General features: G+C 70.3%; 66 protein-coding genes and 1 pseudogene (2 of these 67 only partly in view). 29 read left to right on the plus strand and 38 right to left on the minus strand.

Annotated elements, in window-relative coordinates:
* From IPG72_10880 to IPG72_10905, 6 genes are all read left to right on the plus strand, one after another.
* Positions 1-1,968, plus strand: partial view of a S8 family serine peptidase gene (locus IPG72_10880; protein MBK6769487.1) — the 3' end only. Its footprint begins 3,042 nt before the window's first position; only the last 1,968 of its 5,010 coding nucleotides appear in the window; its start codon lies beyond the left edge, outside the window; the stop codon is at positions 1,966-1,968.
* 1,115 nt (positions 1,969-3,083) lie between these two features.
* Entirely contained in the window at positions 3,084-4,565 is a 1,482-nt protein-coding gene (locus IPG72_10885) for an IS66 family transposase (protein ID MBK6769488.1), read from the plus strand.
* Entirely contained in the window at positions 4,562-5,332 is a 771-nt protein-coding gene (locus IPG72_10890; GenBank protein ID MBK6769489.1) for a transposase, read from the plus strand. The genes IPG72_10885 and IPG72_10890 overlap by 4 nt, the downstream gene beginning before the upstream one ends.
* Before the next feature lie 1,507 nt (positions 5,333-6,839).
* Positions 6,840-7,673 (plus strand): hypothetical protein, encoded by an 834-nt coding sequence (locus tag IPG72_10895; GenBank protein MBK6769490.1) that lies wholly within the window; start codon positions 6,840-6,842, stop codon positions 7,671-7,673.
* 1,447 nt (positions 7,674-9,120) lie between these two features.
* The gene (locus tag IPG72_10900) at positions 9,121-11,223 is read left to right on the plus strand and encodes a hypothetical protein (protein MBK6769491.1); all 2,103 of its coding nucleotides are present in this window, start codon (positions 9,121-9,123) and stop codon (positions 11,221-11,223) included.
* Positions 11,224-11,234: 11 nt separating this feature from the next.
* Positions 11,235-13,379 (plus strand): hypothetical protein, encoded by a 2,145-nt coding sequence (locus IPG72_10905; GenBank protein ID MBK6769492.1) that lies wholly within the window; start codon positions 11,235-11,237, stop codon positions 13,377-13,379.
* A 412-nt stretch (positions 13,380-13,791) separates the two neighbouring features.
* Here the strand turns inward: IPG72_10905 and IPG72_10910 are convergent, their stop codons facing one another.
* The 4 genes from IPG72_10910 to IPG72_10925 form a co-directional block, all read right to left on the minus strand.
* The gene (locus tag IPG72_10910; GenBank protein ID MBK6769493.1) at positions 13,792-14,430 is read right to left on the minus strand and encodes a transposase; all 639 of its coding nucleotides are present in this window, start codon (positions 14,428-14,430) and stop codon (positions 13,792-13,794) included.
* A complete protein-coding gene (locus tag IPG72_10915) occupies positions 14,431-15,408 on the minus strand; it encodes an ISL3 family transposase (GenBank protein ID MBK6769494.1) in 978 nt (325 codons plus the stop codon). It lies immediately after the preceding gene.
* Between the two features lie 1,495 nt (positions 15,409-16,903).
* Complete coding sequence (locus IPG72_10920; GenBank protein ID MBK6769495.1) at positions 16,904-18,058, minus strand: hypothetical protein; 1,155 nt, start codon at positions 18,056-18,058, stop codon at positions 16,904-16,906.
* A 115-nt stretch (positions 18,059-18,173) separates the two neighbouring features.
* Positions 18,174-19,778 (minus strand): hypothetical protein, encoded by a 1,605-nt coding sequence (locus IPG72_10925; protein ID MBK6769496.1) that lies wholly within the window; start codon positions 19,776-19,778, stop codon positions 18,174-18,176.
* A 310-nt stretch (positions 19,779-20,088) separates the two neighbouring features.
* Here IPG72_10925 and IPG72_10930 point away from each other — a divergent pair, with 310 nt between their 5' ends.
* The 3 genes from IPG72_10930 to IPG72_10940 all read left to right on the plus strand — a co-directional run bounded on the left by IPG72_10930 (position 20,089) and on the right by IPG72_10940 (position 25,104).
* On the plus strand, positions 20,089-20,880 hold the full coding sequence (locus IPG72_10930; protein MBK6769497.1) for a hypothetical protein: 792 nt from the start codon (positions 20,089-20,091) through the stop codon (positions 20,878-20,880).
* A gap of 79 nt (positions 20,881-20,959) precedes the next feature.
* On the plus strand, positions 20,960-22,633 hold the full coding sequence (locus IPG72_10935; GenBank protein ID MBK6769498.1) for a hypothetical protein: 1,674 nt from the start codon (positions 20,960-20,962) through the stop codon (positions 22,631-22,633).
* A gap of 116 nt (positions 22,634-22,749) precedes the next feature.
* Positions 22,750-25,104, plus strand: a complete 2,355-nt coding sequence (locus IPG72_10940; protein MBK6769499.1) for a glycosyltransferase family 39 protein — start codon at positions 22,750-22,752, stop codon at positions 25,102-25,104.
* A gap of 53 nt (positions 25,105-25,157) precedes the next feature.
* Here the strand turns inward: IPG72_10940 and IPG72_10945 are convergent, their stop codons facing one another.
* Positions 25,158-26,168: a hypothetical protein gene (locus IPG72_10945; protein ID MBK6769500.1), complete on the minus strand. Its 1,011-nt coding sequence runs from the start codon at positions 26,166-26,168 to the stop codon at positions 25,158-25,160.
* A gap of 151 nt (positions 26,169-26,319) precedes the next feature.
* Between IPG72_10945 and IPG72_10950 the strand changes: the two genes are divergently transcribed.
* Complete coding sequence (locus tag IPG72_10950) at positions 26,320-29,043, plus strand: hypothetical protein (GenBank protein ID MBK6769501.1); 2,724 nt, start codon at positions 26,320-26,322, stop codon at positions 29,041-29,043.
* A gap of 103 nt (positions 29,044-29,146) precedes the next feature.
* On the opposite strand, the gene IPG72_10955 is transcribed toward IPG72_10950, so the two are convergent.
* From IPG72_10955 to IPG72_10975, 5 genes are all read right to left on the minus strand, one after another.
* Complete coding sequence (locus tag IPG72_10955) at positions 29,147-30,040, minus strand: alpha/beta fold hydrolase (protein MBK6769502.1); 894 nt, start codon at positions 30,038-30,040, stop codon at positions 29,147-29,149.
* Between the two features lie 11 nt (positions 30,041-30,051).
* On the minus strand, positions 30,052-31,431 hold the full coding sequence (locus IPG72_10960; protein MBK6769503.1) for a tryptophan 7-halogenase: 1,380 nt from the start codon (positions 31,429-31,431) through the stop codon (positions 30,052-30,054).
* Positions 31,432-31,577: 146 nt separating this feature from the next.
* The gene (locus IPG72_10965; GenBank protein ID MBK6769504.1) at positions 31,578-34,199 is read right to left on the minus strand and encodes an AAA family ATPase; all 2,622 of its coding nucleotides are present in this window, start codon (positions 34,197-34,199) and stop codon (positions 31,578-31,580) included.
* A 157-nt stretch (positions 34,200-34,356) separates the two neighbouring features.
* Entirely contained in the window at positions 34,357-40,161 is a 5,805-nt protein-coding gene (locus tag IPG72_10970) for an Ig-like domain-containing protein (protein MBK6769505.1), read from the minus strand.
* Positions 40,162-40,205: 44 nt separating this feature from the next.
* Positions 40,206-42,938, minus strand: a complete 2,733-nt coding sequence (locus IPG72_10975; protein MBK6769506.1) for a transglycosylase domain-containing protein — start codon at positions 42,936-42,938, stop codon at positions 40,206-40,208.
* A gap of 554 nt (positions 42,939-43,492) precedes the next feature.
* On the opposite strand from IPG72_10975, the gene IPG72_10980 reads away from it, so the two are divergent.
* The 4 genes from IPG72_10980 (at position 43,493) to IPG72_10995 (ending at position 45,929) form a co-directional block, all read left to right on the plus strand.
* On the plus strand, positions 43,493-43,783 hold the full coding sequence (locus IPG72_10980) for a nucleotidyltransferase family protein (protein ID MBK6769507.1): 291 nt from the start codon (positions 43,493-43,495) through the stop codon (positions 43,781-43,783).
* 29 nt (positions 43,784-43,812) lie between these two features.
* Positions 43,813-44,151, plus strand: coding sequence for a DUF86 domain-containing protein (locus IPG72_10985; protein ID MBK6769508.1), 339 nt, complete (start codon positions 43,813-43,815; stop codon positions 44,149-44,151).
* A gap of 205 nt (positions 44,152-44,356) precedes the next feature.
* Positions 44,357-45,085 (plus strand): hypothetical protein, encoded by a 729-nt coding sequence (locus IPG72_10990; protein ID MBK6769509.1) that lies wholly within the window; start codon positions 44,357-44,359, stop codon positions 45,083-45,085.
* Positions 45,086-45,302: 217 nt separating this feature from the next.
* The gene (locus tag IPG72_10995) at positions 45,303-45,929 is read left to right on the plus strand and encodes a Uma2 family endonuclease (GenBank protein ID MBK6769510.1); all 627 of its coding nucleotides are present in this window, start codon (positions 45,303-45,305) and stop codon (positions 45,927-45,929) included.
* Between the two features lie 662 nt (positions 45,930-46,591).
* Here the strand turns inward: IPG72_10995 and IPG72_11000 are convergent.
* Positions 46,592-47,824, minus strand: a pseudogene (locus tag IPG72_11000) (DEAD/DEAH box helicase).
* Positions 47,825-48,107: 283 nt separating this feature from the next.
* Between IPG72_11000 and IPG72_11005 the strand changes: the two are divergent.
* The 3 genes from IPG72_11005 (at position 48,108) to IPG72_11015 (ending at position 54,791) form a co-directional block, all read left to right on the plus strand.
* Positions 48,108-51,761 (plus strand): S8 family serine peptidase, encoded by a 3,654-nt coding sequence (locus tag IPG72_11005; protein ID MBK6769511.1) that lies wholly within the window; start codon positions 48,108-48,110, stop codon positions 51,759-51,761.
* A gap of 270 nt (positions 51,762-52,031) precedes the next feature.
* Positions 52,032-53,174, plus strand: coding sequence for a saccharopine dehydrogenase NADP-binding domain-containing protein (locus tag IPG72_11010; protein ID MBK6769512.1), 1,143 nt, complete (start codon positions 52,032-52,034; stop codon positions 53,172-53,174).
* 246 nt (positions 53,175-53,420) lie between these two features.
* Positions 53,421-54,791, plus strand: a complete 1,371-nt coding sequence (locus tag IPG72_11015; GenBank protein ID MBK6769513.1) for a peptidase S10 — start codon at positions 53,421-53,423, stop codon at positions 54,789-54,791.
* 63 nt (positions 54,792-54,854) lie between these two features.
* Here IPG72_11015 and IPG72_11020 read toward each other — a convergent pair whose 3' ends face one another.
* From IPG72_11020 to IPG72_11030, 3 genes are all read right to left on the minus strand, one after another.
* A complete protein-coding gene (locus IPG72_11020; GenBank protein ID MBK6769514.1) occupies positions 54,855-55,571 on the minus strand; it encodes a hypothetical protein in 717 nt (238 codons plus the stop codon).
* 146 nt (positions 55,572-55,717) lie between these two features.
* Entirely contained in the window at positions 55,718-59,437 is a 3,720-nt protein-coding gene (locus tag IPG72_11025; GenBank protein MBK6769515.1) for a VWA domain-containing protein, read from the minus strand.
* Positions 59,434-63,327 (minus strand): VWA domain-containing protein, encoded by a 3,894-nt coding sequence (locus IPG72_11030; protein ID MBK6769516.1) that lies wholly within the window; start codon positions 63,325-63,327, stop codon positions 59,434-59,436. The genes IPG72_11025 and IPG72_11030 overlap by 4 nt, the downstream gene beginning before the upstream one ends.
* A gap of 263 nt (positions 63,328-63,590) precedes the next feature.
* Here IPG72_11030 and IPG72_11035 point away from each other — a divergent pair, with 263 nt between their 5' ends.
* Complete coding sequence (locus IPG72_11035; protein MBK6769517.1) at positions 63,591-65,180, plus strand: hypothetical protein; 1,590 nt, start codon at positions 63,591-63,593, stop codon at positions 65,178-65,180.
* 55 nt (positions 65,181-65,235) lie between these two features.
* Here the strand turns inward: IPG72_11035 and IPG72_11040 are convergent, their stop codons facing one another.
* Positions 65,236-66,408 (minus strand): S1 RNA-binding domain-containing protein, encoded by a 1,173-nt coding sequence (locus IPG72_11040; protein MBK6769518.1) that lies wholly within the window; start codon positions 66,406-66,408, stop codon positions 65,236-65,238.
* A 390-nt stretch (positions 66,409-66,798) separates the two neighbouring features.
* Between IPG72_11040 and IPG72_11045 the strand changes: the two genes are divergently transcribed.
* The 4 genes from IPG72_11045 (at position 66,799) to IPG72_11060 (ending at position 70,876) form a co-directional block, all read left to right on the plus strand.
* Positions 66,799-69,081 (plus strand): UvrD-helicase domain-containing protein, encoded by a 2,283-nt coding sequence (locus IPG72_11045; GenBank protein ID MBK6769519.1) that lies wholly within the window; start codon positions 66,799-66,801, stop codon positions 69,079-69,081.
* Positions 69,078-69,860: a hypothetical protein gene (locus IPG72_11050; protein ID MBK6769520.1), complete on the plus strand. Its 783-nt coding sequence runs from the start codon at positions 69,078-69,080 to the stop codon at positions 69,858-69,860. Before IPG72_11045 ends, IPG72_11050 begins: the two co-directional genes overlap by 4 nt.
* A 40-nt stretch (positions 69,861-69,900) precedes the next feature.
* Complete coding sequence (locus IPG72_11055) at positions 69,901-70,212, plus strand: hypothetical protein (protein ID MBK6769521.1); 312 nt, start codon at positions 69,901-69,903, stop codon at positions 70,210-70,212.
* Between the two features lie 82 nt (positions 70,213-70,294).
* Positions 70,295-70,876 (plus strand): DUF4126 domain-containing protein, encoded by a 582-nt coding sequence (locus IPG72_11060; GenBank protein MBK6769522.1) that lies wholly within the window; start codon positions 70,295-70,297, stop codon positions 70,874-70,876.
* A 22-nt stretch (positions 70,877-70,898) separates the two neighbouring features.
* Here the strand turns inward: IPG72_11060 and IPG72_11065 are convergent, their stop codons facing one another.
* Complete coding sequence (locus IPG72_11065; protein ID MBK6769523.1) at positions 70,899-73,496, minus strand: hypothetical protein; 2,598 nt, start codon at positions 73,494-73,496, stop codon at positions 70,899-70,901.
* A 311-nt stretch (positions 73,497-73,807) separates the two neighbouring features.
* On the opposite strand from IPG72_11065, the gene IPG72_11070 reads away from it, so the two are divergent.
* Both IPG72_11070 and IPG72_11075 read left to right on the plus strand, forming a co-directional pair.
* Positions 73,808-76,861 carry a UPF0182 family protein gene (locus tag IPG72_11070; protein MBK6769524.1) on the plus strand — a complete coding sequence of 1,018 codons (3,054 nt, stop codon included), beginning with the start codon at positions 73,808-73,810 and terminating at the stop codon, positions 76,859-76,861.
* Positions 76,858-77,217 carry a DUF2007 domain-containing protein gene (locus tag IPG72_11075; GenBank protein ID MBK6769525.1) on the plus strand — a complete coding sequence of 120 codons (360 nt, stop codon included), beginning with the start codon at positions 76,858-76,860 and terminating at the stop codon, positions 77,215-77,217. The genes IPG72_11070 and IPG72_11075 overlap by 4 nt, the downstream gene beginning before the upstream one ends.
* Positions 77,218-77,380: 163 nt before the next feature.
* Here the strand turns inward: IPG72_11075 and IPG72_11080 are convergent, their stop codons facing one another.
* From IPG72_11080 to IPG72_11095, 4 genes are all read right to left on the minus strand, one after another.
* Entirely contained in the window at positions 77,381-78,037 is a 657-nt protein-coding gene (locus IPG72_11080; GenBank protein MBK6769526.1) for a Maf family protein, read from the minus strand.
* Between the two features lie 7 nt (positions 78,038-78,044).
* Positions 78,045-81,587: a VWA domain-containing protein gene (locus IPG72_11085; protein MBK6769527.1), complete on the minus strand. Its 3,543-nt coding sequence runs from the start codon at positions 81,585-81,587 to the stop codon at positions 78,045-78,047.
* A gap of 128 nt (positions 81,588-81,715) precedes the next feature.
* Positions 81,716-82,711 carry a PD40 domain-containing protein gene (locus tag IPG72_11090; protein MBK6769528.1) on the minus strand — a complete coding sequence of 332 codons (996 nt, stop codon included), beginning with the start codon at positions 82,709-82,711 and terminating at the stop codon, positions 81,716-81,718.
* A gap of 225 nt (positions 82,712-82,936) precedes the next feature.
* Positions 82,937-83,644: a M23 family metallopeptidase gene (locus tag IPG72_11095; GenBank protein ID MBK6769529.1), complete on the minus strand. Its 708-nt coding sequence runs from the start codon at positions 83,642-83,644 to the stop codon at positions 82,937-82,939.
* Positions 83,645-84,255: 611 nt separating this feature from the next.
* On the opposite strand from IPG72_11095, the gene IPG72_11100 reads away from it, so the two are divergent.
* From IPG72_11100 to IPG72_11110, 3 genes are all read left to right on the plus strand, one after another.
* Positions 84,256-85,008 carry a response regulator transcription factor gene (locus IPG72_11100; protein ID MBK6769530.1) on the plus strand — a complete coding sequence of 251 codons (753 nt, stop codon included), beginning with the start codon at positions 84,256-84,258 and terminating at the stop codon, positions 85,006-85,008.
* 87 nt (positions 85,009-85,095) lie between these two features.
* The gene (locus IPG72_11105; GenBank protein MBK6769531.1) at positions 85,096-86,049 is read left to right on the plus strand and encodes a ribonuclease Z; all 954 of its coding nucleotides are present in this window, start codon (positions 85,096-85,098) and stop codon (positions 86,047-86,049) included.
* Positions 86,050-86,146: 97 nt separating this feature from the next.
* On the plus strand, positions 86,147-87,124 hold the full coding sequence (locus IPG72_11110) for a DUF4360 domain-containing protein (GenBank protein ID MBK6769532.1): 978 nt from the start codon (positions 86,147-86,149) through the stop codon (positions 87,122-87,124).
* Positions 87,125-87,376: 252 nt separating this feature from the next.
* On the opposite strand, the gene IPG72_11115 is transcribed toward IPG72_11110, so the two are convergent.
* From IPG72_11115 to IPG72_11165, 11 genes are all read right to left on the minus strand, one after another.
* Entirely contained in the window at positions 87,377-88,486 is a 1,110-nt protein-coding gene (locus tag IPG72_11115; GenBank protein MBK6769533.1) for a hypothetical protein, read from the minus strand.
* Positions 88,487-88,648: 162 nt separating this feature from the next.
* The gene (locus tag IPG72_11120; protein ID MBK6769534.1) at positions 88,649-88,867 is read right to left on the minus strand and encodes a type II toxin-antitoxin system HicB family antitoxin; all 219 of its coding nucleotides are present in this window, start codon (positions 88,865-88,867) and stop codon (positions 88,649-88,651) included.
* Positions 88,857-89,120 (minus strand): type II toxin-antitoxin system HicA family toxin, encoded by a 264-nt coding sequence (locus IPG72_11125; GenBank protein ID MBK6769535.1) that lies wholly within the window; start codon positions 89,118-89,120, stop codon positions 88,857-88,859. Before IPG72_11125 ends, IPG72_11120 begins: the two co-directional genes overlap by 11 nt.
* Positions 89,121-89,241: 121 nt before the next feature.
* Entirely contained in the window at positions 89,242-89,688 is a 447-nt protein-coding gene (locus IPG72_11130; protein MBK6769536.1) for a hypothetical protein, read from the minus strand.
* 157 nt (positions 89,689-89,845) lie between these two features.
* Complete coding sequence (locus IPG72_11135) at positions 89,846-91,096, minus strand: hypothetical protein (protein MBK6769537.1); 1,251 nt, start codon at positions 91,094-91,096, stop codon at positions 89,846-89,848.
* 12 nt (positions 91,097-91,108) lie between these two features.
* Positions 91,109-91,804, minus strand: coding sequence for a DUF3160 domain-containing protein (locus tag IPG72_11140; GenBank protein MBK6769538.1), 696 nt, complete (start codon positions 91,802-91,804; stop codon positions 91,109-91,111).
* A 329-nt stretch (positions 91,805-92,133) separates the two neighbouring features.
* The gene (locus tag IPG72_11145; GenBank protein ID MBK6769539.1) at positions 92,134-93,387 is read right to left on the minus strand and encodes a CapA family protein; all 1,254 of its coding nucleotides are present in this window, start codon (positions 93,385-93,387) and stop codon (positions 92,134-92,136) included.
* Between the two features lie 61 nt (positions 93,388-93,448).
* A complete protein-coding gene (locus IPG72_11150) occupies positions 93,449-93,775 on the minus strand; it encodes a GYD domain-containing protein (protein MBK6769540.1) in 327 nt (108 codons plus the stop codon).
* Between the two features lie 172 nt (positions 93,776-93,947).
* Positions 93,948-97,106: a hypothetical protein gene (locus IPG72_11155; GenBank protein ID MBK6769541.1), complete on the minus strand. Its 3,159-nt coding sequence runs from the start codon at positions 97,104-97,106 to the stop codon at positions 93,948-93,950.
* A gap of 287 nt (positions 97,107-97,393) precedes the next feature.
* On the minus strand, positions 97,394-100,336 hold the full coding sequence (gene priA / locus IPG72_11160; GenBank protein ID MBK6769542.1) for a primosomal protein N': 2,943 nt from the start codon (positions 100,334-100,336) through the stop codon (positions 97,394-97,396).
* Positions 100,336-101,001, minus strand: coding sequence for a guanylate kinase (locus tag IPG72_11165; protein ID MBK6769543.1), 666 nt, complete (start codon positions 100,999-101,001; stop codon positions 100,336-100,338). Before IPG72_11165 ends, priA begins: the two co-directional genes overlap by 1 nt.
* A 385-nt stretch (positions 101,002-101,386) precedes the next feature.
* Here IPG72_11165 and IPG72_11170 point away from each other — a divergent pair, with 385 nt between their 5' ends.
* Positions 101,387-102,712 (plus strand): M23 family metallopeptidase, encoded by a 1,326-nt coding sequence (locus tag IPG72_11170; protein ID MBK6769544.1) that lies wholly within the window; start codon positions 101,387-101,389, stop codon positions 102,710-102,712.
* A gap of 59 nt (positions 102,713-102,771) precedes the next feature.
* Entirely contained in the window at positions 102,772-103,500 is a 729-nt protein-coding gene (locus IPG72_11175) for a hypothetical protein (GenBank protein ID MBK6769545.1), read from the plus strand.
* 136 nt (positions 103,501-103,636) lie between these two features.
* Here IPG72_11175 and IPG72_11180 read toward each other — a convergent pair whose 3' ends face one another.
* The 7 genes from IPG72_11180 to IPG72_11210 all read right to left on the minus strand — a co-directional run.
* Positions 103,637-104,305 carry a dTMP kinase gene (locus IPG72_11180; GenBank protein ID MBK6769546.1) on the minus strand — a complete coding sequence of 223 codons (669 nt, stop codon included), beginning with the start codon at positions 104,303-104,305 and terminating at the stop codon, positions 103,637-103,639.
* Positions 104,302-105,948, minus strand: coding sequence for an AAA family ATPase (locus IPG72_11185; protein MBK6769547.1), 1,647 nt, complete (start codon positions 105,946-105,948; stop codon positions 104,302-104,304). Before IPG72_11185 ends, IPG72_11180 begins: the two co-directional genes overlap by 4 nt.
* Positions 105,945-107,033, minus strand: a complete 1,089-nt coding sequence (locus IPG72_11190) for a hypothetical protein (GenBank protein MBK6769548.1) — start codon at positions 107,031-107,033, stop codon at positions 105,945-105,947. The genes IPG72_11185 and IPG72_11190 overlap by 4 nt, the downstream gene beginning before the upstream one ends.
* A 78-nt stretch (positions 107,034-107,111) precedes the next feature.
* On the minus strand, positions 107,112-107,504 hold the full coding sequence (locus tag IPG72_11195; GenBank protein ID MBK6769549.1) for a DUF1232 domain-containing protein: 393 nt from the start codon (positions 107,502-107,504) through the stop codon (positions 107,112-107,114).
* On the minus strand, positions 107,501-109,348 hold the full coding sequence (locus tag IPG72_11200; protein ID MBK6769550.1) for a hypothetical protein: 1,848 nt from the start codon (positions 109,346-109,348) through the stop codon (positions 107,501-107,503). The genes IPG72_11195 and IPG72_11200 overlap by 4 nt, the downstream gene beginning before the upstream one ends.
* Before the next feature lie 29 nt (positions 109,349-109,377).
* On the minus strand, positions 109,378-112,653 hold the full coding sequence (locus IPG72_11205; protein MBK6769551.1) for a VWA domain-containing protein: 3,276 nt from the start codon (positions 112,651-112,653) through the stop codon (positions 109,378-109,380).
* A gap of 112 nt (positions 112,654-112,765) precedes the next feature.
* Positions 112,766-115,343, minus strand: the 3' portion of a protein-coding gene (locus IPG72_11210) for a VWA domain-containing protein (GenBank protein MBK6769552.1). Its footprint extends 680 nt past the window's final position; only the last 2,578 of its 3,258 coding nucleotides appear in the window; the start codon falls outside the window, past its right edge — the gene reads right to left on this strand; its stop codon occupies positions 112,766-112,768.

Consider the following 115,343-nt stretch of genomic DNA (forward strand, 5'->3'; position numbering starts at 1 on the left):
GACAAGATCACGAACGCGACGAAGTTCGGGGCGATCGGGGTGGTGATGTTCACGGACGTGCGCGGGGTGGTGGCGATGGGTGCGAATCCGAATCCGCCGCAGCCGTTCGGGATTCCGGGGGTGATGATCCCGCGGCTGGACGGGCTCGAGATTCGGAGCCATCTGCTGAACGGCGAGCCGGTGACGGTGGAGTTCGGGCCGTCGGCGTCGCCGCCGGTGGGGTTGGACGGGGTGGCGGCGATCGACTACCGGGTGAGCGAGCTGGAGGCGTGGGAGTTCCAGCGGTTCTCGCACGGGACGCAGAACGGCAATACGTTCGAGATCTCGGTCCACCACCCGCGTGAGCGCTGGGCGGATGGGATCTGGCTGGGCGTGAACCATCTCCAGCGCTCGCCGGCGATGACGGTGACGGAGCTGTCCTACCGGATCGACGCCTACAAGTACCAGCCGTGGTCCGCGCTGACGCTGAACGACAACACGTTGACGGTGCCGGCGGGCGGCGAGGTGACGTTCACGGCGTCCCTGGCGGTCCCGGCGGATGCGGCGTCCGGTGTGTGGCAGGGGGCGATCTTTGCAGACTACGCGCGCCGCGCGGGCGATGTGCCGATCCCTGCCGCCGGCGGCTACGAGACGCCGCAGCTGCGGTTGACGATCCCGGTGGTGGCGAATATCGCCCATACCTACAACTGGGAGGGCGCGATCAGCCTCGGCGGCCCCAAGGGCATGGATATGGACGCTTCCTACAACAACGGTGCGGTCCGCGGCCAGCAGAACTGGAACTGGCGGCCGGAGTCCGGCGACTGGCGCTTCTTCTTCGTCGACGCCCTCAAGGCCGTCCCCGGCACCTACTGGATCTTCCGCACCCAGTGGGACGAGGCGAACGACAACCAGACGGACGTGGACACGCGCATCTGGGGCCCCGCCGACAACCGCTACAGCAACCCCCTCCACCCGGCGAACACGACGCCGGGAGCGGGGGGGGTGGTGGAGGATCGGTCGGATGGGGGGTGGTATGGGCCGCATGGGATGGAGATGAAGGGGGGGAGTACGAATCGAGTTGGCGTAGGCGGCCAACCTCCCGCCTTCTGGCCATTCGATACCAACACGTCTGCAAACGAAGAGTGGTTTGCCATGCCATCCTCGGGCGGGCTACACGAAGTGATGTTGGACAATGTCGCTTTCGGCGGCCATAAACTGGAAGTCCCCATCGAGACTACTGCAAGCGCCCTGCAAGTCTCGAGCGGTAATGTGGCGATGTGGGGCAGCCTCTGCCGCGACATCACGATCACCTCACAGATGGACCTTCCAGGCTTCGTGATCCAGGGCTTCAGTGGGCAGCCGCCGACGGTCACCACCGGATCTGCTCGACAGGACGATCCGCAAGCACGAGGGACCGCTCATCTGAAAGAAGACGTGACCCTGGACAAGGTTGCCGCCGGATTCACGGCGATCCTGGACGCTCCTGATCCTGCGGTCGCCCCGCAGCTCGACCTCGACCTGCTGGTCCTCTACGACAAGAATGCCGATCTACTGTTTGACCCCGCCACCGAAGTCGTAGGTCAAAGCCTGAGCGACGGCGCGGATGAGGCGGTCAGGCTGCAGGGCACGCAGAAGCCCGGGGACTATCAGGTCTGGGTGCACGGGTTTACGGTGCCAACTCCGGTTTCGTACACACTGTCGATTCAGATCTTTGACGGCGATGCGTTCAAGATAACTTCGGAAAAGCTGACAGCATCCATGTTGCCAGCAGGCAAACCGCACTTGGTTGAGATATGTCCAGACGTCGATAGGTTGGAAGTGCAGCCGGACCCAGTTGGCGGTACGTTGGTGTTCGGTCCTGGGCTTATGCCGGGACTATTCCAAGTTCCGATGGCCTGGTACAGCAAAGCGCCACATAGTGTCGTGTTGCCGCTAGGTCTCAAGTCGCTCGACCTGGCAATCATACTTGAGGGCGGACAAACGCCATAGTTGAACTAGTCCGTGGAGGGTGCCGTACAATCTGACCTCCTCTATGCACTGGAGACGCGACCACCACTCAGGTCTCGTGTCATTAGGGTGCGACTATCGATCACCCAATGACTGGACGAGCCCCAACGCAGTGATCGCTTTGGAACTTCACCCGATGCCATCGTTTGCGATGCCATTCTGCCAATGCTGGCACGTCTCTAGCGTGTGTTCACGGGCCGAAGCGTCAGCGGCTAACGGGCGTGGTTGCGTACACGAGGGTAGAGGAGCACCTTCTGCTACATGAGAGGGAACATGGTGGTGGTGGCCCAGACTAGAGTGTGGGCGCTCGAAGCAGAGGGAGCACGCATGCGCGGTGAGGTTGGGCAACTCCGTGCCGAGAATGGCGAGTTGCGCGCGACGAACGCGGTGCTGGAGACGCGAGGCATGGGGACCGTAACGTTCGGCGCGAACCTCCAGGCGCAGTTGAACGAGCTGGCGGCGCACTTGGGAGCGAACTGGCAGAACTCGTCGAAGCCTCCGTCGAGCGACCGGACTGGAGATCGACCACGTTGGCGCGGGAAGGCGAAGGAGCAGTCACTGGGTGGCCAGAAGGGTCCCAAGGCCACCCAGCGGAGCCCGGTACCGGCGGACCAAGTGACGGCCAGCGAGACGTTGGAGCCGCCGAACTGCTGGGCCTGCGGAGCCAAGCTCGACGGGGACAACCCGAAGCCGGTCATTATTCATCAGGACATCGACATCCCGCGTCACGCACTCTCGGTAGCGCAGTACAAACTGCATCGACTGCAGTGCAGTTGCCCCGTGACAACGTGCGCAGCATTGCCGACTGGCGTCAGTCCGAGTCAACTTGGCCATAGACTTCTCGCGCTGGTGGCGACCGGCGCGGGGACGTTCCGGCTGAGCAAGCGCACGGTAGTAGCGCACTTGGAGCTGATCTACGGCCTGAACATCGACGTCGGCACGGTCTGCGGAATCGTGCATCAAGAGTCTCAGCGGAGCTCGCCGTGCCGGTGGGGGACGTCAAGACGTATGCGTTCACGGGCCGGGGCGTCAGCAGCTGACGGACGAGGTTGCGTAGGCGGCGGCAGAGGAGTACCTTCGGCCGCATGAGCGGGAACATGGTGGTCGTGCCCCGGTCTGAGCTGCGGGCACTCGAAGCAGAGGGAGCCCAGCTGCGCCGTGAGCTGGAGCAACTCCGTGCCGAGAACGGCGAGTTGCGAGCGGCGAACGCAGCGCTGGAGATCCGAGTCACGGGCTTGGTGACGCTCGGCGCGAACCTGCAGGCGCAGTTGAACGAGCTGGCGGCACGGTTGGGGACGAACTCGCGGAACTCGTCGAAGCCGCCGTCGAGCGACCGGACTGGCGTTCCGCCGCGAGGGCGCGGCAAGACGAAGGACCGGGCTCGGGGTGGCCAGACGGGTCACACGGCCAAGCAGCGGAGCTTGGTGCCGGCGGACCAAGTGACATCGAGCGAGACGTTGAAGCCGCCGAACTGCCGGGCATGCGGAGCGAAGCTCGACGGGGACGACCCGGAGCCGCTCATCCATCAGGTGATCGACATCCCGCGTCAGACACTGACGGTGGCGCAGTACAAACTGCATCGGCTGCGGTGCAGCTGCGGGGTGACGACGTGCGCGACGTTGCCGACGGGCGTCAGCCCGAGTCACTTCGGCCCTCGCCTTCATGCACTGGTGGCGACTGGCGTCGGGCAGTTCCGGCTGAGCAAGCGCACGGTGGTCGCGCTCTTGGAGCTGATCTACGGCCTGAAGTTGGGCGTCGGCACGGTCTGTCGAATCGAACATCGGGTCTCGGCGGCGCTCGCCGTGCCGGTGGCGGAAGTCAAGACATTCCTCCGGCGCGCGCGTTGGGCGCACGCCGATGAGACGGTCTGGCGATTGATGCGCAACCGGGCCTGGCTTTGGATGGCGGCGACGGCTGAGGTGGCGGCCTTCTGGATCCGCCGTCGCCGCGGGAGCGAGGTGTCCAAGGAGATGCTCGGTGAGGCGTTCGATGGCGTCCTGTGCACGGATCGCTACAGCGCCTACAACTGGGTCGCTCGGCGCGCGTTGTGCTGGGCGCACTTGGTGCGCGACTTCACCGCGATGATCGAGCGGCACGGTGGACCGTGGCATGGCCATATGCTTCGGCATCTCGCCGGTCGGATCTTGCGCGACTGGGCCTCCTGGCATACCGGCGAGATCGATCGGGCTACCCTGCTCGAACACGTCGCACCCCTGCGCGCTCGCTTCGAGGAGGTTCTGGGTTGGGCGGCCGCGAACGCGCCCGGGCCGCAGGCCCAAGGCATCGCCCGCGATCTCGCTGGCCGGACGGACGAGCTGTGGCGCTTCCTCGATGACGAAAGCGTGGCGCCGACCAACAACTTGGCCGAGCGACTGCTGCGCTACGCCGTCATCCTGCGCAAGCTGACCTACGGCAGCGACTCCCTGGCCGGAAGCCTCTACATGGAACGGCTGCTCACCACCGCCGCCACCCTCGGGCCGCAGAAGCGCAACCTGTTCGACTATCTCACCGATGCGATGACGGCGCATTTCGCTGCTCAGCCGGTGCCCTCTCTGCTACCCGTCAGATCCGACCCGTGAACGGATACGTCAAGACGGTCCTCCGACGCGCGACTACGGCCCATCCCGATGAACCCGTCTGGGGAAGGATGTGCAACCGGGCCGGGCTCTGGGTCGCGGCGAGGGCTGAGGTGGTGGCACTTCGGATATGCCGTAGCCGCGGGAGCGAAGTGGTCAAGGAGATGCTCGGCGAGGCGTTTGACGTCGTTCCGTGCACGGATCGGTACATCGCCCACAACGGCGTCGCTTGGAGCGCGCCGTGCTGGGCGAGTCGGGCGGACGCCGCCGCGATGAACGAGCATCGCGGCGCTCCCTGGCATGGCCGCACGCTTCGGCATCGCGCTGATGGAATCTTGCGCGACTGGGCATCGTGGCATACCGGCGACGCCAATCGGGCCACGTTGCTCGCACGGGTCGCACCCCAACGCTCTCACTTCGAGAAGGCCCCGGGTTGGGCAGCCGAGCACGCACGTGGCCTGTGGGCCCAAGGCATCACCCGCGATCTCGTTGGCCAGTCTGAGAAGTTATGGCGAGTCCCCGCAGACGAAAGCGTCGCCCCGACCAACAACCTGACCGAGCCCTTGCTGTACTACGCCGTCAGCCTGCGCAAGCTGACCCGTCGCAGCGCCTCCTTGGCCAGAAGGTTCTTCATGGAACGGCAGCTCACCACTGCCAGAAGCCGCGGGCTGCAGAAGCGCAACCGGTTCGGCTATGTCACGGACTCGATGACGGCACACCTCGCCGCTCGGCCGGTTACGTCTCGGCCATCCGTCCTATCCGACCCGTGAACGGATATCTCCATGCAGCGAGTTCTTGACGACCGTCAAACCGGGTCACGTCCATTGGCTCGCACCCTGTCGCGGGACGATTATGAAACGCTGCTGCGGTAACCTAACACAGCGATTTGGCCGGCGTAACGGGCTTGCCGCCAAACCCGCGGCCAAGCACTGCTTCAAAAGCGGATCATGTGGTGAAGCCCGCGCCTGCATCCGCGCTCACCCGTCGCTCAAGGAGTCCATCGTGCCGAGTCCCATGTGCATACGAACAGTACCTGTCCGCATGATTCCAATCACATTCGCCTACTTTGTCGGCGTATCACTCATTTGGCTCTCAAGTCACACCGTGGCTGCTGCCACCTCCACTGCCGCCTTGCACCCGTCTAAAGGATCACATGCTGTAATGGGCACGTGTCCGCCAGTCTGGCAAGGCACAGCAACATTCGACTGTCCGAGTGATATCGACGGCAAGAAGTCGCCGATATCATTCGCGGTACCCTTGCCACCAAAGACGGAGCATCACAATTTGCTGAAAGCATGCAATGGTAATGTTCGCATAGATGTTGCCTTTCAACGCCGAGATTGCGAGTTGGAGTCGTCGATACTGAAAGAAGCCATCCATGTAGTTCTTTGGCCAGTTGGAACCGGTGAGTCGGATACTCTCGCGCCACTTGAGCCCGACACCTGCTCCTCAGAACTTCCCGAATTGCTGGCGGGAACCGTTGTTCGGGATTCTGATCCAAGTGTTCCGCTGGTTGCAGCAGGCATTGCCACAACTCGCATCAGCTGTTGTCAGTCATGCAGCCCATGACAACATTACATCTTGGCACGCAGGCGGATTGACAGCTTCACACCAGCCCGCGTGCGAGTTCGGCAGACGGGAGAGGGCCATCGCGACGCGGCTGACTTGAAGTGACACAGAATCCGAAGAGGGACACCATTGGAGGCGACCTAGTCCGATCCAGGGGAACCGTCCAAGTGCCGTGCCTGCTTACAGGCTTGAATTCGGTGGTTGCCTGAGGCACAAGAACAGTTAACGGCGCTGGAGGCGGCGGCAACGCTGGATGCGCCAGTGGGCGCGGCGATAGAGGTTGGGCAAGTAGAGGTGCGGCGCCATGTTGTGACCATACTGGCGGGACATGCGGCGGCGCCGACGACGTGGCGGCGGCGCGAAACGTGCAAGGCGAGCCTGCGGACCAAGGGACGACGATTGAGGCGGATGAATACGGGGATTGGAGTAGTTACGTGGCTGCGATCTGTGGGTCGATACCGGCGGGGACGCCCGGTTGCCGAGATGGCACCGCTAGATCAAGCACTTGACGTAGCCAAGTCGCAACGGCCCAGCAGTGAGCCGAGCATCTTGGCGTGTCCACGCGCGGTGTTCGTTCCGTCGGCAACGGCGTCACTGGTGCCCAAACGCGTTCGGCATGTCCGCCTCCCACCCAGTGGTGCGATCTGGGCATCGGTGCAAACCACTGGGCGGAGAGCAAGAGACAAGCAGGTCGACGAGATCGCCGCCATGAAGACCGGAGATATGGCAAGTCAGGAGATCATCGATGCCAAGCTCGACGAACTGGCGCTCGTCGTCGGCGCGGACGGAGTCATGCTCTCGTTCCGATCCAATGGCGGCAGCCCAAAGGGCGGAATCACCTGGCGCAAAGCCAAGATCGGCATCCTGGCCCGCATGGGCCCGCGCCTGGACCGGCACGGTCGCCAGGTGACGCACATCGCCGCCCGCTGGCTGGTGGCCACTCTTGGTTCGACGGACGATCTCGTGGTCCGGCTCCGCGTCGAAGGACTGCGCCAGCCTGTGGGGCGAGCAATGCACTTTGCCTGGGTCAACGGCCGCGCCCGCGTGATGTGGCGCGCATCCGCCGAACTGTTCACCGACGAAGTCATCAGACTCATTGACTTCTACCACGCGGCTGCCCACCTCTGGAAATCGGCCGAGGCTTTGATCGCCTACCGCGACAGTGCTCTGATCCGCATCGCCACCGCCCGGCACTCCAGCGACCACGGCGGCGCGGGCGACATCATCGCAGACCTTGCCCGCGCCGTGGCCCAGACCGTCTGCGGTCCCAAGCGATCTGCTGTGCTCTCCCAAGTCCACCACTACTTCGATCGTCACAGCGAGCACCTGCGCTTCCCAGACGACAGTGGGGCCGGCCTTCGCCGCAGCAGCGGCCTCGTCGCGAGCACCTGCAAACGTGTCTTCCAAAAGCGTTTCAAGGGCGTCGGCATGCGCTGGAGCGAGGACGGCTCTAACCTCCCGTTCCTACTGCTACCGGCCTGGGTCAACGACCGCTTCGACTCCCTCGTTCAACTTCGCTCGGCTCCCTCTCCCAACTCATGAATGCACCACCAGCCCTCCGATTCAGCCCGGGAGCGATCGACATTACCGGGATTGAGTCGGACTGTACAATCGCCATTCCGTTACCTGAATACCGTACAGAGTACTGGCTTTACACATGAGTATGCGTGAACACGAATGCGCACTGCATTCGAGACTTAGAATTAACCTGATGGGAGAGCTGACGATATGCTTGGACGGCGTTTTCGTCCGATCACCAAGGAGACTCCGAACTCAGCAGCTGTTCGCACTGTTACTGCTTAGTCAAGTCGCGATCCCTCGAACTGCTGCCGCGGCTCAGCTGTGGCCTGACCTATCCGCAGCAACGGCGATCGGGACATTCCGACGGCACCTGAGCGATCTACACTCATATCTCACCACTGCCCTACACAACAGTGTGTTCATTTCACGTACTCAACAAGGATTGCAGCTTGTGATAGCTTGCGACAATTGTATCGACACTACAGCAATACTGACGCTGTCGGACAGAGTGCAGTCACAATATGCAACCTTTCAAGAAGTAAGTACTGGAGAGTTGAACCGAGTCCTCGCCATGGCGAGTCGGCCGCTTCTCGAAACATGGAGCGATGTGTGGCTTCAATCACCCCGACTTCGCTTGGAGATGGCTCGACAGACCCTATCTGGCGCCCTGTCATTGGCCGCTTCTCGAGAGTGCGATCACTATGGAATCAGCCCGATTCCTGCAACTCCGTCAGGGTGTGATCTCCACCGCAATATCGCTGAGACAGACTCACGATCCAATCTCGAGAGTCGACAGCACACCAGTTCCTCCTACCTATGGCACGTGACGCCAATTGTGTTCCCAGTGAATCCACATTCAAACGTCTCGAGCGCGTCATCATTGCCATGCCTTGACACGATTGGCGCGCATGCGGTTTCTCAGACCCGCGATCCATCGATGGCTCTAGCTACATCATCTCTCAGCGTAAAGAAGACTAGTTGTACGCACGCAGCAATACCACTACATCTTGACTCATATGTCAATCGCGCTCGCGAGCTCGAGATGTTGCACAAACACTTGCGAGACTCACCTCTGGTCGTCGTGTCTGGGGAAATGGGCATCGGGAAGTCCCGATTCGCAGCAGAGTGTGTTCGGATTATTGCCAATCAGTCAGATGAGTCGACATTCTGGTTGACTGCCGATTGCTGCACACTCACCGGACGACCTGATGGTTCGTCACTTGCCGCCCTGAGAACATTTCTCCAAAATTATACTAGTTCATATGAGACATCATGCAGGCAGTATGGATGTGGCTTTCCGATCATAGTCTTCGATGGCTTCGACGCTGTCTTGTCTGAGCTTCGCGATGCCATACTAGAAGCAACGCGTGCATGCCCACAGGTCCGCATTATCGCCACGCTTCGATCTGGTCTCAGTCTATCTGATGTTCCGCATCTTACGTTGACACCACTGTCCACAACGTCGACAATGGATTGCTCCGCCAATAGCGGTGGCAGCTCTCAACTTCACGATGCCAGCTCTGATGTCGAGTCTCTGTTTCTTGCTCGCGTCTTTGAACTCGGCAAGCAACGCGTGACGCTTGATGAGCGTCGAATGCTGACGACAACGATTTACCCAATGTCAGAAGGCAATCCGCTTGTTATAGAAGCGCTCGCCGCACGAACTTCCATCATGTCGATCCGCGAGTTGATGGACATAGTGCGCCTCGCCTTACCGTCACATCACACCAATTCCTACTCAACTATTCGTGCATGGAATTGGCACAATAGTATCGAGCGCGAGTGGAGCCAGCTCGCAAGCGAGAGTCGCTCATGCATGGAACGACTTTGGATCTTCAGGCACCAATTTGGAAATGAGCACATCTTGAGCGTCTGGCATTGGAAAGATGACGACTTCAGATCATCCGCACCGATACATAGCGTTATGGAACCGCTGATTGAATACGGATGGATGATAAGCGAGACATGTAATGTGACGGGAGTGCAGTTCCGAATACCGATTCTCATTCGCGAGTTCGCGCAGTTTAGATCGCGCTCAATTGAATGTAATCCTCCGCTGCGTCAGTCACATGCGCGATTCGTCCTGACTCGCATCGTCATGCTTGTCAATCAGAAGCCGGAACTGGATGAAGGTGTTCTTGAGTCGATCTTCGACGCCGAGTGCGACGATCTCGCCGCTGCGATCACAGCATTCAACATCCTCACGAGTGATGACCTGCGAATAGCAGTGCTTGCCGCGGTAGAGTCATGGCGATTCTGGATTAATCGCGGCATGCTTATCCATGAAATCGAATGGGTCGAATACTTGGTAAGCAAGGCCAGCGATTTGGGTGATGAGGAGTTGTATGCTCTCGCAAGCGATGTCGCCGCAATGATGCGCTACGCTCAAGGAGATGTTGAGTCGGCCGCCAGACACGGAAGGAATGCAGTACTCGCGGACCTTAGCGATATCTCCTCGCGGCAGCATGTAGTCGCACGCATTCATCTTGCCGGAATTCTGGCGATGTCAGGAGATCTGGCACCTGCACGCGAGTTGGCTCGGGAAGCAGTCTGCAAACTGTCACCACAGGACGAAATCGTGCATATGATCGACATTCTTGGACTTGCTGCGGACATCTTCTTGCGTGCAGGAGATCTCAGGAGTGCCGACGAGATCCTAGGGCATGCTCATGGACTTGCCGGAAGAGTCGTCGGAATGCCTCGGGGCGCTGGCCGCGTACGTCTACGCCTTGGGACCATTGCAATTGAGCGAGGCGAGTATCAACTTGCTTGCGAGTTATTGCAGGGAGCAGATCGTCAGGTGGTTCCATTAGCACATAAGCGCGAACATGGACGCATAAAGGCCGAATTAGCTCTCGCAATGCGATGGATGGGCAACACTGACGAGGCGGCCCGTATCTTGTCTGATGTAATTCGACGATCCACAGAGACAGGGGACAGACTCCTTCATCTAATCTGCCTATGCAATCTTGCAGATATCTGGTGCGATTCCATGATGTGGGAGAGCGCGAGCCTGACTCTCCAACGAGCCCGCTGCATATCCGGCGACGTGTTTACTCCCGACTTAGAACTAGATTTGTGCAACCTCGACCTCATTGTCGCAATTGAGACCGGAGATCTACCACGGCAATCCGAACTGACAGTCCGTGTTCTGTCGTCGGTGGAACATGTGGGCGATATCGTTTCTGCTGCCTGGGCATATCGCACCATTTCCGGGGCATACGCATTGGCAGGCGACTTATCGCGGGCTCGGCACTATGCTACGGAATCCGTGCTTCGCCTGTACCCTTACGGGAATCTTGGAAGCTTGGTTCGCTCCTTGGAGGCCACGGCCCATGCGGTGGCAACATCAATTCCGAGCGTAGCCGGGAGTATTCTAGGCGCATGCGCGTATGAACGTGGACGCATGGGGGCTCCCCGCACCCCGCGAGAGACGAGAGACTTCGATAGCTCCATGGCCGCGATGCGTCAGGTCATGGCTCACGACGAGGCGGAGGCAAGCTTGCATTCCGGTTCAAGCCTCGGAATCGGTGGCGTCTCCGAGTTGGTGTTGTCGTTGCGCGCGTCATAGAAGGTGGTCCCGTGTCAATGATTCCGAACTCGAGAAGTGAAGGTAACGCGCACATCGATCCTCTTAACGGCAATTGCCTCTCAATCAGCCTCTTCCGCAATCTGCAACTTCGTTGGCACGAACAGCCATTACCGCTCCCAACTCGACGTCATCCTCATCGACTGCTTGCCCTATTACTGCTCGACTGCAATGGCATTCCTCGTGAGCGTGACGAGATCGCGTGGAAACTATGGCCCGGCGATGAATTGTCAGTGACACGGCCGCGACTGCGCCTTAGTCTTCACGGCCTTTCAGAGTGCCTTCCCTCCTTTGGCGACGAGGACCCTTGGATAGTCCGCGATGGAACGCGAATTGGATGGCGATCTGATGCTCCATGCAACGTTGATGCCTGGGGTCTCGATCGTGCCGAACAGGAGCTCCGGCGTCAGGTCGAGGCCACTCCTGCAGCACACCGTCGGCGCATCGCCCAATTACAGGCGGCGCTCACACTGTACTCAGGCCCACTCCTGCCGGAACTGGACGACGCGTGGCTGGGCGACCATCGAGCTCATTACGAGACAATATATCGCCGTATCGGAATCGCGCTGTTTGACCACTTGGTCGCCATTGGTGACCGAAATGAAGCACTCGTCACCGCGCGGCTACTAGTCTTGCATGACCCCAGTGACGAATCCACCCACCTGCGTCTAATTCACCTATATATCGACAATGGAGACCGCGATTCTGCGCAAAGGCAATTCGACATTTGCGCACGAGAACTCCAATTGATCGGTTCGTCGCCATCGCACGAGACCGAGTCACTCATGTCAGATGTGCGTTTGGGGAGGCGGATTGAGTCGCCTGTGCGCAATGGGCTCGTACTTGCGCCTCCTCCATGCACATTACCGCCAGATGACGACGGCGAGTTTGTCGACGCGCAGCAACGAGTTAGTGATCTTGTCAGCACGCTCTATCGCAGTCGACTTGTTGGCGTGATTGGACCTTGCGGTTCAGGCAAGAGTCGCGTGACTCGCGAAGCTGCTCGCATGCAACTCCCTCTGTGGAACGCCAACCGTATATCGCTGTTCTGGCACGATCATGATCGTCACGAGTTGACACAAGATCTCGTTGCAGTCAATCCGCCAAGCAGTGTCGTTGTCGACAATCTCAAGGAGAGTCTCGCACTCACTTTTGGCCTTCCCATCACGGCTTCGCCGCGATCTAGTTTCGATCTTATTGTCGAGCGAATCGGCCAAAGGGAAGTGGCACTCGTGCTCGATAACATTGATCGCCATTTGGGGGCATGGACGATTCTCATTGGGAATTTGCTCGCCTCCTGTCGGCGACTGCGGATTGTCTACACAGCGTGCGCCCCAACCCGATTTCCGGGCGAGTCCGTGTGGCGCGTTCCGCTGCTCGGTACGATCGCCGCGGATCGAACCACCGCTGCGCGAGTTCCATCAGCGTATTCGACTCTCGAACGCGCGACTCCAGTTGCATCCTCAGAGGCAGTCCGGCTCTACTGCGCGCTCGGTGGTCGTCTGCCCATCCCGCTCCCCGACCGCATTCCCGCTGCCAGCACCATCGACGGCTGGATCGCAGAAGCCGATGGACTTCCCCTTGCCGCCCAATTGTTAGCCAAACTCAGTCGCAGTACCGCGTGCATCCCTCCTGACTCTGCGCTGCGCAATGCTCTGTGGAATGCTGTCGGAGCGGCAAAGGGCGGTTCTGTAACGGGCCAGTCGGTGGTTGGAGCGGCATCGAAATATCGAGACCCGAGCATCCTCGGCTCCATCCGTCCAGCCCGCCACACGTCGCTCTCCAGTGCTTACGCCCACTCCCTCGTTCGCCTATCCTCTAATGCCCACCTTTCATTGTCCATCTTGCGGACCATGCCCCCACCCCTCACTCTCCGCGCCGTGCAATCCGCCCATCAATTCCACGCCATCGCCACACACCCAGAAGAAGCCGCCACAGGCGTTTTTGCCGACGTCTTTGATAGGGCCAACGCCCACCTCCCTATTACCGGCGACTGGATCGACGGCCTCATCGAGCTGGAGGCGGCGTCCGTCATCACCGTGTCCATGCGCGAGGGCCAGAGCACCGTCTATCAGATACGAGACGGGATTCGACGGTACCTCGACCTAGAGGCTGCTTTGGGCATACCAGAGGTGTAAGAAAGTGGAGTGCCCCCCTCTGCGCCTGGAAATCTGCGCCTGGAGAGTGTCACAGGCCGGCCTATCAACCACCCCCGGATAGCCTGAACGGACCACACCCAGACCGGATCAACAGACCACAGTCGGGTCGGCCCATCGGACCACAGCGAGACTGGCTGCACATTCCGGCCAAGACGATCAGGAATTCCAGCCCATGGCGATCACAGAACGCCGTGAGCGGCGGACGCCGCAAGGTTAGCTCGCAGTGATCGACATGACGAGGGAGGCACGGGATTTTCGCTGGGACTCTCCTTTGAGCTGGAGGCGGTGAGCGTTGTGGGCGAGGCGGTCGAGGACGGAGTCGGCGAGGTTCGGATCGGCCAGGCGTGTCAAGCGTCGCCCCATCGTGGTTCTCCGTCACATTTGGTGACGCTCACGCGGCCGAGAGCACGCGAAGGCGGAGGAGATCGAACCGTGCGCGTCCGTACATGACGCGCTTGATGAGCTTGAGTCGGTTCACCTGGCCTTCGAGCTGCCCGTTGCTCCAAGGCAGTTCGACGGCTGTGCGGACGGCCGCGTAGTCCTTCTTGAGCCCAATGGCGAACCGCTTGACCTCCAAGACATCGCCAGCACGCGCCGCATCGAGCCATGGGTCCAGGAGATCGGGGCGTCGCTCGCGGACGATGGCGGTGAACTGTTCGACGAGGTGGCGCATGCGGTCAGCGTCAGGACACACGCGGCAAATCGCGTCTCGTTGATCACGCTGTAGATCGGTCAGATCATTGGACTTGGCGACGAACAGCCACGCCGCCTTACGCGGTGTCAACGGAGTGATAGGAGGAGGCGCCTGTCGTTCATGGCGCAGCCGGCGCCTGTCGCCGCGGCGGAAGTGCTTCAGCGCCCGGCAAACGCTGGAGTAGCTGCCTCCGTATCCGCGGCGGTGCAACGCGAGCCAGATCTGTTGTCCGTTCTGGCATCCCGCCGCCCATTGCTCTCTGACAAAGGGAAGAAATGGTGCGACCGACGACGGACTCCTCGTGCCTCCACGCTGCGGAAGCTCGGCGGCCGCCATCTACCGTCGCACGGTGACGCGTGACAGATTGAGCTGCTGGGCGATCGAGAGCAGCGTCTGCCCCGAGGAGTGGAGCGCCTTGGCTGATTCAAACTGACGCAGACGCTCGGCATGACGCGGGCTCAACACCAGCGGGACTGCTGCGGACTGGCCACCGTCTACCGACGTCGCCTGCTGCTCCGTTCCGCTTGGGTCCTTGGCAAGATCGGTAGCCGCGAGGCGCAGCGCTGCGGGGTGACGTTCGAAGAGTCGTTGAACCGCATCGCCGAGGTTCTTCAACAGGTGCCAACGGTCGGCGACCTGGCGCGCTTGCGGTGCTCCGCGCACAGCCCCTTCGGCGTAGCAGCTCGCGCGATCCCGCGAGATGATCTCAATGCTGGGCCGTTCCATCAGCCAAGTCGCCAGCGAATCGGCGGTTCGATCGGGAAGCAAGTCCAACACGCGGTGCCGCTCCAAGTCAACGATGATCGTGCCGTATGTGTGCCCCTTGCGCATGGCCCAGTCATCAACGCCGACCACCCGTGGAGGCGGGTGCGATTCCGTCGGCATGCGACGGAGCAGTCGACGCAACGTAGGAGCGCTGGCGGAGAGTCCGAAGTGCTCGACCGTGCGCGATCCGGCCTCACTGCTCATCTCCATGGCGAGCTTCGCCAACGAGACGTCGGCGCGTCCTGTCCAACGGCCGTACGAGCGCACGACACCTTCCAATCGCTCGGTGAACACGGATCGATGGCACGACACGTTGGCGCACCTGAACCGCCGCACTTTCAGATTGAGAACCACCAGGCTGTCCGCCCAGGGCAGGTCGCGTAGCGTTCGATCGTATCGGCTGTGGACACGCCGAGACTTCACGCCGCACTCCGGACAGGCCGCACGCAGCACCGTTGAAACCAAGTCCACCGATACGACGCCGCCGTCCACGGTGATGCTCGTCTTCCTCAGGCCAGGAAAGCGGGGCAAGAGGAATGTGGCATCCATGACATCGGTCGCCTCGGGGAGAGAAACGGACTCGAGAGGCTGCCGATGTTACCCGGCCACGGTCGGGCTGGCCGCGTGAGCGTCACCAAATGTGAAGGAGAACCACGATGGGGCGACGCTTTACAGGCAGCGTGAGACCCCCAATTATCCGCAGTCCGCGAAAGCGGGGGAACTCCATTTCGAGCGCCGCGCCATCCCCAGGCAGCCACTTCTCGCGCCCTCGGCTTTACAGGCGTAGGGGTCACTCCGGGCTGAGACTGCAAGAGGGGGTGCCACTGTGGTGACACCCCCTCGCAGGAGAGCATAGACTCCTTCGGTGCGCGCTAGTCAGTTCATCTGCGCTACACGTGCAGCGTATGAACTTCTATTCGAGCATTATTGCAGAATCCGCAATTGGCGGAGTTTCGGGTTCAGGCGAAGATAGTGAACCGCTAGGGAGAATAGTGCAGTTCTGGCAACAACCAATACCCCAATCGATACGTCGAAGGCAACCAGAATACAAGTGAAGCTCTACCGTGTAGATATTGTCCCACTTATACTCATCGAAACAACCGAGATCGACGTAGCTTACGCCAGGGACGCCAGGCAACGGCTTCAATCGCGCCGTGTAAGCCCAGTTGTCGTTCCCATGAGCACTGATGTATCCGTCAGCGTTGCTGCCATCACACGTCCAAACAACTGCCCGAACGAAGAAGCTAGTGCATTCCGGAAACAGCGACCTTGCGTGCCAGTAGTTGCGCGGCAGGAGAGTTGGATCCAGGGTGGCATCCTTCGAGCACTCTTCCCAGTTGTTCGACTCCGCTGGACACTCGAAACTTACAGATGGCCCCAGTTGCGTGTGAGCAATGCCGTCGCAATCCACTGGACCGGGCAGGAATCTATCGCGAGTGCCGGGACTCGGTTGATTGCCAGGCGCCGCATCGACGTGCGCAGTCACCATCCCAGCGGCTATTGCGATCACCGCCGCAACGGCGATCGACCGACCCCTTTGCCAACTATCCATGGCAGTTCTCCTTGGTAGCGTCAGCTCAGCGCATCTGAGCCTGTGCCGCCCAGGTTACGCGGCGAGCGTTGCGCGATCGTTACACGCTCGGACGTTATGTCAGAACGCATTTCAGAAGCCTTCCGAGGCACCAGAGGATCGAGGCTAGCAGGCAGAACCCGCGGTAGTTCGCGAGCCTGCGTTCGAAGCGGATGAGGAGTCGCCGGTGGTTGTCCATCCAGGCGTTGGCTCGTTCGACCTTCCACCTCTCGCCGATGTTGGGTCCGACGACGGGCGGGCGGCCGATCCGCGGTCGCGAATGAGCAGGCCGTCGCGTCACCGGGATGGTCGACGGGCGGCCGTCCCGTCCGCTTGCGCGGTCGCGCGACAAGCGGTCCCAGCACTTCCCACTGCATATCGATCAACTCGTGTCGGCTTATGCCGACATTCTAGCCAGCCCGGCCTGCGGTTGTGAAATGAGTTCTTACCAGATAAGGTGGCAGGTCACACCCCCTACGGCACCACCTCATCCTTCCTATACCACTTGTCATACGTCCGCTCCGGAATCCACCGTGACCCCCCCGGCACCTCCGGCCGTGCCCCGACGGCGAACAGGTTGGCGCTGCCGGAGGTCTTGTAGGTGGCCACGAAGGCATGGGCCGGGAAGCGCTCGCGGGCATCCTTCACCGTCAGGTCGCGGACGGGCTGGGCGGTGGCGGCCGTGGCGATGAGGTGGCCGGGTGGGCCGTGGACGTAGCCTTCGCCGGTGCGCAGCGGCGCGGCGTCGGAGATCTTCTTCACGTTCAGCCGCAGCGGCCACGTCGGCGCCCCGGTGCCGGCGATCTCGTGGCTGATGATCGTGAACTCGCCGGCGGCGTACGGCTCGTCCAGAACCTTCGTGAACGGCTCGAGGCCGAGGATGAGCGACGCCAGCGCGCGGATGCGGGCCGCAGCCGGATCGGGCGGCAGATCGCCCTCCACCCAGTGGTTCAACCCGCCGATCGAAACGCGCTTCCAGTCCTTTTCGCCCGTCCCGAACGCCATGAACAGATGCGCCGCGAAGCGCGACTCGTCGGGATGGTTGTAGCGCGCCTCCAGATCGAAGATCTTCACGTCATAGTGCAGCGGCACCAGCCAGCGCTGGATCTGGGCGTCGTCGACGCGCGTCTCATACAGCGTCTGGTCGTAGCTGAACAAGCGCCGAAAAGCGATCACCCGGCCGTCGCCGTACACCGTCAGGTAGGGCGTGCCGCTCATCTCCTCCCATGCAATCCCTTGGTCCTCGGCATCCGTCCGGCCGATCTGCAGGACGATCTGCGCCGCGTCCGTCGGGTACGCCGCCCGCCGCGGGTCCGCCGTGGCCGTGGCCGTGGCCGTCGGCGGCAGCGCCGTGAACGTCGGCAGCGGCGTCCGCGTCGGACCGAGCGTCGGTTGCACCGCCGACGTCGGAGCCGAGCGGTACGGCGCCGACGGGCCGCGGATCGCCCACGGCAGCCGGGCAAACGACCGGACGTCGGCCGCCAGCGGGGACGAGGCGGCGGGTGGCGCGCCGGACAGACCCATCAGCACCAACACGCCGACCGCCAACGCAGCGCCGGCCGTTCGCGGCCGGCGGCGGTCCGGGCGGTCGATCAATCGCACCATCGGGCGCAGCATCGTCGGGCGCATCAGAAAACTCCGGGCTCACAGCGAGGGGGGAGCGACACCGCAAGGATAGCAGCGTGGCCGACCCCACCGTCCCGCATCCGCCATCCACGGATCCGCCACCCCACCCATCCACCCATCACTCGACCGGCCGTGCCCTCGTCCGGCCCAGCGCCTCGGCCGTCTCGTCCGTGTACCCCAGCACGTGCGCCGCATCGCGCCACGTCTGCCGCGGCGTCAGCCGGACCTGCCGCACCCCGTCGGCACCGCGCTCGACGATAAGCTCGAGCGCTTCGAGGAGGCCGCAGTGGTGCGCCCCGCGAACCCCGGACAGGATCTCCTGGTACGCGCCCACGCCCAGGATCGCCACCTGGACGTCGTCGCCCTCGGGCAGGAGGATGGCAGCGTCCTCGCCGCAGCGCTTGGGCGGGTAGCGGCCGTCGGAGTCGCACGTCACGTCGCCCAGCCGCAACGCCCGCGCCGGCCGGTCCGCCCCGCGCGTCGCGAGCATCCGGAACGACTTGTCGATGAGCAGCATGTCCGGGATCGCCGCCATGAGCCCGCCGTCGATGAGCGCCCAATCGACCGGCCGGTCGTCGTTGTCCTTCGTCTGCAGCACGCCGAACACATGGATGCCCGCTTCCTCGGCCACCAGACTCCCGAGCTCGTACGTCACGTCCGGCGACGGCACCCCGGCCGCCGCAGCCGCTTCCGCCAGCGCGGTCAGCACGCCGCGCACGAGCCCGACGTGGTCATAGTTCTCGGACAGCGGCGGCACGCCACCCCCCAGGTTGATCTCGATCAGCGTCGGGTGCGCCGCCCGCAGTTCGGACCAGATCGCCCCGGCCACGCGGTAGGCCGCCACCATTTCGGGCAGCGGGATCTCCTCGGCAGCGCCGACCATCGCGTGCAGCGTCGTCAGCGTGACGTTCGGGGCGGCGTCCACCGCTGCCGCGGCCGAGGCAAGCTGCTCGGGCGTCAGGCCGAAACGGCTGACGCAAGCCGCCAGCGACGGGCGGTCGACCACCCGGCCGAACTTCAGCCGCAGCCCGACATCGAGCGGCACGCCCGCCGCCGCGAAGTACGGAAGCTCACCGGCATCCAGGATCGGTTCGATCCGCCAGCCCTCACGCCGCAGGCGCACGATCGTCGCCGCGTAGCTCCCGTCGACCCCCAGCGCCAGGCGGTCAGCCCGCGGCACGGCCAGGCGGCCGCCGGACGACGGCGGGACCGCCGACGGCGCCCCTGCCGCCGGGTCCGTGGTGCGCTCGGCGGCTTCCGCGCCGGGCGGCGGCAGCTTGAAGCCGTTGCAGACGACGCGCATGCCCTCGGGCAGCAGGCCGTGCCGGCGGAGCCACTCCAGGTGCCGCAGGTCCTGCGTGCTGCTCGTTTCGGCGTGCCAGCCCGAGCGGTAGGCGGCGTGCGTCACCTCGGCGGCCATGTTGGCCTTGGATGCGTACAGGTAGTTCAAGCGGCCGGCATAGCCGATCTCGACCGCCACCGCGCGCGTCAGCGCCATCCACTCCGAGCAGCGGCGCTCGATGACCGTCGTGTCCACGACCTCGAGCGGCGTGGCGCACGCGGCCACCGCATCGGCGAGGCGCAGGTCGTTCACCCACAGATCCCCGGCCTCGTCGTACCGCACGTGGTCCCAGATGTGGGTCCCGGCGTACAGTTCGGTCACGGCTTGGCGATACGGTCGGCCGATCCAGCGGCCCACATCCGACTTCGACAGGTCCGACATCGTGCGCTCCTCGAAGGCAATGCACCGGCATTGTACGACGCGACGTCCCCGAACTGTTTGACCGCCCCCCGCCCGTCTTCTACCATGCCGCCCGGATGCGTTGGCACGATCGCCGCCCGGCCCTGGGCGGCGGCCGTCGGCCGCCTTCCGCGCGACCCAACGGCCGGCAGCGCGTATATGATCGCCGTGCCTTCCCAGAACCCTCCCCGGCAACGCGGTTGCCGGCCGCCCCGCCCGCCGACCGGATCGAAACGCCAGGAGCGACGAAGTGAACCTATTCAAGCGGATCGCCGACTTCTTCCGGATGCTCATGGGCATCTTCGTCGATCGCGCCGAGGACAGCGTGCCGCTGGAGCGCCGGCTGGCGTATGACCGGGTGAAGCGGGCAGAGAACCTCAAGAAGCAGATGGGCGCGGCCGAGGATGTCGGGGCCGCCGCCGAGATGATGGTCCAGCAGCTGGCCGAGGCGCGCATCGTGGCCGCCAACCTGCGCCACGAAGCCAAGCAGCACCTCCAGGCGGCAGCCGCCGCGGCCGGCAAGGGAGACGCCACCACCGCCGAGGCCGAGGAAGCCCGTGCCACCAGCCTGGCCGAGGAGCTCGCCCAGGCCGAGGCCGAGGTCGGCGATCTCGAGCGCGTCGTCGAGGATGCCCTTCAGGACAAGAAGGAAGCCATCCATATGATCCTCGACCAGGCCAAGGAGCTCGAGAAGCTCTCCCGGCACGACACCCGCCTGGTCGCTCGCGCACGGATGACCGGCATGCGCCGCCAGCAGCTCGAGCTGCGCGAGCAGATGATGGACCTCGTCCCGAACGACCAGTCCAACATCCGCGCCCGGGCACAGGAACGCCTTCAGACGGACGAGGCCCGCTACCGGTCGCGCAAGGACGTCGTGGACGCGCTGTGGGACCAGAAGCGGCGGACCACGACCGATCGCATGTTGACCACGAGCGCCGCCGGCGCCGCCAAGCTGGAAGAGCTGAAGGCGGAGTTGGGCTTCGCGCCGCCGGCCACTGCGCCGGCGGTCGAGGCACCGGCCGAGATCGAGGCCGGCGCCGGCGACGACGGCGCATCGCAACAGGCGGCGGGCGGGAACGGCTGATCGCGGGTCGCCACGACCGACATCGAATCGCATCGCCCGGCCGCCCGTCGGCCGGGCCGCGCCGAGAGGCAACGTCGCCATGAAGGTCCGCTGGGGAAGGGTCGCGTTCGGGTTGTTCGTCGTCGCTTTCGGGTGCGCGCTCATCGGCGTCCTGCTGGCGCCGCAGCTCTCGCGGCAGCTGGCGGACTCGGGCGACACGCCACCGGCGGCGACATCTGCCGGCTATGACCGTCCCGCCTCGGACGGCCGCGCCACCTCCACGGCCCGCAGCGCGGTCCCGACGCGCGCGCAGGCCGGTGATCTCAAGCCGTTCCGCGTCCTGACGCTGCAGTACACCCCGTACATGGCGACGCTGGCCCACATGGCGGCGAGCGGCTCGATGGAGCGCTACGGCTACACGCTCGAGCTCGTCGACGTGTACGCCGAAGACGTCGACCTCGATGAAGAGGGCCAGTGCGAGGCGGTGCGCAGCGGCTCGTACGACGCGCTGGCCACGACGCTCGACGCCGTGCGCAAGTGCGGGCCGGGCGTCGCGGTCGGCGTCCCGATCGGCCAGAGCGCCGGCAACGACGCGATCGTCGCCAAGGCCGGCATCGAGACGTGGCAGGGCATCTTCGACCATGCCATCGCGTTCACGGGCGGCAGCGTGTCGGAGTACATGGCATGCTTCGCCAGCCACACCGCCAACGCCCCGATCCGCGTGCCTGTCCCGTCCGATGACGCGGCGGCCGCCGTCGACGACTGGATCAACAGCGGCGTCGAGCAGGACATCGCATCCGTCGTCGCCTGGGAGCCCGAGGTGGAACGCGCGCTCGCTGCGGTGGAGGGCAGCCACGTCATCCTGTCGAGCAAGGACGTGCGCATCCTGTGGGACGTCGTCGAGTTCTCGCGGCTGCGGATGGATGCCGATCCGGCCGCCTTCGAAGCGTTCACCCGCGCCTACTACGCCAGCCTGCTCGATCTGTCGTCCAACCCGGACGCAGCGCTCGACCGCATCCTGGCCTGGTCCGACGGCGACGATGCCCGCCAGGCGCTCCTGACCACGGAGGAGGCCGCCACGTTCCGCGCCGACCTCGACCGCGAGGCGTTCGCAACGCTGCGCGACGCGGCGCAGCTCATGGAGGAGAAGGCGACCCTCCGCAACCGCCTCGAGGAATCGGCCTTCTACTGGCGCTACTGCGGCGCCGCGGTGCCCGACGTCCCCGATCTCGACACGCTCATCGCCGACACGTTCGTGCTGGCGGCGCGGGCCGAGCCGGCCCTCGTCGGCAGCGCGTCCGAGCGGCCGAGCGCCGAGGTCTTCCAGGTGACGGACTACACGAACCGGGAGGCGGTGTCGGACGACCAGATCGCCAGCGCCCGCTTGATCTTCGAGACCGGCGTCGAGATCGAGTTCCTGCCCAACCGCACGGACTTCCGCGACGCCGCGGCCGCCCTCGGCACGCTCGAAGATGCCGTCCGCTTCCTGCGCACGTGCGCCGACTGCGTCCTCGAGGTCCAGGGCAGCTCGGCCCTCCCAGGCGCCGCGCTCGCCCGCAACCAGGCCAGCCAGACCGATGCCGACGCGTTGGCCGTCGCCCGGGGCCGCAAGGTCCACGAGACGCTCATCCAGCAGTTCGACGTGCCGGCGGCCCAACTCCGCTTCATCGAAACCGCCCATGCCCGCCGCTTCGCCGGCAGCACGAACGAGCAGGAGCTGCGCCAGGACCGCCGGACCTACCTGACCGGCTACCAGTTGACCGGCGGACTGTGATCGGCGCCGTCGTGGCGCCGGCTCGTGCATCCGCGCGGTGGCGGTGCGCCGCCTCACGCGGTGCCGTCCGTCGCTGATCATCCAGCCCGCATCGCACCGCCGCACCGGCGCACCCAATGACCCCCGCCCCGCCGCCCCCCCGCGCCCGATTCCGTCTCGCCCGGCCGATTCGAAGGCGTCTCGCCGTCCCGCCCTCCGCCGTCCCCGGCCTGGCCGCCGCCGCCCTCGGCCTGGCATTGATGGCCGAGAGCGTGCTCATCCTGAGCGGCCAGTGGCTCTCGCCCAAGCCGTGGCTCGGCCGGGGCGCCGCGGCGCTCTGGGCGCTGGCGATCGCGGCCTACATCGCTTTCGTCGCGCGCGAGGGCGACGACAGCAACCGCGGTGATGCCGTCCCGCCGACCGACGCGGACAGCCGCGACGGCATCACCGCCGTCGGCAGCCTGCGCTTGGCGTGCGCCGTCCTGGGTCTCGCGGCCGGAGCCGCCGCCGTTGCCCTCATCCAGGCGATCGGTGACGACAAGCCGGCCCGCACGTACGTCTGGGTCCTCGTGCTCTGGTCCGTCGGCGTGGCCGTGTACACCCTCGGCTTCGGGCTGCCGGCCGCGTGGCTGCGGCCGCACGGCCTCACCGCCTTCGCCCGCCGCCACCGCACCGTGCTCGTCGACGGCGCCGCACTGTTCGCGCTGGCGCTCGTGCTGCGCCTCATCGCCCTCGACCGCGTGCCCAACGTCCTGACCGGCGACGAGGGCGTCTTCGGCCTCGCGGCGCGCTGGATGAGCCAGGGCGAGGGCGGCCACATGTTCTCGACCTACTGGGCGAACGGTACGCTCTACCTGGTCCCACACGCCGTCCTGGCGCTCTTCCTAGATGCCGGGACGTGGGCCACCCGTCTGCCGACGGCCGTCGGCGGCGCGCTGGCGGCGCCGGCGACGTATGCCCTCGGGCGGGTCGTCGCGACGCGCCGCGTCGGGGTCGTCGCCGGGCTGCTCGTGGCCGTCTCGCACATGCACGTCCACCTGAGCCGCATCGGCCTCGGGCACGGGCTCGACGCCGTCGCCGCTGCGGTGGCGGGCGCGGCGCTGGTCCATGCCGTGCGCACGCGCGACACCCGCAGCGCGGCCGTCGCCGGGCTGGCACTCGGCCTGGCGCAGTATGGCTACGTCGGCGGCCGGCTCGTCGACGTCGTGGCGCTGGTGTTCGCCGTCGGATCGGCCGCCGTGATCGGGCTCGTGGCCTGGCCCCGCCGCGAGGCGCGGTCGTGGTGGCGCGAGGCCGGCGTCCGGCCGCTGCTCGTGGCCTTCGGCGGCGCGCTCGTCGTCGCCGGCCCGATGATCCGATGGGCGCTCGTGCGGCCGAACGACTACCTCTCCCGGCTGTCGGCCCAGGGCATTCTGCAGACGGGCAAGTGGACGGAGGTGGCCGAACGGGTCGGCGACGCACCGCTGGCGATCGCGTGGAGTCAGGCGCGTGATGCCGTCTTCGCGCTCGTCGCCGCCCCGGCCCACGAGTTCTATTTCTCGCCCTACCCGATGCTCGACGTCGTGTGGGCCGGCCTGTTCGGCCTCGGCTTTGCCGCCTGCGTCGTGCGCCCGACCGACCGCGGCCGGCTGTGGCTCGTCCTCCAGGTCGTCCTGGCCTGGCTCACGCTGGCCCTTGGCGCCCACGCCTCGACGGCCAGCTACCGGATTTCGGGCGCGCTGCCGGCGATGGCCGTTCTCGCCGCCCTTGCCCTCTTCGCGCTGACGGATGCGCTGTGGTCGGCCGAAGACGAAGCGTCACGCGATCCTGCCGCGGCGACGGCCGATGACTCCACGTCCGTGTCCGATGCGCCGGAATCCCCTGCGCCTGCATCCGACTCGCCCGCGCCCGACTCGCCCACGCCCGACGCGCCCGCGCCGGCGTCCGCACCGGTTGCACCCACGGCGATGGCCCGCCGCGCCCACTGGACGACCCCCGCCGGTTTGGTCGCGGGGATCGTTTGCTTCCAGCTCTGGGCCTACTGGGGCGTCTTCGCCCCCGGCTGCAATTTCTTCGACTCCGGAACGGCAGCCGCCTCGCACCTGGGCATAACCGTGCAGCGGTACGGGGACGGCCGCGCCGTGTTCGTCCTCGGCCGCCCGTGGTTCGACACCGGCGTGTACGAGAGCGTGCGCTACTTGTCCGATCGCACGGTGGAGCCGTTCGACGCCGCCGCCCCCGAGCACACCCGCGCCGATGCCGACCCGGGGCTGCGCCTGGCGCGGATCTTCGACGTGCCGGAGGGCGCCGACCTCGATGCGCTCGTCGACCGCATCGCGGACACCGCGCCGGCCATGATCTTCGCCGCGCCGCAGCGCCGGAGCGAGCTCGACTTCCTGGCCAAACGCCTCGGCGACCAGCGCGTCCACGACCTCGCCCGCTGCCCCGCCCCGGAGGGGACGCTGCTGGGCATGGCGATGATCGAAAGGGCGGCGACGGCGTCGGATCCGTGATCGCGATCGCGTGACGAGGGGGGGGCGGCGCAGGGCGGCCACGGGGGCCGCCGCTACGACGTCAAACCGAACCGCTCCATCGCCACCCCGTACATCTCCTCGGCCATGTCGACGAGCCGCGTCGTGTCCAACGGATCGACGTTGTAGTCCGGTCGCGGGTCCTCGAGCTCGCGCAGCAGGCCGTCGGACACCTCGACCATGCCGATCGCCCGCAAGGCCCGGATGACCCCGCCCTGCAGGCGCTTGCCGCGGCGCTGCATGCCGCGCACCCAGGCGTCGTCGAAGTCAACGAAGCCAAGGTTGCGCAACGTGACGAGCGATCGGAGCAGCCCGCTGCGCGGCGGAACGCCCGCCACGCGTCCGGCCACCTCCAGGTAGCCGCGCCGGCTCGCGGGCACCTGCGATTCGTCGAGCACGAGCAGGCGACCGATCGTATGCCGGACGAACGAGCGGAACGCGGCTTCGTTGGACGCGCCGGCGATCGTGGGCTGGAACAACAGCGCCAACCCGGTCTCGCCCGTGGCGTCGGGCAGCGGCGCGAAGACGGAGTACAGCGGCACCGTGCTCACCGCCACGTCGAGGCCGCTGCCCGCGTAGGCCTGCCACGGCTGCCGCGCCAGCACGATCCCGCGCAGGATGCCGATCTCGCCGACCGCGTAGTCGCGCCGCTCGCCGCTCACGTCGAGGCACGTGAACTGCACTTGGTCTTCTGCCAATCGGTCACGCGTGTCGCTGAAGTCGATCACCGGCCCGGTGACGAGGTACGTCGCCGGCACGAGCTGCCCGAACGGCACGCGCCGCATGTCGAGCCCGGTCGCGCGGTAGTGGTCAAGCGCCGTCCGCGCCTCGTCGGACAGCGCGTCGCGCCTTCCGGTTGCTGCCGGCAGGCCGTCGGGTGACCAGCCGACGAACAGCACGCGCCCGCGCACGCCCTTGGCCGTGCTCATCACGGCTGCCGCCAGCGCGTCGACGACGACGGCCGGCGCGCCCGCCGCACCTTCGACGGACGGCTCGTCCGCCTCAGGCAGGGCACCGGCGTCGGATTCGGGCGGTGGGTTGGCCATGGCGGACCGAAGGCTAAGCAGTCGTCCCCCGATTGTCAACGACCAGCATGCACGCCGGCGCCCATTCCTCCGCGGCGAACGGCTGCCCGCGGCGTCCCCACCGCCCCCTTCCGTGCCGCCCGCCGCGGCCGCGGCCGTATAATCGGCGCCGATGCATGCCCCCACACGGCGCCTCGCCGTCATCATGGTCGGCGATATCGTCGGCTTCACCGCCCACATGGCCATCGACGAGCGCCAGGCGCTCGACTACATCGGACGGATGCGGGGCACCGCCAAGCCGCTCGTCGCGGGGTTTGACGGGCTCTGGGTCAAAGACATCGGGGATGGCTTCCTGGCGAGCTTCGATTCGGCCGTCGGGGCCGTCGGCTGCGCCGTGGCGATCCAGCGCGTGCTCTTCGGGGACCCTGAGTTCCAGCTGCGGCTCGGCATCCACTTGGGCGATGTCGTGTTCGAAGACGACGATGTGCTCGGCGACGGCGTGAACATCGCCGCGCGCCTCGAGATGCTGGCCGTTCCGGGCGGCATCTGCGCTTCCGGCCAGATCGTCGACCTCGTCCGCAACCAGCCCGACCTGCACTTCGCTCGACTGGGCGTGACGAACCTACCGCACCAGGTGGCCGCGTACGCCATCGGCCCGCCCGACCTGCCGCTGCCGACCGTCGCCGAGACGCTCGCCGGACGCGAGGCGGACGCCGTCGACAAGATCGACCTCGTGGACGCGGCCGTCACGCTGGAGCGGGATGCGCTGCGCCGACGGCTGCGGCGCTGGCAGATCGCATGCGCGGTGCTGTCGGTGCTGGCCGTGCTGGGCGCCGGCGCGCGCGTGCGCGTCGGCGGCCTGCCCGGATCGACCCGCGACGAGGCCCCCGCCAGCGTGCTCGTCGTCGACGCCGGCCACGATCCACAGCGCACCGACGACGACGCCACAGCCGACGGCACGGGCAGCGGCGACATCGCCCCGCCCGTCCTGCGCGTCGGCGACCTGTCGACCGCCGGCGACGACGACGTCCGCCTCTCCGCCCGCTTCAACGATGTGCTGCGCCGCACCTTGACCGAGCGGGACGACGTCGTGCTCGTGCCCGACGCGGCCGTTCGCGCGCTCGTCGCACGGCTGCGGCTGCCGGCCGACGCCGCCCTCACGCCCGCCATCGCCGTGCGCGCGGCCGCGCGCGATCCGCGCGTCCGCGCCATCGTGGCCGGCGACGTGCGCTTTCGCGGCGGGCGCTACGCCCTCTCGGTCGACCTCGTCGATCCGGCGTCGGGCGCGACGATCGGCGCGTGGTCCGACGACGCCGCGGGGGCAGCCGAACTGCTGCCGGCGATGCGCCGCCTGGCGGACGCCTTCGCCGACGCGGTGCCGGACGCCGTGGACGCCCTCCCGACGCCGCTGCCCGCCGTGACCACCCTGGCCGGCCTGGACGTGACGACGTCCAGCGCCGCCGCGCTCGCCGCGTACGCGGACGCATTTGCGTCGGTGCGCGACGGGCAATGGGACGCCGCCCACGAGCGGGCCGAGCAAGCCGTGGCCGCCGATCCGGGCTTCGCGCTGGCCCACGTCGTGGTCGCCGAGGCCGAGCGCCGGCTCGGGCGCGTGGCTGCGGCCGATGCCCTCGGCCGAGCCATGGCGTTGACCGCGACGCTGCCGGCCGGCGAGCGTGACCTCGTCCGAGGCGCGGTGCTGCGCGGCGCCGGCGACTGCCTCGGGGCGGCGGACGCCCTGCAGGCCGCCGCGCGGGCCGCACCGGCCCTCGCAGCCGCGCACGCCGACCTCGATCTCACGAACACGGGCCTGGCGCTGGCCTGTGCCGGCAACGCCGCCGCGGCCGTCCAGGCGCTCGAAGCCGCCGTGGCCGCACGGCCCGGCGACGCCGCGCCGGCGGGCGCGCTGCTGCGCGTCCACCTGGCGGTGACCGGCGACATCGCCGCCGCCCGCCGCACGGCAAGGGTGTTGGCCCGGGCGATTCCGAGCGACACCGATCCGGCCGGCATCGTGTTCCCGGCCATCGAGCTGGCCGCGAACGCCCGGCTCACCGCCGCCGACGACGCGCTTGCCTCGGCCACCGCGCGCGCCGGCGCCGATGCCGTGCTCCGAATCCGGCTCGCGTTCCAGCGCGCCGCCGTCGCGGCGGCCGCAGGCGACATCGCCGGCGCGGCCGAGCGTTCGCGACAAGCGGCCGATCTGGCGGAGCGCCATGCCGCAACGCAGTGGCAAGCGGCCGCGCTCTGGCAGCTGGGTTTGCTGGACCGGCTGCGGGGGGACGACGGCGGTTGGTCCCGCCGTCTGGCGGACCTGGCGACGTCGTTCCCGCCGTCCGTGGCTGCCACCGCGCGCGCGTGGCAACTCGCCGACCGGGCGCGCGCCGGCGACGGTGCGGCACCGGCCGTGTTCGCGCGCGACGTCGCGTCCACCCTCCCCGATGCCCGCGACCGCGCCGCGTTCGGCGCCTACATCGACGGACAGCTGGCGCTGGCGCGCGGCGACTTCGCGGCCGCGGACTCGGCCTTCGCAGCCGCAGCCGCTGCCGCGCCGGAGCCGCCGGTGGAGCCGCCGACGTTCGGGCTGCGCCCGCACGTCGCCCGACTCGCGCAGGCCGAAGCCGCGGCCGCCGGCGGCGGTTCGGACGTGGATGCGCTGGCGATGGTGCAATCCGTGCGTGACGAGTCCCTGGCGGCGTTCGCGGATCCGCTGGCCATCGGCGCCGTGACGTGGCTGCAGAGCCATGCCCGCGCCGGCCGCCTGCTCGAGGCCGCCGGCGACCGCGACGCGGCCGTTGCGGCCTACGAGACGGTGCTGCGCTGGTGGGGCGACAGCACGCTGGCCGACGCGGCGGCGGTGCGGGTCCGGGTCGGAGCGTTGACGGGCGACGTGCGGTAGCGCGGATCCGCGACGGCGGTTCGATCCGTGGCGGCTCGGTCGGGCTGCTGCCCGACTCGCAGCGCCGACAGGCGCCTCGACGTCGACCGGATGTCTAGATCGATCAGGCCGCGCGGGCGTCCGACCGGCCGTAGCCTGGACGGACCAGGGCGGGAACGCGGACCACGCGGTGCTCGGCCAGGAACGCGTGCAGTTCGCGCGCCAGCGCCTCGGGCCGGTCGATCGGCGTGAAGTGGCCGGCGTCGACGACCGCCAGGCGCGCCCCCGGGATGGCCGTCGCCGCGCGCTCCGCGAAGCGGACCGGGATCACCGGGTCGTGCGCCCCGTGGACGACGAGCGTCGGCACCGCCAACGAGCCGAGCAGGGCGGCGGTGCGGCCGAGGACGGACTTCGGGTCGCCCCAGCGGGCCAGGCGCAGGAAGCGGCGGGCACCCGCGAAGCCGCGGAACGGGGCGCCGAACGAGCCCACCGTCGCCATCGCCGTTCTGCTGCGGTCGCGGAGCAGGCGCGGCAGGTGATGGAGCAGCGCCGGGACGAGCGCTGGCGCGACGACGTCACCGAGGAGCGGCAGGCGAAGGAGGCGCAGAACGGGCGGCGGCATGAAGTCACCGAACAGCGGCGCGGCCATGAGGCCGAGGGCGTCGACGCGCGCAGGGTGGGCCGCGGCGTAGTGGACGGCGACGACCGCCCCGGCGTCGTGCCCGACGACCGCCCAGGACGAAAGGCCAAGCGCGGCGCGCACCGCCTCGAGCGCGTCGCTGATCCGCGCCGCGTCGAGCGGTCCGCCGTCGCCCGCGGGCGAGTCGCCGCAGCCGGGCAGGTCGACGACGACACAGGTGTGGCGGGTGCGGAGGCGCGCGACGATGCCCGACCAGAGGCGACCGCTGGTCGGGAAGCCGTGGACAAAGAGCAGAGCCGGGCCGTTGCCCTCGACGGTGAAGCTGAGGCCGGCGATGCGGGCCGTCCCCCTTGACGCACCGAGCGGCCAACGATCCATCGCCCGCCCGCTCATCGAACGCCCGCCTGCGCCACGGCGACATGCCGGACCGGCCCGCGCAGCCGGAGCATCGCCCGGGCGATCAGCGACCAGCCGCCGATCCACAGCCGGACGAGGCCGAAGAGGAGGCCGAACAGCGCCATGCCGATCCGGCCGCGCGGATCGAAGCGCGTGTAGAACGCGTTCATGAAGAAGCCGAAGGCCGTGTAGATCAGCGCTGCGGCCGGCAGGCCGAGGCCCCAGCGCACGGCCGGACCGTACACGGCGTGCTCGATGCTGCGGTTGAAGGCATGGCCGAGGCGGTGAACATGCGCGCTGTAGCGCTGCCGTGCGCCGGCCGAGAGGGTCGACGTCGTCCCGGCGGCGGCGATCGCCTGCGCGGCCAGCCGGGCGTGGCGGATGGCCGACGTCACGCCGTTGCCGGTCAGCGGGTCGGGCATCGAGGCAGCCTCGCCGATCATGAACCAGTTCGGGCCGCAGACCTGGCAGGTGACGTACGGCTGGAACGCGATCGTGGAGATCTCGGTCTCGGACTGGGCACGCAGCAGCTCGTCAAAGTGCTCGAAGCGGCCGAGCTCGGCGTGAAGGATGTCCGTGACGGATGCACCATCGCGGCGGCGGGCCCTCATGGCCTCGGCCGTAAGGATGAAGCCGACGCTCGTTCGATCGGGCGAGATCGGGATGTCCCACACCCAGCACAGGTAGCGGTCGCGGTTGTCGACGAAGAACGTGGTGCCGAGCGTCGCCGGCGGGGTGTGGAAGTACGTCCAGAGCGCGACCTTGGCCTCGCCGTAGTGCGTGCGCGGGATCTGGAGCGAGCGGGCGAACAAGCCGGCGATGCCGGTCGCATCGACGAACCAACGCGCGGCGATCCGCGTGCCCGACGTCGTCGTCACGGCGGCGATCCGGTCTCCGTTGCGCTCGACGATCGTCGCGCGCTCCCAGATGAACGTGGCGCCCAGCGCGGCAGCGCGCTCGTACAGGCGCTGGTCGAGGGCGGTGCGGTCGACGTGAAGGGTCGAGGTCTCGAAGCGCAGCGGCGACCGGTTGACGAACCGCCACGGCGTCGCCGACCACGGCGCGGCGCCGACCTCGTTGACGACGATGTGGCGCTTGGGGGTGGCGACGGCGTCGGCAAGGAGGGTCTCCGGCGCCACGCCGAGCTGCTGGAACAGCCACGGGCTCGACCAATCGAGCGACTCGCCGACCTTGTTGTGGGGATACGGCGACGTCTCGATGCAGACGACGCCGAGGCCGGCGCGGCGGAGGAAGATCGCCGCGGACATCGCCGCGATGCCGCCGCCGACGACGGCGACGTCGACGTCGACGTCGTACGGACCCGAAGCGACGTCGGGCCGGGCCGGTGTGGTGGAGCCGTGGTGCTGCGACACCCTGGCAGTGTACGGGCGGACCGTGGGGGGTCAATGGGGTTGTGCGACGCGTTGGGTTGGGGTGTTGTGGTGGGGGGATGGGGTGTTGCGGACATTCGGCGGGGTGGCGGCGGCCCGGCACGTCGGGCGTCGGTTGGACGGCGCGGCTACGGCGTCGGGGGTGGCGCCACCGTGAACGTGACCGTCCCGCCCTCGCCGACGTCGGCCACGAGCCGGTCGCCCGGCGTGAAGCGACCCTCGATGATCTGTCGGGAGAGCGGTCGTTCGACCTGGCGGTCGATCTCGCTGCGGAGCGGGCGGGCGCCGAGCTCGGGCTGGTAGCCGGACTCGACGAGTCGGTCGACGAGGGCGGGGGCGAACGTGATCGACAGCTGTTGGGCGGCAAGCTTCTTGTCGAGCTTCTTGCGCATGATGTCGACGATCAGGCGCAGCTCGGGCTTGCCGAGGCTGTTGAAGATGAGAAACTCGTCGACGCGGCCGAGGAACTCGGGCCGGAACACCTCGCGCGCCGCCTCCTTCACGGCGTCGACCACCTTCTCGCGGCCGACCTCGTCCTGGACGCGGAAGTACTCGCTGCCGACGTTGCCGGTCATGATGATCAGCGTATGCCGGAAGTCGACCGTCCGCCCGCGCGAGTCCGTCAGGCGGCCGTCCTCCATGATCTGGAGCAGGACCATCAGCACGTCGGGATGGGCCTTCTCGATCTCGTCGAACAGCACGAGCTGGTACGGCTTCTGGCGCACCGGCTCGGTCAGCTGCCCGCCCTCGTCGTAGCCGACGTAGCCGGGCGGCGCTCCGATCATCCGACTGACCGCGTGCTTCTCCTGGTATTCGCTCATGTCGAGCCGGACCATCGCATGCTCGTCGTCGAACAGGAACTCGGCCAGCGCCTTGGCCAGCTCGGTCTTGCCGACGCCCGACGGCCCCATGAAGATGAAGCTGCCGATCGGCCGGCCCGGGTCGAGCAGCCCGGCGCGCTGCCGCCGGATCGTGTCGGCCACCGTCGTGATCGCGGTCTCCTGGCCGACGACGCGCGCCCTCAGGAACGCCTCGATCTGCAGCAACTTGGCCCGATCGTCCAAGCCGGCCTTGATGCCGGTCAGCCGTTCGAGCGCGAACGCCACGTCGTCGGCGTCCACCGTCGGCGTCTGCGCGACGCGCTCGTCGTCCAGCGCCTGCAGGTGGGACAGGCGCAGCTTGATGGCGGTGGCGGCCTCCTGGATCAGGCGGATCGCCCCGGCGGGCGGCGGCGGCTCGCGGAAGAAGCGGTCGGCCAGCCGCGCTGCGGCGTCGATCGCATCGTCCGTGACGCTGAGTGCGAAGCTCGGGGTGCTGACCGCGGCCTCGAGCATCGCCCGCCGCGCCCGGACCATCGCCACGCTTTCGGCGATCGTCGCCGGCTCGATGAACACGAGCTCCGCGTCCGGTTGGTCGGCGCTGCCCCAGCTGTTGGCTGCCTTGTCGGGGATCGTGCCGAGCAGCGTGACGGTCTTGCGGGCGATCGCCTGACGCAGGTCGGACGCCGGCTGCGGCCAGCGGGCAGCGTCCAGGAAGCGGGCGATGTCGGGCACGAACAGGATGCCGCCCTGTGCGACGCGGATCGCTTCGCGAAGCGCGGCCCCCGGCTGCGTCGCCAGGTAGCCCGGTTCGATCTGGATGACCGAGCGGTGGCGGAACGCGCCGGCCGTGTCGCGCGCCAGCTGCGCCGCCAGCTCGAGCACGATCGCCTCGAGCACGGACGGGCTGTCGCCGACGAGCAGCGTGAGCGCGTTGCGGTCGACCGCCGCGATCGTCCGCGTGACCCAGGCGGGGTTGACGAGGAGGGCGGCGGTTGCGTCCACCGAAGCGGCGCGGGCCTGGGCGAGGAGGTCGAGGGTGGGCCCTTGGGGGGAGGAGGGGGTCGGGGCGGTCGATGCCGATAGGACGCCCGCGGCAGGCCCTCTCCCCCCGACCCCCTCCCCCAATTCTGGGGGAGGGGGAGGATACGTGGCCGAGGAAGGGGGCACGGGAGTGTCCCCGGTTGTGGGGGCCGATGGGTCACCGCCGATGGGCGGCGTCTTCGGGGCGATCGGCCACGCGCCCTGATCGATGGGCACGCCGCCGCTGCGGTCGATCGGGCCGTCCCAGCGGCCCCACGCGACGGTTCGCGGCGTGCCGGGCAGCGTGCCGAGCGGGCGGTAGACGATCGTCAGGAGCGGCTCGCGCCGGTCGTCGCCGATCCGCTTGGCGAGGGCCTCGAGCTGGGGGGCGATCGTGGCCGGTCCGCCGCCGACGCCGATCGCCTGCAGCGTGCCGACGACGGCGCTCTCGGCCCGTTCGGCTTCCACGATGATGAGCGACTTCGTGCTGCAGACGCCGCTGCTGCGCTTGGCCAGCGCGTCGAACAAGTCCCGCGCCGTCCCGTCGAGCGTCATCGTCGTGAGCGGGCTCCCGGCGACGTTCTCGACGGTGTCCGGCACGTCGATCTCGCCGAAGGCGTCGCCCGACGACAGGTTGGCTTGCGAGGCCCGCAGCCGGTCCTCGATCATGTTCAAGCGCCCCGGCGCCAGGACGTCAAGCAGGCGGGCGCCGGCGCCGTCCAGGCCGCAGACGGCGAGGACGATGTCGGTCACGTTCAAGCGGCCGCGGCCGGGGGGCACCATCGCCCAGGCGCGGCGCAGGGCCTCGAGCGCCTCGGGCGTGAAGCGGGGCAGCGGGCGGACGAGGGGCGGCGAGGCGGCGGCGTCGGCGGCGGGGGTCGGGTTGGCGGACGGGGATGATTGGCTCATGGGGGCAGCGTATCCGGGGGGTGGGAGGTTGTCAACGCGGCGGGGTACGCGGGATCAGGCGGGCGGGTTGCGGCGGGGCGTTGGCGGGGGGGCGCGCGGGGCAGCGGTGCCGGAGGGCGCGCATGGCGCTCGGATGGGCGGCGGATGGGCGGCGGTACTACTCCTTCTTGCTCACCGTCAACACCCCGCCCGAACTCCGCCCGAACACCTCCGGGAAGTACATCTCCTGCACCAGCGCCGGGATGACGTTGAACGTGCCCGCCACGCCCGCGCGGGCCAGGTAGGTGTAGTCGTACGTGCCGGGGCCGAGCACCTCGGCGAAGGCAGCCACCTTCTCGTCGCGCAGCTGCGAGGCCACCCAGTAGGACCACCAGTCCCACTCCCACCAGCCGGCCTCCTCGTCACCATCATCGTCCTCGTCGGATTGCTCGCTGAACTCGGGTCCGCTGGCCACGGCGGTGCTGGTGCGCAGGCTGGTATCGACCGCCTCGAAGCCGGCCGGCAACGGGTCCTCCAGCATCACGTAGTGCAGCTCGTGCGGCACCACCAAGGTGAGCTTCACCTGGACGTAATCGCCCACCTTCACGTCCGTGGCCGGCTCGCCGGTGGGCTTGAGGGTGCGCGGGTCCACCCGCACGTACTGGCGCCCCAGCCCGACGCCGTGGTCCACCGGCGGCGCGGTAGCGGCGGGAACCATGTAGCGCAGCCAGGCGCCGTAGTACACCCGGCCGGCGCCGGTCTTGGCGATGGTCAGCCGCCCGCCGCCGGTGCCGAGGAGGTCGGCCACGGACGCGGTGAGCGTCTGCGGCTGGTCCACGTTGTCGGCGTTGACCGTGCCTTCGCCGAGATTTCGGTCGCCCAGCGTCACGTCCCAGCTGTAATCAGCCTTCAACTCGCCGCTGGCCTTCATCTGCTCGGTGAAGGCCAGCACCGCCCAGGCCGTCTCCTGGGTGGTGGCCCAGTGGTCCACGTCGCGGTTGACCATCAGCCAGCGCACCACGTTGGGCAGCGCCGCATCATCGGGGCGCAGGCGGGCCAGCGCGAAGAGGATGATGGCCGTGGTGCGGGTGTTGGTGTTGCCGTTCCAGCGGTCGTCGGTCGGCTCTTCCCAGGATGTGCCGGTGGCGCTGGTCACGGCCGCGCTGCCCAGGTCGGCGAGCAGGCCCTTCACACGGGGGTCGTCCGGGCTGGTGACGGCGGCCAAGGAAACCGCCAGTAGCGCCCGGGCGTAGCGGGCCATGTGATCGCGCCGATCGTACAAAGACACTGCCGCGCTGGCGGGCAGATCGTCCGACTCGGCCAGGGCGAACAGGACGAGGGCGCGCTCGTTGAGCTCCGCGGGCGTGTCACGCAGCGGCTTCGCCGCCAGCCAGGCGGTCAGGTAGTGGCGGCCGCGGTCCAGCACGTCGTCGTCCACGGCGAAACCCGCGGCCTTGGCCATGTCCAGACCGTACACGGCATAGGCGCTGAGCCAGGGATAGCTCACGCCGCGTTCCCAGGCGCTGAACCAGCCCCAGCCGCCGTCCTGGCGCTGGTAGCCATACAGTTTTTGCAGCTGCGTGGCCACGGACTGCTCGAGGCTTCGCGCCAGATCGGGCCGTTCAAGACCCAGATCCTTCAGCGCCTTGTAGCTGACGACGTTCGGCAAGAACTTACTGACCGTCTGCTCGGTGCAGTCGTAGGCGTAGGACTTGAGCCAGACCAGGCTGTTGGTGCTGGCCGCGGCCAGCGACGGGTTCACCTCCACCTTGAACGAGCCCTGGCTGGGCACCACGCCGGCCGGCGGGCGGACCACCTCTACCACTTCCTTTTCGGTCATGCCGGCCGTGGCCACCGTGGCGGGAGCCGTGAACATGTACACCGGCAGGGGCAGCTCGATGGCGTCCTCGCGGCCTCCCCCTTTGACGTAGAGCTTGACCATCACCTCGCCGTCGGCACCAGGCACAGTGGCGGGGCGCAGGCCGGTGGCCGGCACGCTCACCGGCCAGCTCAGCTCGGCCTTGCCGCCGGCGGGCAACGACAGGCGTTGGACCGCGTCACCCTGGACGATGAGCCCCTCCACGGCCAAGACGGCTTCGACGTCGACGGCCTTGTCGGACTGGTTCTGGACCGCCGACTCCAAGCTCAGCGCGTCACCCACGACCACGAAGCGCGGCAGCGCGGGCCGCAGCATGAGCGATTTGGTGCTGACGATGTCCAACCTGCCGGCGCCGATGCGCGTGTCCGCGCCGGTGACGCCGTACACCGCCATGTCCCACGTCGTGAGGTTGTCCGGCAGCGCAACGTCGACCGTAGCGAGGCCCTTGTCGTCCGTGACGATCGCGCCGTTCCAGTACGCGGTGTCGCGGAACACCCGGCGAACCGTGCCGGGCTCGGGCAAGCCACCGCCGCCGCCCTTCTTATCGGCCGCGAGCTGGGCGTTCAGTCGGTCGGTGGATCGGGAGAGCGACGCAGACGTGCTCACGCCCAGCATGCGCTCGCCGTAGAACGTGTCGACCAAGCTCGGCCCCGCGGCGCTGGTGAGGGCGAGGAGCGCCTTGTCCACCAATGCCAGCGACAGCTCGGTCTTGGCCGGCTTGCCGGCGTGGTCCGTCACCGCGATCTGATAGGTCACGGTGTCGCGCGGTTGGAAGGGGCCGGGCCGGCTGGTGGTGACCGCGATGTCGAGAACCTTGCCGGCCGCCGAGACCGATAGGTTGGTGTACCCCAGCTTGAACTGCGGCACCGGGCTGTCCGGGCCGGTGCCCTTCACCAGCATCACCGAGACGTAGATGTTGGGCGCGTCGTCGTCGGTGATGGGGATCTCAACCGTCTCGCTGTTGCCCTCAAGCGTCAGCCGCCGCACCGTGCGGATGCCGGCGCGCTCGGTGGTGACCAGCGCCTGCGCCCCGGCGAAGGGCACCGGCACCAGGATGCGGGCGGTGTCGCCGGGGACGTACGCCTTCTTGTCGGGCACCAGTTGGACGCGGTCGTTGTTCTCCTGGCGCCAGTTCGTGTATCCGGAGCCGCTGACCCACAGGTAGGTGGCGCTGCTGGCCGAGCGCCCTGCGCCGTCCTTGGCCTTGGCCACGACCCGGTACACGCCCGGCCCGGGCGGCGTGAAGCGCCCGCTGGCCGCGCCCCGGCCGTCGGAGATCACGCGGGCGTGGCTGAGCAGCGTGTCGGTGTACTTGCTGGTCCAGTAGAAGCGCCCGTCCTCGCGCTTCTCCTTGATGCTGTACCAATCGCGCTTGACGTACGACAGGTCGACGGCCTGTTGGGTGACCGTGACACCGGTGCTGGACACGGTGAGGACGTCCACGTCCGCCGGCTTGCCCGCGGTGCCGACGTACGCCCGCGGGCGTAGGCCCAGGTACAGGTCGGCCTTGTGGACCACGGCGCTGGCGCGGGCGGAGACGGCCTGGTGGTTGATGTCGGTGACCTCGACGTCGAAGGTCAGCGCCTGGGCGATGGGCGCCTCGCCGACGTCGGCCGGCACGTCGAAGTTCAGGCGTCCTTCGGCGTCCAGCGTGGCCTCGCCGTCGCGCACGACGCCGGCCTCGGGCTTCCAATAGCGGCTCTCGGTCAGGTCGTAGTCGATCCAGTCCCACCAGCCCGTCACCGCCGCCGGTGTGGAGAAGAAGAAGTCGTCGGTGAGCAGGCGCCAGTGGACCTTGGCATCGGCCACGGGACCGCCGAAATAGTACGTGCTCGCGGTCGTCGCGTGGATGGGGTCGCCTTGCGTGTAGGCGGGCTTGTCGGTCTCCACCTCCACCTGGTATTCCGGCTTGCGGTAGGCGGCGACCTGGAAGGAATGCGCGGTGCTCCAGATCACGTCGTCATCGTCGCCATCGTCCTCGTCGTTGCCCGCCGTCGGGGTGCCGCCGGATGGTTGCCGGCTCGGCCGGACGAGGCGGGCCTCGAGGTTGTAATAGCCCAGCGCGGCGGCCGGAGCCAGGTCGAGTTCGCCGTTGAAGGTCCCATAGGCGCTCAATGGCAGTTCGGTCTGGAAGATGGCCTTGCCGTCGCCGTCGTTGGCACTGATCCGGATCGACTGGTCACCACTGGGCAGGGAATAGCGGGCGTCGTCGTCCTGACGCACCACGCCGCGGAAGTAGACCGTCTGGCCGGGGCGGTAGATGGGCCGATCGGTGTATACGTCGCCGTAATACGCCTCGCGGTCGAACGTATAGCTGAGGTTGAAGTCGTATGGGCTGAAGCCGGACTGCCAGTCGCCGGCCGTCGCCGCCACCACCGTGCCGTCCGCCTCGCTGACGGCATACGCGTTCCACCAGCTCTCGTCCCGGCCCAGCGGCGGGAAGGTCCCCCGGAAGACGCCGTCGCCGTCGGTGCGGCCGGTGGTCAGCTTGCGGTCGTTGGGACCGTACACCGTGATCGGCAGGTCCGGCACCGGCTGGCCGGACTTCAGGTCGGTGGCCCATACCAGCGCCTCGCGGTCCGTGCGTTTGAGGGCCAGGTTGACCTTGGACGCCAGCACGAGTTCGCGGTCGCTGCCGAGCGAGATGAGATACGGGCCGGGTTCAAGCAGGCCGGTGGTGCCCGCGGCGAGCGACGTGGAGACGTATCGCACCGCGTTGAGCTGGCCATCGTTGCCCACCGACCAGCGCCGGGTCGGTACGTCGGTCGGAGCGTGGACCGCGTTGAGTTCGCGCTCGCCGGTCAGGAGGTCACGGTAGTGGTCGCCTTTGATCCGATACGTCGACAGGCTGACCGACGGCTGGTTGATGGCGCCGATGTACAACCGCGCCGGGTTGTAGGCGTTCAGGAACGACTTGTCCGAAGGCGTTTCGATCCAGGCCGACGGTTGCATGGCCGCTACCGTGAAGCTCACCACCGTGTCCGGGCCGAGCGCTTCCCCCGCCTCGCTTTGCGATGTGCCGGCGATGCGCACGGTGTACGACTCCGAGGCGAGCCAGCCGCCGCCGACGTAGGCGACGCGGTTGTTGTCGCCAAGCCACACGCTCTGGTTGGTGATGGTGGGCTGAACCGTCACGTTGAGCTTCTGCTCGGCCATGGGCGCGCTGAAGCGGATCTCGAATTGGTTCTCGCGCAGCCACTCGGAGTCCTTGGCAGCGTCGGCCGGGGTGGTGCGCGTGATGCGGGCAACGTCGGCGGTCGTGAACGACCAGCGGAAGTCAGCCTTCGTTGCTGCGACGCGCGCCGCGTCACGCGCCCCGGCGGCCACGACGGCCTCAAAGCGTTGCAGTCGGTCCAGCGTGGCTGCGGGCGTGAAGACCATCGTCCGGTCGCCGAGCCACTTGATCTTGCCGGCCACCGCCGTCCGGCCCTCCTTGGCCACGCGCTCAAGCCGGAAGGCCGCCGCGGTGGAGGCCCGGTCCATGGCCTGGGTGAACGTCACCGACACCGGCCGCGTGGCGGCCACGTCGTCCATGCGGTCGTCGCCGGGCTGGGTCGCATCGACGCGCGGCGCCACCGTGGTGAAGGCAAAGGTGTGCGCCTCCGCCAGCCGGCCGCCGAGCACGTCCATGAAGTCGCCGGCCACCCGCACGGTGTAGCGGGTCGATGCGCGCAGATCGACGGACGGACTGAAGACGTAGGTCGACGTGTTCAGCCACTTGCCCTCGCCCGCCACCGCCGGCTCGATGGTGATGGGTTGGGGCAGCGTGTCCTCGTCTTCGACACCCACCAGGGGCACGACCGGATGGTTGAACTGCACCGCGAGCTGCAGCTGGCCGTCGGTGGCCGTGACATCGTCCGCGCCGTCCTCGGGCTGGGTCCGCACGACGGCGAGGGCCTCGTTGGTCTGTGCGAACACCGGCATGCTGGCCAGGAGCGGGCGGCTGGGCAGCGGCGTGGCCGCTACCGGTCCCCCGGTGGCGTGGGCTTCGGGCGTGGTCTTCTCGTCCGTCCCCTTGCACCCGACGACAGCGAGGCCGGCGGTCAGAATGCAGGTTGCGGTGAGTACGCTGCGCACGCGGGCGGAACGGGATGGGCTGGCCATGGTGAACTCCTGGCGGCATGATGGGCGTGATGGAGAGGGCTTGCTCACGGCAGTTCAACAGGCGATTCGACGGGCGGCGCGGCCGCCACCGGCTCCTGTTCGAGGACGGTAAACGCCACGGCCTCGCTCTCGGCGTGCAGGCCGGCAGCGTCGAACGCGACCGCGCGCGCGACGTGGCGGCCGGGGACGAGGCGCCAGAGCGTGCGGAAAGGCGGGCGGGTGACGGTGGCGATGGCCTGGTCGTCGACAAACAAGGTGACGCGGCCACCGGCGCCCAGGCCGGCGGGCTCGGCCGCGATCTCCAGGCGTTGGTGGGTCTCCGGCAGCATCGACGAGCGGGCGAACGTGGTGCCGGGCGCCGGGTTGGTGAGGGCGAGCGTCGGGCCGGCGTCGAGTAGCCCAACAGAAGGCGCCCCAATACCGACCTGTCGGACATCCCGGGGACCGGCACCGGTAGCCGCGCTGCCAGCGGCGACGACGTCGGCCCCCGCGCACGTCCGCTCCGGCGGCGCGGCGATGCCCTCGCCCCGGCCCCAGCCTTGCGCGTCCGACGGCATCAGGCGGAAGACGCGCGCCACGCGCCGGCCGTGGCATCCGGGCGACCATCGTGCACCCGTGGCGGCATCGACGTCGACCACCCGGTAGCTCCAGTCGTCGGCGGCCGGCTCGGTGCCGCGGATGAAACGCTCGGTTCGCGGGCGCTGGCAGGCCGTGGTGGGGCGCAAGCCCGTGGACTCGCATACGTTGGCGGTGACGACCTCCGACGAGCGCGGGAAGTCGCGCGCCGGACGGCCGCGGAGGGCCGCGGTCATGAAGGCGTGCCAGATCGGGCCGGCGCCCGTGATGCCCGAGGTGTGCTCCATGGGCGTGTTGTCGGCATTGCCCACCCACACGCCAGCGGACAGGTCCGGCGTATAGCCCACCGTCCAGTTGTCGCGGAAATCGGTGGTGGTGCCCGTCTTGGCCGCCGCCGGACGGTCCAGCTCAAGCACGCTGTGCTCGCCGAACGCCGGCAGGCGCGCCAGGTCATCGGACAGGATGTCGGTGATCAGATCCGCCACCGCCGGCGGCACCGCCTGCGGCCCGGGCGGCGTGTCGGCGACGCCCGGCCAGTCCGCCGTCTCCCGGTGCCGAGCAAACGTCGGCCCGTCCAGCACCGCCAGGATCGCGCGCGGCGAGACGCGCCGGCCCTGCTCGGCGAACCCGGCGTACGCTGCCGTGAGGTCCAGCAGCGTGACCTCGCCGCCCCCGAGCGTGAGCGCCAGCCCGTAGCGCTCGCGGTCGCCGACCGTCGTGATGCCGAGCGCCTGGGCGGTATCGATCATCGCGTCGACGCCGACCGCGTCGAGGACCTTGACCGCCACCATGTTGGACGATGTGGCGAGCGCGCGGCGCAGGCTGATGGGTCCGTGCCACGTGCGGTCGTAGTTCATCGGCCGATACGGCTCTCCCTCGCGGGTGGTGAAGGCCGTCGCCACGTCGGAGAGCACAGTGGCCGGCGAGAACGGCAGCCGCGGCCGGGTCGGGTCGTCGCCCGGCGCGGCGGCGCGGGTGCCCCAGCGCGACGTGTCGAAGGCGGCGGCGTACGTGATGGCCTTGATGGCCGACCCCGGCTGGCGGCGGGCGAGCGCGACGTTCACGGCACCGTCGATCGAGGCATCGAAATAGTCCGCGCTGCCGACCATCGCCACGACGTCGCCGGTAGCAGGGTCTACCGCCACCAGCGCGGCGCTGTGGGCGTTGTGGTCCGGGCGGCCGGGCCGGGGCGTGTTGAGGTCCGCCATCTGGTCGCGCACGGCGGTCTCGGCGGCGTGCTGGAGGTCAAGGTCGAGCGTCGTGACGACGTGCAGGCCACCGCTAAGAACGGCGTCGGCGCCGTAGCGCTGCTCCAGCAGGCTTCGCACGTAGGTGCTGAAGTGCGGCGCGTGCAGCGGCCCGTCGCCGGCGGCCAGGCGCAGCGGCTCCGCGAGCGCCAGGTCCGCTTCGGCCCGCGAGACGAACCCGGCTCCGACCATGAGGTCGAGCGCCACACCCTGGCGGGCCTTGGCGGCGTCCCAGGCGACGAGCGGGTTGTAGACGGCGGGCGATTGGATGAGCCCGGCCAGCATGGCCGCCTGGGCGAGGTCCAGATCGCGTGCGGGGGCGGCGAAATACGTGCGGGCGGCGGCCTCGACGCCGTAGGCGAGCTGGCCGAAGTAGACCTCGTTCAGGTATAGCTCGAGGACCGTATCCTTGTCGTAAGCGGCCGTGATGCGCAGCGCCAGCACCGACTCGCGCAGCTTGCGCAGGAGCGAGCGCCGCCCGCGCTCGTCGTCCGAAAGCAGTACCGCGCGCGCCAGCTGCTGGGTGATTGTGCTGCCGCCGGAAACCACGCGCCCCGCCCGCAACATCTGCCACGCCGCGCGTGCGATGCCGCGCGCCTCGACGCCCGGGTGAGAATAGAACCCGGCGTCCTCGACAGCGATGACCGCCTGACGCAGCACCGGCGCGACATCCGCGAGGTCCACGCGGGTGCGCCGCCCAGCGCGCGGGTCGAGCACCTCGACGAGCAGCCGGCCGCGGCGGTCGTAGATCTTGGTGGCATCATGGGCGGCCCGCGTGACGAGTTCGCCGGGGGCGGGGAGATCCGCCATGAGCATGCGCAGCGCCACGAGGCCGGTGAGGGCGAGAACGGCTGGCAGCGCGATGAAGGCGCGGCGGCGGTGGCGGCCGGCGAGGAGCACGGCGAGGCGGGCGAGGCGGGCGCGGCGGGGGTGCAAGCGGACGGCGATGCGCATGGGGTGGATGGTAGTCTCGTGGGTCGGGCGGGGCCAGCGGTCGGGCGGGTATCGGTCGGGCCGGGGGTTGGAGGGGCCAGGCGGGGCGGTGACCGGCGCGGCATGAGAGCCGCGGACGGCGTGAGACGGCATGAGGCAGGCAGCGCGCAGGCCGGAACACGGACGCGACCACCGGCCGCCACGGGTCACGGGTCGGCGGCGGTTGTGGCTGCGTGGTCGGTGCGGCGGCGAGGGCCGATGAGGGGCGTTGAGGGCTGTAAACGCGTGGGTGGGGCGGCTTCGGCGGGCGTGGCGCGCGGGGCAGCGGTGCCGGAGGGCGCGCAGGGCGCTCGGATGGGCGGCAGATGAGCGTCGGTGGCGCTGGAGATGTGGGCCGGCGACGCTGATGGGGCGGTTGACGAGGGCGTGGGAGGGGCTTAGACTCCCGGACTTCGGCGGGGGCGCGATTGAAATCTCTATCCCCGCATGGCCGGCTTGAATTCTCCGGGCTGGGTGCCCTGTTCCACCACATGTAACGCCCTGTTGTAGCCGGTACCGCTGGCCAGGAGCGACCTGTGAGCATCGACGAACTACTTGACACACGTCGAAACGACATCGTCCGGCTTGCCGCCATGCATGGCGCCCACAACGTACGCGTGTTCGGCTCCGTGGCCCGAGGCGAGGCTGGTGACGCAAGCGACATCGACTTCCTGGTGGACTGGGAGCCTCGGCGCACGCTCATCGACCTTTGCGGGCTCCTCAGCGACCTGCGGGAGCTGTTGGGCCGTGAGGTAGACGTTGTGTCGGAGGACGGCTTGTACTGGCTGCTTCGACGGAGCATTCTCCAAGAATCGCGGCCGCTGTGAGCAAGGATGCCCGCGTTTATCTGGCGCAGATGTTGGAGCGCATCCTCCGGATTGAATCGTATACCTGGGAGGGCGAATCCAGCTTTCTACAGAACCCGCTGATTCAGGACGCGGTGATCCGAAACCTCGAGGTCATCGGCGAGGCCGCGAAGCGAGTACCGGACGAGTTCCGCGTACAACATCCCGACATTCCGTGGCGGGCTCTCACCGGCTTCCGAGACGTCCTCATCCATCAGTATGAAGGAGTAGGCTTGGCGCTGGTGTGGTCCGCGGTCGCCACCAGTCTGCCAGAGCTTCGCCAGGCGATTGAAGCCGTCTTGCCACCACTTGACACTCTTGAGCGCGAGATCGGTGGGGAGGACGAGTAGAGTGAACGGTCGCGGCTATCAGGCCTTCGCCGATCGGGCAACCGGCTGAACGCTTACGTTCGTGGATGCGTTTCGGAACCAAAAGCTTCCGGGACTGTAGCGGGCGGAGAGCCGTTCCCGGCCTCGTCCTCGGCACGGACCGTGCTGGGCCGATGGCGACGCCCGATCGTGCGTCGCCGAGGTTCTCTGCACGGAGGGGTGTTCCATGTCCGAGCGAACCGAGCGGGCACGCTGCCTCGTCGTCGCCGTCCTGCTGGCCGGCGCCTGTGCCGCGCTACGGCCGGCGGCGCGAGTCGCGGCATGCACGTGCGCCACGTTGTCCGATGTTCCAAGCTCCATGGAGAAGGCGGACGCCGTGTTTCTCGGGCGCGTATCGCGCCTGGACGAGGTCGCGCCTACCGTCGCCGAGCGCTCGGCGGGCGCACAGCCCGGCCCGTACGTGGCCCGATTCCGGGTGCAGCGCGTGTACAAGGGCGACGTGGCGAAGGTGACGGCAATCAACCTGACGGACGCCTACAGCGGCACATCGTGCACCTTCGAGCCGCGCCGATCCCAGCGCTACATCGTGTTCGCGTACCGCACCGGCCCGAGCCGGGCCTGGCTGGACCGACTCGCCGATGCGCTGCGAACGCACCTCGCCACACCGGACGGACGACGACACGCGCCCATCGATCCGGGCCCGTTACTGGCCGCCTACACGCCGGGGACCCTGGCCTCCGGCTATTGCGGCATGGTGCGCCACATGTGGTTCATGCCGCGGATGTCGCAGTTCCGCGAGATGTACCGTGCACTTGGACCGGGTCACGCGCCCATCGCCGCGGCGGACGCCACGGCAACGGCCGCCGCGGCGGCCACGGCAATGGCGACCGCCGGGTGGTCGCCGGCCGCGGTCGCGACGCGTTTTGCGCCGCAATCGGCACCGCCCTGGCGCTGACGGCCGCTGTCCAGGGATGGCGCAAGCGTGTCGAGTGCCGTGTCGAGTGCCGTGTCGAGTGCCGTGTCGAGTGCCGTGTCGAGTGCCGTGTCGCGCGCCTGTCGTAGAGACGTCGCGATTGGCCTTCCACCGCCCGCGAGCACGCCGTAGACTGCCTGCTATACTGCCCACCGACGCGAATTGCCCGTACGTACTTCAAGGCAAGGGAGGGCCGCACATGACGCTCGCAACCGTCTCTCAGCCGCCCGTCCGATCGACCGGCCCGCGAGCCGGCCGCTGGCGCTTCTCGGTGGACGACTACCTCCAGCTGCACGAGCGCGGGATCATTCCCGAGGGTGTGCGGACGGAGCTCATCGAAGGCGAGATCCGCGTCATGTCCCCGATCGGTAGTCCGCACATCTCTTCGACGTTGCGGCTGATCAAGCTGCTGGCGTCGCGCGTCGGCGATCGCGCCGAAGTACTCTGTCAGATGGACGTACAGTTCGGCGAGCACACGCTGTTCCTGCCTGACATCGCACTTCTCCGCCCCGAGCCGACCGGCTATCTCGACCACCGGCCGGAGGCGGCCGATGTGATGCTGATCGTCAAGGTCGCACACAGCTCGCTGCGCTACGACCGCCGCCGCAAGCTGCCGATCTACGCCCGCTTCGGCGTGCCCGAGGTCTGGATTGCGGCGTTGGGCGAACAGGTGCTCGACGTCTATCGGCAGCCGCAGGACGGGCGGTACATGGACGCAACGGTGCGCACGCCGAGTGAAGTCGTGGCACCGCTGGCGCTCCCGGACATCGTCATCGAGGTGGGTGATGTGTTGCGGTCGGAGTTCTGGGGGCAGCGACGGCGCTAGGAATCGCCACTCGCCGCACCCGCACCACTCGAACCGCCGCCACCCCCCCCGCGACCCTGCCCCCCACGCCGTCTCCGCCGCCGCGGCGCGCCTTCATCCGCCGCCGCCGTCGGACCGTCCCCGGCCGCCGATGCGATGGGCGGTGCTCCTGCCGGCGACGAGGCAGCACCGCCGTCGCCGTCGCCGCGGGCACGGATGACGCCGCGGCCCGTGGCTGCCGGCGGAGGCGGGACCGTCCGGTAGTACGACGCGGCCGGACGAACGGGCGGCGCGGCGTCGTCGGCGGAAGGGGCACGATCCACGCGCTCCGGTGGGTTGGGCCACTCGGGCCGCGCCTGGGGCGGACGTTCGGCGGCTTCCGGACGGTCGACTGCGTCAGGGCGATCGGACCGCTCCGGACGAACGGAACGCTCCGGACGAACGGACGGCTCCGGACGAACGGACGGCTCCGGGCGATCGGATCGCTCCGGACGGTCGGGCCGCTCCGTTCGCTCGGGCCGCTCAGGTCGATCGTTCCGATCGCCCGCTGCTCGCCCCTGCGCCGGCCGCTCTTCGCGCGGTCCCCGCGCCTCCCGCGACTCGCGCGGCTCACGCGCATCACGCGACGGCGACGACGTCGACCGCCGCGCCGCAACCGGCGCCGCCGGCGGTCCGTCGACCGGCGCGTGGAGCAGCTGCTGGTACATCTCGTCGAGCAGCATGGCGATGATCGCCGATTCGTCCTCGCTCTCGGCCAGCGCGCGGCCGAGGGCGATGAAGCGCCGGCTGCGCTCGGTCTGGAGCTTGTCGCGCTCGCGCAGCCGGGCCTCGAGCAGCGCGGTCAGGCGCTCGGAGACGATCGCCTCGACGTCGGCGTCCGTCGGGAGCGGGCGCTCCTGGATGTCGATCCCGTAACCGGCCGCGATGCGGGCCAGGGCGAGGCTCTCCATCGCGTACACCAGGCTGACGGCGACGCCGCCCGCGCCGGCGCGGCCGGTGCGGCCGGCGCGGTGGATGTAGCTCTCCGGGTCCTCGGGCGGCTCGTACTGAATCACGTGCGACAGGTCCGGGATGTCGAGGCCGCGGCCCGCGACATCGGTGGCCACCAGGAAGCGCAGGTTGCCCTTCCGAACGCGCTCCAGAACGCGCTCGCGGTCCGCCTGCGACAGGTCGGCGGAGATCTCGTCGGCGTCGTAGCCGAAGCGCTTCAGCACGACGGACACGTAGTGAACCTTGGCCTTCGTGTTGCAGAAGATGATCGCGCTCGTCGGGTTCTCGATCTCGATGAACCGCACCAGGCTGCGGTCCTTGTCGGTGCCGGGAATGTTGTAGAAGACGTGCTCGATGTCCGTGACGTGGACATGGTCCTGGCTCAGGCTCAGGAACTCGGGCTCCTTGATGAACTGCTCGGCCGTGCGCAGGACGGCCGCCGGGAACGTGGCCGAGAACATGCAGCCTTGCAGCGGGCGCTTGGGCAGGTAGCGCTGGACCTGGCGCATGTCGGGGTAGAAGCCCATCGAGAGCATCCGGTCGGCCTCGTCGAAGATGAGCATCCGCAGGTCGTCGAGATCGAAGTTGCGCTTGAGCAGATGGTCGAGGACGCGTCCGGGCGTGCCGACGACGACGTGGGCGCCGCCGCGCAGGGCGTCGGTCTGCGGCCCGTAGCCGACGCCGCCGTACACCGCAACCGTTCGGAACGGCGTGTCGGCAAAGATCACCTCGGCCTGCTGCCAGACCTGGCTGGCCAGCTCGCGCGTCGGCACCAGGACCAGGGCCTGACAGGAGTCACGCGACGGATCGAGGCGGTCGAGCATCGGCAGGAGGAAGGCGCCGGTCTTGCCGCTGCCGGTGCGCGCCTGGACCATCACGTTGCGCCCATCGAGGAGCATCGGGATGGCCTCGGCCTGCACGGGCATGAGCGCGGGCCAGCCGGCACGATCGACGGCGGCGCGGAGGCGTTCCGGCAGCTGTTCCTTGGTGATCCCGCGCGGTGCGTCGGGAGCGGACTCGTCGCCGGCGGAAGCGATGTCGGGGTCGGGGGCAGTGGGGTTGGGGTCGTCCAAGAGTGATCCTCAGTTGTGATGTGAATGCGCACAGTATAATCCCCGTGCTGCTCCGTATCCGTTCGTGACCGCCGGCGCGGGTTCTGCGGTTTACCCGACCGCCGCCGCACCGGCCCAGCCATCGAGGAGTCCCGCCATGTCCCATCCCTCGCGCACCGTGCGCCGATCGTTCCTGACGCCCAGCAAGCGCCGCCTGAGCGCCCTCGTGGCCTTGTTCGCCCTCGCTGCGCTCATGCCCGTTGCGGCCGGCGCCGCACTCGCCTCGTCGACGGCCGCGACGACCGCCGCGCTCAGCACGGCGTTCGTCACACCGGTCGACGGCGACGACATCGCCACCACCGACCCCGTCGCAGCCGAGCGCGCCGCGCTGGCGGACGACCCCGATTTCTCCCACCGCCTGATCGTCCAACTCAGCACGCCCTCGCTGTCCGAGTGGGCGGCCGCCGGCACTGCGCCGCGCTCGGTCGCCTATGACGCCGAGGGTCTGCTGGACGACGACAGCCCGTCCGCGCGCGCGCACCTCGCGCGGATCGACGCCGAGCAGCAGGCGTTCCTCAACGCGCTGCCCAAGAGCGTGCCCGGCGCGCGCCTGTCCACCTACATCGACGAGTACGAGCGGGCGCGCCCGCTGCGGTACCGGCTCGTTCTGAACGGCTTGACGGTCGATGCCGGCCTGAACGCCGACGTGGCGAAGCTCGAGGCCGCGCTCCGCGCGATGCCCGGTGTGAAGCACGTCGGCCGCGATACCGCCCACCAGCCGACGATGTACGATTCCATCGGGCTCATCAACGCCCCCGCGGCCTGGGACAACACGGCCGTCGGCGGCGCGGCGAACGCCGGTGCCGGCATCCGCGCGGCCTCGATGGACGGCGGCATCCACAAGGACGCGCCGATGTTCAGCGGCGCCGGCTACCTGATGCCGATCGGCTACCCGATCGGTTATGTCGAGAATACGAACGGCAAGATCATCGCCAGCCGGGTCTACTTCCGGAGCTGGGATCCGCCGGCGCCCGGCGACGACACCGCTTGGCCCGGAGCGTTCGGCACCGAGCACGGCGTGCACACCTCGGGCACCATGGCCGGCAACCGCATCGAGGCCACCTTCCCGGGCGCCGCGGCGCCGGTGACGATCAGCGGCGTCGCGCCGCGGGCGTACGTGATGAGCTACCGCGTCTTCTACTCCAGCGTGAACGGCATCGGCAGCTTCTACAACGCCGAGGGCATTCAGGCCCTCGAGGACATCGTCCGCGACCGCGCCCACACGCTGAACAACTCGTGGGGCGGCGGCCCCGGCTCGATCGGCGGCGCGTTCGACGCGCTGGACACGGCGCTCCTGAACGTCTTCCGGAGCGGCATCTTCGTCAGCATGTCCAACGGCAACGCCGGCCCCGGCCCCGGCACGGGCGATCACCCATCCGACGATTACATCAACGTCGCAGCGTCGACCAAGGGCTCGGCCTTCGTTTCGGGCGGCGTCGACGTCGTCGCGCCGGCTCCCGTCCCCGGGACGCTCACGGGCCTTGCCTACAGCGCGGCCGGCTTCGGCGGCGAGTTGGCGATCGGTCAGCGCGTCGGTCCGTTCAATTGGACGCCCGCGACGGTGATCTCGGCCACGAACGGCCTCGGATGCGAGCCGTTCCCGGCCGGGGCATTCGCGGGCCGCGCCGCCCTGATCGAGCGGGGCGTGTGCGAGTTCTCGCTCAAGGCGCTGAACGCGCAGACGGCTGGCGCGACGATGGTGATCATCTTCAACCATACCGCGGGCGGCGACGGAGCACCGGGCATGGGTGCCGGCGCAAGCGGTGCCAAGGTCACGGTCCCGACGATCTCCGTTGGGCACTCGAACGGCGTGGCGCTCTTCGACTGGCAGGCGCAGCACGGAGCCGCGGCGCAGCTTGTGATCGACACTGTGGCGCACCTTTGGCGAAGCACCGAGCATCCGAACGACATCGCGCCGCCGGACTTGATCGCCGGCTTCTCGAGCCGCGGCCCGAGCTCGGCCGGTACCCTCAAGCCCGACATCGCCGCACCCGGCGTCGACATCATGAGCCAGGGCTACGCACCGGGCGGCGGCGAGGGACGTCACCTCGGCTTCGGCCAGGTCGGCGGGACGTCGATGGCGAGCCCGCACGTGGCCGGCGCGGCGACGATGATCCGCCAGATCCACAAGGACTGGACGCCGGCCATGATCAAGTCGGCCCTGATGAGCACGTCCAAGTACATGGACGTCTGGGTCGACGATCGGCCGGCGCAGCCGCTCGACATGGGCGCGGGCCGGTTGGACCTGACGAACGCGGCCGATCCGGGCGTCATCCTCAGCCCGCCGAGCCTGAGCTACGGCTGGCAGCTCGTCGGCACGAGCAAGACGATCGAGGTCACGCTGTCCAGCGTCGCGGCCGGCGCCGAGACGTACGCCGTCACGACCGTGGACACGCGCGGCGGGTTCACGGCCACGACGGCGGTCAAGGGGATGACGGTTTCGCCGACGACGGTCAACGTGCCGGCCGGTGGAACCGCCAAGTTCAACGTCACGTGGAACACGACCGACCTGCCGCTCGGCGACGCGCAGGGCTTCGTCGTCCTGACGGGCGAGAAGTACAAGGCCCACCTGCCCGCCTGGACGCGCGTCACGCCGCCGCCGGCGGATGCCGAGGTCCTGATCATCGACGCGGACGGCAGCCGCTTGGGAAGCGCGGTGCCGGTGGATTACACGCCCGCTTACACCGAGAGCCTCGAGGCGATGAACATCGCGTACGACGTGTTCGACGCGGCGACGGCCACCGGACTGCACGTCCCGACGGCCACCGAGATGAAGGCCTACAAGTGGCTGATCCTCCAGACGGGTGACAACCGCAGCACGCCGGGGCTGAACGGGCTCGACCAGAACCACCTGATGGAGTACGCCGCATCGGGCGGCTGGGTGAGCGTGTTCGGTCAGAACGCGGCGCAGGTGCTCGGATCCAACAATCCGGATGGCGGCACGTCGTTCTACGGCACGGCGCTGGCGGCCACGTTCCAGAAGGAAAGCATCAACTCGGGCACGGTCCTGACCCAGACACAGCAAGTGCTGGCGGGCGCACCCGGCTCGGCGTTCAACAACGTCAGCGTCGACATCAGCGCGACCGGCGACGGCGCCGGCAACCAGGGCTCGATCGACGAGATCAAGTTCGACACCGCCGCCGGCGCGATGCCCCTCCTGCGCTACGCCAACGGCGGCGGGATCGTCAGCCAGGGCTTCGTGGCCGGCGCCTACCGGGACGACCCGACCGTCGAGCGGCCGGGCCGCGCGATCCTGAGCCGCAGCGCGTACTTCGGCTTCGGCCTCGAGGGCATGAACGACGACACCGGCCACTTGAGCCGCCGCGAGCTGCTTGGGGCCGTCCGGAGCTGGCTGTCGACCGAGGTGAGCATCGCGGTGACGTCGGACGTCAAGCCGGCCCGCCGCCAGAGCTACTTCACCGTCAAGCTGAGCGCGATGGACGCCGACTCCACCACGACGACGCCGACGATCGACACGGGCATCCGCTACCGGGCGACGTTCGGCGACGGGACGGGCGTGTTCGAGACGGACAAGCTCTACATCGCCCCGGACGGCACCCAGGAGGGCGCGGCCATCATGGGCCACGTCTGGACGCGGCCGGGCCGCTACCACGTCGTCTTCGAAGGCCGCGGCGCGATGGGCATCACGGCCGTCCACGAGATGGACGTGGACGTGGCGGCGGGGCCGGAGTTCCATGACTGGGATCCGATCTACCTGCCGATCGTGTTGCGAGGGGAGATCATTCGGTAGGCGTTCGATTGTTCGATTGAAGGGGGGTCGACGGCCTGAGGCCCTCTCCCCCCGACCCCCTCCCCCAATGCAGGGGGAGGGTGAGGATCACGGGTTGATTGAGATCGAACAAAGCCATCGGTGACGAGAGGTGGTCGCATGGTCGACATGGCGACCACCTCTTGTTGTCCCCCCTCCCCGGCCAAGCTTCCTCCCCCTCCCCCAGCATTGGGGGAGGGGGTCGGGGGAAGAGGCCCTTTGGCCGCCGACCCAGATTGGAGCCCCAAGCACATGTCCACCCCCACCCCTTCCCCCACCCCCGTCGTCGTCCTCGGCACCGGCCGCATCGGCACGCTCGTCACGCAGCTGCTGGCCGCCAGCGGCGACTACGCCGTGTCCGCCGTCGACGTCAGCCCGCGCGCGGCCGAGGCGGCCATCCGCGGGGCGGACGACGCCGTCGTGCCCAACGCGCGGGCCGTGGCGGCGGACTTCGGTCAGCCGGACGTACTGGCGCAGGTCGTGGCCGGGCAGGCGTACGTCGTCAGCTGTGCGCCGTACTTCGCGAACGTCGGGATCGCCGAGGCGGCTTCACGGGCGGGCGCGCACTACCTCGACCTGACCGAGGACGTGAAGGTCACGCAGGCGGTGCGCCGTCTGGCGGACGGGGCGGCCACGGCGTTCATCCCACAGTGCGGGCTGGCGCCGGGCTTCATCAGCATCGTCGCCGGCCACCTGACGCGGGACTTCGAGAGCCTGAAGAGCGTGAAGCTGCGGGTGGGGGCGTTGCCGATCTACCCGAACAACCGGCTGAAGTACAACCTGACGTGGAGCACGGACGGCCTGATCAACGAGTACGGCAACCCGTGCGAGGCGATCGTCGGCGGCGCGACCGTCGAGCTGAAGCCCCTGGAGGGCTACGAGCGCTTCAGCCTGGACGGCGTGGAGTACGAGGCGTTCAACACGTCGGGCGGGCTCGGGACGCTGTGCGAGACGCTGACCGGTCGGGTGCAGGACCTGGACTACAAGACGATCCGCTACCCCGGCCACCGCGACATCGTGGCGCTCCTGATGAACGACCTCGGCTTGAACGAGGACCGGGCGACGTTCAAGCGGATTCTCGAGACGAGCGTCCCGCACACGTACCAGGACGTCGTCGTCGTCACGGTCAGCGTGGTCGGCCGGCGGCGGGGCGAGCTGGCGCAGGAGACGATCGCGCGCAAGATCTACGCGGGCGACGTGCTGGGGCGGCGGTGGGGCGCGATCCAGCTGACGACGGCCAGCGGCCTGTGCGCCGTCCTCGACCTGCACCGCGAGGGACGGCTGCCGGCGAGCGGGTTCGTGCGGCAGGAGGACGTGGCGTATGCGGACTTCATGGCGAACCGGTTCGGGCGGCAGTACGATGCGGGTCACATGGTGTGGGAGGTCGACGTCTAACGACGCATCGTCGCATACCGCAAACATCGCCCGCACCACCCACGCAAGGAGCCCACGATGGCCACCCCCTCCCCCAAAGACAAAGACGTCCAGATCCTCAAAGGCACCGGGGCCGTCGTCATCGTCCAGAGCGGCGGCGACGCGGGCGCGGCGGCGAAGGCGGCCAAGGGTGCGGGTGGGGGCGGCGGGGATGACGACAAGCCGCCGCGGGACGAGGACGGCCACAAGGTCTCGCAGCACAGCGTGATGATCGGCGGTAAGAGCGTCGCCTACACCGCCCGCGCCGGGACGATGACCTTGCGCGACGACGGCAAGGATGCCAAGGCGACCGTCTTCTTCGTGGCCTACACACGCGACGGTGGCGCCGACGCAGCGTCGCGCCCGATCACGTATGCGTTCAACGGCGGGCCGGGCTCGTCGTCCGTGTGGCTGCACCTGGGGCTGTTCGGGCCGCGACGGATCAGCATGCCGGACGACGCGACGCTCCCGCCGCCGCCGTACGCGCTGCAGGACAACGGCTACAGCATCCTCGACGTGAGCGACGTCGTGTTCATCGACCCGGTTTCGACGGGCTTCAGTCGCGCGGCCGAGGGCGAGGACGCCAAGCTCTTTCACGGCGTGAGCGAAGACGTGAAGTGGATGGCCGAGTTCATCCGCCTCTATGCCACCCGCAACGGCCGCTGGGGATCGCCGACGTACCTCGCCGGCGAGAGCTACGGCACGACGCGGGCCGCGGCCCTCGCGGCGCACCTCCAGGACCGCCACGGCTTCTACCTCAGCGGTCTCATGCTGATCAGCAGCATCCTCGACTTCAGCACGGCCTACTTCGTCCCCGGCCACGACCTGCCATACATCCTCTACGTCCCGACGTACACCGCCACGGCCCACTACCACCGCGCGCTGCCGAAGGATCTCCAGGCCAAGCCGCTGCGCGACGTCCTGGACGAGGTCGAGGCGTTCGCGATCGGCGACTATGCGACGGCGCTCCTAAAGGGCGACCGGCTGGACGCGGCGACGGCGGACGACATCGCCAAGCGATTGGCGCGCTACACCGGCCTCGGCGCGGACTACGTCCGCAGCGCGAACCTGCGCCTGCGGATCGGCCGCTTCTGCAAGGAGCTCCTGCGCAGCCGGCGGATGACCGTCGGCCGTCTGGACAGCCGCTACACCGGCCACGACACGGACGCCGCCGGCGAGGCCTTCGAGCATGACCCGAGCTACGCCGCGATCCTCGGCCCCTACACCGCCACGCTGAACGACTACGTCCGCCGCGAGCTCGGCTACGAGAGCGACGTGCCGTACGAGATCCTCACGGACAAGGTCCATCCCTGGAAGTTCGACACCGCCGAGAACCGCTTCCTCAGCGTCGCCGGCGACCTGCGCGCGGCGATGACGAAGAACCCGCACCTACGGGTGTACGTCGCCAATGGCTACCACGACCTGGCAACGCCTTACTTCGCCACCCGGCACACGTTCGACCACCTGGGTTTGGAGCCGCATCTGCGGGGGAACGTCCGGATGGGGTATTTTGAGGCGGGGCACATGATGTACGTGTTGGAGTCGGCGCTTGGGGGGTTGAAGGCGGACTTGGCGGCGTTTGTGGGGGGCGGAGCGTAGGCGGATCCAAGGGGCGTGGTTTCGTGCCGAAGTAGCGCGGATGTCCGAACAACGGTGGCTCCGTCACTCCGTACAAACCGTGACCATCACCTCATCCAACGACCACGTCGTCCGCTCGACGGAGTCCTCCGTGACCCGGATCCGGACCTCGCCCGTGCCAAACTGGGCGTACGCCAGCTCGCGCGGGTCGGTCACGTGGTGTTCCTGCACCGCCCATCCCCGGTTGGCCTGGTAGCTGTCGAAGTTCAAAAACGTCATATAGGGGAGGGCGGTCTCACCGAAGATTTCGGCCGTGAAGTAGTCGCCGAAGCGTGCGTAAAGTGGATTCCAATTGGATCCGCGCCATGCGGCCGACACGTGCACGGCGGTGACGGTCTTCCCCGCCGCCCACGGGAAGCGAGGAGAACGGACGATGATTCCGAACGGTCTGTCGGCCACGTTCATCTGCAGCGCGTACGCCCCCGCGAACGCGCCGCCTCTCACCCGCTTCACGTCCCCCCCGTCCGTCTGCCAAGCCTCGCTCTCGAAGCCCTCCTCGATGGCGATGCGGCACCCCGCCGACGTGGGCTCCGCGCGGACGAGCGAGGGCAGATAGACGCGATAGGGTGACGCGCCCTGGGCGTCGGCGCCGCCGGCCCGCATCGACGACGCGAGCACGGCCAGCACAACCGCATGGACAAGGCAGCGCACGCGCGCCGTGTGCCTCGTGCGGTCGGCGTCGATGATCCGGCGGGTGCGGTCGTTCGACGGCGAAGCGGGGGATGTGGGAATCGGGGACATCACGCACCTCCGGCGATCGGCCGCGATGTGTGCGACGGACGGACCATATGACAATCCATCGCGGACCCCGGTTCCATTGAGGCGAACCCTCCAATCCAATCCAATCCAATTCAGTCCAGTCCAGTCCGCCCCGCGCCGTCCCGCCCTTACGGGCACAACAACGTCCGCCCCACCTCCTCATATACCGCTCGCAGGTCCTCCACCGCCGGCGCGAACCGGTAGTCGGAGGGCTCGGACGCGATCTCGCGCAGCAGCCCTTCGTCCACCTGGGCGCCGTACCCGACGACGAACACGCGGGCGCCCGTGCCGCGCAGCGCGGGCAGCACGGCGCGCACCGGATCGGCCGGCCCGTTCTGCAGGCCGTCGGACAACAGGACGATCACCGGCAGTGCCAGCGCGCGCGGATCGCCCTTCACGACGTCGATCGCCGCCTGCAGCCCGCGGTCGATGCGCGTGCCGTGGCCGGGGCGCAGAGCCGCCAGCGCGGCCTCGGCCGCCCCGCGGTCGCCGGACAGCGGCGCGACGACGGTGGGCTCGGCATCGAACGCCACGACGGCGATCCGGTCGCGCCCCGCGGTCATTCGCCCCAGGAGCACGTGCGCCGCCTCGGCCGCGACCTCCAGCTTGGTGCGCACGCCGTCGGCGGCCGGTTCGGCCATCGAGCTCGAGACGTCATGGACGAGCACGAGGTCGATCGGGCGACTCCAGGCGGTGCAGTGCTGGCGGCTGGCGAACGGCAGGTAGACCCGTCGGGTCGTGACCACTTCCACCCGCGGTACCGGGAAGCGCAGCCTCCCCGTGCCCCCCCGCACGTCGCGCCACACCACCTCGGCCTCGACGTTCGTCGGCCACGTGCCGCCTTCCTCGGGCACGACGTCGTACGTCAGCGTGAAGCGCGTACCGGTCGGTCGCGGCGCCAGCGTCCAATGGAGCGACCAGGTGAGCGTGCGCGTCGCCGCGTCCCATGCGGCCGGCGGCACGGCGCTGCCCGCCACGAAGCGCATGTTCGCCGGCACCACATCGCGCACTTTGAGCGTGTCGAACGGATCGGCTTCGACCTGCCACGCCCCAACGCCGTCGATCACGGCCCCGGCCCTCTCCGGCGACGGATCGAGGTGCAGGTGATCCGCGCCCAACATCGCCACGAGGTTGGCGCGCACGGCGGCCGTGAACTCCGGCGTCGTCACGATCAGCGCATGCACGTCGATGCCGTCCGCCCGGGCCGCCGCGATACTGGGCCGCGGGTCGTCCTTGAACACCCCGTCGCTGACGACGACGATCGCCCGTCGCGCGTCCGCCGCGCGGCGCGGGCCGTTCAGCTCGGCGTGCGCCAGGTCGACGCCGGCGCCCATCCGCGTGTCGCCGTCCGCCTGCACGCGCAGGATCCGGCTGCGCATGTCGGCCAGGTCGTCCGACAGCACCACCTGCAAGGCGGCACCGTCCCCGAACGTCACCAGGCCGACGTCCACGACGGACGGGTCGAGCGCCCCCAGGAGCGGCACCAGGGCCCGCCGAGCGCGCTCCAGGGCGCCCGGCGGCACCGTCGCGTACTGGTAGCCGTCGTTCATCGACCACGACGTGTCCACGACGAACACGATCTGTTCGGGCACCGGCACCTTCGGACACTCGCCTTGGACGGTGAGCACGACCGACACCGGTGACCCAAGCGGCACGCGCCCCGGCGAAGCGGTCTTGTCGACATCGACCAGGCAGGATTGCGGATCGGTCGAGGGCGGCAGTTTCCCGGGTGGCGGCACGGACATCTCGAACCGCCAGATGCCGGCCGCTTCGATGACGTCCTGCGCCCGGCCGACGAGCGATCCGACCTTCACGCGGCTGTAGGTCACGTAGATGCTGCCGTCCGGCCCGGCGGTGATGTCCGTGCCCTCTGCCCGCTTGGCGCCGGACGCGCCCGGCATCCGCCACGCCGCGCGCAACGCGCCGTCCGTCGTGTAGCGCAGGCCCCACCCGCCCCGCCCGAGGATCACGATGTCGCCGTCGACGGTCATGTCCAGGCGCTGCGGTCCGTCGTGCGCGCGCCACTCGCCCAGGTCGTCCCCGGCGAGCGAACGGACGAGGACGCGGTTGCGGCCGGTGTCGGCGATGTAGACGCGGCCGCCGCCGACCGTGAGATCGGACGCCGCCACCGCCCGCCCGTCCGACGTCACCGGCCAGTCCGCGACCGGAAGGCCATCGGCCGTCCAGACGACGACGCGTGAACCGACGGCATCGAACGCCGCGACGGCCGCTGCATCCGCGTCGACGGCGATCAGGCGCACGCCGGGCACGCCGCTGAACCAGGCGGGCTCGACGATGCCCGTCCGCAGCCAGACGCCGCCCGGCGTGGCGGTGTACACCCGGTCGCCGACCGCCGCGATGTCCTCCGGTGCACCGCGGTCGGGCTGGGACGTCCCGAGGCTCCACGTCCCGAACCCGTGGTGGGTCCAGTGGCCGACCAGCCGCCCGTCGTGCGACCAGCGCTGGATCGCGTTGTGCTGGCGATTGACGTCGACGTTGCGGGCGGACGGCGCCGCCGCGCTGCCGATGGTGTACGCACCGTCGAGGATGGAGAGGCCGTCCGGTCCCGACGTGACGGCGCGCGGCCGCACCGGACCGGTCAGCGCCGGCACGTCGCCGTACGCCAGGCCGGTCGGCGTCGCGTCCACCGTCCCGGGGACGCCGAGGCGCACCGGACCGAGCGTGAACGGGTCGTTGCCCTGCCACGCCGCCAGGATGGCGCCATCCGGCGCCACGTCGATCGAAACGCCGCTCACGACGCCGGATCGCCGGCCGGCGCCGGGCAGGTGGGCGGCCGGCACGTAGCGCACGTCGGGACCGTTGCCCGGCAACGCGCCGACGCTCAGCATGTCGGCGTCCTGCCGACGTTCCGACACGAACACCGCGCCGTCGCGAACGGCGAGGTCGTCGTGGCCGCCGTCCAGCCGCACGATGCCTTCGAGCGCCAGGGTGGTGCTCTGCGTGATGTTCAGCGTCACCGCAACGTGCTCGCTGCACGGCAGTTCGGACTGCGCGGCGACGGCCGGTCGATCCGGTTCGACCGACCGTCGCGCCGACTCCGCGACAGACGGTCGCGGCGTGGCCGTCGGGCGGGGTGTGGCGGGCGTGGAGGGCGGCAGCGACCGCGGCGGGCACGACCGGGTCGCAAACACCAGCGCGGTGATCCGACCATCGCCCGCCGCATCGAGCCGGGTGATGTAGTACTCGTAGCCATGCTCGGGCGGATCGATGCCCAGGCCGGCCAACGGGATCCGATGGGTCGTCCGGCCGGCCGGATCGATCACGACGACGTCCCCTTCGCTCGCCACCACGATCCGGCCATCGGGGAGCGAAGCCACGTCGTTGCCGTCGTGGCCCGGGAAGTCCCAGCTGCCGCGCAACCGGCCGTCCGGCTCGAGGAGGAGCACCCGGTTGGTGTCCGTCAAGCGGCCGGGCCCCAGTCCGAGGACGGCCAGCTCACCATCCCACGTCGCGTCGATCCGCTGGGCGGTGATGCCCATGGGAGCGAGGTCCACGACGCGGCGCAACGTTCCGTCCGGTGCGATGACGTGCAGCACCTGCCGGCGTTGGCTGGAGTCCCCCGTTGCCGGGTTGCGCACTGCCGCGTCCAGGACGAACACCGTGCCGTCCACGCCCGACGAGAGATCGCGGGGCTGGCGGACCCGCGCCATGGATCCGCCGTACGGCACGTCGAACCAGTCGCCCGCAAGCCGGTACGTCAACGCCGTCGTACCCGGCGCGGGCTCGGCGGTCGGCGGCGGTGCGGTTTGCGCCGCCGCACGGCCGCCGGCAAGGGCGATGGCCAGGACGGGTGCGGCGGCCAGGACGATGGCGGCACTCCGGATCACGGACACAGCAGCGTTCTCCCCACGCCATCATACACCGCCCGCAAGTCCTCCACGGCCGGCGCAAACCGATAGTCCGTCGGCGCGCTCGCGATCTCCCGCAGCAGCGCTTCCGCCTCGGCACTGCCGCCGGCACCGCCGCCCGCGCCGCCCGTGCCGCCGTAGCCCACGACGAACACCCGAGCCCCCGTGTCCCGCAGCTCCGGCAGCAGCGCCCGCACCGGATCGGCCGATCCGTTCTGCAGGCCATCGGACAGCAGGACGATCACCGGCAGCGCCAGCCCCCGCGGATCGCCCGTGACCATGTCGATCGCCGCCTTCAGCCCGCGGTCGATCCGCGTGCCGTAGCCCGGGCGCATGGACGCCAGCGCCGCCACGGCCGTTCGGCGGTCGTTGGACAGCGGCGCAGCGACGCTGGCCTCCGCATCGAACGTCACGACGCCGATCCGGTCGCGCGCCGGGTTCATCCGCTCGAGGAAGATCAGCGCCGCTTCGGCCGCCACCGCGAGCTTGGTGCGGGCGCCGTCGGCGGACGGTTCGGCCATCGAGCTCGAGATGTCGTGGACCAGCACCAGATCCAGCGGGCGGCTCCAGGCCGTGCACTGCTGGCGGACGGCGAACGGCAGGTAGATCCGGCCCGGCGTCACGCGCACCCGGGGCACCGGGAACGCCAGCCGCCCGGACGCACCGCGCGCGTCCAACCACGTCACGTCCGCCTTCACGTTCGTCGGGTGCTCGCCCACCTCGAGCGGCACGGCACGGAACGACAGCGTCACGGGCGCCCCCGGCGGCTGCGGGCCGAGCTGCCACGTGAGCGTGCGCGCCGTGTCGTCCCACACGGCCGGCGGGGCCGCCGAGTCCGGCACGTAGCGCAGGTTGGCCGGCACCTCGTCCGTGACGGTGAGCGACTCGAACTGCCGCGTCTCGTCGCGGTAGACGCGCAGCGCGTCGATCAGGTCGTGCGCCGTGTCGACGGACGGGTCGACGAAGAGGCGGTTCGGGTCGCCCAACAACGTGAGAAGCGATTGGCGGTAGTCCGGCGTGAACTCGGGCGTCGACATCACGAGGGCGTAGACGTCGATCCCCGCCGCGTGCGCCGCCGCAATCGCCGGCGCCGGATCGTCCTTGAACACGCCGTCGGAGACGATCAGGATGCTCGGCCGTGCGTCCGCCGCCCGCCGCGGCCCGAGCAGCTCCTGGCGCGCCAGGTCGATCCCGGCCCCCATCCGCGTGTCGCCATCCGCCACGGCGCGCACGATCCGCGAGCGCATGTCCGGCAGATCGTCCGACAGCACGGTCTCCAGCGCCGCCCCGTCACCGAACGTCACGAGGCCGACGTCGACGACATCCGGGCTGAGGGACGCCAGGAGCGGCAGCACGATCGTGCGCGCCCGGTCCAAGGCGCTCGGCGGCTCGGTCCAACTCTGGTAGCCGTCGTTCATGGACCACGACGTGTCAAGGACGATCATGATCTGCTGCGGCAGCGGCTCCTTCGGGCAGTCGGCCGTCACCTCCAGCCGGACCACGATCGCCTCGCCCAGGCGCACCGCCTCCGGCGCGGCCTTCTTGTCCACCTGCACCAGGCACGCCCGGACGTCCGGCTCGGCCGGCGCACGGTCGACCACCGTCGGCTCGAACACCCAGACGCCCGCCTGCCCGATCCGATCGCCCCGCCGGCTGCGGTCGTCCGCCGTCGGCCGCGCCGCGCCCAGCCACGTCACGTACACCCGCCCGTCGGCGTCGGCCGCGATGTCGTTGCCCAGCGTCGGCTTGACCGCCGTCGCGCCCGGCATCCGCCACGCCGCCAGCAGCGCCCCGGCCGCGCTGTAGCGCAAGCCCCAGCCGCCGCGCCCGAGGACCACGATGTCGCCGTCGGGCGTCGCGTCGATCCGCAGCGGCCCGTCGTGCGTGCCGAACTCGCCCACCGGCGCGCCGTCCAGATCCCGGACGAGGATCCGGTTCCGACCTTGATCCGCCAGGAACACGCGCGCGCCGGACAGGGCGATGTCCGCCGGGGCGCAGGGCGGCAGGCCGGGGCCGTTGATCGGCCAGTGCGCCGTCGCCGATCCGTCGGACGCGAAGACGCGGACGGAGCCGTCCGCGGCATCCAGGACGGCCAAGTGGTCCGCGTCGGCGTCGCCGGCGACGAGTTGGGCGTCGTTCAACCGGATCACCCATTCCGGTGCCAGTCGGTCCACGCGGCGCCACACGGCGCCGGGCGTGATCGTGTAGACGGCGTCGTCCGAGCCGCCGATGTCGACCGGCACCCCGTACTGCGACCAGTCCAGCTGGCCGCGGACGTGGGCGTGCGAACCGTAGTGCGCCCAGCTGTCGACGAACCGGCCATCCGGCGTGTACCGCTGCAGGCCGCCGACGGCGCGCCGGGCGTCGACGGCCGCCCGAACGCCGCTCTCGTCGTTGTACGCCCAGTACGGCGCCTCGTACACCACGATCTCGCCGCCCGACACGCTCACTGCCGCCGGCCGGCGCGGCCCGAACGGCAGCGGCTCGCCGTTCACGCCCAGCGCGACGGGGCGCGGGCGATCGTCCGGCCATGGCGAGGTCATCGGGGTCGTGGACGGACGGCCGAGGTCGGCCGCGCCGTGATAGAAGTGGTCGGTGCCCGGCCACGCAGCCAGGATCCGACCGCCGTAGCTCACCGCAAGCCGAACGGGCATCGCGGCCTCGACGGCGGCGAACGCGTCGGGCCCGAGCGAGCGCTGGAGCGGGATGGCGGCCACGGGCAGCGCGCCGGGCCGGAACGTGCTGACCGCGAAGACCGGCCGGTACGTGCTCTCCACCGTGCTGACGTAGCCCTCGGACGCCCCGGCGGCCACGTCCATGATCCAGGCGCCCGGCCGACCCACTCGCACCGCACCGCCGTCGGGCGCGAGGACGAGCACTTCGTGGCGGCGGTCGACGACGGCGCTCGCCGCGACGCCGAGCGTTCCGGCGGCGCCTGTTCCATCCGGCGCACCGACAGCGCCCATTCCATCCGCCGCGCCGAGTGCTCGGGTTGCGCCGCCGGTTCGCATCTGCCGGCCGGCGACGGCGCCGGGCGCGGCCAGCCGCGGCCGCGGGGTCGGCGTCGGCGTCGGCGTGGCCGTCGGCCGGGGGTCGGGCGTCACGTCGCAGGTACACTCGGCCACCTGGTGGATGTAGACCCGCCCGTCGGCGCCGACGTCGATGTTCACGAGCTGGGCCGTCCAGATCCCGCCGGGCGGCGCGGACGGCGTCGGCAGGGCGATGCTCGGGTCGACGACGCCCGTCTCCCTGCCGTCCGCGCCGTACCAGCGCAGCCGCCTCGCGTCGGCGACGACGATCCGGCCGTCCGGCGCGACGGCGACATCGCGGGCGTTGTCCGAGACCGGGAACTCGCGCGCCAGTTGGCCGGCGGCATCGTAGCGCAGCACGGCGGCGTTGTTGCCGGCGTTCAGCTGCGCCAGCACCGCCACGCCGCCGTCCGGCGCGGCGTCGAGCCGGATCGGGTTGCGGTTCGGCGTGGTCAGCTGGATCCGCGTCGGCGGCGCGCCGTTCGGCCAGAGCACGTGGATGACCTTGCTCGAGGGCTCGCCGCCGTTCGCCGGGTCTGGCCGCAGGTTCGCCATGTCCAGCACGTAGATCCGGCCGTCGGGCGCGGCGCTGATGTCGATCGGCGCGAAGAAGAGGGCGTCCGGCCCGGTCTCCGCCGGCCCGCTGTACGACACGTCCTGCCATGTCGCGCTCAGGCTGTAGGTGAGGGCCGTCGTGCCGGGCGCAGGCGGAACGGTGCCGGGCTGCGCGGCGGCGGGCGTGGCGGAGAGCACGGCGCCGACGAGAAGGGCGGCGGCGATCGACAGGGTGCGGCGCCACGGGCGGCGGACGGGGAGTCGGGCAGTGCGGCGGCGGTTCATGGGTCCTCCGTGGTCGTGTGCGATGGGCGCCGGCCGGCGAACGGCGTTCGCCGCGGCGGGCTGCAGGGTTGTAACAACGGGGGAGCGGAAACGGCGACGGCCAAGATGTGCAGGCCAGAAGCGTCGCCACGGCCACAGCCTCGGCCACGGTGCGCGGCAGCGACCCGATGTCGCCGCACGTCGGCCCACGCTGTCATGCCTGCCGACGACGCTGCGTCGCCGCCCGTGCGATCGATCGCACCCATCGCCAACAGGACCCATCGATGCGCACCTCATCCCCTGCAGATCGCCAAGACCGCTTCCACCGCCGCGCCCGCCGACGAGTCACCGCTGCCGCCGCTGCGCTGGCCGCCGTGCTCGCCCTCGCAGGCACCGCCACGTCGCCGCCGCGCGCCCGGTCCGCGCCGCTGGAACGGATCGAAGGCGGCGCTTCGACGAGCATTCAGGTCGCGAATCTCGACCGCGAGCAGAGCGCCGCGGCGCTCATTACCTTCAACAATTGCAGTCGTCCTCCAAGCCAAATCACTTCAAGCTGGGTCCCGATCTCACCTCTGGGCGCATTGAGCCGCAACCTGTGGAACCCGAGCGGGGGGTACATCCCCCGCCCTGCCTGTGGCGCGTCGATCGCAAGCGCCGCTTCGGTCGAGCAACCCTTCGCCGCGCTCGTGCACACGGAGTGGCCGTCGTCGGGGCGCCCAGCCGCGTCCGTCTATCGGGCCGTCCGACCGGCCACCGAGGTGATCGTGCCGTACTACATCAAGCGCGGGACGGGCGACAACGTCGGACTGGCCGTGATGATCGACGGGGACGAAGCGGCCGACATCGACCTCACGCTGTACGACCGGAACGGCGCCGTGGCCCTTCAGACCCGTTACGTTTTCACGGCCCGTGAAGCGCGGATCCTCCCACTCCACCAGACGGCCGCCGTTCCGCTCGGCTTCGTCGGCTGGGCGCGGCTGCGCTCGAGCACCGCGCTCGGCGCCGTCGGCATCATCGACGGGCTGGGCGGGCATTCGGCGGCCGCTTTCGAAGGCGTGGCGAGTGCCGGCCTCTCGTCGACGCTCTACGCGCCGCTCGTCCGATGGAGCGACGACCGCGGGCAGACATCGCTGACCACCGTCTGGGTGGCGAACCCGTCGGACACCGCCGTGCACGTAACTGCCCGTTACGACGGCCTGGCCGCGCCGTGCGGCGGGCGCACATGGACGAACGCCCAACGGACGATCGCGCCGCACGCGATGGCCACCTTCGACCCGCGCGCCGACGGGTTGATGGTCGGTTGCGCCGCAGCCCTGACGCTTACGGCCGACGGCCCGGTGGCGGCGGCGGTCGTCGACGCGTTCCGCTCCCTTGGGAACCGGTACGAAGGGGCGTACACCACGCTCACCGCGGCAGACGCCGAACGGCTTGTGCTCCTGCCGGTCATGCGCAACCGGTACCAGAACGGCCAGTTCACGACGGCAGCCGTCGTGCACAATACGGCAGCCGTCGCTGCTGACGTGACGCTGACCGTTGCCGACGAAACGGGCGCACGGTTACCGCTGTGTCCGGGCTGCCGGACAACCGTGCCTCCGGGCGGCGCGCATCTCTTCGCCCCGACACTCGCGTCGTTCATGCCGAGCCGCAGCGCCGGGTCGGCGCGCATCGACAGCGACCAACCGGTCGTGGTGGTCGTCAGCGAGCACAGCGAGGTCGGGCTCAGGGACAGCTCGATCTACCCGGGGATCGGCGTGCCGGACGCGCCGATGTACGGCACGCTGCTGGCGCCGTACACCCCGAACGGCGCGAACGACATGTGGCAGCCGCCGGTCGACAAGCGCTACTTTCCGTGGGGGGACGCGACGCGGCCCTGAACGCGGGGGCGGGCAACGTCGTGCCCGGCCGTCAGGCGAGGGTGAACCGGGGGCGTCAGCTCTCGCCCTTGCTCTCCCGGTAGTCGGCGAGCATCTTGGCGTAGACGTCGGACATCTCGCGGGCCGCGGCCTTCTTGCCCTTGTCGCCGCGGCCCTTGCCGCGCTCGCCGCCGTCGCCGTCCACGTCCTCGCCCATCGCGCGGCGCAGCGCCAGCTCGACGACGGTGGGCATGCGCTCCGCCGGCTCCTCGGGGACGTAGACCTCTGGCTCGCGGTCGCGGTCGCGACTGCGGCCTCGATCGCGGCCACCGCCGCCGCCACCACCGTAACCGCCGCCGCCACCGAAGTCGCCACCGCCCGAGGCGCGCTGCTCGGCTTCGGCCGCGGCTGCGGCGTCGCCGGCCAGGCCGACCATGGAAAGGCTGATCCGCTTGCGCTCGACATCGAGCTCCTTGATCCGGACCTCGACTTCGGCGCCCGCCTGCACGATGTCCTCCGGGCGGCTCACGAAGCCGCTCGACATCTCGGAGATGTGAACGAGACCCTCGGTGTCGCTGCCGATGTCGATGAACGCGCCGTACTTCGTGATCGTCGTCACGTGGCCCGTCACGACATCGCCGACCGCCAAGCCGTTCATCGGGCGGCCGACCGCCGGCCGCATGGAGAGCGAGATCCGGCCCTTTTCGAGATCGACGTCTTTGACGAAGACTTCGACGCTGTCGCCGGACGACACGGCCTCCTCGGCGGTGCGGACGCGCTTGCCGGGCAGCTCGGTCAGGTGCACGAGCCCGTCCGTCGTGGCGCCGATGTCCACGAACGCGCCGAACTTGGAGAGCCCGACGACCTTGCCCTTGAGCTTCTCGCCCACGACAAGCTCGGCCAGCTGCCGCCGCGGCCGACCGCGGCCTGCGGCCGGGTCGGCAGGCTTGTCGCCGCCCTTGGCTTTGGCCTTGGCAGGTGCGGGCGCCTCGCCGGCCGGTTCGGCCGCCGCTGCGCTCTCGGCCGCAGGTTCGCCGGCGGAGACGGTCTCGACGTCAGCGACGACGTCGTCGACGGCCACAATGGCGGCCTCGGCGGCGGCATCCTCTTCGGCTACGGCCTCAACCTCATCCGCAACGACCGCATCCGCAACGACCGCTTCGGCTTCGACGGCCGCCTCGATCACTTCGCTCGCGGCCTCGACGGCCGGTTCATCCGTCGGCGGCGTGTCCGTCTCTTGTTCGCTCATCGTGGTTCCGATCCTTCGACCTCCGCCGGCGCCACACGAGTCTGGGGCGGACACCGACGGCCGTGTTGCCCTCGGCGGACCTCCCGCCGATCGGCGCTCCACCGGCCGGCCGCAATGCGGCCCGACCCAGACCGGGGAACCTGCGAAGGATATCACCCGCCCTCTGACGGGGTCAAGGATGGCGGTCCGCCGGCGACTGCGCGGCGCCGGCGTGCCGGCCCGACGGCGGCGGACCTGGTGATACAATGCCCGCCCATGTCCGACCCCAACCACCCCCCGGCCGACGCCTTCGACGATCCGTTCTTCGCCGCCGCCGCCGCCGACGCGGGAGCCGGCGCGGAGCGCTCGCGCGCGGCCGAGCGGCTGCTCGAGGGTCTGAACACGGCGCAGATGGACGCCGTTTCCGCCGACGAGGGGCCGGTGCTCGTCCTGGCCGGACCGGGCTCGGGCAAGACCCGCGTCCTGACCCACCGTGTGGCCTGGCTGATCGAGGTGTTCGGCGTGCCGCCGTGGCAGATCATGGCGGTGACGTTCACGAACAAGGCGGCCCGCGAGATGCGCCTGCGCCTGGAGCGGCTGGTGGGTCCGGCGGCGCTCGGGCAGGTGACGATCGGCACGTTCCACGCGATCTGCGCCCGGATCCTGCGGATCGAGGCCGAGACGCTCGCCTTTGACGGCAACTTCGTCATCTACGACTCGGACGACCAGGAGCGGCTCGTCAAGCGCGCCCTGGACGAGATGAACCTCGACCCCAAGCAGTTCCGCCCGAGCGCGATCCTCGGGGCGATCTCGAACGCCAAGAACGAGCTCGTCCGACCGGAAGCCTACACGCCGGCCACGTACTGGCACGAGATCGCCGGCCGGGTGTACACGCGCTACCAGCAGCTCCTGCGGAACAGCAACGCCGTCGACTTCGACGACCTCCTCCTCGAGACCGCCGAGCTGCTGCGGCAGAACGCGGCCGTGCGCGACAAGTACCGCGCCCGCTACCGTCACGTCCTCGTCGACGAGTTCCAGGACACGAACACGGCGCAGTACGCGCTCGTGAAGGCGCTCGCCGCGGCCGAGGTGCCCGACGCGCCGCACAACCTGTTCGTCGTCGGCGACGAGGACCAGAGCATCTACCGCTGGCGGGGCGCCGACTACCGGAACATCGAGCGCTTCCGGCGCGACTTCCCGTCGCCGACGACCGTCATCCTGGAACAGAACTACCGCTCGACGCAGACGATCCTGGATGCCGCGCGGGCGATCATCGACCGCAACGCCCACCGGACGCCGAAGGCGCTTTGGACGGAGCGCGGCCACGGCCAGGGTATCCAGCTTTTCGAGGCATACGACGAGAGCGAGGAGGCGGCGTTCGTCGTCCACCAGATCGAGAAGCACGTCCGCTCGGGCGGCAAGTTCGGCGAGATGGCGGTGATGTATCGGACAAACGCCCAGTCACGGACGATCGAGGACGCGCTCGTGCGCAAGCGGATCCCCTACCAGCTGGTGGGCGGCACGCGCTTCTACGACCGGCGTGAGATCCGCGACGTGCTGGCCTACCTGCGTCTCGTCCACAACCCGCTCGACGAGGTCGCCCTCCAGCGCGTGATCAACGTGCCCACCCGCGGCATCGGCGACAAAGCGATGGCCACGCTGCACGCGGCGGCCGGCGCGTGCGGCGTGCCGCTCTGGCCCGCGCTCCAGCTGATCGCCGCCGACGAGCTGGCCGAGGTCTCGCCCGCCGCGGCCGCCGTGACGGTCGACGCACGCACCCTCAAGGCGCTCGGCAGCTTCCACGACCTCCTCGCCCGCCTGATCACCGCCCGCGAGCAGCTGGACGTGACGGCGCTGCTCGGGGCGATCCTGGACAACACCGGCTACGCCAAGCACGTCCGCGACGGCACGGACGAGGGTGAGGAGCGCTGGGAAAACGTCGTCGAGCTGCGCAACGTGGCCGTCGACTTCGAGGCCATGCCGCCGCGCGAGGGTCTGGCCGCGCTCCTCGAGAGCGTCGCCCTCGTCGCGGACGTCGATGCGCTCGATGCCAAGGCATCGGCCGATCGCGTGACGCTCCTCACGCTCCACGCGGCCAAGGGCCTCGAGTACCCGACGGTCATCATCACCGGCCTCGAGGAAGGCTCGATCCCGCACAGCCGCTCGGCCGACGACCCGGACGGCCTGGCCGAGGAGCGCCGCCTGTTCTACGTGGGTGTGACGCGCGCCGAACGGACGCTCATCCTGGTCCGCGCCCACCGCCGCACGGTCTACGGCACGACGGACCTCCGCGAGCCGTCCCGCTTCCTGCTCGACCTGCCCGTCGAGGTGATGGCCGAGGCGCCGGCGCCGGCAACGGGCATTCGTGGGACACCGGTGCACAGTCGTGCGACGCAGTGGGGGGACCGGGGGCGCGGGGGCGGGGGCGGTGCGCCGAGCGCGGGCTATGGAGGTCGCAGCGTCGGCGGCGCAAGCACGACGTCGGGGCACGGCGCAGGCGGCACGGCCGCTGGAGCATCCGCCGGCGCCGCGACGTTCCGCCCGGGCGACAAGGTGATGCACCCGACCTTCGGCGAGGGCGTCGTCGTCACGGCGACGCAGCGGGACGGGGATGAAGAGGTGACGGTGGCGTTTGTGGGGGCGGGGGTGAAGAAGCTCATGCAGAGCTTCGCGCGGTTGGAGCGGGTGCGGTGACGCACAGCCGCGGGCGCACGCGGCGCCACGGGGCGCGCCGATCCGCGCGAGCGAGATCGTCGGCGGAGTCCGCCAGCGGCGCGTCGACGACGGCGTACTACGCCGCGGAGGACCGCCGGTCCCGTCCCGGCGGTGCGGGGGCGATCTGGATCTGGTTGCTGTTCGTCGGATGCTGGATCGGCGCCGCCATGCTCGATCCGGCGTTCGACGACAAGCGCTTGTTCCATCCTCGCTCGTCCGTCGGCCTCAACGCCTTCGGCCGCGTGATCGCAACGTCGATGGCGGACTCCATCCAGCCGTACGCACCGGCGCTGGCCCGGATCCTCTTCGTCCTGCCCGTCGTGGTCATGATCGCCGCCTACCTGTACGAGCGCGCGTCGCGGCCGGAGCGCAAGGTCGTCACGGTCGTCGATGCCGGCGCCGAGGGCGAGGGAGACGCACCCACGCCGCGCCCCGAGTCGGAGGACGAGCGCTTCGCGGCGATCCACCATCGGCGACAGGTCGCCGCAACGGCGCTCACGATCGGCGTCGTCGCAACCGGGGTGATCCTCCGGCTGGCCACGGGACGAACGGACCACGGCAGCGTCGTGTTCATCGCAGCGCTCGCCGCCATTTTCTTGTCCCATCGGCTCGTCGCACGCTGCCCGCGCTGCGGCGTGACCCTCACTGCGGCGGCCCGTCAGCGGGAGGGACTTAGCTGGCTGTCGCCTGTCGGTGTCGCGTACTGGCGTCTGCTCGCGTGTCCCGCATGCCGCGTTCGCCTGCGACAGGACCAATGACCGAGCGGATGCCGCACCGCGCGCGGCGGGAGCGGATGTGGTGAGCGACGACGACGTCCGACGACCGCACCGGCCCGGTTTGCTCTCCCGCCGAAAACGGAGGAGACGATGGCTCCTCATCATCGAAGCAGTCATCGCCGTCGGCTACGTCTTCACCCAAGTGGAACGCTCGCATGGCGCCGGCCAGGATTCGGAGTCGTTGCGATGGTTCGTCGGCATCCTGTTGCTGATCGGCGTGTTCCACTACGTGCTCGGCCGCCCACGCTGTCCCCGATGCAACCGGCGCTACTTCCAGTCCCAGCTGCACGAGGGCATCGAGTCCTGTCCGCACTGCGCGGCGATGCTGGGTTGAGGCTGCGGCGTCGGCGCGGCGCGGGGTGGGGCGCAACCGTGCGGTGCGAACAGCGTAGGTGCATCCAGACGGAGGCTCACCCATGGACTTCACCAGCATCGCCACGCTCCTCAGCGCGTTCGGCCTGTCGGCATCGGCCGGCCTGAACGCCTATATCCCGCTGCTCATCGTCGGCGTCGTCGGGCGGTTCGCGCCCGGCATCGTGCGCCTTTCCGCGCCGTTCGACGGGCTGACGAACTGGTGGGCGATCGGGACACTGTCCGTCCTCGTCCTGATCGAGACCCTGGCCGACAAGATCCCGGTCGTCGACCACGCGAACGACGTCATCGGCACCGTCATCCGTCCGGCCGCCGGCGCGATTCTGTTCGCGGCGACGACGGGCACGGTCACCTACCTCAGCCCGACCGTCGCCCTCGTCCTCGGCCTCGTCGTCGCCGGCGCCGCGCACGGGGCCAAGGCGACCGCGCGCCCCGTCGTGACCGCGACGACGGGCGGCATCGGCAACCCGATCGTCAGCACGGTCGAGGACATCGCGGCGCTCTTCACGAGCTTGATCGCGGTGTTCGTGCCGATCGTCATCGGGATCGGGGCGGTGATGTTCGGGATCATCGTCCTGGTGTGGCGGAGTCGGCGGCGGTCAAGGACCGTGCAGGCCGGAGCGTAGCGCCCGCCCCGTCGTCGCCGCGTCACCGCACGCTGCGGACCCCGTACGGCAGGTAAGCCGTCTTCTCGCCGCGCACGCCGCCGAACGGCGTCAGGTCCGTGTCGATCGCGAAGCCTTCCCAGTCGACATCGTCGGTGACCTTGGTGCCGGCCGACTCGTTGGCCGCGTTCATGCAGCCGTCCTCGGCCTCCGAGGCGTCGAGCGGGCCGGCTTCGTCGCCCCACCAGATGAGGGCGGCCGTCGTGCACCGGGCGCTGTCCTCGTTCTGGACGCCCCATTGGCTGCACTCCGTGATCCAACCTTTCTGGAGGACGAGCCGTCCGCCCTTGAGCACCCGGGCGCCGACGGCCAGCTTGGAGAGCCTCGGTCCGGCGACGGCCGCCTCACCGCCGTCGCGGACGAGCAGGCCGGTCGCGCCCGTCGACTGGGCGTCGCCGGTGAGGACCAAGCCGGAGACATCGAGCGCACCGTCGACGGCGAGGAACGCGTCACCCGCGCCGGCGCCGGAGATGTCGATGGCCACCGTGGAATCCTCGGCCTCGCGCAGGCTCGATCCGGCGCCGATCTGGACGCCACCGTGCGGCTTGCCCGGCTCGGCCGGCAGGAACGCGACGCGGTTGTTCGATCGTGCGTCGTTCAGGCGGACGTTCGCCCGGATCACACCGTCGCCCAGCTTGAAGACCTTGCCGGGGCGCAGGTAGAGGTCCAGTCCGGCCTCCACGTCCACCAACGGTGTGACGCCGCCGGCGAACAGGACGTCACCGTCGAACTCGATGCCGGTGCCGGGGCTGGCCAGCGTGATCTGGCGCTGCGTGAGCTCGCCCGCGGAGCGCACGAGCACCCGGTTGACGGCGTTGTTCTCGAAGCGGCTGCGGTTCGCGGCCACCTTCTGGTCGATGCCGGCGATGACGTCGATGTGCGTGAGGGGCAGCGAGATCGGGTAGCCGGCGGAGCCGGCGAACGTCGACTTGAGAATCGAGCCGCGGACCGTGCCCCACTGGACCATCGCACCGTCCTGGCCGCCGTTCTCGATCCGCACGCTCTCCAGCTGCGCTTCGACGGTCGTATCGGCAAACACGATGCCCTTCCATGCCCCGGGCGTGCCGCTCAGCGCCCCGAGGATCGTCTCGCCGCCCTGCGAGGCGGCGGCGTCTTCGGGCGCGAGGACGGCGTCCGTCACCGCGGCGGCCAGGGCGGCGCGCGAAGCGCTCGGCGGCACGGGCACCGGGCCGGCGGCGAAGCGCGCGCGCGGGCCCGAGGGATCCCCGATCCGGAGCGCGGCGCCGTCGGCGAAGAGGAGGTGGGCGCCCGGAAGGATGCGGAGGGAGGCCGGCGTGCCGTCCTTGCCGTCGACGGACGCCACCATCACGTCGCCGTCGATCTCGTATGGCGCCTCGATGTCCCCCCAGATGGCGCTGCGCGGGACGTCGAGCGGGATGTCCTTGGCCAACACGAGCGCCCGGTCGATCCCGTTGTCCTTGATCGGCGGCTGAACGTTCTTGGGCGCGACCATGCTGCCGAGAAAGCTGTCGACAGCCGTCGAGGGCAGCTCGAGGGGGTAGGCCTTCGCGTGGCGCATCGTGAGGTCGAGCGCGTAGGCGTGGATGTCGCGGACGCGGATCATCGGCACGCCGTTGCGGCCACCGTACTTCACGTCCGTGTTGATCAGGCTGTTGTCGATCGTGCTGAACTCCGAGAGATGGATGCCGCCCCAGCTGCCCGGCTCCTCGACCTGACCGGTGATGAGGACGTGCTCGAGGACGTCCACCTGTCCCGACGTCACGAGGTGGCCGGGCAGGTCGGCGCTGAGCCCGGTGACGATGCCGCCGGCCGCGTCGAACTTGAGCTGCGTGCCCTGGCTCAGCGTGAGCGTCGGGGCGATGTCGATCGGGCCGGCGACGGTCACCGTTCCGTTTACGAGGTACGGCGTGCAGAAGTTGGCCCACGTGGCATCGACCGCGACGTCGACGTCGGCCGTCGCGTCCACGCTGATCGCGTTCTTCCCGACATCGCTGAACGCGATGAGCGGGCACCGCTGGGTGCGCACGGTGTTCGAGCCGGCGCGGAACGTGCTCGGGCCGAGCGCATCGGCCGAGAACTGGAGCGGGACGTCGGCCGACTGGATGAACGTGACGTTGAAGATCTCGGCCGCCGGCGAGCGAACCTCGACCATCGGCTTGCCGTCCCGTCCGCCGTAGGAGACGAACGCCGCTTCGATCGTGCTCGTGATCGCGCCGCTGTCGAAGCGGATCTGCCCCCAGTAGCCGCGGGTGGGCGTCCGCGGGAGCGCCAGGAACCGGATCGGGGCGTTCTGCGCGTCGCCGACGGCCACCATCCCTGCCCCGGACTCGATGACGAGGTTCGCGCCTTCGTGGAAGCGCACGAGCGCTCCGGGCAGGACGCGGAGCGTGCTGTTGCGGATGGACACGCCCTCGGCGCAGATGTCGTGCGGGTTGTCGGCGCTGCTCCACGTCTGGTTCGTCGTCACCTGGCCGCAGTGGTCGAGGGCCAGCGCGGGTCGGGGCGCGAGCGCTGCGACGGTTGCCAGCGCGGCGGACGCGGCGAGGAGGAGCGGGCGGTGGGGCAGGCGGTGCATGACGCGGCGGGGCAGGCTGGCCATCGGGTGACTCCGTGAAGGCGTACGGGGGACGTAGGCGTGCGGCATGGACGCGGCGCGCCGGCGCACGGGTCCAAGGATAGCGGATCGGGGGCGGTCGGTCGACGGGGGCCCGGGGAAGTTGGGACGATTTGGCGACGGGCCGGCAGCTTGGGGCCGCGACCGAACCCGTCGATCTCCCCGCCGACGTGCACATCCCCAGCCTTGCCCGCACCCCCGCGCCCCGCTACCCTCGTCCTGCGGCGCGCAGGGTGGCCGGATGGCGCGCCGGGGCGGTCCGTTGGACCGGGCCGCACGGGGCCGCCGCGGCGAACATGTCCCAGTCACCGATCGATTTCGAGGAACTGTTCCGACAGCTGACCGCCAACGGCGGCCGAAAGCGCGCCGGCAAGGGCCAAGGTGGCGGCACCACACCGTCCGCCCCACCGCCGGAACGCACGCCGCGCGGACTGCCGTGGCGCGCGGTGGCGCTCGTCTTCCTGGTGGCGACGCTGTTCGGGCTCGTGAACGGCGGCGCCGCGTTCATCACGGATGCGTGGTGGTTCGCTTCGCTCGGGCAGGCGGCGGTCTTCCGGACGCGCATCGTCCTGCCGCTGGCCGTGTTCGGCGCCGTCGCCGCCGCTGGCGCGGTCTGGCTGGTGGGCAACCTGCGCCTCGCGGCGCGGGCGGTGGCGGCCGAGCCTCGCTTTGCCGGACAGCCCGGCGGCTGGGCGACGCGCCGGCCCGTCATCTGGACGCTGACGGCCGTCGCCCTGCTGGCGGCGGTGTCGATCGCCTCCGGCGCCGCATCGCTCTGGCCGCAGATCGCGGCGTGGCAGCACCGGCAGCCGTTCGGCACGGCGGAGCCGCTCTTCGGGCGGGACGCGGGCTTCTATGTCTTCACGCTCCCGCTCCTGCGCGCCATGCTGGCCGTGGCCTGGAGCTGGCTCGTGGCGGCGGCGCTCGGCTGCGGCGCGCTGTACGCGGTCGGCGGCGTGCTGGATCTGCGCCGCGGGCAGTTCAAGGTGGCGCGCCGGGCGCGGGCGCACCTGTCCGCCTTGGCGGCCATCGGGGCGCTGCTGTGGTCCTTCGGCCAGTGGCTGGCGCGTTTCGACCTTCTCGTCGCCGACCGCAACGGCGGCGATGCGTTCTACGGGGCCGGCTTTGCCGATGCCACCGCGCGGCTGTTCGGCTACCGCGTGCTCATCGTCGTCGGCGTGCTCGTGGCGCTCGGCTTTATGGCGAGCATCGCCGCCAACCGGCTCGTCTGGCCGCTCGGGCTTGCGGCGCTGGCGGCGGGGCTGCAGATCGTCCTCGTCTCGCTCGTGCCGTCGCTCGTCCAACAGTACCGCGTCCGGCCCAACGAGCTGGCCCTCGAGCGCGAGTACATCACCCACAACATCGCCTTGACCCGGAAGGCGTGGGGGATCGACGCCGTCACCGAGCGCCCGTTCGCGCCGCAGCCGCGGGTGAGCCGGGCGGCGCTCGACAGCGAGGCCGACACGCTGCGGTCCGTCCGGCTCTGGGACTGGCGGATCATGCAGGCCACGATCGTCCAGCTTCAGGCGCTGCGGAAGTACTACGACTTCCTCGACGTCGACGTCGACCGCTACGCGTTGGGCAGCGCGGGCGGGGTGGCCGCGACCGGTGGAGGGACGACGCGCGAGACGCTCGTCGCGGGGCGCGAGTTGATCAGCGAGGACCTGCCGAACCGGACGTGGGTGAACGTCCACCTGAAGTACACCCACGGCTACGGCGCCGTGCTGAACCCGGTGGACGAGGTCGGCCAGCAAGGTCGGCCGGTGCTCTGGCTGCGCGACATCCCGGTGACCGCGCGTGCGCCGTTCGATCGCCCACTCACCGAGCCGCGGATCTACTTCGGCGAGGCGACCGGCGCGCCGTACGTCATCGTCGGCACGCGCGGCGGCGAGTTCGACGCGACCGCGCCCGAGAACGAGAGCGAGGCGCGCACGACGCGCTACGACGGCGCGGACGGCGTGACGCTCGGCAGCCGCGTCCGCCGCCTGCTGTTCGCGATCCGCTTCGGCGACACCGAGCCGCTCCTCTCGCCCGAGGTGACGGCCGAGACGAAGGTGCTCTTCAAGCGCAACATCCGCGAGCGCGTGGCCGAGCTCGCGCCGTTCCTGGCGTACGACGACGACCCGTACCTCGTCGTGACGACCGAGGGCCGCCTGGTCTGGCTCCTGGACGCCTACACCGTCTCCGACAGCTATCCGTACAGCCGCCCGGTCGCCACCCACCTCTCGCCGACAGGGCGCGCGAACTACGTCCGCAACAGCGTCAAAGTGGCGATCGACGCCTACGACGGGCAGCCGACGTTCTATGTCGTGGACGACGTCGATCCGCTCATCGCGGCGTGGCAGGGCGTGTTCCCGACGCTCTTCAGGCCGGCCGCGGAGATGCCGGCCGATCTGCGCGCGCACTGGCGCTACCCCGAGGGCTTGTTCCGCATGCAGGCCGAGATCTACACCCGCTACCACATCACCCACCCGGGCGAGTTCTACAACGCGAACGACGTCTGGGTGATCCCCGAGGAGAGCACGGAGCAGGGCGGCAGCCGGCAGACGACGCAGCCGTACTACGTCACGCTCAAGCTGCAGGGCGAGGACGCCGCCGAGTTCGTCCTGATGCTGCCGTTCACACCACGCGCCCGGCAGAACATGGTCGGCTGGATGGCGGCCCGCTCCGACGGCGACGGCTACGGCGAGCTCGTCGTCTACCGCTTCAACGAGGGCGAGCAGTTCTACGGGCCGTCCCAGATGGAGAGCGTCATCGACCAGGACACGGAGATCAGCCAGCAGCTGACGCTATGGGACCAGTCGGGCAGCCAGGTGATCCGCGGCAACCTGCTGATCGTCCCGATCGGCGACACGCTCCTCTACGTCGAGCCGGTCTACCTGGCGTCGAGCTCGGGCGACGCGCTGCCGGAGCTGAAGCGCGTGATCGTGGCGGACAACGAGCATGTGGTCATGCGTCCGACGCTCGACGAGGCGCTGGCGGCGCTGGTGGGAGACGGCGGGACGGTGGCGGGCGCGGAGGCAGCGCCCGCCGCCCCTGACGACGATGCCGACACGGACGCTGCGGCCGCGCCGGTGGCCACGGTTGAGCGTGGGTCCGATGCGGACTTCGCCGCCGAGCTGGCGAACGTTCAGACGATCGAACTGGGGTCTCTCGCCGCCACGAGCGAAGCGGCGGCGCGCGCCGCCCTGTCGGCCGGCGACTGGCAGACGTTCGGCCGCGAGATGGCGCGGTTGAAGGCGATCATCGACGCGCTCGCTGCGCGGAACGCCGCGGACGCGGACGCGATCGGCACGGCCGCCGCCGAGGCGGGCGCCCAGCCGGCCCGGACGCCGGAGCCGACGCCGTGACGGTGCTCGGCGCAGCCGTGACGGTCCTCGGCGACGCCGCCCACCGGGCGCCCGGGCACGCGCCCGGTCGTGTGCTCAAGGGCGTCGCCCGCTGGCTCAAGGGGTTCGCCGGCGCCCTCGCTCGCTTCGGCGGCGGCGACGGGCCGGGCGAGACCGTGACGGTCTACGTGGCACGGACGATCGAGGAGGCCTGGGTCGTCCGCGGCCGCTTGGCGGCGCACGACGTACCGTCCGTCCTCGTCGACAACATGCTCAGCTCGGTATATGGGTCGGCGCTACAGGGGGGCGTCGACGTGCGCGTGCCGGCGGCGCTGGCCGAACGGGCAGAGGCGATCCTGAACGGACAGGCGGACTAGTACTCCACCACTGTGGATTCGAGGGGTTCCCTACTCTGGTGGCCGCCACGAGCATGTTCAGTGGTGGAGTACTGGTGCTCCGCCGCTGGACATGCCTGGGGTGCCCGGCCGAGCACGGAGGCCGGAGATTCTGCGGTGGGGGTGGACTGGCCGATCCACCCCATCATCCGATCCGCCCCATCATCCGCCCCACCATCCCCACCGGCAACCCGATCACGTTCGCCTCCGACCCCACAAGCGCCGCCACCGGGTGAAACCCGCGGTGCTGGATCGCGTAGCCGCCCGCTTTGTCCAGTGGGTCGCCGGACACCACATAGGCCGCGATCTCGCCATCGGTGTATGACCGCATCCAGACCGCCGTCGTCGCGCACGCCGTGACGTGCGCGCCCGTGGCCGCGTCGACGACGGCGACGCCGGTGACCACGTCGTGCCGCCGCCCGCGCAGGCGCCGCAGGAAGGCTGTCGCCTCCTCGGCGTCGCGCGGCTTGCCGAGGATCGTCGGGTGCCGCTGCGGATCGGTCTCGGGGCCGCGCGCGTCCGCCCCGGCGCCGAACCCGGTGCCGCCACCGTCGCGCGCCACGACGATCGTGTCGGCGCCGATGATCAACGCACTGCGCCCGCCCGCGGACGTCGCAACGGCCAGCGCTTTGGCGAGCGCGAGGCGGACGGCCGCCGCCGCCGGGGCCTCGCCGGGCGGGATCGACTCGTCGACGTCGACCGCGACGACGGTCAACGGCTGGCCGCGGTCGGCCAGCAGCGCGCCGAGGAGGGCCCGCCGGCGGGGCGATGCGCTGGCGAGGAGGATCGTGGCACGGTTCAACGGCGCGTCACCGGCGGCCCCAGAACGTGTCGGCCGGGCACGGGATCGCGCCGGCGATGCGGGTGAAGATGCCGCCGAGGGCGGCGCCGTCGACGGCGGTGAAGAAGAAGGCGGGCTCGGATGCGATCGTGCGCAGCGCTTCGGTGTCGACGTCACTGCCCAGCGCCACGGTGAAGAGGACGATGCCCTGCGCCTTGGCGGCCGCCGCGCGCTGGACGGCCCGCGACGGCGGGTCGGGGTTCGCGCGCCCGTCCGTGAGGAGGACGATCGCGCGGGCGTTCTGGGCGCGGTGGCGCGGGCCGTCCAGCTCGCCGAGCGCGACCTCGAGGCCGAGGTGCGGGCGGGTCTGGGTGTTCAGCACGAGACCTTCGAGGCTGCGGTCGATCGCGGCGCTGTCGCTCGTGAGGCTGCGGACGAGCGCGGCGCTGTTGTTGAAAGTGACGACGGCGGCCTGATCGCCCAGCTGGAGCCGCAGCGCGCCGACGAAGCGCCGCGCCGCGGCCGTGGCGGCGTCCAGCTTGGTGCCCGGCGCGCCGCCGCCGGCCGGCTCGCCCATGCTCGTCGAGGTGTCGAGGACGAGCGCGACGTCGACGCGGCGCTGGGCGGGCGTGCAGCGCTCCGTCAAGCCGAGCGGCATGTAGGCGCGGGCGGGGGTGGCCGTCGGCGTCGGCGTCGGGGCGACGACCTCGATCTCGGGCACCGGGAAGACGAACGTGCGCGGCACGCCGTCGGCATCCGTGTAGCGGGCGACGGCGTCGCGGTTCGTCGGCAGGCGGCCGACCTTCAGTGGGCGCACCCGGTACGTCAGCGTGATGCCGGCGGGGGAGAGGATCGATCGGCCCCAGCTCAGCTGCTCGCCGCCGTTCACGTCGCCGTTCAGGATGGCCGGCGGCAGGCTCGATCCGATCTCGTAACGGACGTCCGGCCCCACGCGATCGTCGATCATGACGTTGCCGCTCAGGCTTGTGCTGACGAGCCGCAGCACCTCGCGGTAGATCGGGAACAGCTCGGCCGTCGTCGGAGCCGGGAAGTAGCGACCGGCGGCCATCGCGGCCAGCACGTCGTGGTCGGCGTCGTCGCCGAGGCCGATCGTGTAGATTCGGACGCCGCGGTTGCGCGCCGCGCGAGAAGCCGCAAGCGCCGCATCGCGGTCCGACCGGCCGTCCGTGAGGAAGACGACGACGGGCAGCGCCTCGACGCGTGCGCCGGCCCTGAGGAGGCTGTCCGCCTCGGTCATCGCCGCGCCGATGTCCGTGCCGCCCGACTGGCCGGTGGCGAGGACGCTTTGGAGGCCGCTCACGACGTCGCCGGCGTTGGCGGTCAGCGGGACGATGACGGACGCCGTCTGGTTGAAGCTGATCAACCCGATCCGGTTCAGGCGCATGTCGAGGAACGAAGTGAACTCCGTTGCGGCAGCCACCGCCGCGTCCAGCTTGCCGAAGTTCATCGAGCCGGAGCGGTCGATGACGAGGACGACATCGGCGCCGTATGCCCGCGTCTGGGGCGGGCAATCGGCCGCCAATGTCAGCGTCACATCGGCCGTGTTGCCGAGGACGACGACTGGCGGCCCGGCCGTCTTGTCGCCGTTGAGGAGGCACGTCGCGCGCCGCGGGGTCGGCGTCGGCGCCGGCGTGGGTGATTCGGCGGGCGGCGGGACGCGTGCGAAGATGCGGAGAGCGGCGGCGTCCTCGTCGACGATGGCGATCCGGCCGCTCGACCCGACGGCGAGCCCGCCGGCGTCGAACGATCCGCCGGCCTGTGGATCGAACAAGGCCACGGTGTTGCCGTCGACGTGGTGCAGCTCGACGATGCCGTCGGCGAGCTGCACAGCGACGAGCGACGTGCCGTCGGCCTGCGCGCCGGCCGCCAGGCGCCACGGGCTGGCGAGGAAGCCGGCCGGCCAGCGCACCGTCGGGCGGTTCGCGTCCGACGGCCAACCCTGCACCTCGGCGTTCGGCGCATCGGCGGTCCAGAGCGTGCCGTCGGCGGTGACGGCGACGTCGCTCGGCCAGAGGCCGGAATCCGTCGGGACGACGAGCTCGCCCTGGGGTTCGCCGGTCGCCACGCTGAAGAGGCCGATGCGCTTGGCGGTCGGCCGCGCCAGGAACACCTGCAGCCCGTCGCCGGCGAGCTGCGGGCCGAACGGGCAGTCGCACGGCACCCGCCAGGCCGGCGAGGGGCGTCCGCCGACGAGGTCCTCGGGGCGGAAGCGGATCACTTCGGCGCCGGCGATGGCGGCACCGACCGTCGCCGTCGTCGGGCGCACGACCATCACGACGCCGCCGGCGCCGTCGGCGGCGACCTCGAGCACGTCGTCCTCGATCGCGGCCAGCAGCTGCGACCGGCCGTCGGAATCGAGCGCGACGAGCTGGCCGCTCTGGGAAAGGAAGACCAGCACGCCGCCGGCCGTCCATCCGGCGATGTGCGGCTGCAGGTCGCCGGGAGAGGACGGCAACTGCGGTCGCCCCTGGGCCATGACTGCCGCGGAGATCACGTGCGGCGGGTCGCACTTGCCCGGTGCCATGGGACAGCCCCGCTGTACGTGGACGCGCATGCGGCTGTCCGTCACGGCGAAGACGATCGTCGAGCTGCTATCGGACGCGGTGGCGACGTCGAGCCCCGGCGTCGCCAGCCAGGCGTTGGGGAACAGGCTGAGGTCGCGTTCGGACCACGTGGCCGTTTGCGCGCCGAGCCCATCGAAGCGGGTGAGGTCGATGCCGATCCGCGGCAGCTGGGCATGGCTGAGCATCCAAAATCCCGCGCCGTCGGCAGCGATCTGAATCGGCTGGCCGCCGTCGGCGGGGGCGAGGAAGACGCGCGGGCGGCCGGTCGCCGCTTCGAGCACGCGCACGACGCTGTCGCGCATGACCGCGATCCTGTCGCCCGCCATCGCCAGCCCACCGACGATCGGTTCGCCCTGGGCGTTGAAGACGGACTTCACCTCGAGCGACGGCCACGCGCGGCGCTCGACGGTGCCGCCGACCTGCCAGAACAGGACGTCGCCGCTCAGCCGGTCCTCGACGACCTCGACGGCTTCGAACGGCAACCGGCGGACGACGCCGCCCGCGGCGTCGCGCTCCTCGACGACGTTCGACACCGTGCGGTCGGCGACCTCGCGCGTCCAGACGACGATCGCGCCCGGCGAGCGGTGCAACGCGACGACGGCCGTCGGGGTCGTTCGCTCGGACGGCTGCTCGGGCTCGGCGCGCGGCCAGGACAACGTGCTGCCGTCGGCCGGGTCGATGGCGATGACCGTGTTCGACGCCAAGTCGGCCACGAGCAGCCGACCGTCCGGCGCGAGGGCCAGGTCGTTGACGACGAAGCGCTGGCTGGCCGGTCCGGGGAGCGAGGCCAGCGGCCACGTCGCCACGTGCGCGTACGGCCCGTCGAGCGTCTCGCTCAGCGCGCGGCGGGCGATCTCGCGTTCGCCGCGCCCACCAGGAACGGCGGCGCCGCGGGCGGCGGGCAGCGAGGCGAGCGCGGCCAGGGCGCACGCGGCCAGCGCGGCGGCGCGGACGAGGCGGTTCGGGCGGGCCTGCGGCGTCGGCATCGGTGACCTCCTGGCGTCGGGCGTTGGATGCGAGCTTCGGTGTCCAACAGGAACGCGCGCGACGCTTTCGGCTGGAGACACGCGCGGGCCGTGTATCCGTTCCGCTCGCGCACCCGCTCCGGTGGTCGTCAGGGCAACGCGATCACCCAGATGTTCCGGTCCGCCGCGCTCACGAACGCCGCGTGCGACCCGTCCGGGCTGATCGACCAGTCGCCGTTGGCGATGCGCAGCGGCTGCGTGGCCGGGTCGGTCAGCGGGCGGGCGGCGAGCGTCGTCGGATCGACCTCCACGAGCCGCATGCTCGGCGCGCCCATGTCGAACGGGACAATGACGAGCTGCGCAGCCCGCCAGCGGTAGGCGCCGAAGAGCCCTTCCAGCTTGCGCGGCGGCGCAGCGCCGTCGACGGCGGCGAGCCAGAGGCCGTTCGCGTCGACGTCGGTGGCGCCGGAAACGGTGTAGGCCAGCCAGCGCTTGTCCGGCGAGAGGAGCAGGTTGCGGAGCCGCTGCGTGCGCAGGATCTCGGTGCGCTCGCCGCCGTCCAACGGCTGGCGCCACAGCACCTCGATGTCGGATTCGGCCGTCTCCCGCGCGCGGACGAGAAGCGCGTCGGCGCCGAGCCAGTCCACGAGCGAGCCGCGCGCCAGCTGCGCGACCTCGGCAGCGCCCGTGCCGTCGGGCGCGGCGACGTTGATCCGCGCCACCTGCCGCTCGAGCGATGCGTTCGGGTTGCTGCCCTGCCACGCGATCCGCGTGCCGTCCGGGCTGAACGACACGCTCCGGCCACCGGCCGGTACTTCGAACGCGGCGCCGTCGGCCAGGCGATGCAGCGTCGTACGGCCGCTGGCGAGGTCGACCCGCCAGCGCTGGTCCGGGCTGAACGTGCCGATCGTCGTCGTCACGAGCGCCGTCGGCGCGCCGGGCGCGTCGAGGCTGGCGGCGTAGAGGCCGGTCACGCCCTGGGGCGAGCGATCGATGAACCACAGCGCGCGGCTGTCGGCGCGCCAGAGCGGGCGGACGCAGCAGCCGGCGTCGGTGAGGCGGATGGGGAGGCCGGGCGGGCCGACGGGCGCGCCACGGGAAACCGCGCTGCCACCGGTTGTCGCGAGACCCGTCGGCAGGGGCACGGCATGCGGTGCCCCTGCACGGTCGGGGGGCGTGGTGCCGTTGGGGAATGGTGCCGTTGGGGGACGCGGCTTCGTCGGCGCTCGACGGCATCTCCGAGGCATCGCCCGGCCCGCCGAAATCGTCGGGCGCGGCCGGATCGGCGCCGCACGCCGCGACGAGCATCGCTGTCGTGAGCATGGCGAGGACAGCGTGCACGGCCGCGCGTGCGGCCGCTGCCACACCGCTCATCGGACGTCCGGCGGCCACGGCCGGGCGAAATCGTTCAGGATCGGGCCGCCGACGCGGGCCTCGGGCTGGTCGTCCAGGTGCTGCCACTTCCGCGGGTCATCGAGGTCGCGCTCGAAGCCGGTGCCGAGCGAGCTGGCGAGGGCGAGCGTGTCCCAGTCCGCCTCGATCAGCGTGACCGGGTTGAACTTGCGGGCGTGGGCCAGGTCGCGCAACTCGAGGTGGAGGTGCGGGCGCGAACGACACGTCAGGCCGGGATCGCCGACGACGCCCACCGGGTCGCCGCGTCGAACGGCCTGGCCGGCCGTGAGCGGCGAGCGGTCGCGCAGGTGGCCGTAGAACGAGGCGACGCTCAGATCGGCGTGATCGATCATGACGTTGTGGGGCGCCGAGCCGAAGTTCATCGCGTCGACGCTGAAGACGACGCCGTCGGCGACGGCCACGATCGGTGTGCCGCACGGCGCCGTCAGGTCGACGCCGAAGTGGATGCCGCCGCTGGCGCCGTACGTCGTGCGCCGCTGCCGGAAGGCGCCGGTGGTGTTGCCGTACGGCTGGCCGAGAAGCCACGTCGCCGGTCCGGGCGGCAGCGCGAAGGGCAGGCCGAGCGGGCGCTCGGCGGCGGCGGCGCTCGGCGCGACGGCCGAGCGGATGGCCGTGGCGACGGCCAGCAGGACCACCGCGCGGGCGAGGTGCCGGGGGGAACCCATGGGCGAACGTCCTTTGGGTTGGGGCGGCGGGAGAATGATAGGCGAGTCCGGGGCGTGCAAGCCACTCGATTCAAGGACATGCCGTTGTCGGCCGGGCGGCCATGGCGCCCGGCCGCGCCGCCATCGGCGCCGTGCTCCACACGTCGTCGACGCCATCTGCATCCGCTCTGCAAATGAAGACCCCGCGGTTCAGACTCGTCCGCAAGCGGCGTGCGGCATCTCCGACAGAGGTAGAGCGGCCCGAGGGGCGCCCCGAAACGGCTTCCGGCACGAGACGGCAAGCGTGTCTGCGTGCGATGGGGCTAACCAAGCGGCCGTTGTCGGCATTGGACTCCATACGCATCGTGCGGTCAACCGCCGCGATGGGATGGCGCAATGCGCGGCCGAAGGGGGCCGTGCGCGCGATCCGGGGGGGTTCTGAATAGTCCCATGGAGGCTGACGTGGGATGTGTCGAGGGGGACAAGTCGTGCTCCCGTGCGCGCCGTGGCGCGGCGTGGCGGAGCGATCGACCGGTCCGGAGGCTGTCTGGCATGTGCTCCGGAGTGCACTATCGTGACGGGACGACCGGCTGGGCCGATGGCCCCGTCGGCTCCGTGCGCGGCGGCGCGCGATGAACGGGCCGGCGCCGGCCATCCTGATCGCGGATGCCGATCGTACCGCGGCGAGCCTTGTGCACGCCGGACTGGTCGGCAACGGCTTCCGGATCATCGAGGCGTATGATGGCGAGACGGCGCTGCAGATCATGCGCGAAGAGCGGCCGGTGTTGGCCGTGCTCGCGACGCAACTGCCGTCGCGCAGCGGCCTCGACCTCGTCCGGCTGATCCGCGCGGACGCGCAGCTCGCGGCACTGCCGATCATCCTGGTCAGCGCGCGTGCGGATGCGATGGATCGGATCAACGGGCTCGATCTCGGCGCCGACGACTTCATCGCCAAGCCGTTTCACCCGCGCGAGGTCGCAGCGCGCGTCAAGGCGCTGCTGCGGCGCCAGGCGATCTACGCCGAAGCCCGGCCGAGCGAGGTGCGCCGCGCCGGCGACCTCTCGATCGACGACCAGGAGCACGAAGCGCGCCTCGGTGGCGTGCCGCTGCCGTTGACGCCGACCGAGTACCGCTTGCTCTACGTGCTGATGAGCCAGCCGGGTCGCGCATTTTCACGCACGGAGCTGATCGAGCACGGTCTGGGTCCGGACTTCAACGGCAAGGCGCGGACGCTGGACAGCCACATCCGCAACTTGCGGGCCAAGATCGAGCACTCCCACGCGCGCTCGCACAAGGTGCGCACCGTTTTCGGCGTCGGCTATCGGCTGGTCGTGCCGCGCGACGAACCGCACGAGACGAACGCGGATGGTGCCGCCGGTCATTGACCGTCGCCGGCCTTCCACCTACCATCGCGCCGTTCCCGCCGCCACGACCGTTTGGCGGTCCGCCCTGCCACGGAGTGCGGCTGCCGCATGCTGGAGATCGCATTCCTCGGCACCTCCGCCTCCGCGCCGAGTGTCCGGCGCGGGCTGCCGTCGACGATGGTGTTGTACCGCGACCGTCGCTGGCTGATCGACTGCGGGGAGGGGACGCAGCGCCAGATCCTGCGCAGCGGGCTCGGGTTCAAGCGCCTCGACACCGTGCTGCTGACGCACGGCCACCTGGACCACATCCTCGGCCTCGGCGGCTTGGTGAGCACGTTCGCCCGCTGGGAGTCGATCGACCGGATGGCGATCTACGGCGGCCGATCGGCCCTCGACCGCGTGCGCGACCTGATGGGCGTCGTCCTGCGCGGCGACGAGATCGCGGTGACCGTCGAGTACATCGAGCTCCAGCCCGGGCCGCTGTTGCGCGCCGGCGACCTCGACGTCGTCGCGTTCCCGGTCAAGCACCGCGGCAGCGGCAACTTCGGCTTCCTGTTCCACGAGCGCTCCCATCGCCCGTTCCTCGTCGAACGGGCCGAGGCGCTGGGCGTTCCGCTCGGACCCGAGCGGCGCCAGCTGGTGCAGGGGGTGCCGGTGACGCTGGCGGACGGGCGCGTCGTCCAGCCGGACGAAGTGCTCGGCGAGGCGACGCCGGGCGTGAAGCTCGTCGTGCTCGGCGACGTCGCCCGCGTCGACGATCTCGTCGGGATCGCCCGGAACGCCGACGCGCTGATCTGCGAGAGCACCTACCTCTGGGAGGATCGGGCGGCGGCCAAGCAGTTCGGCCACCTGACGGCCCGCCAGGCGGCCGAACTGGCCCGCGACGCCGGCGTCGGCACGCTCTTCCTGACCCACGTCTCCCGCCGCTACGCCGCCCACCAGATCCGGCACGAGGCCAGCGCGATCTTCCCGCGCACGATCCTGGCCGACGACCTCGAGGTCTGGCGGATCAAGCGGGGGTCGGTGGAGCGGGTGCGGGATGTCGGGGAAGGCGACGACTGAGGGCGATTGAGGCGGCGCAATCTGCGCGGAACACAGCCCCTCCAACGGGTGTATATTGCCTGAACCCCGACGCGCAACGCTGGAGGAGAAGGTGATCATGAAGCGACATGCCCCGTGGTGGACACTCGTGTGTTCCGCGGCCCTCGTGGCCGGAACCGCAGCCTGCGCCACGCAGAGCGGCGGTCTCGGCGGCGCCGCCGTACCGCCGGCCAGCTCAGACACGCAGGCTCAGCCGCAGCAAGACGGGGCGGCCGCCGACAGCCAGTCGGCGGCGCCGGCCGCGCCGGCGGAGCAACAGGCGGCGGCCCTGGGGACCGGCGCCAACGCCGAGAGCGCGTCGATGGGCGCGACGGGCGCGGGTCAGGTGGACGGCGGCGTGCCGGTCAGCGATGATCTGGCCGCTGGGGAACCGGCGCCGATCGACGCCTCCGCCGCCGCCGCTGACCCGCTCGCCGCACCGCCGGTCGTCAGTGGGACGGTCGCGGCGCCGCCGAGCGGCCTGCAGCTCGCCGGCTTCATCCCCGGTCCGGGATGCCCGCCGGGGACGACGACCGCCGCCATCAGCTACGGTCGGATCTCGATCGAGTTCCTCGACAAGTTCAGCGTGTTGCCCAACCAGGGCAGGATCCAGTGCACAGCCCAGGTGCTGGTAAAGGTGCCGGCCGGATTCCAGTTCACCCTCGGGGACTACAAGCAGAACTACGCGCCACCCGTGCCGCTCCAGGCGGGTCAGGCGATGTTCAGCGGTCGCCTGAACGGGACGGCCTCCAAGGCGTTGGTGGACTTCTCGTGGACGATTCCGGCCACCCCGCCCGTGACGCTCAACCGCTCGCACAATTACGCCGGCGGGAGCGTGGTGTGGAACAACTCGCTGGGCGATTTCGTCTTCCCGGCCAACACCGTCCTCCCGTTCAGTGCGTGCTCCAGCCAGGCGACGACCCAGACCATCGCCCTCACGATCGACCTAGCGGCGGCATCGAACTACACCCTGCCCTGGCCGCCGCCGCCGTTCGCGCAGAGCGAGCGGTTGTTCCTGAATGCGATCCGGTTCGCGCCGAAGTGGCAGGGGTGCTAGAGGTCTAGGGATCGTTCAAGGCATGCCCGCCCTGATCGATCCCTAGCCGAGTTCTAGGTGCGTCTCGCATCACGACATCACCCATGCTATGCTGCGATGCATGAGGACGACCATTACGCTGGACGACGATGTCGCGGCTCAGCTCAAGCGTTTGCAGGCGGAGCAAGATGGCCGGCTGCGCGACATCGTCAACCGGCTGCTCAGGCTTGGATTGGCGCAGGATCAGACGGCCAAGCGTTCCACCGTCGTGAGCTACACCCAACCTATGACGCTCGGTCGGTGCCTGTTGTCCAACATCGACAGCGTCGCCGATGTGCTCGCCTTGGTCGATGGTGAGGCGCACGGTTGATGATCCTCGTCGACGCGAACCTGTTGATCTATGCGTTCGCGGACAGTTTCCCACAGCATGCCGCGGCAAGAGCCTGGCTGCATGACCGGCTCAACGGTTCGGTCGGTCATTCTTGATCGCGTCCACGTGACACGGTTGTTCAACGATGTCGACTCCCATGTCCACGTGCTGCCCGGCAGGAGCGGGTACGCCGTCAGCACCTCGTGCATCGCTGGAGGCACGCTGGCCGCCTCGACCGTCGGGCCGATCGGCGTCGGTATCGTCGTCGCACTGGGCATCGGCATCGACGTCGCACGATCCGCCGTGGCGGTTGCCTGAAGGACGGTGGCCTGGAACGTGAACGGCACGGTCGGAGCGGCGAGCGTGGTTTCGAGGACATCGACTTGGCGTGTCTCGGCCGACATCAGCGCCAGACGCGCGCCCGTCGTCGCGTCGAACATCGCCACCCGTCTTGCCGGGACGACGCTCCTCGGCTCACCGACGCCACGAAGGTCGTCGATCTGCCTGTACAGCGGCGCATCTAGCGGCGCGAACTCGGCGACAACACGCACGACCGTCGTCGGCAGCCGACGGCCGGCGAGAAGTTCTGCGAAGTCCATGTCAACCTGGCTGTCGAAGACGAGCGGTTGTCGCGTCATGAATCGATCCGTCTCCACCGCCGCCCCCGCCACGTAGTCCACCGACACGATCCGCGGCGCGTACGCCGGATCCAGCCACGACCACACCTCCGCCCGCGCCTCCTCAAACGTCATCGCCACCGGCAGCGGCACGGCGGCGTCCACCGTGGGCCGAGGGGTCCAGGTGGGACGCGGCGTCGGCGTCGAGGTGGCGGCATCGGTCGGCGTCGTCGGCGTCGTCGGTGACGTCGGCTGCAAGGGCGTCGGCACGTGCGTCAGGTCGGTGACGCGGCGGCAGCCGGCGAGGACGGGGATGAGGACGAGCGCGAGCCAGACGGCGGCGACGAAGGGGTGGGCGCGGTGGGATGGGCGTGGGACGAGGGGGTAACGCGGCATGGGTAATCTTCCTGCGCAGCGAGCGGCGGCGGTCGTCGACTCGCTGGCCATCGTACAGGACGACCGACGGCGTATGACTTGCGCCTGGCCGTCCGATCCCGGACTCGGACCGCCCGGCAGCCAAGTCGGTCCTTCGATGCGCCGCCCAACCGCGACGGCCGACTACGCGTACAGCAGCCGACCCTTGGGCTCCGGTATCGCACGTCCCAGTTCCCGCGCCGTTTCGATCCATTCATGGACGATGACTTCGACGTTGGCGAGTGCCTGCTGGTAGGTTGCGCCGTCGGCGGCACAGCCCGGTAGCTCAGGGACCTCGGCGACATAGGACTGGTCGTCCTCACTCCAATAGATGATGACCTCATACTTCCATTCAGTCTGCATGATCGTCTCCTGACATCTTGTACTTCACGATGACGCCCCGGACTTGCTTGACCTGATAGGGCTTGGCCTGAGCGCCTTTGGGCTGCAGGTTCAGGATTTCCGCAACGCCCACTTTACTGTAGATGAAGTGGTCCCCACGCACGCGCTCGTCGAACCCGAGCCGAATCAAGAGGCGACGCAGGTCACCGAAGGAGATGTTCGTGTCCGAAGTGCCGTGCAGGACGCGATGGAGGACATCTCGGTGTCGTGGCACGTGGCTCGTCGCGTTATCGGCCGTTGGGCACGGCTGCAAAGCACCCCGTCCGGGCATGTCGGATCATAGGCAGGACCCGACCAGCCGCCAAATGCACTGGCGCCCATCCGCTACGTCGGCGTTATCCCGCCCCCTCCCCGCGCCGCCACCGCGCCTCAACCCCGTAGCCGTACGCCAGCACGCCCACCGCCGCGAGCCCGCCAAGGACGATCGCCCACATCGGCACGGCGGACGCGGGCGCCAGCGGCAGGGTGGGCAGGGTGCGGAGGTAGCGGATGTCGTCGGCGGCGTCCACCAACGGTCGCGTGCGAGAGCACAGGTACGACGACAAGGGCTCGCTGCCGTTGCTGTGCCCGTAGATCACGTACGTCTCGCCGACGTCGAGAGGCATGCTGCAATCGCCGCCGCCATCTCCGGAGACGATGTACGCCGTGCGCGAGGCCATTCCCTTCCATGACTCGATGACCTCCAGGTCGTAACCATTGACGAACCCGTTGCCCGAGCCGAACGCCGCGAGTGAACGGTGGCCGGTCACGCGGGCGACGAACACGGCTCGCGCGGAGTCCATCGCCTCGGAGGGGGTGCCCTCGGCGCAGGAACACGCCACGGCCGATGCAGGGCGGAGGGCGAATACCGCGCCGAGCAGAAGGGGGGCTATTCTCCATCGCATCAGAGACCTCCTCGTCGCGGACTGGGATGGCGCTTTGCAGTCGCGCTCACCGTCCTTAGGGCAGCGGGCCGATCGATGGGGCGGCTGCCGGGCGAGCGAATCGCGCGGACCATGGGAGATAGGCGTGGGCGCCACTCACGACGTCCGCGGTCGGCTGCCCCGTTGGCGGGGGCGCGGGCGTAGGCGGTAGCGTCGCCGTTAGCGTTGCCGTCGCCGTTGCCGTCGCCGTCGCCGTGCCCGTCCCAGCCCCACGCCACGCCCCCCCGACGCACACGCCGTCCGCAACCACGTTGTCCGCCCGCTCCGCATCCGCCGCCCCCCCGCACACGCACGGCGCCGTGATCGCTGCGCCGTCCTCGCACAGCGCCGGGCCGATGTAGCTCCGGCTGAAGAGCACGTTGTCGACGTCGAGGATGTTCGTCGTGCGGGCCGGATTGTTGTGGATGTAGAGGTAGACGCCGGCCTCGTTTACGCGCAGCTCGCGCGTCGTCCGCCAGGCGATGCCGCCTTGCGTGAACGCCTTGCGGCCGTCGAGCCAGAACGTCTGGCTGCCGTCCGCCTGCCCGGGCGTGCCGGCGTCGATGGCCATCTCCAGGACGTGCCACGCGCCGCGCGTCAGGAAGACGTCGCCCTCGGGCGCGAACAGGTCGCCGTAGCAGTTGTCGGGTCCCGGATGGCCGCAGTCCTTGAACATCTGGTGGTAGTAGCTGTAGAAGCCCCACTTGCCGGGCCACGGCAGCCGCTGGTAGTTGGACCACGGCTCGAGGTTGGACGTGAAGCGCTCGTTGCCCTTGGGCCGTTCGCCGGCGTGGCCGAGGCAGCCCCACGGATAGAGGGCGGCGCTGCAGGCGATCAGGCCGCCCAGGTGCATGAAGTTGCCCTGGTGGAAGTCGGCGTTGAAGCGCAGGTAGCGGCGATAGTGGATCACGTCCCAGTCGACGTCGCGGCCGAGGAACTTGGACGGGCCGGACGTCACGCCGTTGGCCAGCGCCGTGTCGCCCTCGTTCACGACCTGCAGGCGCATGCTTCGGCGTCCGGGCACGCCGCCGGGGTTGTCGCCCGTGAGGAAGGTGCGGCCGGGCGCGCCGTATACATCGTCCCAGTAGCGGTCGAAGTTGGCGGCGTCGGCGGCTTCGAAGTCGTGGCAGAAGATCCACTCGGGGTGGGCGGGCGCGTCGGCGCACTCTTGGGCGTGGGCGACGTGGGGCGCGGCGGCGAGGTGGAGCGACGCGGCGACGAACGCGATGGCCGCCGCGGCCGTCGTGGCTAGCCGTGGACGTAGGCGGTGATGGAATGTGCCATGCATCGACGTCTCCCGCTATCGCACGACGAACGTCTTCCACGCCTCGAGCGCCGGCGCATCGCCCCCGTCCAACCGCGCCCGCCACTGCTCGTCCGTCAGCCGGTTGCCGGACGGCTGGACGAACTCGTACTGACTGTAGATCCCGCCGCGCGTCAGCACCAACCGGCCTTCGATGGGCACGACGACATAGAGTTCCATGAAGCGGCCGGTGCCCACGGTCAGCGCCGTGTCTTCGAAGGGGGAGCCGGGGGCGCCGGTGGCGACGTCGGCGACGACGGCGGCGTCCTGTTCGTCGATGTCCAGGATGTCGCCATCGGGATCGCCGTCGGGACCGACATCGGAGGCCAGAGCGGTGAAGTACTCCAGGGTACTGCCATAAAAGGCGATCAGCCTGTACTCGTCCTCGCCGAGCGGCGTGCCGGCAAGCTCCTTCTCGCTGATCGCCTTCAGCTCGAGCGCGAGTTCCGCGAGGTAGTCGAGGGTCTCGGTCAGGCCCGGCATGCCGCTGGCGTCCGGCGCCGGCGGGGGAAGGAGACCGCGCGCGACCAGCCCGTCCCGGGTCATGGCCACGAGGGCGGCGATGCGGGCGTAGAACTCAGGCTCCGGTTCGACATAGCCCTTCGGCAGCTCAGGATCGTAGCCGGATACGGCCTCCGCCTGCTTGGCGTAGAGGTTCGTGTCGTGCTTCAGCTCCGTCCAACTGCCGAGCACGGTGTTCGCGTTCTTGCGGGCCTAGGCGTCGCTGATCATGAAGCTGGGGTAGCCGCTGTCGGCGGGCTTCGCCGCGAGGAGCGGGCGGATGGGCCGGCAGCGGGGGGATGTCGCGGGTCGACGGGGCAGTGCGGCAGGCGGTGACGGCGAGCACGAGGGCGATGGCCAAGGCGAGAGAGCGGCGGGGAGGGCGATGGCGTGCGGTCATGGGCGGTGTCCTTGGGTGGAGGCGGCGGGTGGCGGCGGGGGCGATGTTCGGTGCGGGGGCGACAGCGTGGGCGGCAAGGTATAGACGATGAGGGGGGAGGGTCCCATAGGCGGTTGGCTGATCAAGGGGAGGCTGGCTGCCCACTGGACGGACGTGTCGCCCGCCGCGCGGTGTACTGACCTTCGGGATCGTCGAGCGGCCGCATGGCATAGCCGTTCGGGCGGGATTCGATCGCCAGCGGGATCAGCCTGGCCCACCGAACGCCGCCGGAATCTACGCCGACTTCCAACGCCGCGCCGCGCCGCGTCGCTGCGTCGCCGCCTTGGTCGAACAGGGCGTTGCCGAGGGAGTAGGCGACGATCGTCGGGCGGGCGGTGGCTGGCTGGGGCGGTGCGCCGCTCAGGGGCGCATGACGGAGGGGTTCGACATCCAGTGCCCCGACGACACCCAACGCCTCGACGCCCTGCACGACGTGCGGGTGGGCGCCGACGACGAGGTCGGCGCCGGCAGCGGCCAGCGCGCGGGCGATGCGCTGCTGGCCGGCGCTCGGGCGGGCGGCGTACTCGATGCCCCAGTGCAGGACCACGGCGACGAGGTCGGCGTTGGCGTCCGCGTCGGCGTCCGCGTCGACAGCTGCGGCGCTGCCGCTGCGCGCCCGCTTCACTTCGCTCGCGGCGCGGGCGATGTCGGCCGGGACTGCGGGGTCGATGTACGCGATCGCGGCGGCGGCGCGGCTGGGCGGCGTGGTTGGGTTGAGGACGAGGGTGTAGGCGAGGAAGGCGATGCGAATGCCGCGAACGTCCTCGATCACCGGCATCTGACCGACAGCGCCGTCAACGCCGACGCCGTCCGCGCCGCCAGCCCGCAGCCCGACGGGCGCGATGCCGACGCCCGTGAGCGCGCGGCGGGTGTGCCGCAGGCCCGGCTCGCCGGCGTCCAGGCTGTGGTTGTTCGCCACCGACAGCACGTCGAAGCCCGCGCGGGCGAGCGCGCCGGCTGAGGCCGTGCTGCCGGTGAGGTTCAGCAGGCCGGGCGACGGCGGCGGAACGGCCAAGGCGCCCGGCGGCACGAGCGGCCCCTCGAGGTTGGCGACGGTGACGTCGGCTGCCGACAGCCAAGTGCGGGCGCGGTCGAAGGGGGCGTCCGCGCCGTGGGCGGTGATGGCGGCGCCGACGTAGCGGCCGAGCATGACGTCGCCGAGGAAGAGGAGGCGGGCTTCGTCCGTTCGCGGCGACGGGAACGGTGCGTCGGAGGCCGATGCTGGATTGGCGGCCGCGGCGGCAGTCGATACCGCTTGGCCTAGGGCCAGCGCGAGGCAAACGGACTGCGCGGCGATGCCGGCCGAGCGCGCGCACCGCCAGAGGGTATGGCGCATCGGTGCAAATCGGTCGGAATCTGGGTGGATACCGTTGCGGACGCCTTTTGCGAGCGACCGCTCATTCGCCCGGGGGACGATAATGAATCGTCTCGACCCGCCCCAGCGCCGCCAGTGTCTCCTCAACCGTGAGCAAGACCGTCGTCTCGATCTTCGAGAGGCCCCCGCCTCCGCCGATCGCAATCGCCACGGCTGCCATCGACACGTTGTCCGGAGCCTCCCACAGGTTATAGCCGTCGTACTCGCCGAACGCGTACCAAAAGCCGTGGAGCTTGCCTCCCACCGACTCGATGTAGGCCCGGGCCGCGTCTCGTCGGTCCTCCGGATGCTTGGCCAGTCGATCCCACGTTTCGGGGGTGTAGCTGAAGCGCGTCAGGAACATCGGCACGGTGCGGCTCCTTGGGGGACAAGGGGGCTGTGCCGCTCATTGTAGTCGCGGCGCGCCGGCAACGGTGCGCACACCGCCGCAGGCGTTGGGCTGCGGGAGCGGGATGACCTGTTCGCGGCGGCTCAGAGAGCGGCATGAGGCCGGCGTTTGGGATCGAACCCACTCGCCGTGTTCAACCGTCATCTCGCAACGCCGACGGGAAGTACAGCCGGTGCACCTTGCCCTCGTCCAGCCGCAACATCGGATGCGCCGCGCGGGCAGCAAAGTCGATCCGCAGCCAGTCGTCCGCGCGCAGGTGCGTGCCCGCCGCGCGCACGGCCGGGTCGCCCGCGACGACGAGCGGGGCGCGCCCGAACGGCGCGAACAGCGCGGCGCCGCCCCGCAGCGCGAGCGTGAGCAACCGATCCCCGTCCGGAAGCCCCGCCGGCCGTTCGGTGCGCAGCCCGAAACCGGTCGCGGGCAAGCCGGCAGCGGGCGGAGCGCCACCCCAGTCCAGATCGAGGCCCGCAGCGCTCTCGATGAACACCGGTCCGTCCATCAGACCATCGTCGCGATAGTACCGCACGTGCCACGCGGTGGGCGGCGCCGCGGCGAAGGCCACGACGCGGTTCGCCTCCCGGTCGGCGACCCACAACGTGCCGTCCTCCTGGGCCAGCGCCAGGCCGACGGGCTCGCGCAAGCGGGTGCCGGGCGCGTCGCCGCCGTCCCACGCGGCCACGAGGGTGCCGTCCGCGCCGTAGGCCTGCAGCCGGCCATGGCCGGTGTCGGCGACGATAATCGTTCCGTCCGCCGTCACGGCGACACCCGTCGGTTCGAGGAGTCCGTCCGCGGCGTCTGCGCCAATCGCGGCGGCGCCGATCGCGCCGAGCGGCACGCCATCCGCCGTGAAGTGCGCGACGCGGTCGTGGTCCGGGTCCGCCACCCAGACGCTGCCGTCCGGCGCGACGGCCAGCTGCGCCACGGCGCCCAGCGGCACTCCGTCCGGGCCGGCGGTCCACTCAACTTCGAATGTGCCGTCCCACGCAAACCGGGCGACGCGGCCGCCGTCGGCGTCCGCCACCCAGAGGTGGGCGACGCCGTCCGGGCCGGTGCCGGCAGCGATGCCGGTGGGCCGATCGAGGCTTCCCGGGCCGCTGCGGGTGGAGCGCCACGTCCGCCGCAGCGCACCGTCGGGTGCAACCTCAGCCACCGGCCCGGTTCGCCCACCTCCGATCACCAACAGCGATCCGCCGGCACGCGGCGCGATCCCGACGTGGTTGTACACCCCAGGGTTCATCTTCACGCTGGAGAGGATGTTGCCGTCGTTGTCGAGTCGGAGCATCGTATTGTTTTCGAGGGCCAACACTTCGCCGTTGTCCAGCACGAGGAGATCTTTGATGCCGAATTCGTCCCCGGCGACCTTCCCAAGCCACGGGCGGGCCGCCGTCCCGTCCGCTTCCATCACGACGACGCGGCCGCTCTGAAAGCGTGCCCTCCAGCCCGGATCCGAGACGAGGATGCGCCCTGCTGCGGTCACCGCCACGGCCGTCGGGAAGGCGAGCCCGGCGTCGGCGCCGATCGCGCCAAGCCACGCGCCGTCCGGCGTGAAGCGGCCGACGTGGTCGGCCTCACTGTCCGTGACGTACACTGTGCCGTCCGGGCCAATGCCGAGTCCGTTCGCGCGCAGGATATGCGGTGCGACGCTCCAGGCCTGCACGATGCGCCCATCCTGGCCGAAGCGTACGATGCGGCGCGCGGGCACGTCGAGCGCGACGACCGTTCCGCCGGGCGCCGGGGCGAGGTCGATCGGCTCGTTTGTCGGTAAGCCGAGGGCATTCCGCAGCGGCCGAGCCGCGAACTCGCCGGCCCCCCACTCGCCGCGCCACGCGCCGTCGGGGCCGAACGCGAAGAGCCGGCCGTTCTCGGGGTCGGCGACGAGGAATCCGTCGTCCGCCAGCTCGGCGACGGCTGAAAGCGGGCCGAAGGCGTGCGGCGCGGCGCCCGCTCGGCCCCATGTCCGGCCGGGCACGCCGTCGGCCGACAGGAACTGTATGCAGCCCTCGGCTTCGAACGCGGCCAGCAGGCCACCGTCCGGCGCGGGCGCGAGTGCCGATGCGACGCCCCGTTGCGCGCCGCCGTTGCACGGGTTCGTCGGCTGCCGGCGGCCGAGCTCGCCGCGCGGTCCGAGCCATTGCAGCGCCCCGGCGCCGGCATCGGACATGACGGCGCCGCCCGCCACCGGCGCCACGGCGACCGGATCGAAGAACGCGCCGCTCGGCCCGTCGGGCGGTGGGCTGAGGAGCGGCGGGTCGAGCGTCCACGTCGGGCCCGGCGTGCCGTCCGCGGACCATGCGAAGAGCTGCGCGTCATAGGCCACGACGATCGTCCCGTCGGGGCCGACGGCCAAAGTTTGCAGGCCCGTGCGAAGGGCTTCGACGGCGCGACCGTCGGGCAGGAAGCGGGTGATGCGCTCGCCGGCGATGTTCACATAGATGCTGTCATCCGGGCCGATCGCCAGGTCCCGCGGATTGCATTCCCAGCTGGGTTCGCAACCACCGAACGGAGCGCACGAACCGTGACACAGGTCGAACGTCCCGGGGTCCGTCGGCTTTCCATCCCCAGCGCGTCGGCCGTGCGTGGCCAGCAGCGTGCCGTCCGGATCGAAGACCTCGACGCGTGAGGCCGACGGCTCCGCCGCGACGATCCGGCCACGGCTGTCGCTTTCGAGCGCGTGGATGCCGACGGTGGTCCACGTGCGCTCGAGCGCGCCGTCCGGGCGATACACGGTGAGGTCGCCGCCGACATCGCGGCCGTCCGCGACCTTCCGGGTGCCGACGACGAACCGTCCGTCCGGCAGGACGGCCATTGCGGTGCGGTTGCTCAGGTCCGGTGCGCACGTCCCGTCCACTGCCCGGCCGCCGAGACAGACGTCCGCCACGAAGGCGCCCCAAGCCGTGAATTGCTGGACGCGGCCGTTCGCGGGATCGCCCACGAACACGTCGCCCGTCGGACCGATGTCGATGCTCGTCCGGTCGTCGCCGAACTCGCCCGGCCCGTTCCCCGGCCAGCCCCAGGCGTTGATCAGTCGGCCGTCCACGGCATAGCGCAGCACGCGCCGACTCCCGCGATCGAGCGCGTAGCGCGTGCCGTCCGGACCGACCTCGAGGTCCAGGTAGGGAGCGTTCCACCGGAAAGGCATCCGGACGGGCACATCCATCCCAACGTGGAACTGGTAGCGCAGCGGGAGCGGCGGCGCCGCGGCGGCAGGAGCGGCAGCGCCGCAGACCCACGTCAGCACGGCGGCGGCGAGAGCGATGGCGACGGATGCGGGGGCGACGACGCGGTGCGGCATGCGGATCTCCTGATTCGGATGGCAGCGTTGAGGGCGATGACGTGCATCGGAAGAGCGCGGGCGACATCGGGCCCGTACGCACTGGACACGGTTGCGCGCGACAGGGTTCCGTGACAGGGTTCCGTGACAGGCTTCGGCACAGGCTTCGGCGACAGGGTTCGGCGACAGAGCGCGGTCGAATCGACCGACAGGTGCCAGCGCGACCACGGCAGCGCGACCACGGCAGCGCGACGCCCGGACGACCGCTGCATCCCCTCGATCACAGCCCATCGATCACAGCACGTCGATCACAACACGTCGATCGCATCCACATCCACCCGCCACCCCGGCGGCGGGGGCGCCTCGGCCAGCAGCGCGTGGCCATCCGGCGAGCTGAGGACGATCTGCCAGCGGTACTTGCCGCGCTGCCGGTGGAAGAACGCCGGCGCCGGACCGCGCACCATCGTGTAGGGCAGGCCGAGGCGGGCGGCGGCGGCCTCGAGCTGGTGCGCGTATGCCCGCGCCGCCGGCTCGGCCGCGGCGTCGTTCAGGTCCGTGACCCACAGCAGGCGCCACAGCGGCCGCCACGGCGGGTAGCCGTGCTGGGCACGGAACGCGATCTCGCGGGTGTAGTAGCCGGCGAAGTCGTGCTGCGCAGCGAACGTGATCGCCGGGTGGTCGGGGTTGTACGTTTGGAAGATCACGTGGCCGCCGGCGGCCGATCGACCGGCCCGGCCCGCCACCTGCGCCAGGAGCTGGAACGCGCGCTCGCCGGCGCGGTAGTCCGGGAAGTGCAGCGCGGTGTCGGCCGAGACGACGCCGACGAGCGTGACGAGCGGCAGGTCGAGGCCCTTCGTGATCATCTGCGTGCCGATCAGCACGTCCGCCTGCCCGCTGCTGAAGCGCGCCATCAGCGCGGCGTGCGCACCGCGCGCCTCGGTCGTGTCGGCATCCCAGCGGAGCGTCCGGACGCCCGGGAAGGCGGCCAGCGTCTCGCGCTCCAGCCGCTCCGTGCCGAGGCCGACGTAGCGGATCCGGTGGCTCGTGCATGCCGGGCAGAGCATGGGCGGCGGCTCGGTGTGGCCGCATGCGTGGCACACCAGCCGCGCCGTCGCCCGGCCCGGACGGGCCGCATCGAGCCCGGCCACGTGCTGCGTGAGCGGCGCATCGCAGCGCGGGCAGACCTGGACGTGGCCGCAGTCCCGGCACTGGACGAACGTCGCGCTGCCCCGCCGGTTCAGGAACAGGATCGCCTGCTCGCCGGCCACGAGCGCGTGTTGCAGCGCCGCCAGCAGCGGCCGGCTGAAGATGGACGTGTTTCCGGCCCGCAGCTCGGCCCGCATATCGACGATGCGGACCGGCGGCAGATCGCCGTGGCCCGGCGCCGTCATCGCCGCCCCGCCGTCCAACGCGGCCCGCGGGTCCGCCGTCCTCACGCGCCGCGGCAGCTCGATCAGCGTCCAGACCCCGCGCCGGGCGTGCCAGTACGACGTCACGGCCGGCGTCGCGCTGCCGAGCACGACGGCCGCGCCGACCCGGCGGGCGCGCTCGATCGCGACGTCGCGCGCGTGGTAGCGCGGCGTGCGGTCCTGCTTGTACGCGTCGGCGTGCTCTTCGTCGACGATCATCAGGCCAAGGCGCGGCAGCGGGCTGAACACGGCGGATCGCGAGCCGACGACGACGGTGACCGCGCCGGAGCGGGCGCGCTGCCACGCTTCGCGGCGCTCGGCGGGCGACATCTCGGAGTGCCAGAGTCCGACCTTGCCCGGGAAGCGGGCTTCGAATCGATCCACCATCTGCGGCGTGAGCGCGATCTCCGGCACGAGGACGATCGCCTGCCGGCCGCGTGCGGCCACGTGCGCGATCGCCCGCAGGTAGAGCTCGGTCTTCCCGCTGCCGGTCACGCCGTGGAGGAGGGCCACGGGCGGATCGACGGGCGGTCCGCCGGCGTCCGGGCCGTCGGCGCCGTCCAGCAGCGGCACCAGCTGTGCCCAGGCGCGCGTCTGGTCGGCCGTCATCGGCGGAACGGCCTCACCGCGCCCGTCTCCGTCGCCCGCACTCGACACGCCCAACGATGCGCCCAACGATGCGGGCGGCAATCCCGCGGATGCCTCCGCCCGCACGACCGCGATCAGGCCGGCCCGTTCGAGCGCCGCCAGCGTCGCCGCCGTGGCCGCCGTCCGGCGGACGACGTCGGCCGTCGGCGCGGCGCCGCCCGATGCGGCCAGGTACTCCATGGCCTCGACGTGCGCCGTCACCCGCCGCAGCGCATGCTCGGCGGCGCGGGCGCGGGCGCCGTGGACCTGCAACACCACGACGTCCACCGCGTGCACGCTGTCCACCTTGTCCACCGACTCCGCCGACTCCACCGACTTCGCCGACTTCGCCGCGTCCGCCGACTTCGCCGCGTCCGCCACGTTCACCTCGCCTGCCGGCGCGACGAGCACGAGGCCGTCCGCCGCCAGCCGGGCGAGCGTACGCGCACCGCCGCCCGGCGCGGCACCGCCCGTCGCCGCGGCAAGCTCGGCCGCCGTCGGCAGCACGACTTCCGGCCGGCGCAGCCACGCCAGCGCGTCCGCCGCGGCGTGCGGGCGGACCTTGGCGAGGGCGGCGTCCACGGCCGCCCCGTCGGCGACGAGGCGGCGGGCGAAAGCGGTCGTCCGGGCGCGCGGCGCGAGGTCCGGATCGTCCAGCGGCTCGATCAGCCCGGCGGCCAGCGCGGCGGCCAGCGCGGCGGCGAACTTGCGCGGGCCGACGGCCTTGCGGAGGGTGGACTCCGTCCGGCGGCGCTGCCGACCGAACGCGCCGACGAGGGCGAGGACGTCCGCATCCGATCCGAACGCAGCCACCGGCGCATCCGTGCGGCGGTAGCGGCGCGGGGCGGCGGTGTCCGTGCCGGGCGGCAGGAAGGGCTGGAGGCAGCTGAAAAGGGGCGCTCGGTAGTGCTTGGCGACCCACCGCGCCAGCGCGACGCTTTCGGGCGTCAGCCACGGGTCCCCGTCCACGACGGCCTCGATGTCGCGGACGCGGCCGAGGTCCGTGCGCGCGGCCAGGCCGACGACGATGCCGATGAGGCGCTGGCGGCCGAACGGCACGCGGACGCCGCTGCCGATGTGAACGGCGTCGGCGAGCGGGCCGGGGATGGCGTACGTGAAGGCGTCGGGAGACGGCGCATCCGGCGCGGCCGGGCGCGGTCGGCCGAGGTCGGTCGGAAGGGCGACGGCGACCTCGGCGAACGGCCAGCCGCCCATCACAAGACGATGGGCGCCCCGCGTGCGACGCGGGCGACACGGTGCTTCTCGGCGCGGATGATCGCGGTGATCGTGTCGACGGTCACGTTCAGCTGGTCGCGCCGATTCACGACGACGTAATCGAAGTCGACGGCCAGGCGCATCTCTTCGCGGGCTGTGGCGATCCGGATCTTCAGCAGGTCGGCCGGCTCGCTCTTGCGCTCGCGCAGCCGCCGCTCGAGCTCGGCCACGCTCTCGGCGACCATGAAGATCAGGATGGCGTCAGGCACCAGCTTGCGGATCGTCCGCGCGCCCTGCACGTCGATCCGCAGCACGACGTCCTGGCCGCTGGCGAGGGCTGCGCGGACCTGCTGCTTCGGGATGCCTTTGTAATCGCCGTAGACGAGCGCGTATTCCAGCAGCTCGCCCTGGTCGATCATCTCGGCGAACGCCGCAACGTTGATGAAATGGTAGTCCGCGCCGTCGATCTCGGTCGTCCGCCGCGGCCGCGTCGTGGCCGTCACGACGAAGTGGAACGGGAAGCCGATCGACTTCATCGCCTTGAGCGCCTCGTCCTTGCCGACGCCCGAGGGGCCGGAGATGACGATCAGCAGCGGCGGCGGGTCCTGGAACCGTTCGACGAACTCGTCGCGCGCGTCGATCGCAGCGTCGTCGGCGCTGAACATCGACGTGACGCCATCGGCACGCGTAATGCCGTCGATGGCGCGATCGATTTCGGGGGGAGCGGGCGCTTGGGGATCAGCATCCAACGATCAAGCGATCCTTGCCGGCGGTCGGGTGAAGCCGTGATTGTTCCAGAGCGGGTCGGTCGTGTCCAGCGCGCGTCGCGGCCGAGCATGGCGCGCCGTGCGACGACTGCGCAACGCCCGTCCGGTACCCTCCCCGGCGCCCCCCCGATCACCGCGGCCCGTCGCCCCCAATCGACGGCCGCTCTCGTTCAGGAGAATTCCAATGGTGTCGATCGGGTCATACGCGTCGTCCTCTCCGCCGAAAACGCGGCGTCGCGGCGCGGCTGGCAGGCGTTGGGCGCTCACGTGTTGGGTCGTGGGCGTGGTGTGGCTGGTCGCCGTCGGCCGGGCCGAGGCGCAGAGCGACCATCCGGCGCCGGACTGGGACCCGCCCTACTGCAGCGAGCAGCCTCGGATCACGGCGGTGTACGACAACGATGTCCCGTTGTACGGCCGAAACGGCCGGACGGTCCTGTTCAGCGGCCGCGACGTCCAGCCGTGCGGCCTGCAGTACGACGGGCACAGCGGCTGGGACTATGCCCGCAGCGGCGGCCGCCAGGCGTGCGGCGGCGGCGAGCGCCCTGCCTTCGCGTCGAGCATCGTGCTGGCAAGCGCGTCCGGCACGGTTCGCCGCTCTCGCTGGTTTGCCGAGCGGCACGACGGCAACGCGGCCGGCTACGGCCTCCACCTCGACGTGCATGCCGCGGACGGCGGCCACGGCGAGCTGTCCCACCTGTACGGCCATCTGGCGACGGTGTTCGTCGAGGAGGGCGCGGCGGTGGAGAAGGGACAGCCGATCGGGGCCGTCGGCACGACCGGCAACAGCACCGGGCCGCACCTCCACTTCCAGGGGGCCAAGGGCGGGCGCGGCGATGTCAGCGACCAGACGTTCGACGTCTTCGGCTGGAACGCCCGCTTCGACTCGGGGTACCGCTACCCGGGGGTTCCGCAGCCCCACCGCGGCAACGGCTGGCCGATGCGCGTCTACGTGCCGAGCGCCGCCGGCCCGCCGTGCCCCGCCTCGTGCGACGAGCGGGTCGTGGAGGAGGACGATCCGGCCGTAAGGCGCGGCTGCGCAGCCGGTGATACGCCCGCCGACTGCCCGTTCTGGTTCCGCGACCCGCGCGGCCGGGGCGGCGGCCACTTCTGGACCCACCCGAACGGCTCGAGCAAGGACTACTGGATCCGCTACCGATGCCCCGGCTGTGCGCCGGGCGCGTACCTGGTCGAGGCGTTCGTGCCGTTCGGCGCCGACATCTCGAACACGCACATCGCCCGCTGGGAGGTCGGCGACCGGGTCTCGGTCATGGACCAGCACCAGGAGGGCGATCGGTGGCAGCCGGTCGGCATCTTCGCCTTCGACGGCGAGCCGGTCGTCGAGCTGAACGACCGCACGGATCGCTACGACTATGTCGCGCCGGCGGACATGCGGATCGGCGCGGATGCGGTGCGGTTTCGCCGGGTCGGCTGCGGCGGGGGCGGGGGCGGCGGCTTCAGCGGCGGGTCGGGCGACGGTGGGACGTCGACGCCGATGACGACGGCGAGCCCCGCGTCGACGAAGTCCGCCACCCCGAATGTGCCGACCACCCCGACCGCTTACGATGCGCGCACGACGACCCCGTCGATCGCCACCGGGGAGCCGCACTGATGGGCGGCACCGTCGCAACCCCACAGCCTCGCTGCACCCCACGAAAGGAACACATCACCATGGTCCGCCAGATCGTCGCCCCGCTGATCGTCGTCGCCGCCGCATCCGTGCTGGCGGCCGCGTGTCAGCCGATGCCGCCGGCGTTGTCGCTGCGGCCACCGTCCGCCCAAGGTTATCCGCAACCCGGCACGTCGACGCCCCCGCCCGGCTCCACCGCGACGCCGACCGCCGACGCCGACGGCTTCCTGCCGCCGCCCGACGAGCCGTCCGGCCAGCTGGTGCGCCTCGCCGACAGCCCGTACGCCGACGTGCTCGTCGGGCTCCAGGAAGCGATCGATGGCGGCGACAGCGCCTGGTTCGGTGCGCGCGCGCCGGACGGCCGCCGGGTGCACGTGTTCGGCGTCGGCCAAATGGACAGCGAAGGCGGCACGAGCGCGAACGGCGAGGCGATCGGCGCGCTGGCCGACGCGTTCTTCCAGGCCGGCGCGCGGCCGCGCATCCAGGCGTACTTCGAGGGCGTCGGCGAGACGACGGTGTGCCTGTACGTGCTGACCCATGCCTGGCAGGGCGCCGTGCCGTACCCCGGCGTCGATGACATCGGCAGCGCCGAGCCCGTCGGTGGGCAGCCGCCGGCGACGGTGCCGCTCGACGGAGCCGCGCTCCACATCTGCCGCGACCAGCTGGGCGAATGGCTGCTGCGCGATTGGATCCACGGCGGCTACCACGAGACGATCGAACGGTTGGGCGCATTCGCACCGCCCTGGCCGTTGTACGTCGTTCGGCCGTAAGCGCGAGCGGGACGCGGGCGTCGCCGCAGGTGCGGCCGGGTCGCCGGGTTGCACCTGCGGCGAATGCCAAACCCCGTCTTGGCGCCGGCGAAAGCAGGTGCGTGGTGGTTGCACAGCGCCTCCCTCGGCGACGGCCTCAGCCGTTGATCACGCTGCGCACCACCCCCCACGCCGCCTCGACCACGTCGTCCACCGCACGCCCCGCATCGACGATCCGCCATCGGCCCGGCTCCGCCGCCGCCAGCGCCCGGTAGCCCGCCGCCACCCGCTCGTGGAACACGACGCTCTCGGCGTCCAGCCGCGTGATCGCCCCGCCCTCCGCGTGCCTGCGGCGCAGGCCCTCTTGGACATCAAGATCGAACAGGAGCGTGAGGTCAGGCGCGAGGCCGCCGGTCGCGAAGGCGTTCATCGCCCGCAGATCGTCTTTGTCCAAGCCGCGGCCGAAGCCCTGGTAGGCCAGCGTCGAGTCCGTGTAGCGATCGCACAGCACGACGCATCCGTTCGCCAACGCCGGGCGGATGATCTGCGCCACGAGTTCGGCGCGCGCGGCGCCGAACAGGAGCGCTTCGGCTGTCGGCTGAAGGCCGCCCGAATCGCGGTCGAGCAGGACGGCGCGCACGCGTTCTCCGGCGCGCGTGCCGCCCGGCTCGCGCGTCTCGACGACGGCGCGCCCGCCTTCCCGCAGGCGCTGCGCGACGACACGCATCACCGTGGTCTTGCCGGCACCCTCCGGTCCTTCGAACGTGATGAACCGGCCTGCTGACCCGCGGTCGCCGCCGCTGTTCGCTTCATCGGCGTCGCTCATCCCTCGACGCGCGAGATCCGCACCCGGCGGTGCGGGTCCTTGCCGCGCGAAAGACTGGCCAGGTTCGCCTCGCGGGCCAGGTCGTGCTGCTGACGGCGGATGAAAGCGTTCGCCGGCGCCAAGTCGATGAACTCCCGCCGGCCGGTGCGGATCACGTGAATCGCATCGTACGTCTCGCGCAGGGCGGCCTCGTCCGGGTCGGCGACGGGTTGCAGGCCGTACAGCTCGGCCAGCACCTGTTCGATCTGGCCGAACGTGTTCGAGCGCAGCACGTACGTCGGAACACCCTGCACCTCGGCGTCGCTGATGACGACGGGCCGCTTGCGGTAGTAGCTCTTCAGCGTGATCAGCGCATCGGCCTCGGACAGCTCGTCGACGAGCGCCATCGGCACCCCTAGCGTCTTCGCGCTCTGGCGGAGACGGCTCTGGCTCACGCCGTACGCGAAGACGCGCCGCAGTTGCACGGGGGCCGGATCGGTCGACGGCGCGCCCTGGGCGGTTCGAAGGGCCTCGGCCTCGCGCGCGAGCGGGTCGCGCACGGCGCGGCCCGTGCGCCCGTCGCGCGTCCAGCCGGCGCCGTCGGGGCTTGGCCGGCCGGAGAGCGCGCCGCGCAGGGCAGCGCGCTGCTCAACCGGTGGCGGCAGCGGCGTGCCGGCCTCGACGACCGTCTGCCCTTCATCGTCCAGATAGCGCAGCTCGGGCGCCAGCACCCGGCCGCGCAGGAGGGCATCGACGGCCGAGGCGACGTTCGGGTGGACCGTAACGCGGTGCCAGTCCTGGATCTCGAGCGCGACGTCGAACGTCGGGGGCGCACGGCGCTCGAGGACGCTCTTCTGCGTCCCGCGGCGGCGCGCCTCCTCGTCGGACAGCGTGACGCTCTCGATGCCGCCGACCAAGTCGGAGAGCGTCGGATTCATGATCAGGTTCTCGAGCGTGTTGCCGTGCGCCGTGCCGATCAGCTGAACGCCGCGTTCGGCGATCGTGCGCGCCGCCTGCGCCTCGAGCTCGCGGCCGATCTCGTCGATGACGACGGCCTCGGGGTTGTGGTTCTCGACGGCCTCGATCATCACCTCGTGCTGCAGCGCCGGCTCGGGCACCTGCATCCGCCGCGCCCGCCCGATCGCCGCATGCGGGATGTCCCCGTCGCCCGCGATCTCGTTCGAGGTGTCGACGATGACGACCCGCTTCTGCTGCGCCAGGATCCGCGCCGCCTCGCGCAACAGCGTCGTCTTGCCGACGCCCGGCCGCCCGACGATCAGCACGCTCTGCCCGCTCTCGATCACGTCGCGGACGATCTCGGCCGACCCGGCCACCGCCCGCCCGGCGCGCAGCGTGAGGCCGATCACGTCGCCGCGGCGGTTGCGGAGCGCCGATATCCGGTGGAGCGTGCGGGCGATGCCTGCGCGGTTGTCGCCGCCGAAATCGCCGATCCGCGCGACGACGTGCGCCAGATCGTCCGCGCCGATCTCGTATTCCTCGAACACCTTGAAGCCGGAATGGGACCGGACCTCGGGGTTGCGCCCGAGGTCCATCACGATCTCGACGATGTCGTCGGCCTCGTTGAACGCCCGCACCGCCTCCCGGAGGCGCGCGGGCAGAAGGTCGATCAGCAGTGCGACCTCGCTAGCGGATTGATCGATCACGTTCCCTCCTCGGGAAGCGAATGGGCCCGCTCGCGCGCCCGCGAGGCGCGCGGCTGGGCATGGGTGACTGCACCGGACGATGCCTGCGGCACCGCCCGCTTCGACGCGCGCCAGCTCGGCGCGATGCGCTGCAGGCCGGTCTGCCGGACGCAGCGCTGCCGCCGGACGACGGGCACGAAGCCCGCGGCCGCTGCCGCCGCGCCGAGCGCCGGCTCGCGGTCGCCGACAGCCGTCCAGACCGCGCCGCCGGGCCGGAGCCGCCCCGCCTCGCCGAGCGCGAGCGCAAACAGCGCTCCGACATCGACCGCTTCGGGCGATCCCGCGACGTTCAGCCAGACGGCATCGCGCCCCACGACCATGCGGACCGCGCCGACCAGCCGCCCGCCGCCGTCCGTCACGACGCGCCACCGCTCGCGACGGGGCCCCGCCGACGCCGGCATGTCGGCCCACCGCGACCACGCCGACTCGTGTGACCGGGCCGCCTCCGGCTGCCCGGCGACAAGCAGGGCATGCAGGGCGGGGCGATCGGCCGCGGCGTAGCGACGGACGTTCTCGAGGCGACCGTCGCCAGCGAACGATGTACCCTCCGCAGCGACACGCATCGAACTCCCGACGGACCCCGCCGCGACGAACGGCGCCGCCATTTGGCACACCGTATCCGCCTCGAAAGGCGCGAACCCGGCCTGCTGCAGCACCTGCCCGGCCAGCGCATCATCGAGGGTACTGGCCGCGAACAGCCGGGCGACGCCCGCTTGCCCGAGCGCCACGCACGCGTCGCCCAACAGGCGCTGCCACGTGTGCGCCGCACCGCTGATCACGTGCAGCCCCGGCGCGATGAACGTGACGTCGGCTTCCGGCGAGCGCCCGCGCCGCCGCGCCTGCAGGAACCCGCTCGGCGCGCCGACGGCCGGCCTGTCGGAGACCAACGTCCACCGGTCCGCCCCCGGCCAGCGCAGCCAGCCCGCAATCGCCGGCGCCACCCGTGCCCGACGGGTAAGAACCGTCGATGCGACATCCAAGGATGTGCCGTGCGCCTGCAGTTGGATGACCCGCCCCACGTCCCTCGGGTTGAACGTCCGTGTCACAGGGCCATTATAGCCCGCGGCGACGGCGCGTGTCGGTGTTAGGGGAGCGGGCCCCGGACGGGTCGGCCGCACCGATCGCTACTTCGGCACCGGTCGGTACGGCACCTCGATCGTCGGACCCGAGACCTCGTCGTCCGTCGCGCCCGTGCCGCCGAGCGGGGCGTGTCGCTCGTCCGCGTACGGCCCAGCCAGGTGGTTGAACGCCTTCAACGCCAGCAGCACCACGAAGAAGTCATCGACGAGGCCGAACGGGCCGATGATCGCTTCGGGCAGCACGTCGATCGGCGACAGCACGTACAGCGCGGTGAGCACCGGGATCGCTTTCTGCCACCCGGGCACCCGCCCGTCGCGCAGCAGGCGCCACGCACGGCGGCCTTGATCGGCGAGCTCGGCCAGACGATGCGGCCGCACTTCTGCGCCGCTGTCCTTGATGCGGCTTGTCGGGTCGCCGCTGTTCGGGTTGGGGTTCATGGTGCGCTCCTCGATCGGGCGGGTCCGGCCTGCGTCGCGGTCGGCGGGACGGGCGAAGGCGTCGCCGGCGTGGGGGATGGTGTTGCGGCGGCGGTCGAAGTCCCGGCCGGCGGCGAGCCATTCGGCGTCCCGGCCGTGGGCAGAGGGGCATTCTCGACGGCGGTCGGCGTGGCGGTGGGCGGCAAGTAGGACTCGAGCGGCGGCGGCGGCGAGGCGTCGGCCGGCGGCTCCGTCAGGCTGACGCCGGCAAACGCGTCGTAGCCCATCGCACCGGGCAGGTAGCCCTGCACGCGGCTGCCGACGGCCACGATCGGGCGCGCGTTTGCCAGGAAGATCCGCGGCATGTCGGCGGCGACGAGCGCCGCAGCGCTCTCGTACAGCGTGCGGCGGCGGTCCGTCTGAGCGGTCGTCCGCTGGGCCTCGAGCAGGAGCTTGAACAGGTCGTCGTTCTCGTAGTGGCCCTCGGTGTTCGTGTTCGCCGGTCCGAAGTGCCAGTACCACATGCTGTCGGGGTCCGAGGTCTGTGCCTCCCAGCCGATCAGCCAGGCGCGGTACGCCCGGTCGCGGTTGTCGAGGAGTCGGCGGGCGCTGATCGGGTTCACGCTCGCGTCGATCCCGATGGCCTTCAGCATCTCGACGATCGCCCCGGCCGTGCCGAGCGGATCCGGCAGGTAGGGCCGTGGCTGGTCCGGTACCCAGATCCGCAGCGGAAAGCCCTCGGCCAAATCGGCCTCCGCCAGCAGCGCCTTGGCGCGCTCGACGTCCGGCGCCGGCGGCCGGAGGTTGTCGTCATGCCCGAGGAATCCGGGCGGGAGGAGCTGGTTGCTCGGTATCGCCTGGCTGCCGAAGTGGGCGCTCGCCAGCGCGGTGCGGTCGACGGTCAGGTGGATCGCCTCGCGCACGCGCTTGTCGGACAGCGGGCTGGCCGACGTGTCGAGCATCAGCCACGCGTTCGAGCGCGAAGGGCGCGGCACGATGCGCAGGCTTGGCGCCGCCAGCGTGCCCGTGGTGGCCATCGTCGGCGTGAAGCCGGCGCCCGCGACGACGCCCGCGGCGACGGCCTCGGCGCGCCGACCCGCATCCGGGATCGCAGCGAAGACGACGTTCGGCGTCTTGGGCGCGGCGCCCCAGTAGCGGGCGTTCGCCTCGAGCCGAACAACACCGCTGGCCTTGTCCCACGATGCCACGTGATACGGCCCGCTGCCGACCGGCAGGTGTGCGCCATCCGCGCCGTACGCCTCGACCGCCGCCGTGACCGCACGCGGGCTGGCGATGCCGAAAGCCGGATTCGCCAAGTGCTGAACGAACGGCGCGAACGGCTGGCGCAGCGTGATCCGCAACGTGAGCGCGTCCAGCGCTTCGACCTTCTCGACGATGCCCTTGTCGTCATGCGTCCCGAACAGGGAGAGCCACTGCAGGAAGCGGCCCTTGTGCTGTGGGTGCTCCGGCAGCAGCCAGCGCTCGAAGTTCCACTTGACGGCCGGGGCGTCCAGCGCCGTTCCGTCCTGGAACAGCACGCCCTTGCGCAACGTGAACGTGTACGTCTTGCCGCTGACGTCCGCGTCCCAGTTCTCGGCCAGATCGCCCACGATCTCGAGGCTGTCGGCGTTGTAGCGAAACAGGCCGTCATTCACTTGGTTGGCCACCTGGAGCGCGGCCAGGTCCGTGCCGGCCCGCGCCGCATCGAGCGTCGTCGGTGCGGACTCGAGCGCCCAGACCAGCGCCCGCGGGTCCGCCGTGGCGGCCGGCGCGGGCGGAGGCGGACCGAGCGGCGTCGGCTGGCCGGTGCAGGCGGCGAGGGCCGCGGCGCCGGCCAAGCCGATGCCGACGGCGATGCACCGCATGCCATGTACGAACCGATCCGCCCTGACCCTCACCGGCACAACGCCTTGCCCGCGATCGCCGTGTAGATCGACCGCAATGCGGCGCCGTCGCTGGCCGCGAACGTGCGCGCGGACGTGCCGGCGACGGTGCGCAGCAGGGCGGCATCGAAGTCCGTGCCGAGGCCGATCGTGTAGACCGTGAAGCCGAGGCTGCGCGCGTCCTTGGCGGACTGCAGTACGGCGGCCTCGGTGCCCGGCGTCGGCCGGCCGTCCGTCAGCAGGACGATGACCGGCACATTCGACTTCTTGTGGCGGCTGCTGAGCAGCTCGCGGGTGGACTCCTTGAGGCCGAGGTCGATCCGTGTACCGCTGCCGTTCACGACGGCCTTCAGCGCCAGCTCGAGCACGCCGCGGGCGCCGGTCAACGGTTGTGCGATCTTGGCCGTGCTGTTGAACGTGACGATGGCCGCTTGGTCCTCGGGCAGCGCCATCTGGCTGAGGAAGGCGCGCACCGCGTCGAGGCTGACCTGCATCTTGTTCAGCCGACTGCCCGGACCGCTCGGCTCGAGCATGCTGGTGGACGTGTCGATCGCCAGGACGATGTCCGCCCGCTGTGGCCGGCAGACACTCTTGTAGGCCAACGGCAGGAACCAGCGGTCCGTGCGGCTGACCTCGATCTCCGGGACCGGGAACGTGCCCGTGCCGGACACGCCGGTGACGTCGACGAAGCCGATGTCCGCGCGCTCGTTCGTCGGCCGCAGGCCGACCTGGCTCGGCCGGACGGTGTACGTCAGGCGCATGCCGGAGATCGGCACGTCCGTCAGCTGCCACGTGAGCGTGCGCACCGCCGCATCCCACGCCGCCGGCGGCACGGCCGAGCCGACCTCGTAGCGCATGTCCGGCGGCAGGACGTCCGTCACGGTGGCGGTGCGGAACAGCTGCGAAACGCTGATGCGGCGACCGATGTCAGCGTAGACGGCCGCCAGGTCGAGCTCCGAGTTCGCGACGTAGTAGCGGTCCGTCGAGCTCGCCATGCGCGTCATCAGGTCGGTGTCGATGTCGGCGCCGAGGCCGATCGTGTAGAGCGTGATCCCCTTGGCCTTGATCTGCTCGGCGACGTTCAGCGCCTCGGTGCGGTACGTCGGCCGCCCATCCGTCATCAGGACCATGACCTTCGGCACGCCGGCGCGGGCGCTGGCGCCCTCGAGCTCGCTCAGACCGGCTCCGAGGCCGAGGTGGATGCTCGTCTGCCCGGCCGGCGTGAGCTGTCGGATGCCCTTCACGATGTCCGCGAACTGTCCGGTCAGCGGCTGGAGGACGTCGGCGACCGTCGAGAACCCGACGAGCGCGATCTGCGCCGCACCCGGCGCGAGCTCGCCCAGGAACGCCAGCGCGCCGTTCTTGGCGCCGACGATCGCCGGCCCGGCCATCGAGCCCGAGCGGTCGATGACGAGCGCGACGTCGATCCGGCCGTCGCCCTGCGGGCAGTCGCCGTGCGCCAAGAGCGCCACCGTCACCTCTTCGCCGATCTTGGCTGCCGCCGGCGCGGCGCGCTTGTCGAGCGTCACGGCGCACTTCGTGTCGACGGCCTGCGGCGGATTCGTCGGCGGCGGGCCGCCCGGCGCGAAGACGAGGATGCGGTCGTGCGTCGGATCGGCGACGTACACCCGGCCGCCCGGGCCGGCCGCCAAGTCGGCCGGCAGGACCGTCCGGTCGCCCGGGACGGGCGCGATCGGCTGGAAGGCGGCGACGAGCGTGCCGGCGGCATCGTGCTTCCAAACCCAGCCGTCGCCCGACAGCGCGTACAGGAAGCCTTCGGCCGCCGCGACGCGCACCGCGCCGCCGGGCACCGTGATGCCGCGCTGACGCGCGCCCGTGGCGTTGTACACCCCGACCTCGCGGCCCGTCCGGTCGGCCAGGTAGATCGACGCACCGTCGATGGCGATGTCGCTGACGACGCCGAAGCCTCGCGCCGACGGGATCGGCCACTGGCGCACGACGGCGCCGGCGTTGTCGAACGTGAACACCTGCTGCCGGCCGATGTCGACGCCGACGGTCTGCGTCCCGGCGGCATCGACCGCCGTGAAGGCCATGTCCGCCGTCAGCGGGATCGACCACTTGGGGACCGCGCCGGCGCCGAGGCAGGCGAGGCGCGTGTCCGTCAGCGCGCACGGGCCGACGTCGGAGCCGCCGGCGACGTCGCTGACGAGGGCGGCGTCCCATTGCGATTCCGGGGCGCCGGCCGACGACCAGCGTTGGATCCGGCCTTCGGCGGCCGACGTCTGGTCGGCTGGGAAGTCGGCCATGAACACCGCGCCGCCGTCGTCGACGGCCAGGCGCGACGGGCGGACAAGCTTGCCGAGCGACGTCGGCTGGGTGCCGAAGGGCAGGAACCCGCCGGCGAGCGCGCCGCGGTCGGCCAGCCGGAGGATGCCGGTGTAGCTGCCGGAGCTGACGGACGCCACCAGCCCGCCGGCCGGGCCCGTCGAGAGCCACATCCCGCCGCCGAGCCGGGCGTCGCCGGCGTACTTGCCGTCGGCGGCCCAGCTGACGAGCTTCTGTTCCCCGTCGCTGCCCGGCACGCTCAGGCAGTCCTGGCCGGCGGCGATCATCGTGCCGAAGATCCGACCCTGCGCATCGACGTCGACGTCGGCCAACAGCGGTCCCTCGATGGCCGCGCGGACGCGAAGGAGCGCGCTCACCTTCTTGTTCGTCCAGACGTAGACGCCGCTGTCGGCCGCCATGTAGACGCGCCCATCGGCCCCGACGTCGAGCCCGCACGCCTTCTGAATCGTGATCCCGGTGTCGGACCACGTCTCGAGCAGCGTGCCGGCGGCATCGCGCACGTCGATGACGGCCTGCGGTCCGAACGCACCCGGGCCGAGCCGTGAGATGTACACCCGGCCGTCCGAGCCCGTCCCGATGCCGGTCATGCCGACCTGGGCGAACGTGCCGACGATGGCCCCGGCCCGGGTGCGGATCTCGCCGCTCGTGCGGCTGATGACGTACACGCGGCTGGCGGTGACCGCAACGTCGATCGGCTCCTGGCCGGCGGTGACGTCGAAGCTGGTGATCTGCCGGCCGGCGGCGTCCAGGTGGTACACCTTGCGCGCCGCGCGGTCGACGGCATACACGGTGTCGTCGGAGGCGGCATCGAGGCCGCCTGGTGTCCGAAAGACGATGACGCCCGTCGCTGCACGCGTCGTCCACGTGTCGACGAGCTGATACCCGCCCAATGTACCCTGTGCGGCCGGTGCGGCCGACGTCCCGCCGGCGGCGGCGAGCGCCAAGGCGATTCCGATGATCCCGGCGACGGCGCGCTTCATGCCTCACCTCTCCACCATGATGGCTCGTGCGGAACGCCTGTCGGCGCCCGCATTTCTGTAACCCTTGAACACCGGGCGCCGGTCCGACAGGCCGCCCGACCATCCGTCCCGATCACCGTCCGCACGGGATCGCACGCGCGATCGCGCGGTAGATATCGGCCAGCACGGCCTCGTTGGGCGCCCTGAACGCCCGCCCGGCAACGCCGGCCACCTCGGCGAGGAGTGCCTGGTCGGCGTCGGGACCGAGGCCGATCGTGTAGATCAGGATGCCGCTCGCCCGCGCGCCGGCTGCCGCGGCGCGGACAGCCTCGGGCGTCGTGCCGGACGGCTGGCCATCCGTGAGGAGGACGATCGCCTGCAGGCGGTTCGTCACGCGATCGCCGAGCGCGGCGGCCGCGGCCTCGATGCCGAGGTCGATGCGGGTCCCGGCGCCCGTCGGCAGCGTGTCGAGCGCGCGTGTCAGCACGCCGATGTCGCTGCTCGGCCCGCTGACCGTCGTGGCCGCGCCGTTGAAGGCAACGACGGCGACGCGGTCGCCCGGCAGCTTCAGGTTGGACAGGAACACCTTGGCGGCGTACACGGCCGCGTCGAGCTTGGTGCCCGTGCCACCGCCCGCGGGTTCCTGCATGCTGTTCGAAGTATCGATGACGAGCGCGATGTCGAGGCGGATCTCGGGGCAGTGCTCCTTGTAGGCCACCGGCAGGAAAGCGAACCAGCGCTCGGCAACCCGGACCGAGACCTCGGGCACCGGGAACACGACGCTGCCCGGCACGCCGACGCCATCCACGTAGTCCGCGGAGGCCGAGACGTTCGTCGGGTGGCGGCCGACGGCCTGCGGGCGAAGCTTGTAGCGCAGCCGCAGCCCGGCCGGCGACGCCGGGCCGACGGTCCAGCTGAGCGTGCGCGTCGCGGAATCCCATCGGGCCGGCGGGGCGGCCGACCCGCCGATGAAGGCCATGTTGGCCGGTACGACATCCGTGACGACCGTCGACTGCAGCAGCGACGACGCGCCGACGCGGCGCGAGATCCGGTCGTAGATCCCGACGAGGTCGTACTCCGTCGGCGCCTCGAAGTAGAAGTTGGGGGCCGTGGCCACGAGCCGCATGAAACCGCCGTCGACATCGAGGCCGAGACCGATCGAATAGACGTCGCGGCCCATCGCGCGGAACTGGTCGGCCAGGCCGAGCACGCCGCCTGCGGAGTCCGTCGGGCGGCCGTCGGACAACAGGACGATCACCTGTCGGGCGCCGCGCCGGGCGCGCGGGCCGTCGAGCTCCTCGCCGGCCATCTGCATCGCCTGGGCCATGTTCGTGCCGGCGTCGTCGCCCAGCTCGGGGATCGCGCGGATCAGGGCGCGCGGGTTGCCCGTCAGCTGTTGGACGAGGTTCACCTCGGTCGAGAAGCTGATCAGCCCCACCTGGTGGATGCCGTAGTCCAGCTGCCCGACGAACTCGAGGACGGCGGTCCGCGCGGCGCCCATCTTGGTGCCGCTCATCGAGCCGCTCGTGTCCACCAGGAGGACGATGTCGGCCGGGTTGTCCAGCAGCGGACACTCGCCGTCGATCGAGAGCGTGATCTCGGTCATGTCGCCGAGGATGAGGTCCGACGGCGCGGCGGTCTTGTCCCGCGCCAACTGGCACTGCGGCTTGAAGTCCGGCGGCGTGGCCGGCTTGCCGCCCATCTCCGGGCCGTACACGCCGACGCGGCCATCGTCGAGCGTCACGAAAGCGCGGTCGGCGGCGCCGGCGCTCACGTCCGTCGCGCCGCGCGGGGCCGAGGCCTGCCAGAGCGCGCCCGGCGTGCCGTCGGGCGCCAGCTTCCAGACCCAGCCCTCGTCGATCAGGATGAACACGGCGCCGTCCGGGCCGACGTCGATCCTGCGGGCGCGACCGGGCACGGTGAAGCTGCCGATGAGGCGGCCGTCCGCGCGTGCCAACATGTCCACCCGGCGTGCGGTGCGGTTGAGGGCGTACACGCGGTCAGCGGCGAGCGCGATGTCGCCGATCGAAACGAAGCCGTCCGGCGGGCTGACCGCAAAGTCGCTGCGCGGGTTGCCCGAGAAGTCGAGGATCCAAACGTGCTGGTCGCCCGTGTCGAGCACGGCGACGTCGTTGCCGTAGGCATCGGCGGCGGTCAGCCAACCGAACGGGACGGCGACATCCGGCCCGGTGGCGGGCGACTGCCACTGCCAGAGCGCGGTGCCGTCGCGGTCGCGGAATGTCAGCGTGCGCCCTTCGAGGGTGTACACGCTGCCGCGGAGGCCGGCGGCGACGTCCTGCAGCGCGCTGGCCGTGAACTGGGCCTTCGTCGCGCCGGCCGCCGAGAAGTTCTGGACGCGCGGCCAGGCGTCGACGACCCAGACCTCGCCGTCGGCGTTGCCGCTGATCCGGCGCGGCTGGCTCAGCTCGCCGAGCGCCGCGAACGGACCGCCCCAAGCGTCCGGCTTCGGCTCGATGTCGCGACGATCCGGGAAGTGGCGGACGCCCGTGAATCCGAGCCGATGGTCCTGCACCGCCTGCACGAGGCCCGAGCCCGGCCCCACGGCCAGCCCGCGCCCGCCGGGCGAGCGGAATTCGACGGACGGCGCAGCCTCCGCGCCGCGGTAGCGGATGATGCCGAGCTCGGTCAGGATGTACCGCTCCGCCGACGACTGCGTGCGGTCGACCGCGACGTCGATCGGCGGCAGGGCG

It is taken from the genome of Candidatus Avedoeria danica (genome assembly GCA_016703025.1).
Lineage (GTDB): Bacteria > Chloroflexota > Anaerolineae > Epilineales > Epilineaceae > Avedoeria > Avedoeria danica.

Coding starts and splice junctions, on each gene's coding strand:
- IPG72_11175 (MBK6769545.1), top strand. CDS start 102,772: ATGGTCCGCCAGATCGTCGCCCCGCTGATCGTCGTCGCCGCCGCATCC.
- IPG72_10970 (MBK6769505.1), bottom strand. CDS start 40,161: ATGGCCAGCCCATCCCGTTCCGCCCGCGTGCGCAGCGTACTCACCGCA.
- IPG72_11120 (MBK6769534.1), bottom strand. CDS start 88,867: ATGCAGACTGAATGGAAGTATGAGGTCATCATCTATTGGAGTGAGGAC.
- IPG72_10945 (MBK6769500.1), bottom strand. CDS start 26,168: ATGGCCAACCCACCGCCCGAATCCGACGCCGGTGCCCTGCCTGAGGCG.
- IPG72_10930 (MBK6769497.1), top strand. CDS start 20,089: ATGGGCATCTTCGTCGATCGCGCCGAGGACAGCGTGCCGCTGGAGCGC.
- IPG72_11085 (MBK6769527.1), bottom strand. CDS start 81,587: ATGCCGACGCCGCAGGCCCGCCCGAACCGCCTCGTCCGCGCCGCCGCG.
- IPG72_10920 (MBK6769495.1), bottom strand. CDS start 18,058: ATGCGCCCGACGATGCTGCGCCCGATGGTGCGATTGATCGACCGCCCG.
- IPG72_10895 (MBK6769490.1), top strand. CDS start 6,840: ATGAAGACCGGAGATATGGCAAGTCAGGAGATCATCGATGCCAAGCTC.
- IPG72_11195 (MBK6769549.1), bottom strand. CDS start 107,504: ATGAACCCCAACCCGAACAGCGGCGACCCGACAAGCCGCATCAAGGAC.
- priA (MBK6769542.1), bottom strand. CDS start 100,336: ATGGGCGGCTGGCCGTTCGCCGAGGTCGCCGTCGCCCTTCCGACCGAC.
- IPG72_11045 (MBK6769519.1), top strand. CDS start 66,799: ATGGACGCCGTTTCCGCCGACGAGGGGCCGGTGCTCGTCCTGGCCGGA.
- IPG72_10955 (MBK6769502.1), bottom strand. CDS start 30,040: ATGGATCGTTGGCCGCTCGGTGCGTCAAGGGGGACGGCCCGCATCGCC.
- IPG72_11135 (MBK6769537.1), bottom strand. CDS start 91,096: ATGCATGGCACATTCCATCACCGCCTACGTCCACGGCTAGCCACGACG.
- IPG72_10900 (MBK6769491.1), top strand. CDS start 9,121: ATGGATTGCTCCGCCAATAGCGGTGGCAGCTCTCAACTTCACGATGCC.
- IPG72_10885 (MBK6769488.1), top strand. CDS start 3,084: ATGGTGGTCGTGCCCCGGTCTGAGCTGCGGGCACTCGAAGCAGAGGGA.
- IPG72_10985 (MBK6769508.1), top strand. CDS start 43,813: ATGTTGGAGCGCATCCTCCGGATTGAATCGTATACCTGGGAGGGCGAA.
- IPG72_11065 (MBK6769523.1), bottom strand. CDS start 73,496: ATGGCCAGCCTGCCCCGCCGCGTCATGCACCGCCTGCCCCACCGCCCG.
- IPG72_11015 (MBK6769513.1), top strand. CDS start 53,421: ATGATCGGCGGTAAGAGCGTCGCCTACACCGCCCGCGCCGGGACGATG.
- IPG72_11130 (MBK6769536.1), bottom strand. CDS start 89,688: ATGGACTCCGCGCGAGCCGTGTTCGTCGCCCGCGTGACCGGCCACCGT.
- IPG72_11040 (MBK6769518.1), bottom strand. CDS start 66,408: ATGAGCGAACAAGAGACGGACACGCCGCCGACGGATGAACCGGCCGTC.
- IPG72_11145 (MBK6769539.1), bottom strand. CDS start 93,387: ATGCGCCATACCCTCTGGCGGTGCGCGCGCTCGGCCGGCATCGCCGCG.
- IPG72_10915 (MBK6769494.1), bottom strand. CDS start 15,408: ATGGATGCCACATTCCTCTTGCCCCGCTTTCCTGGCCTGAGGAAGACG.
- IPG72_11035 (MBK6769517.1), top strand. CDS start 63,591: ATGCGCACCTCATCCCCTGCAGATCGCCAAGACCGCTTCCACCGCCGC.
- IPG72_11155 (MBK6769541.1), bottom strand. CDS start 97,106: ATGCCGCACCGCGTCGTCGCCCCCGCATCCGTCGCCATCGCTCTCGCC.
- IPG72_11060 (MBK6769522.1), top strand. CDS start 70,295: ATGGACTTCACCAGCATCGCCACGCTCCTCAGCGCGTTCGGCCTGTCG.
- IPG72_10940 (MBK6769499.1), top strand. CDS start 22,750: ATGACCCCCGCCCCGCCGCCCCCCCGCGCCCGATTCCGTCTCGCCCGG.
- IPG72_10935 (MBK6769498.1), top strand. CDS start 20,960: ATGAAGGTCCGCTGGGGAAGGGTCGCGTTCGGGTTGTTCGTCGTCGCT.
- IPG72_11020 (MBK6769514.1), bottom strand. CDS start 55,571: ATGTCCCCGATTCCCACATCCCCCGCTTCGCCGTCGAACGACCGCACC.
- IPG72_10990 (MBK6769509.1), top strand. CDS start 44,357: ATGTCCGAGCGAACCGAGCGGGCACGCTGCCTCGTCGTCGCCGTCCTG.
- IPG72_11105 (MBK6769531.1), top strand. CDS start 85,096: ATGCTGGAGATCGCATTCCTCGGCACCTCCGCCTCCGCGCCGAGTGTC.
- IPG72_11200 (MBK6769550.1), bottom strand. CDS start 109,348: ATGCGGTGCATCGCCGTCGGCATCGGCTTGGCCGGCGCCGCGGCCCTC.
- IPG72_10950 (MBK6769501.1), top strand. CDS start 26,320: ATGCATGCCCCCACACGGCGCCTCGCCGTCATCATGGTCGGCGATATC.
- IPG72_11095 (MBK6769529.1), bottom strand. CDS start 83,644: ATGGGTTCCCCCCGGCACCTCGCCCGCGCGGTGGTCCTGCTGGCCGTC.
- IPG72_11115 (MBK6769533.1), bottom strand. CDS start 88,486: ATGCCGCGTTACCCCCTCGTCCCACGCCCATCCCACCGCGCCCACCCC.
- IPG72_10910 (MBK6769493.1), bottom strand. CDS start 14,430: ATGGCGGCCGCCGAGCTTCCGCAGCGTGGAGGCACGAGGAGTCCGTCG.
- IPG72_10965 (MBK6769504.1), bottom strand. CDS start 34,199: ATGAGCCAATCATCCCCGTCCGCCAACCCGACCCCCGCCGCCGACGCC.
- IPG72_10995 (MBK6769510.1), top strand. CDS start 45,303: ATGACGCTCGCAACCGTCTCTCAGCCGCCCGTCCGATCGACCGGCCCG.
- IPG72_11100 (MBK6769530.1), top strand. CDS start 84,256: ATGAACGGGCCGGCGCCGGCCATCCTGATCGCGGATGCCGATCGTACC.
- IPG72_10975 (MBK6769506.1), bottom strand. CDS start 42,938: ATGCGCATCGCCGTCCGCTTGCACCCCCGCCGCGCCCGCCTCGCCCGC.
- IPG72_11005 (MBK6769511.1), top strand. CDS start 48,108: ATGTCCCATCCCTCGCGCACCGTGCGCCGATCGTTCCTGACGCCCAGC.
- IPG72_10925 (MBK6769496.1), bottom strand. CDS start 19,778: ATGTCGGACCTGTCGAAGTCGGATGTGGGCCGCTGGATCGGCCGACCG.
- IPG72_11030 (MBK6769516.1), bottom strand. CDS start 63,327: ATGAACCGCCGCCGCACTGCCCGACTCCCCGTCCGCCGCCCGTGGCGC.
- IPG72_11110 (MBK6769532.1), top strand. CDS start 86,147: ATGAAGCGACATGCCCCGTGGTGGACACTCGTGTGTTCCGCGGCCCTC.
- IPG72_11205 (MBK6769551.1), bottom strand. CDS start 112,653: ATGAAGCGCGCCGTCGCCGGGATCATCGGAATCGCCTTGGCGCTCGCC.
- IPG72_11180 (MBK6769546.1), bottom strand. CDS start 104,305: ATGAGCGACGCCGATGAAGCGAACAGCGGCGGCGACCGCGGGTCAGCA.
- IPG72_11070 (MBK6769524.1), top strand. CDS start 73,808: ATGTCCCAGTCACCGATCGATTTCGAGGAACTGTTCCGACAGCTGACC.
- IPG72_11010 (MBK6769512.1), top strand. CDS start 52,032: ATGTCCACCCCCACCCCTTCCCCCACCCCCGTCGTCGTCCTCGGCACC.
- IPG72_11165 (MBK6769543.1), bottom strand. CDS start 101,001: ATGTTCAGCGCCGACGACGCTGCGATCGACGCGCGCGACGAGTTCGTC.